This window comes from Tabrizicola sp. (assembly GCF_041913445.1).
Classification (GTDB): Bacteria; Pseudomonadota; Alphaproteobacteria; order Rhodobacterales; family Rhodobacteraceae; genus Tabrizicola.
The window spans coordinates 1-107953 of sequence record NZ_JAYSFG010000005.1 but is presented as its reverse complement, the minus strand read 5'-3'; the positions used below and the strand labels follow the sequence as shown (position 1 = coordinate 107953).

The 107953-nt window shown below is 66.4% G+C and carries 113 protein-coding genes and 1 tRNA gene (1 of these 114 cut by a window edge); 46 read left to right on the top strand and 68 right to left on the bottom strand.

Going from position 1 to position 107953, the window contains the following annotated elements; genetic code table 11:
* The 3 genes in view from ACE3Q6_RS08200 to fliF are tightly spaced (at most 8 nt apart) and all read right to left on the bottom strand, a layout consistent with a single transcriptional unit that may run on beyond the window.
* Positions 1–99, bottom strand: the 5' end (the start) of a protein-coding gene (locus ACE3Q6_RS08200) for a FliM/FliN family flagellar motor switch protein (protein ID WP_374430818.1). The gene continues 171 nt to the left of window position 1, outside the view; the window shows 99 of its 270 coding nt (coding positions 1–99); the start codon lies at positions 97–99; its stop codon lies off the left edge, out of view.
* An 8-nt stretch (positions 100–107) separates the two neighbouring features.
* Positions 108–689, bottom strand: a complete 582-nt coding sequence (locus ACE3Q6_RS08195) for a flagellar biosynthesis protein (RefSeq protein ID WP_374430816.1) — start codon at positions 687–689, stop codon at positions 108–110.
* The gene (fliF, locus tag ACE3Q6_RS08190; RefSeq protein ID WP_374430814.1) at positions 689–2290 is read right to left on the bottom strand and encodes a flagellar basal-body MS-ring/collar protein FliF; all 1602 of its coding nucleotides are present in this window, start codon (positions 2288–2290) and stop codon (positions 689–691) included. The genes ACE3Q6_RS08195 and fliF overlap by 1 nt, the downstream gene beginning before the upstream one ends.
* A 116-nt stretch (positions 2291–2406) precedes the next feature.
* Between fliF and fliL the strand changes: the two genes are divergently transcribed.
* From fliL to ACE3Q6_RS08140, 10 genes are all read left to right on the top strand, one after another.
* Positions 2407–2889, top strand: a complete 483-nt coding sequence (fliL, locus tag ACE3Q6_RS08185) for a flagellar basal body-associated protein FliL (RefSeq protein WP_374430812.1) — start codon at positions 2407–2409, stop codon at positions 2887–2889.
* Positions 2890–2899: 10 nt separating this feature from the next.
* A complete protein-coding gene (locus ACE3Q6_RS08180) occupies positions 2900–3295 on the top strand; it encodes a hypothetical protein (protein ID WP_374430810.1) in 396 nt (131 codons plus the stop codon).
* Complete coding sequence (locus ACE3Q6_RS08175) at positions 3292–3858, top strand: MotE family protein (protein WP_374430808.1); 567 nt, start codon at positions 3292–3294, stop codon at positions 3856–3858. The genes ACE3Q6_RS08180 and ACE3Q6_RS08175 overlap by 4 nt, the downstream gene beginning before the upstream one ends.
* A gap of 66 nt (positions 3859–3924) precedes the next feature.
* Positions 3925–4794 (top strand): flagellar motor stator protein MotA, encoded by an 870-nt coding sequence (motA, locus tag ACE3Q6_RS08170; protein WP_374430806.1) that lies wholly within the window; start codon positions 3925–3927, stop codon positions 4792–4794.
* Entirely contained in the window at positions 4791–6926 is a 2136-nt protein-coding gene (locus ACE3Q6_RS08165; protein ID WP_374430803.1) for a hypothetical protein, read from the top strand. Before motA ends, ACE3Q6_RS08165 begins: the two co-directional genes overlap by 4 nt.
* Positions 6927–7001: 75 nt before the next feature.
* Positions 7002–7676, top strand: a complete 675-nt coding sequence (locus ACE3Q6_RS08160) for a transglycosylase SLT domain-containing protein (protein WP_374430801.1) — start codon at positions 7002–7004, stop codon at positions 7674–7676.
* Entirely contained in the window at positions 7676–9748 is a 2073-nt protein-coding gene (gene flhA / locus ACE3Q6_RS08155) for a flagellar biosynthesis protein FlhA (RefSeq protein ID WP_374430798.1), read from the top strand. Before ACE3Q6_RS08160 ends, flhA begins: the two co-directional genes overlap by 1 nt.
* Positions 9745–10527: a flagellar biosynthetic protein FliR gene (locus ACE3Q6_RS08150; RefSeq protein ID WP_374430796.1), complete on the top strand. Its 783-nt coding sequence runs from the start codon at positions 9745–9747 to the stop codon at positions 10525–10527. The genes flhA and ACE3Q6_RS08150 overlap by 4 nt, the downstream gene beginning before the upstream one ends.
* Positions 10524–11603 carry a flagellar biosynthesis protein FlhB gene (locus ACE3Q6_RS08145; protein ID WP_374430794.1) on the top strand — a complete coding sequence of 360 codons (1080 nt, stop codon included), beginning with the start codon at positions 10524–10526 and terminating at the stop codon, positions 11601–11603. Before ACE3Q6_RS08150 ends, ACE3Q6_RS08145 begins: the two co-directional genes overlap by 4 nt.
* Entirely contained in the window at positions 11600–11941 is a 342-nt protein-coding gene (locus ACE3Q6_RS08140) for a hypothetical protein (protein ID WP_374430792.1), read from the top strand. Before ACE3Q6_RS08145 ends, ACE3Q6_RS08140 begins: the two co-directional genes overlap by 4 nt.
* Positions 11942–11944: 3 nt before the next feature.
* Here ACE3Q6_RS08140 and ACE3Q6_RS08135 read toward each other — a convergent pair whose 3' ends face one another.
* The 9 genes from ACE3Q6_RS08135 to ACE3Q6_RS08095 are packed head-to-tail and all read right to left on the bottom strand — an operon-like array spanning position 11945 to position 16450.
* Entirely contained in the window at positions 11945–12454 is a 510-nt protein-coding gene (locus ACE3Q6_RS08135) for a flagellar basal body-associated FliL family protein (RefSeq protein ID WP_374430790.1), read from the bottom strand.
* 2 nt (positions 12455–12456) lie between these two features.
* Positions 12457–13176: a flagellar basal body L-ring protein FlgH gene (flgH, locus tag ACE3Q6_RS08130; RefSeq protein WP_374431068.1), complete on the bottom strand. Its 720-nt coding sequence runs from the start codon at positions 13174–13176 to the stop codon at positions 12457–12459.
* A 6-nt stretch (positions 13177–13182) separates the two neighbouring features.
* Positions 13183–13602, bottom strand: a complete 420-nt coding sequence (flgA, locus tag ACE3Q6_RS08125) for a flagellar basal body P-ring formation chaperone FlgA (RefSeq protein WP_374430787.1) — start codon at positions 13600–13602, stop codon at positions 13183–13185.
* Entirely contained in the window at positions 13602–14387 is a 786-nt protein-coding gene (gene flgG, locus ACE3Q6_RS08120) for a flagellar basal-body rod protein FlgG (RefSeq protein WP_374430785.1), read from the bottom strand. Before flgG ends, flgA begins: the two co-directional genes overlap by 1 nt.
* 9 nt (positions 14388–14396) lie before the next feature.
* Positions 14397–15107: a flagellar hook-basal body complex protein gene (locus tag ACE3Q6_RS08115; protein WP_374430782.1), complete on the bottom strand. Its 711-nt coding sequence runs from the start codon at positions 15105–15107 to the stop codon at positions 14397–14399.
* 1 nt (position 15108) lies between these two features.
* The gene (locus ACE3Q6_RS08110) at positions 15109–15375 is read right to left on the bottom strand and encodes a flagellar biosynthetic protein FliQ (RefSeq protein WP_374430780.1); all 267 of its coding nucleotides are present in this window, start codon (positions 15373–15375) and stop codon (positions 15109–15111) included.
* Positions 15372–15662, bottom strand: coding sequence for a flagellar hook-basal body complex protein FliE (fliE, locus tag ACE3Q6_RS08105; protein ID WP_374430777.1), 291 nt, complete (start codon positions 15660–15662; stop codon positions 15372–15374). The genes ACE3Q6_RS08110 and fliE overlap by 4 nt, the downstream gene beginning before the upstream one ends.
* A gap of 12 nt (positions 15663–15674) precedes the next feature.
* Positions 15675–16058, bottom strand: coding sequence for a flagellar basal body rod protein FlgC (gene flgC / locus ACE3Q6_RS08100; protein WP_374430775.1), 384 nt, complete (start codon positions 16056–16058; stop codon positions 15675–15677).
* Positions 16059–16066: 8 nt separating this feature from the next.
* Positions 16067–16450, bottom strand: a complete 384-nt coding sequence (locus ACE3Q6_RS08095) for a FlgB family protein (RefSeq protein ID WP_374430773.1) — start codon at positions 16448–16450, stop codon at positions 16067–16069.
* Between the two features lie 84 nt (positions 16451–16534).
* Between ACE3Q6_RS08095 and ACE3Q6_RS08090 the strand changes: the two genes are divergently transcribed.
* Positions 16535–17845 (top strand): FliI/YscN family ATPase, encoded by a 1311-nt coding sequence (locus ACE3Q6_RS08090; protein ID WP_374430771.1) that lies wholly within the window; start codon positions 16535–16537, stop codon positions 17843–17845.
* A 137-nt stretch (positions 17846–17982) separates the two neighbouring features.
* On the opposite strand, the gene ACE3Q6_RS08085 is transcribed toward ACE3Q6_RS08090, so the two are convergent.
* From ACE3Q6_RS08085 to ACE3Q6_RS08060, 6 genes are all read right to left on the bottom strand, one after another.
* On the bottom strand, positions 17983–18774 hold the full coding sequence (locus tag ACE3Q6_RS08085; RefSeq protein WP_374430769.1) for a DUF1217 domain-containing protein: 792 nt from the start codon (positions 18772–18774) through the stop codon (positions 17983–17985).
* Positions 18771–19175 carry a flagellar biosynthesis repressor FlbT gene (flbT, locus tag ACE3Q6_RS08080; RefSeq protein WP_374430765.1) on the bottom strand — a complete coding sequence of 135 codons (405 nt, stop codon included), beginning with the start codon at positions 19173–19175 and terminating at the stop codon, positions 18771–18773. The genes ACE3Q6_RS08085 and flbT overlap by 4 nt, the downstream gene beginning before the upstream one ends.
* A complete protein-coding gene (gene flaF, locus ACE3Q6_RS08075; protein ID WP_374430763.1) occupies positions 19172–19543 on the bottom strand; it encodes a flagellar biosynthesis regulator FlaF in 372 nt (123 codons plus the stop codon). The genes flbT and flaF overlap by 4 nt, the downstream gene beginning before the upstream one ends.
* 71 nt (positions 19544–19614) lie before the next feature.
* The gene (locus tag ACE3Q6_RS08070) at positions 19615–20820 is read right to left on the bottom strand and encodes a flagellin (protein WP_374430760.1); all 1206 of its coding nucleotides are present in this window, start codon (positions 20818–20820) and stop codon (positions 19615–19617) included.
* A 195-nt stretch (positions 20821–21015) separates the two neighbouring features.
* On the bottom strand, positions 21016–21324 hold the full coding sequence (locus ACE3Q6_RS08065; RefSeq protein ID WP_374430758.1) for a flagellar biosynthesis protein FlgN: 309 nt from the start codon (positions 21322–21324) through the stop codon (positions 21016–21018).
* The gene (locus tag ACE3Q6_RS08060) at positions 21311–21583 is read right to left on the bottom strand and encodes a rod-binding protein (protein ID WP_374430755.1); all 273 of its coding nucleotides are present in this window, start codon (positions 21581–21583) and stop codon (positions 21311–21313) included. The genes ACE3Q6_RS08065 and ACE3Q6_RS08060 overlap by 14 nt, the downstream gene beginning before the upstream one ends.
* Positions 21584–21691: 108 nt before the next feature.
* Between ACE3Q6_RS08060 and ACE3Q6_RS08055 the strand changes: the two genes are divergently transcribed.
* Positions 21692–23470: a flagellar hook-length control protein FliK gene (locus tag ACE3Q6_RS08055; protein WP_374430752.1), complete on the top strand. Its 1779-nt coding sequence runs from the start codon at positions 21692–21694 to the stop codon at positions 23468–23470.
* A gap of 7 nt (positions 23471–23477) precedes the next feature.
* Positions 23478–24137: a flagellar hook capping FlgD N-terminal domain-containing protein gene (locus tag ACE3Q6_RS08050; RefSeq protein ID WP_374430747.1), complete on the top strand. Its 660-nt coding sequence runs from the start codon at positions 23478–23480 to the stop codon at positions 24135–24137.
* Positions 24138–24144: 7 nt separating this feature from the next.
* Here the strand turns inward: ACE3Q6_RS08050 and ubiB are convergent, their stop codons facing one another.
* On the bottom strand, positions 24145–25677 hold the full coding sequence (gene ubiB / locus ACE3Q6_RS08045) for a 2-polyprenylphenol 6-hydroxylase (protein ID WP_374430743.1): 1533 nt from the start codon (positions 25675–25677) through the stop codon (positions 24145–24147).
* A complete protein-coding gene (gene ubiE, locus ACE3Q6_RS08040; RefSeq protein ID WP_374430739.1) occupies positions 25674–26420 on the bottom strand; it encodes a bifunctional demethylmenaquinone methyltransferase/2-methoxy-6-polyprenyl-1,4-benzoquinol methylase UbiE in 747 nt (248 codons plus the stop codon). The genes ubiB and ubiE overlap by 4 nt, the downstream gene beginning before the upstream one ends.
* Before the next feature lie 163 nt (positions 26421–26583).
* Here ubiE and mutM point away from each other — a divergent pair, with 163 nt between their 5' ends.
* Complete coding sequence (mutM, locus tag ACE3Q6_RS08035; protein ID WP_374430734.1) at positions 26584–27435, top strand: bifunctional DNA-formamidopyrimidine glycosylase/DNA-(apurinic or apyrimidinic site) lyase; 852 nt, start codon at positions 26584–26586, stop codon at positions 27433–27435.
* Positions 27436–27493: 58 nt separating this feature from the next.
* A complete protein-coding gene (locus ACE3Q6_RS08030; protein ID WP_374430730.1) occupies positions 27494–28270 on the top strand; it encodes an enoyl-CoA hydratase in 777 nt (258 codons plus the stop codon).
* Here the strand turns inward: ACE3Q6_RS08030 and ACE3Q6_RS08025 are convergent.
* From ACE3Q6_RS08025 to ACE3Q6_RS08010, 4 genes are all read right to left on the bottom strand, one after another.
* A complete protein-coding gene (locus tag ACE3Q6_RS08025) occupies positions 28267–28632 on the bottom strand; it encodes a VOC family protein (RefSeq protein ID WP_374430725.1) in 366 nt (121 codons plus the stop codon). The genes ACE3Q6_RS08030 and ACE3Q6_RS08025 overlap by 4 nt on opposite strands.
* 71 nt (positions 28633–28703) lie before the next feature.
* On the bottom strand, positions 28704–28991 hold the full coding sequence (locus ACE3Q6_RS08020; RefSeq protein WP_374430722.1) for an HU family DNA-binding protein: 288 nt from the start codon (positions 28989–28991) through the stop codon (positions 28704–28706).
* A gap of 161 nt (positions 28992–29152) precedes the next feature.
* A complete protein-coding gene (locus ACE3Q6_RS08015; protein ID WP_374430718.1) occupies positions 29153–30625 on the bottom strand; it encodes an AMP nucleosidase in 1473 nt (490 codons plus the stop codon).
* 74 nt (positions 30626–30699) lie between these two features.
* On the bottom strand, positions 30700–31335 hold the full coding sequence (locus ACE3Q6_RS08010) for a class I SAM-dependent methyltransferase (RefSeq protein WP_374430713.1): 636 nt from the start codon (positions 31333–31335) through the stop codon (positions 30700–30702).
* 87 nt (positions 31336–31422) lie between these two features.
* Between ACE3Q6_RS08010 and ACE3Q6_RS08005 the strand changes: the two genes are divergently transcribed.
* Positions 31423–32265: an SDR family oxidoreductase gene (locus ACE3Q6_RS08005; protein WP_374430709.1), complete on the top strand. Its 843-nt coding sequence runs from the start codon at positions 31423–31425 to the stop codon at positions 32263–32265.
* A gap of 51 nt (positions 32266–32316) precedes the next feature.
* Here the strand turns inward: ACE3Q6_RS08005 and xylA are convergent, their stop codons facing one another.
* The 6 genes from xylA to ACE3Q6_RS07975 all read right to left on the bottom strand — a co-directional run bounded on the left by xylA (position 32317) and on the right by ACE3Q6_RS07975 (position 39555).
* Entirely contained in the window at positions 32317–33618 is a 1302-nt protein-coding gene (gene xylA, locus ACE3Q6_RS08000; RefSeq protein ID WP_374430706.1) for a xylose isomerase, read from the bottom strand.
* Entirely contained in the window at positions 33615–35054 is a 1440-nt protein-coding gene (gene xylB / locus ACE3Q6_RS07995; RefSeq protein ID WP_374430697.1) for a xylulokinase, read from the bottom strand. The genes xylA and xylB overlap by 4 nt, the downstream gene beginning before the upstream one ends.
* On the bottom strand, positions 35054–35818 hold the full coding sequence (locus tag ACE3Q6_RS07990; protein ID WP_374430694.1) for an ATP-binding cassette domain-containing protein: 765 nt from the start codon (positions 35816–35818) through the stop codon (positions 35054–35056). Before ACE3Q6_RS07990 ends, xylB begins: the two co-directional genes overlap by 1 nt.
* A gap of 12 nt (positions 35819–35830) precedes the next feature.
* Positions 35831–37222 carry a sugar ABC transporter permease gene (locus ACE3Q6_RS07985; RefSeq protein ID WP_374430688.1) on the bottom strand — a complete coding sequence of 464 codons (1392 nt, stop codon included), beginning with the start codon at positions 37220–37222 and terminating at the stop codon, positions 35831–35833.
* A 144-nt stretch (positions 37223–37366) separates the two neighbouring features.
* Positions 37367–38392, bottom strand: a complete 1026-nt coding sequence (locus tag ACE3Q6_RS07980) for a substrate-binding domain-containing protein (protein ID WP_374430686.1) — start codon at positions 38390–38392, stop codon at positions 37367–37369.
* A gap of 137 nt (positions 38393–38529) precedes the next feature.
* The gene (locus ACE3Q6_RS07975; RefSeq protein WP_374430680.1) at positions 38530–39555 is read right to left on the bottom strand and encodes a substrate-binding domain-containing protein; all 1026 of its coding nucleotides are present in this window, start codon (positions 39553–39555) and stop codon (positions 38530–38532) included.
* A gap of 213 nt (positions 39556–39768) precedes the next feature.
* Here ACE3Q6_RS07975 and ACE3Q6_RS07970 point away from each other — a divergent pair, with 213 nt between their 5' ends.
* The gene (locus tag ACE3Q6_RS07970) at positions 39769–41049 is read left to right on the top strand and encodes an ROK family protein (protein WP_374430676.1); all 1281 of its coding nucleotides are present in this window, start codon (positions 39769–39771) and stop codon (positions 41047–41049) included.
* A gap of 16 nt (positions 41050–41065) precedes the next feature.
* Positions 41066–42733 carry a glycoside hydrolase family 3 protein gene (locus ACE3Q6_RS07965; protein WP_374430671.1) on the top strand — a complete coding sequence of 556 codons (1668 nt, stop codon included), beginning with the start codon at positions 41066–41068 and terminating at the stop codon, positions 42731–42733.
* Between the two features lie 57 nt (positions 42734–42790).
* Here ACE3Q6_RS07965 and ACE3Q6_RS07960 read toward each other — a convergent pair whose 3' ends face one another.
* Positions 42791–43639 (bottom strand): YihY/virulence factor BrkB family protein, encoded by an 849-nt coding sequence (locus ACE3Q6_RS07960; RefSeq protein WP_374430667.1) that lies wholly within the window; start codon positions 43637–43639, stop codon positions 42791–42793.
* Positions 43640–43725: 86 nt separating this feature from the next.
* Between ACE3Q6_RS07960 and mgrA the strand changes: the two genes are divergently transcribed.
* On the top strand, positions 43726–44751 hold the full coding sequence (gene mgrA / locus ACE3Q6_RS07955; protein WP_374430665.1) for an L-glyceraldehyde 3-phosphate reductase: 1026 nt from the start codon (positions 43726–43728) through the stop codon (positions 44749–44751).
* 48 nt (positions 44752–44799) lie between these two features.
* On the opposite strand, the gene gltB is transcribed toward mgrA, so the two are convergent.
* The 6 genes from gltB to ACE3Q6_RS07925 all read right to left on the bottom strand — a co-directional run bounded on the left by gltB (position 44800) and on the right by ACE3Q6_RS07925 (position 53972).
* Positions 44800–49338 (bottom strand): glutamate synthase large subunit, encoded by a 4539-nt coding sequence (gltB, locus tag ACE3Q6_RS07950; RefSeq protein ID WP_374430659.1) that lies wholly within the window; start codon positions 49336–49338, stop codon positions 44800–44802.
* An 11-nt stretch (positions 49339–49349) separates the two neighbouring features.
* Complete coding sequence (locus ACE3Q6_RS07945; protein WP_374430656.1) at positions 49350–49793, bottom strand: GFA family protein; 444 nt, start codon at positions 49791–49793, stop codon at positions 49350–49352.
* Positions 49783–50478: a hypothetical protein gene (locus ACE3Q6_RS07940; RefSeq protein ID WP_374430652.1), complete on the bottom strand. Its 696-nt coding sequence runs from the start codon at positions 50476–50478 to the stop codon at positions 49783–49785. The genes ACE3Q6_RS07945 and ACE3Q6_RS07940 overlap by 11 nt, the downstream gene beginning before the upstream one ends.
* Before the next feature lie 105 nt (positions 50479–50583).
* A complete protein-coding gene (locus ACE3Q6_RS07935) occupies positions 50584–52020 on the bottom strand; it encodes an NAD(P)-dependent oxidoreductase (RefSeq protein ID WP_374430648.1) in 1437 nt (478 codons plus the stop codon).
* Between the two features lie 160 nt (positions 52021–52180).
* Complete coding sequence (locus ACE3Q6_RS07930) at positions 52181–52981, bottom strand: undecaprenyl-diphosphate phosphatase (protein ID WP_374430645.1); 801 nt, start codon at positions 52979–52981, stop codon at positions 52181–52183.
* Positions 52982–52985: 4 nt separating this feature from the next.
* Positions 52986–53972 carry a complex I NDUFA9 subunit family protein gene (locus ACE3Q6_RS07925; RefSeq protein ID WP_374430637.1) on the bottom strand — a complete coding sequence of 329 codons (987 nt, stop codon included), beginning with the start codon at positions 53970–53972 and terminating at the stop codon, positions 52986–52988.
* 158 nt (positions 53973–54130) lie between these two features.
* On the opposite strand from ACE3Q6_RS07925, the gene ACE3Q6_RS07920 reads away from it, so the two are divergent.
* A tRNA-Leu gene (locus ACE3Q6_RS07920) sits at positions 54131–54215 on the top strand.
* Positions 54216–54520: 305 nt separating this feature from the next.
* Here ACE3Q6_RS07920 and ACE3Q6_RS07915 read toward each other — a convergent pair.
* Entirely contained in the window at positions 54521–55279 is a 759-nt protein-coding gene (locus ACE3Q6_RS07915) for a DUF1013 domain-containing protein (RefSeq protein WP_374430635.1), read from the bottom strand.
* Between the two features lie 125 nt (positions 55280–55404).
* Between ACE3Q6_RS07915 and ACE3Q6_RS07910 the strand changes: the two genes are divergently transcribed.
* Positions 55405–56043, top strand: coding sequence for a ribonuclease T (locus ACE3Q6_RS07910; RefSeq protein ID WP_374430633.1), 639 nt, complete (start codon positions 55405–55407; stop codon positions 56041–56043).
* A 225-nt stretch (positions 56044–56268) separates the two neighbouring features.
* Here the strand turns inward: ACE3Q6_RS07910 and ACE3Q6_RS07905 are convergent, their stop codons facing one another.
* Complete coding sequence (locus tag ACE3Q6_RS07905; RefSeq protein WP_374430631.1) at positions 56269–57261, bottom strand: NAD(P)H-quinone oxidoreductase; 993 nt, start codon at positions 57259–57261, stop codon at positions 56269–56271.
* 11 nt (positions 57262–57272) lie between these two features.
* Positions 57273–57947, bottom strand: coding sequence for a COQ9 family protein (locus tag ACE3Q6_RS07900; RefSeq protein WP_374430625.1), 675 nt, complete (start codon positions 57945–57947; stop codon positions 57273–57275).
* Between the two features lie 100 nt (positions 57948–58047).
* On the opposite strand from ACE3Q6_RS07900, the gene rpsU reads away from it, so the two are divergent.
* The gene (gene rpsU, locus ACE3Q6_RS07895) at positions 58048–58254 is read left to right on the top strand and encodes a 30S ribosomal protein S21 (RefSeq protein ID WP_008027119.1); all 207 of its coding nucleotides are present in this window, start codon (positions 58048–58050) and stop codon (positions 58252–58254) included.
* 235 nt (positions 58255–58489) lie between these two features.
* Positions 58490–59092, top strand: coding sequence for a TetR/AcrR family transcriptional regulator (locus ACE3Q6_RS07890; protein ID WP_374430619.1), 603 nt, complete (start codon positions 58490–58492; stop codon positions 59090–59092).
* On the opposite strand, the gene ACE3Q6_RS07885 is transcribed toward ACE3Q6_RS07890, so the two are convergent.
* Positions 59089–59547 carry an Lrp/AsnC family transcriptional regulator gene (locus ACE3Q6_RS07885; protein ID WP_374431066.1) on the bottom strand — a complete coding sequence of 153 codons (459 nt, stop codon included), beginning with the start codon at positions 59545–59547 and terminating at the stop codon, positions 59089–59091. The genes ACE3Q6_RS07890 and ACE3Q6_RS07885 overlap by 4 nt on opposite strands.
* Positions 59548–59693: 146 nt before the next feature.
* On the opposite strand from ACE3Q6_RS07885, the gene ald reads away from it, so the two are divergent.
* A complete protein-coding gene (gene ald, locus ACE3Q6_RS07880; RefSeq protein WP_374430617.1) occupies positions 59694–60812 on the top strand; it encodes an alanine dehydrogenase in 1119 nt (372 codons plus the stop codon).
* Positions 60813–60879: 67 nt separating this feature from the next.
* On the top strand, positions 60880–61482 hold the full coding sequence (locus ACE3Q6_RS07875; protein WP_374430611.1) for a sulfite oxidase heme-binding subunit YedZ: 603 nt from the start codon (positions 60880–60882) through the stop codon (positions 61480–61482).
* 56 nt (positions 61483–61538) lie between these two features.
* Here the strand turns inward: ACE3Q6_RS07875 and mscL are convergent, their stop codons facing one another.
* Positions 61539–61916, bottom strand: a complete 378-nt coding sequence (mscL, locus tag ACE3Q6_RS07870) for a large-conductance mechanosensitive channel protein MscL (protein WP_374430607.1) — start codon at positions 61914–61916, stop codon at positions 61539–61541.
* A 130-nt stretch (positions 61917–62046) separates the two neighbouring features.
* Positions 62047–62991 (bottom strand): L-threonylcarbamoyladenylate synthase, encoded by a 945-nt coding sequence (locus tag ACE3Q6_RS07865; protein WP_374430605.1) that lies wholly within the window; start codon positions 62989–62991, stop codon positions 62047–62049.
* 108 nt (positions 62992–63099) lie between these two features.
* Here ACE3Q6_RS07865 and ACE3Q6_RS07860 point away from each other — a divergent pair, with 108 nt between their 5' ends.
* Positions 63100–64803 carry an acyl-CoA dehydrogenase gene (locus ACE3Q6_RS07860; RefSeq protein WP_374430602.1) on the top strand — a complete coding sequence of 568 codons (1704 nt, stop codon included), beginning with the start codon at positions 63100–63102 and terminating at the stop codon, positions 64801–64803.
* Positions 64804–64942: 139 nt separating this feature from the next.
* Here ACE3Q6_RS07860 and ACE3Q6_RS07855 read toward each other — a convergent pair whose 3' ends face one another.
* The 5 genes from ACE3Q6_RS07855 to ACE3Q6_RS07835 all read right to left on the bottom strand — a co-directional run bounded on the left by ACE3Q6_RS07855 (position 64943) and on the right by ACE3Q6_RS07835 (position 69071).
* The gene (locus tag ACE3Q6_RS07855; RefSeq protein ID WP_374430599.1) at positions 64943–65584 is read right to left on the bottom strand and encodes a CDGSH iron-sulfur domain-containing protein; all 642 of its coding nucleotides are present in this window, start codon (positions 65582–65584) and stop codon (positions 64943–64945) included.
* Positions 65585–65647: 63 nt separating this feature from the next.
* Entirely contained in the window at positions 65648–66403 is a 756-nt protein-coding gene (locus ACE3Q6_RS07850) for a pyrroline-5-carboxylate reductase dimerization domain-containing protein (RefSeq protein WP_374430596.1), read from the bottom strand.
* A complete protein-coding gene (locus ACE3Q6_RS07845) occupies positions 66400–67722 on the bottom strand; it encodes an aspartate aminotransferase family protein (protein ID WP_374430592.1) in 1323 nt (440 codons plus the stop codon). Before ACE3Q6_RS07845 ends, ACE3Q6_RS07850 begins: the two co-directional genes overlap by 4 nt.
* Before the next feature lie 61 nt (positions 67723–67783).
* Positions 67784–68092, bottom strand: a complete 309-nt coding sequence (locus ACE3Q6_RS07840; protein ID WP_374430587.1) for a P-II family nitrogen regulator — start codon at positions 68090–68092, stop codon at positions 67784–67786.
* 1 nt (position 68093) lies between these two features.
* Positions 68094–69071: a sodium-dependent bicarbonate transport family permease gene (locus ACE3Q6_RS07835; RefSeq protein WP_374430582.1), complete on the bottom strand. Its 978-nt coding sequence runs from the start codon at positions 69069–69071 to the stop codon at positions 68094–68096.
* 141 nt (positions 69072–69212) lie between these two features.
* Between ACE3Q6_RS07835 and mutL the strand changes: the two genes are divergently transcribed.
* The 3 genes from mutL to ACE3Q6_RS07820 are packed head-to-tail and all read left to right on the top strand — an operon-like array spanning position 69213 to position 72726.
* A complete protein-coding gene (gene mutL / locus ACE3Q6_RS07830; RefSeq protein WP_374430577.1) occupies positions 69213–71048 on the top strand; it encodes a DNA mismatch repair endonuclease MutL in 1836 nt (611 codons plus the stop codon).
* On the top strand, positions 71045–72199 hold the full coding sequence (locus ACE3Q6_RS07825) for a DNA recombination protein RmuC (protein ID WP_374430575.1): 1155 nt from the start codon (positions 71045–71047) through the stop codon (positions 72197–72199). Before mutL ends, ACE3Q6_RS07825 begins: the two co-directional genes overlap by 4 nt.
* A complete protein-coding gene (locus ACE3Q6_RS07820) occupies positions 72196–72726 on the top strand; it encodes a HutD family protein (RefSeq protein ID WP_374430572.1) in 531 nt (176 codons plus the stop codon). The genes ACE3Q6_RS07825 and ACE3Q6_RS07820 overlap by 4 nt, the downstream gene beginning before the upstream one ends.
* Here the strand turns inward: ACE3Q6_RS07820 and ACE3Q6_RS07815 are convergent.
* Positions 72723–73367 carry a ChrR family anti-sigma-E factor gene (locus ACE3Q6_RS07815; protein WP_374430566.1) on the bottom strand — a complete coding sequence of 215 codons (645 nt, stop codon included), beginning with the start codon at positions 73365–73367 and terminating at the stop codon, positions 72723–72725. The two genes, ACE3Q6_RS07820 and ACE3Q6_RS07815, sit on opposite strands and share 4 nt — an antisense overlap.
* Before the next feature lie 14 nt (positions 73368–73381).
* Positions 73382–73948 (bottom strand): sigma-70 family RNA polymerase sigma factor, encoded by a 567-nt coding sequence (locus ACE3Q6_RS07810; protein ID WP_374431064.1) that lies wholly within the window; start codon positions 73946–73948, stop codon positions 73382–73384.
* Positions 73949–74256: 308 nt separating this feature from the next.
* Here ACE3Q6_RS07810 and ACE3Q6_RS07805 point away from each other — a divergent pair, with 308 nt between their 5' ends.
* The 5 genes from ACE3Q6_RS07805 (at position 74257) to ACE3Q6_RS07785 (ending at position 79092) form a co-directional block, all read left to right on the top strand.
* On the top strand, positions 74257–75552 hold the full coding sequence (locus ACE3Q6_RS07805) for an NAD(P)/FAD-dependent oxidoreductase (RefSeq protein WP_374430564.1): 1296 nt from the start codon (positions 74257–74259) through the stop codon (positions 75550–75552).
* Positions 75549–76313, top strand: a complete 765-nt coding sequence (locus ACE3Q6_RS07800; protein WP_374430562.1) for a DUF1365 domain-containing protein — start codon at positions 75549–75551, stop codon at positions 76311–76313. Before ACE3Q6_RS07805 ends, ACE3Q6_RS07800 begins: the two co-directional genes overlap by 4 nt.
* Before the next feature lie 196 nt (positions 76314–76509).
* Positions 76510–77760 (top strand): MFS transporter, encoded by a 1251-nt coding sequence (locus ACE3Q6_RS07795; RefSeq protein WP_374430558.1) that lies wholly within the window; start codon positions 76510–76512, stop codon positions 77758–77760.
* Positions 77757–78344 (top strand): DUF3833 family protein, encoded by a 588-nt coding sequence (locus tag ACE3Q6_RS07790; RefSeq protein WP_374430552.1) that lies wholly within the window; start codon positions 77757–77759, stop codon positions 78342–78344. Before ACE3Q6_RS07795 ends, ACE3Q6_RS07790 begins: the two co-directional genes overlap by 4 nt.
* Before the next feature lie 10 nt (positions 78345–78354).
* Positions 78355–79092, top strand: a complete 738-nt coding sequence (locus tag ACE3Q6_RS07785; protein WP_374430547.1) for an SDR family NAD(P)-dependent oxidoreductase — start codon at positions 78355–78357, stop codon at positions 79090–79092.
* A gap of 38 nt (positions 79093–79130) precedes the next feature.
* Here ACE3Q6_RS07785 and ACE3Q6_RS07780 read toward each other — a convergent pair whose 3' ends face one another.
* Positions 79131–79499, bottom strand: coding sequence for a DsrE family protein (locus tag ACE3Q6_RS07780; protein WP_374430544.1), 369 nt, complete (start codon positions 79497–79499; stop codon positions 79131–79133).
* Positions 79500–79573: 74 nt separating this feature from the next.
* On the opposite strand from ACE3Q6_RS07780, the gene ACE3Q6_RS07775 reads away from it, so the two are divergent.
* Positions 79574–80521 (top strand): AraC family transcriptional regulator, encoded by a 948-nt coding sequence (locus ACE3Q6_RS07775; protein ID WP_374430532.1) that lies wholly within the window; start codon positions 79574–79576, stop codon positions 80519–80521.
* A 48-nt stretch (positions 80522–80569) separates the two neighbouring features.
* On the opposite strand, the gene ACE3Q6_RS07770 is transcribed toward ACE3Q6_RS07775, so the two are convergent.
* The 5 genes from ACE3Q6_RS07770 to ACE3Q6_RS07750 all read right to left on the bottom strand — a co-directional run bounded on the left by ACE3Q6_RS07770 (position 80570) and on the right by ACE3Q6_RS07750 (position 86233).
* On the bottom strand, positions 80570–81994 hold the full coding sequence (locus tag ACE3Q6_RS07770; RefSeq protein WP_374431061.1) for a gamma-aminobutyraldehyde dehydrogenase: 1425 nt from the start codon (positions 81992–81994) through the stop codon (positions 80570–80572).
* A gap of 19 nt (positions 81995–82013) precedes the next feature.
* Positions 82014–82817, bottom strand: a complete 804-nt coding sequence (locus ACE3Q6_RS07765; RefSeq protein ID WP_374430528.1) for an ABC transporter permease — start codon at positions 82815–82817, stop codon at positions 82014–82016.
* The gene (locus tag ACE3Q6_RS07760) at positions 82807–83745 is read right to left on the bottom strand and encodes an ABC transporter permease (RefSeq protein ID WP_374430522.1); all 939 of its coding nucleotides are present in this window, start codon (positions 83743–83745) and stop codon (positions 82807–82809) included. The genes ACE3Q6_RS07765 and ACE3Q6_RS07760 overlap by 11 nt, the downstream gene beginning before the upstream one ends.
* A 262-nt stretch (positions 83746–84007) precedes the next feature.
* The gene (locus ACE3Q6_RS07755; RefSeq protein ID WP_374430499.1) at positions 84008–84994 is read right to left on the bottom strand and encodes an ABC transporter ATP-binding protein; all 987 of its coding nucleotides are present in this window, start codon (positions 84992–84994) and stop codon (positions 84008–84010) included.
* 81 nt (positions 84995–85075) lie between these two features.
* Positions 85076–86233, bottom strand: a complete 1158-nt coding sequence (locus ACE3Q6_RS07750; RefSeq protein WP_374430496.1) for an ABC transporter substrate-binding protein — start codon at positions 86231–86233, stop codon at positions 85076–85078.
* 404 nt (positions 86234–86637) lie between these two features.
* On the opposite strand from ACE3Q6_RS07750, the gene ACE3Q6_RS07745 reads away from it, so the two are divergent.
* Positions 86638–87624, top strand: coding sequence for a glycosyltransferase (locus tag ACE3Q6_RS07745; protein WP_374430494.1), 987 nt, complete (start codon positions 86638–86640; stop codon positions 87622–87624).
* On the opposite strand, the gene ACE3Q6_RS07740 is transcribed toward ACE3Q6_RS07745, so the two are convergent.
* Positions 87621–88529: a LysR family transcriptional regulator gene (locus ACE3Q6_RS07740; protein WP_374430492.1), complete on the bottom strand. Its 909-nt coding sequence runs from the start codon at positions 88527–88529 to the stop codon at positions 87621–87623. The genes ACE3Q6_RS07745 and ACE3Q6_RS07740 overlap by 4 nt on opposite strands.
* Before the next feature lie 121 nt (positions 88530–88650).
* Here ACE3Q6_RS07740 and ACE3Q6_RS07735 point away from each other — a divergent pair, with 121 nt between their 5' ends.
* Entirely contained in the window at positions 88651–89103 is a 453-nt protein-coding gene (locus ACE3Q6_RS07735) for a DMT family transporter (protein ID WP_374430490.1), read from the top strand.
* Here the strand turns inward: ACE3Q6_RS07735 and ACE3Q6_RS07730 are convergent.
* The gene (locus ACE3Q6_RS07730) at positions 89100–89420 is read right to left on the bottom strand and encodes a hypothetical protein (protein ID WP_374430487.1); all 321 of its coding nucleotides are present in this window, start codon (positions 89418–89420) and stop codon (positions 89100–89102) included. The genes ACE3Q6_RS07735 and ACE3Q6_RS07730 overlap by 4 nt on opposite strands.
* The gene (locus tag ACE3Q6_RS07725) at positions 89417–89842 is read right to left on the bottom strand and encodes a GAF domain-containing protein (RefSeq protein ID WP_374430485.1); all 426 of its coding nucleotides are present in this window, start codon (positions 89840–89842) and stop codon (positions 89417–89419) included. Before ACE3Q6_RS07725 ends, ACE3Q6_RS07730 begins: the two co-directional genes overlap by 4 nt.
* A gap of 90 nt (positions 89843–89932) precedes the next feature.
* On the opposite strand from ACE3Q6_RS07725, the gene ACE3Q6_RS07720 reads away from it, so the two are divergent.
* Complete coding sequence (locus ACE3Q6_RS07720; RefSeq protein ID WP_374430483.1) at positions 89933–90331, top strand: OsmC family protein; 399 nt, start codon at positions 89933–89935, stop codon at positions 90329–90331.
* A gap of 52 nt (positions 90332–90383) precedes the next feature.
* On the opposite strand, the gene holA is transcribed toward ACE3Q6_RS07720, so the two are convergent.
* The 4 genes from holA to ACE3Q6_RS07700 all read right to left on the bottom strand — a co-directional run bounded on the left by holA (position 90384) and on the right by ACE3Q6_RS07700 (position 95195).
* The gene (gene holA / locus ACE3Q6_RS07715; RefSeq protein WP_374430479.1) at positions 90384–91397 is read right to left on the bottom strand and encodes a DNA polymerase III subunit delta; all 1014 of its coding nucleotides are present in this window, start codon (positions 91395–91397) and stop codon (positions 90384–90386) included.
* Complete coding sequence (gene lptE, locus ACE3Q6_RS07710; protein ID WP_374430477.1) at positions 91394–91927, bottom strand: LPS assembly lipoprotein LptE; 534 nt, start codon at positions 91925–91927, stop codon at positions 91394–91396. Before lptE ends, holA begins: the two co-directional genes overlap by 4 nt.
* Positions 91914–94544, bottom strand: coding sequence for a leucine--tRNA ligase (leuS, locus tag ACE3Q6_RS07705; RefSeq protein WP_374430474.1), 2631 nt, complete (start codon positions 94542–94544; stop codon positions 91914–91916). The genes lptE and leuS overlap by 14 nt, the downstream gene beginning before the upstream one ends.
* A gap of 102 nt (positions 94545–94646) precedes the next feature.
* Complete coding sequence (locus ACE3Q6_RS07700) at positions 94647–95195, bottom strand: DUF3576 domain-containing protein (protein ID WP_374430468.1); 549 nt, start codon at positions 95193–95195, stop codon at positions 94647–94649.
* Positions 95196–95457: 262 nt separating this feature from the next.
* Between ACE3Q6_RS07700 and ACE3Q6_RS07695 the strand changes: the two genes are divergently transcribed.
* The 3 genes from ACE3Q6_RS07695 to ACE3Q6_RS07685 all read left to right on the top strand — a co-directional run bounded on the left by ACE3Q6_RS07695 (position 95458) and on the right by ACE3Q6_RS07685 (position 98289).
* Positions 95458–96387: a porin gene (locus tag ACE3Q6_RS07695; protein WP_374430466.1), complete on the top strand. Its 930-nt coding sequence runs from the start codon at positions 95458–95460 to the stop codon at positions 96385–96387.
* 178 nt (positions 96388–96565) lie between these two features.
* Positions 96566–97537, top strand: coding sequence for a porin (locus ACE3Q6_RS07690; RefSeq protein ID WP_374430463.1), 972 nt, complete (start codon positions 96566–96568; stop codon positions 97535–97537).
* Between the two features lie 92 nt (positions 97538–97629).
* Complete coding sequence (locus tag ACE3Q6_RS07685; RefSeq protein WP_374430460.1) at positions 97630–98289, top strand: YggS family pyridoxal phosphate-dependent enzyme; 660 nt, start codon at positions 97630–97632, stop codon at positions 98287–98289.
* A gap of 205 nt (positions 98290–98494) precedes the next feature.
* Here ACE3Q6_RS07685 and ACE3Q6_RS07680 read toward each other — a convergent pair whose 3' ends face one another.
* Both ACE3Q6_RS07680 and ACE3Q6_RS07675 read right to left on the bottom strand, forming a co-directional pair.
* Positions 98495–100369 (bottom strand): amylosucrase, encoded by a 1875-nt coding sequence (locus tag ACE3Q6_RS07680; RefSeq protein ID WP_374430458.1) that lies wholly within the window; start codon positions 100367–100369, stop codon positions 98495–98497.
* A 56-nt stretch (positions 100370–100425) separates the two neighbouring features.
* Positions 100426–100932 (bottom strand): L,D-transpeptidase, encoded by a 507-nt coding sequence (locus ACE3Q6_RS07675; RefSeq protein WP_374430455.1) that lies wholly within the window; start codon positions 100930–100932, stop codon positions 100426–100428.
* Positions 100933–101029: 97 nt separating this feature from the next.
* On the opposite strand from ACE3Q6_RS07675, the gene ACE3Q6_RS07670 reads away from it, so the two are divergent.
* Positions 101030–101419, top strand: coding sequence for a nuclear transport factor 2 family protein (locus tag ACE3Q6_RS07670; protein ID WP_374430451.1), 390 nt, complete (start codon positions 101030–101032; stop codon positions 101417–101419).
* On the opposite strand, the gene ribA is transcribed toward ACE3Q6_RS07670, so the two are convergent.
* Positions 101402–102490: a GTP cyclohydrolase II gene (ribA, locus tag ACE3Q6_RS07665; protein ID WP_374430449.1), complete on the bottom strand. Its 1089-nt coding sequence runs from the start codon at positions 102488–102490 to the stop codon at positions 101402–101404. The genes ACE3Q6_RS07670 and ribA overlap by 18 nt on opposite strands.
* Positions 102491–102539: 49 nt before the next feature.
* Positions 102540–103550 carry a LacI family DNA-binding transcriptional regulator gene (locus ACE3Q6_RS07660; RefSeq protein WP_374430447.1) on the bottom strand — a complete coding sequence of 337 codons (1011 nt, stop codon included), beginning with the start codon at positions 103548–103550 and terminating at the stop codon, positions 102540–102542.
* Positions 103551–103643: 93 nt separating this feature from the next.
* Here ACE3Q6_RS07660 and ACE3Q6_RS07655 point away from each other — a divergent pair, with 93 nt between their 5' ends.
* The 4 genes from ACE3Q6_RS07655 to ACE3Q6_RS07640 all read left to right on the top strand — a co-directional run bounded on the left by ACE3Q6_RS07655 (position 103644) and on the right by ACE3Q6_RS07640 (position 107275).
* Positions 103644–104816 carry a phytanoyl-CoA dioxygenase family protein gene (locus tag ACE3Q6_RS07655; RefSeq protein ID WP_374430445.1) on the top strand — a complete coding sequence of 391 codons (1173 nt, stop codon included), beginning with the start codon at positions 103644–103646 and terminating at the stop codon, positions 104814–104816.
* A 111-nt stretch (positions 104817–104927) separates the two neighbouring features.
* Positions 104928–105614, top strand: coding sequence for a response regulator transcription factor (locus tag ACE3Q6_RS07650; protein WP_374430443.1), 687 nt, complete (start codon positions 104928–104930; stop codon positions 105612–105614).
* A gap of 370 nt (positions 105615–105984) precedes the next feature.
* A complete protein-coding gene (locus ACE3Q6_RS07645; protein WP_374430440.1) occupies positions 105985–106773 on the top strand; it encodes an exodeoxyribonuclease III in 789 nt (262 codons plus the stop codon).
* 52 nt (positions 106774–106825) lie between these two features.
* The gene (locus ACE3Q6_RS07640) at positions 106826–107275 is read left to right on the top strand and encodes an RES family NAD+ phosphorylase (protein WP_374430438.1); all 450 of its coding nucleotides are present in this window, start codon (positions 106826–106828) and stop codon (positions 107273–107275) included.
* On the opposite strand, the gene ACE3Q6_RS07635 is transcribed toward ACE3Q6_RS07640, so the two are convergent.
* Entirely contained in the window at positions 107276–107815 is a 540-nt protein-coding gene (locus ACE3Q6_RS07635) for a TlpA family protein disulfide reductase (protein WP_374430436.1), read from the bottom strand. It abuts the gene before it with no gap.
* Between the last annotated feature and the right edge of the window lie 138 nt (positions 107816–107953).

The window sequence follows — 107953 nt, the reverse complement described above, 5'->3', positions numbered from 1 at the left end:
GCGCAACAGGTCCCGCACAAGGGGACGGGCGCGACCCACCGAGATCGTGACCTCGATCGGGACCTGCGAGAAGGGATTGGTATCGGCAATGTCTTCCATGGGGATCCTCAGGTGTTGAGGTTGAAGAAGGCGCGGACGGCGATGGCGATGTCGGTCGTCACCTGACCCAGGTCGACCTTGGTCTCCGACGGACCGAAGCGGATGTAGACCTGCCCGTCCGGCATCGTGGGCTCCTCCTCGATCACCATCGGCAACCCGGTCGCCTGGGTCAGGAGGTCCTCGATCTGCTTTCGGACGGCGGGGTTCAGGACAAGCGTCAGCGGCGCGTCGGACAGTTCTTCGGCCATCGGCATCACGGCCTCGAGCACCGTAGGCGCCAAGGCCTCGCGGGCGACCTCGGGGAGAAGCCGGTTCACCATTTCCAGGATCAACGGCTTGATCGACTGGAGGACATGGCTGCGGGCGTCCTGGAAGGTGAAGGACAGGCTTTGCAGGTTCCGCGCGAGGTCGGACCGGATCCGACTCTGGTCGCCCTGCTGTGCGGCAACGGCATCGTCCCAGCCTGCCGTGTAGCCCTGCTCGAACGAGGCCACCTTGGCCTCTTCGACCGCCGTAGCCTCCACCAGTGGCAGCGGGGTGCCATCGGCCGCCGGGGCGGTGTCGAAAACCTCCAGACGCAGTCCCGGCATCAGGCGGGTTCCTCTTCGTGTTCCATCCAGCCGCGCAGGATCTCGATCGATTCCGTCTGGCGCTCTTCGATCAGGCGACGGAGCCGGGAGGCGGGATCCTCCTCGGGTTCTCCGCCCTCCGGCCGGTCGCTGCGGGCACTGGCGAAGGCGCCGTAGTCGAACCCGTCATCCAACTCGCCATTAAGGGCGATCGCCCCCCCGGCCAAGGCGGGCGGCAGCGCAAGTTGCATTTCGGGGGCGGGAAGCGGGGCCCGGCTGGCCGAGGTCAGCACCGGGCGGATGACGAAGAGACCCAGCACCAGCGCCACAAGCGCGAGAACAGCGGTCTGGATTATCGACATGACGTCGATCTGGCCCAGCGGCGGCAGCAGTGTGGATGTCGCTTCGGTCCCCTCCGGCACCGGTATGGGCTGAAACTCCAGCGATTTCAGCGTGAGAACATCGCCCCGCGCTTCGTCCAGGCCGACCGCCGAGGCCACCAGTTCGCGCAGGGTCGCAAGCTCCTCCTCCGGCCGGGGCGCCCAGGTGCGCGTGCCATCCTCCGCAACGGTGGCGACGCCATCGACCATCACGGCCACGGTCATCCGGCGCACGGCACCCGGGTTGCGCAGGATCTCGCGCTGGGTTTCGGAGACTTCGTAGTTCACCCGCTCCCGCGTTTCGGAGTTCTGGCTTCGGCCCTGCCCCCCGCCCTCGGCATCACCTTCCGGCAAATTCGAGGCAACCGTGACCTCACCGCCCGGCTGGGTGCTGGACCCGCTGCGCTCCTCGGTCTCCGAGGAAATCGCCACGCGGCCCTGGGGATCGAACTTGCGTTCGGTGATTGCCTCACGTTCCGAGACAAGGTCGATGGAGACCTCGACCACCGCCTTGCCCGCCCCGACGCGCGCGGCAAGCAGGCGCTCGACATTTCCCTTGATGGCGGCCGCGCGGTCTGCGGCATCCCCGGTGTCGAACGCGTCCGACTCGTTCCCGCCGATCAGCCCAGCCACCGTGTCGATGATCTGCACGGCATCGGGCGTCATCCCCGCCACAGCGCTTGCCACAAGATGGCGGATCGCGCGGGCCTGTGCTTCGCTGAGGTTGCCGCCCGCCGTGGTTAGAGTGACCGATGCCGTGGCCTGCGATTCCGGTTGGAAGGCGCGGGTTGGTGCGCTGGCGATATGGACGCGGGCAGCCTTGACCTCGGGCATGGCCAGCAGCGTACGCGCGATCTCGCCTTCCTTCGCCCGCCAGTAGGCGGCATCGAACATCTGCGACGTGGTGCCGAATCCCGACAGCGAATCGAGCAGTTCGTATCCCCCGCCACCGGCCGCAGGGAGTCCCTCGGAGGCCAGCGCCATCCGCAAGGCGTCGCGCTGGGAGAGATCGACAAGGATCGAGTCGCCCTGGATTTCATACGCCACCCGACGCTGGTCGAGTGCGGCCACGACCTCCCCCGCCGCACCAGGCTCCAGCCCGGCATAGAGGAGGCCCATCTCCGGCTTTCCCGCCATGCGGCTCAGGGCGAGCACTGCCGCGAACATGGCGACCGTCGCCCCCACGATGATGATGCGGCGGCGCAGGTCGAGCTTGGTCCAGATGTCGATCACGTTCTGCAAGGCGATTCTCCGGTCCGGCGGTTCTGCCGTGGCACCAGATTTCGCCGGTCGGGCTTAACAATCGGTTAGTGACCTTTGGCTTATGGTCGCCCTGTCCCGAGAAACGGAGCATGAACATGGCCACGGCGGAAGCCACCCTCGAAGACAGCCCGAAGAAGCGGTCGAAGAAGCCCTTGCTGATCGGCCTGATCCTTGCGCTGGCGCTTGGCGGGGGCGGGTTCTACGCTACGTTTTCCGGCCTGATCCTGGCTGGCGATGCAGAACATGCCGAGGAGGAGAAGCTTCCCGGTCCGCTTTCGGGCATCGCCTTCGTGCCTCTGGAAACCATCGTCGTCTCGCTTGGGCCCGATTCGGCAAGCGAGCACTTGCGCTTCACGGCCCAGCTCGAGGTAACCGACGTGGCGCAGGCCGATGTTGCGACGCTGGCACCGCGGATCCTCGACGTGGTGAACAGCTATCTTCGCGCCATCGACACGGAGTCGATCGAGGACCCGCAGGCGATGGCGCGACTGCGCGCCCAGATGCTGCGTCGCATCCAGGTCGTCACCGGCGAGGGTCGGGTGCGCGATCTTCTGATCACCGAATTCGTGCTGAACTAGGACCGCAACCATGGACATGATCGCCGATATCCTTCTGATGGCAGGCTCTTTCGGGGCCGCGATCTACTGTTACGTGCTGTCCGCCCGGCTGAAGAAGTTCACGACGCTGGAAACCGGAATGGGTGGCGCGATCGCCGTGCTTTCCGCCCAGGTGGACGACATGACGGTGGCGCTGGAGAAGGCGCGGGGGGCCGCGAACGGCTCGGCCGAAAGCCTCGAAGCCCTGACGGCGCGAGGCGAAGCGGTGGCGCGCAAGCTGGAACTTCTGGTCGCATCGCTGCACGACCTGCCGGATCCGAAGGCCCCCTCCGCACGCCCCGTGGCGGAAGAGGTTGCCGAGGAGGAACGGCGCGTCCGCTTCGTCCGCCGCCGCTCGACGCGGGATGAGCTGGAGGCTGCAGAATGAGCCGCCGCCGCCGCGCGGGCCACGGCGCGCTCTTCATCGTGGCCATGCTCTTTGCGTCATCCGGCGCGCTGCGCCTGGGATCTGGCATCGGCGCCGCACTGGCAAATTCCGCAGAGGAGGCGACGCCCACCGAGGCCGCCGTGGTGCAAAACTGCGAGATGCCGAGCGCGCTGTCCGAAGCGCTGACACTGCGAGAGGACCGGATCGCCGCGCAAGAGGCCGCCCTGAAGGACCGCATGGCCGCTCTGGCACTGGCCGAGGCGACCATTTCCCAGCGGCTCGAGGAAATGAAGGCTGCGGAAGAGGACCTGAAGGCTACGCTCGCCCTTGCCGATGGGGCGGCAGAGGAAGACATCCAGAAGCTCACCGCCGTCTACCAGGCGATGAAGCCCAAGGATGCCGCGGCGCTGTTCGAGACGATGTCCCCCGACTTTGCCGCCGGCTTCCTGGGCCGGATGCCGCCAGAAGCCGCGGCGGCGATCCTGTCGGGAATGTCCGCCGAGGCCGCATACGGAGTCAGCGTCATAGTCGCCGGTCGCAACGCCTCTGCCCCGACGGAATGACGGTCAGAGAGTATTAACCCCCTCCCCCAATACTGCCGTCAACAGAACAGGATACAGGACACCTAAATGCTCGGCTTCGTCGGCATCGCCGTCATCCTCGTCATGGTCTTCGGCGGCTATGTCCTTGCCGGCGGCAAGATGGGCATCATCCTCAAGGCCCTGCCGTTCGAGATGATCATGATCGGGGGCGCGGCCATCGGGGCCTTCCTGATTTCCAACGACATGGCCGCCGTGAAGCACACACTCAAGGACGTGGGCAAGGTGTTCAAGGGGCCGAAGTGGAAGCCTGAAGACTACCGCGACCTGCTATGCCTTCTGTTCGAGCTGATCCGCCTGGCCCGCGCCAATCCCGTCGCGCTTGAGGAGCACATCGAATCGCCCGGCACCTCGGCCATCTTCGGGAAGTATCCTCGCATCCAGCAGGACCACGAGGCGATGGACATCATCTGCGACACGCTGCGGGCGGCGTCGATGAATTACGACGACCCCCACCAGGTCGAAGAAGTTCTGGACAAGCGGATGGAGGCGACGCTGCACCACGCGATGCATTCCAGCCACGCACTGCAGACCATGGCCGATGGCCTTCCGGCCCTTGGGATCGTCGCGGCGGTTCTGGGCGTGATCAAGACAATGGGCTCGATCGACCAGCCCCCCGAGGTCCTGGGCAAGATGATCGGCGGGGCGCTGGTCGGGACCTTCCTCGGCGTTTTCCTGGCCTACGGACTGATGGGGCCGTTCGCTGCCCGGGTGAAGACCGTGGTCGAGGAGGACATCCATTTCTACCAGCTTATCCGGGAAGTCCTGGTCGCCAACCTGCACCGCCACCCCGCCAACATCTGCATCGAAGTGGGCCGACAGAACACGCCACACCATCTCCGGCCGGGCTTCGGCGAGCTGGAGGAAGCCATGCGCAACCTGAAGCAGGAAGCCGCATGATCCGGGCGATGCTCCTGACCCTTGCCCTGGCATCCGCCGCACAGGCCGAGACCGCCCGGATCCTGTCAGGCGAGCACGGAGATTTCACCCGCCTGGTGATCGAACTGCCCGGCGGGCCGGACTGGAACATGGGCCGGACCGCGACCGGCTACGCCTTTGGCGTCCGGTCCGACAGCCAACCCACCTATGATCTGTCGACCGTCTGGGAGCGCATCCCGAGATCCCGTCTGGCGGGCCTGGCCGTCGACAAGACAAGCGGGGCGCTGCTTCTGACCCTGGGTTGCGATTGCCATGTCTTCCCCTTTGAATATGGCAGCGCAATCGTCGTCCTGGATATCCGGGAAGGGCCGGCGCCAGCAGGGTCCGCGTTCGAGGCCGCCTTTCGCGGCACGGTCCCCCCCCTCCCCAGCTCGCCGGAGAGCGAACGCTACGACTGGCTTGCCGACCGGCGCAGCGATCCGCCCGCCCGATATGTTCCGTCCCTGCCGCTCGACACCGGCAGCGTCTCGCTTGAGCCGTTGCGGGACGAACTTCTGGAGCAGATCGCAAGGGGAGCTGCAGACGGCGTGGTGGACATGGAACTGCCCGGAAAGCCGGCGGAGGTTCCCGTGATCGATCACTCTACGTTGCCCTGGTCGAACATCAGGATCGGCGTGGATGCGGGTGTCATCGTGACGACACCCGGGGCGTTGGTCCCCGCAGAAGCAGACGGCCCGGCCTGCGCCGGTCCCGAAGTGGCAGACCTTGCTGCCTGGGGACAGGACATGGCGCCCTTGGACCTGCTCGTCGCCGCCCGCTCCGACCTTTACGGCGAATTCGACCTTCCCGAGTCCGAGTCCATTATGCGCTCTGTCCGGCAGCTTCTCTACCTGGGCTTCGGGGTCGAGGCCCGGCAGCATCTTGACATGCTTGGAGATCAGGCCGTCGGCGAGGATGTGGCGCTTTATCGGTCCATGGCCCGCCTGGTCGACGGCGAGACCGACCCCCAGACGCCTTTCGCCACAATGCTGGAATGCGACGGGCCCGCTGCCCTGTGGGCGGCGCTTGCCCATGACCGCCTGCCCTCCGGCCCCGACGTGAATCGCGACGCCATTCTCCAGGGCTTCCTTACCCTTCCAGCTCATCTGCGGCGACATCTTGGCCCCGCATTGGCAGAGAAATTTCTGGCGCGCGACGATACGGAAGCAGTGCGCATCATCCGCGACGCGATGGAGCGGACGCCGGATGCGGACCCGGGCAGCGTGGCCCTTCTCGATGCCAAGACGCAACTCCATGCAGGCGATGCCGGTGCGGCCCAGATTCATGCCGAGGAGGCGGTGGCTCTTGACGGGGATCGGGCGGACAGCCTGGTGGCTCTGGTTGAGGCTCATTTCCTCAAGCTGCAACCCATGGACCCCGACGCCGCCGACGCACTTATGTCGATCCGCGGCGAGGCCGAGGACGGCGACTCTGCTGCAGCGATCGAGCGTGCGACGGTCCTGGCGCTTGCCCTGTCTGGGCAGACCCATGCCGCCTTCGGGTCCAACCAGGCCCCGGCCAATCTGTCGGACCTGTGGCGCGTCGTCGAGGACCGCGCCACCAACGACGACTTCCTGCGCCATGCCGTGCTGCCCGAGGACGCCGCGCGACCCGACGTTGCGGACGAGGTCGCGCAGGCCGTGGCCGATCGCCTGCTTGCGCTGGGATTTCCGGATGCCGCGGTGGTCTGGCTGGGACCTGTCGCCCCATCGGACCCAACGGACCTACGCCTTCTGGCGGCAAGAGCGGAACTTGCGCGTCGCGATGCGGGCGCCGCGTTGGCCCTCCTCGGCGACGCGTCGGGACCAGAGGCCGACCAGCTTCGCGCGGACGCGCTTCTTGTCCTGGGTGACCTGCCGGCGGCAGAGGCCGCGCTGTCCCAGTCTGGCGAAGCCGATGCGGCTGCGCGCGTCGGACTTTGGGACGGCGACTGGACCAAGGCCCCCGATGAAGCGGGAGCCTGGAAGGCGGCGGCGCGGCTTGCCCAGCCCCTCCCAGACACAGAGACGGCCGGCCTTCTTGATCGCGGCGGCCGGACGGTCGAGGCCAGCCTCGCCGCGCGCGAGGCCATCGAGGATCTTCTCGCCGACCTGCCCCCGCTTTCCGAAAACTGAGGCCGGTAACCGTGCGGAAAGATTCGCCCGCTAGGCTGCTCCCCAACCCCGGCAGAACGCCCGGGAGGAGCGAGAATGCGCAGCAAGAGACCTCACTTTCTGACCGCGACGACCGCTGCCGTTGCACTTTGGTTGTCACCGGCCGTCGTTCTGGGACGTGACGACCCCGCCGACCTCTGCCTGCAAGCCGCCTCGGATGCGGCGGATCGTACGGGCGTACCGTTTGCCGTCCTGCGCGCGATTTCGACGGTCGAAACCGGGCGTCACGGGCGTCCCTGGCCTTGGACGGTCAATTTCGGCGGAGATGGGCGGTGGTTCGACACCGCAAGCGAAGCCGCAATCGAAGCGGAAGCCGCTCTGGAACAAGGGGCGACAAATGTCGACCTTGGCTGTTTCCAGCTGAACTATCGTTGGCATGCGCAGAATTTCGCGTCGGTCGCCGATATGCTGGATCCGGCGCAGAACGCGATCTATGCGGCCGAGTATCTGGCCAACCACTTCGCCAGAACCGGTGACTGGGCCTTGGCTGCTGCGGCCTACCATTCAGCCACCCCCGAATTCGCTGCTGCCTATCAGGCTAAGTTCGAGGCCGCATTGGGCGACGGCGGCGGCGACACGGCCCCTTCGGCCCCTGCCGGGCTGGTCGACCGGGAGAACCGGTTTCCGCTTCTTGTTGCCGGATCGGCCGGCGCGCGGGGATCGCTGGTTCCTGCCAGCCCCGGTGGCCTCCGTCTTATCGGGGCACCATGATGCTGAAGGGACTGTCTGCCGCCGCCTTCCGCCCGACGATCCTGCTTGCCATCGGGTTGATGGCCGTCATCGTAATGATGATCCTGCCCGTCCCGGCCTGGATCCTGGACATCGGCCTGGCCATCTCTTTCGCGCTGGCGATCCTGATGCTTACGGTGACCCTGTTCATCGACCGGCCGCTGGATTTCTCGGCCTTCCCGACCATCCTCCTCGCCTCGCTCCTCTTGCGCCTGTCGCTGAACGTCTCGTCGACGAAGCTCATCATCGGCCAGGGCCACACTGGCACCGACGCGGCCGGACACGTGATCGAGGGCTTTGCGGAATTCATCATGGGCGGGGACCTGATCCTTGGCCTCGTCATCTTCATCGTCCTTCTGATCGTGAACTTCATTGTCATTACCAAGGGCGCAGGACGGATGGCCGAGGTTGGCGCACGCTTCGCGCTGGACGGAATGCCGGGCCGGCAGCTCGCGATCGACGCCGACCTCTCGGCCGGAGCGATCGACCATGCCGAAGCGAAACGCCGGCGCGAACAGGAACTTGCGGAAACCAACTTCTTCGGCTCGCTCGACGGCGCATCGAAATTCGTGAAAGGCGATGCGATCGCTGGCCTTCTGATCACCGCGCTCAACATCGTGGTGGGCCTGATCGTGGGGATCTTCGTCCATGGACTGGACGCCGCTACCGCCTTCGAGACCTACACGATCCTAACCGTCGGCGACGGCCTTGTGAGCCAGATCCCGGCTGTCATCATCTCGGTCGCCGCCGCGCTTCTGTTGGCGAAGGGCAGCCAGAAGGGAGCGGCCGATGTCTCGTTCTTCGCGCAGCTCGGGCGGTACCCCGGCGCTCTGGGCACGGTCGGCGCGCTGATGGCGCTTTTCGCGCTGGTGCCGGGGATGCCGTTTCTGCCCTTCATGCTGGCCGCGCTGGTGCTGGGAGGTGTGGCCTTCTACCAGGCCCGCCGGGCTGCCGAGCCCGAGGTCGCGCCGCCGCCCACGCTGGAAGCCCCGAAGCCCAGGTCAATCGGCGATGTGCTCGACTTCGACGACATCCACATCGAGTTTGCGCCGAACCTCGTCGCGATGGTGCTGGATCCTGCCACCGGTCTGGATAGCCGCATCGCAAACATGCGCAACCATGTCGCCTCGGCCTACGGGTTCATCCTCCCCGAGATCCGCCTGACCGACGAGGGCGCGCTTCCGCCCGGCCAGTACCGGATCCGGCTTCAGGGCGTCGAGCGTGTCGCGGACCGGCTCTATCCCGACCGGGTCCTTGTCCTGCTGAACGAAGGCATTCCGGCCCCCGATGGCCTCGACGCGCGCGAGCCGGTCTATGGCGCCCCGGCGCGCTGGATCCTTCCCGACCAGCAGGAGGACGCTGCCCTCTCCGGCCTGACCGTCGTGTCGCCGACCGAGGTCCTTGCGACCCACCTTCTCGAGGTGCTGAAGTCGAACCTTTCGCGTCTTCTCACCCTGCGCGGCCTGCGTCGGCTTCTGGACGAGTTCGTGAAGCTTTCCGATCCCGTACGGGCCGAGGCGAACCGCCGGCTTCTGGACGAGTTGATCCCCGACAAGGTGCCGATCGATCTGCTTCATTCCGTGCTGCGGCTTCTCCTGGACGAGCGGGTCTCGATCCGGAACCTGCCGCTGATCCTGGAATCAATCGCCGAAGCACGGCAGTTCGGCACGCCCGAAGCGATCTGTGAACATGTCCGCCAGCGCCTTGGCTTCCAGATCATCGCCGAGCTCAAGCGGCCGGACGGCTCGGTGCCCCTGATCCAGCTTTCGCCCGAGTGGGAAAGGACCTTTTCGACCTACCAGATCGACAGCGACCGCGGCCACCGCGACGTGGCCCTGCCACCAGAGATTTTTGCGAAGCTCGCCAATGGTTTGACCGAGCGCGTCAACCGTGCGGCCGAGGGTGGCGTCTACCCGGCGCTGGTGACCTCGGTGGGACGGCGGCGCTTCCTGCGGACGGTGGTCCAGGCCAAGGGCCTGCATATGCCGGTCCTGTCCTATGAAGAGATCGGGACCGATGCTCGGCCCGCCCTGATCGGACAGGTCCCGGCGTGACCGATCTGATCGCGGACCTCTCGATGCTCCTTGGCCTGGCCGAAAGCCTGGCCTGGGCCGTCGCACTGGCCTTCGTCCGGATCGGCGCCATGGTTGCGCTGATGCCCGGCTTCGGTGATACGGCTGTCCCGCAAAGGATCAAGCTTGCGCTTGTCGTCGGGCTTACCCTCGTGGTCGCCCCTCTGCTGACCGAGCGGATCAGCGCCGCGGATGTCCCTCCATCCTTCCTGGCCCTGGGAGGAGAGGCGGTGGCCGGTCTCATCCTCGGGATCGGGATGCGGCTTTTCATAGCGGCGTTGCAGACGGCGGCGGCGATGATTGCCCAGGCAACCACGCTGGCGCAGCTCTTTTCCGGGGTTGCTCCGGAACCGCAGCCGGCGATCGGCAACCTCCTTCTCATTGCCGGCATCGCGCTGGCCATGGCCACGGGATTGCACGTGCGCGCGGCCGAGCTTGTGCTGATCTCCTACGACATCCTGCCTGCGGGTGTGCACCACTCGGCGGCCGCAGCCGCGGAGTGGGGCCTTGCCCTGATCAGCCGGACCTTCAGTCTTGCCTTCTCGCTGGCGGCTCCCTTCGTCATCGCATCGCTCATCTACAATCTCGCGCTTGGCGCGATCAACCGGGCCATGCCGACTCTGATGGTCTCGATGGTGGGCGCCCCCGCCCTGACCCTGGGGGGACTGGCCCTGCTGGCCGTCGCCACGCCGGTGCTGCTTGCCGTCTGGGTCGACGCGTTCACTGCCCATCTTGACCAGCCGTTCGTGGTGGCACCATGAGCAGCGAGGACGACGAATCCGACAAGGAACACGAGGCGTCGCAGCAGAAGCTGGACAAGGCGCGCAAGGACGGGGACATCGCCAGGTCCACGGATCTTCAGACCGCAATCGCGACCGGTGGGTTCCTGCTCGCGCTGTTCAGCTTCGGGGCCTGGGCCGTCGAGAGGTCGGGGACGGCCAGCATGGTGCTGCTCGACCAGGCAGACCGACTGTCGACCCTGGTCACCACAGGAGGCAGCGCCCCTGTCGCCGGCATCCTCATGGCGGTCGCCGGTCCGCCGCTGGCGCTTTTGCTTCTGGCACCGGTGCTGGTGCTTGCGCTTCTCGTCGCAACCCGGGGCTTCGTCGTTGCGCCCAGCCGGCTGGCACCCAAGCTGTCGCGGATCTCTCCGATCGCCGCTGCCGGGCACAAGTTCGGCGTCGAGGGACTGGTGGAATTCGCCAAGAGCACGGTCAAGCTCTGCCTCGTCGGCCTGATCCTCTACTATTTCCTCGCCGCGCGCCTGGAAGAGATCCTGGCCAGTCTCTACCTGACAACCGCCATGTCCGGCGCGTTGATGGCCCGCCTGACTCTGCATTTTCTTGCCATCGTCTTCCTGATCCAGCTCGTGATCGGCGGCGTCGATTTCCTTTGGCAGATCTTCCAGCACCGCAAGCGCCTGCGCATGTCGCGCAAGGAGATGATGGACGAATACAAGGAAAGCGAGGGCGACCCGCATCTGAAGGCGGCCCGCCGCCAGCGTGCCCAGGAAGTTGCGACGAACCGGATGCTGTCGGACGTCGCGACCGCGAACGTCGTCGTGGTCAACCCGACGCACTATGCCGTGGCCCTGAAATGGGACCGGGCGAAAGGCGGGGCACCTGTCTGCGTCGCCAAGGGTGTTGACGAGGTCGCGCGCATGATCCGCGAACGGGCGGCCGAACATGGCGTGCCGATCCACTCCGACCCCCCGACAGCCCGCGCCATTCACGCCACGGTCGAGATCGGGCTGGAGATCCGGGTCGAGCACTACCGGGCCGTCGCGGCAGCGATCCGCTTTGCCGAAGCCATGCGCAAGAGGGCACGGCGGCGATGAGCAAAGGCACCGACATCGCCCGACTGGCCGACCTGACGCAGCTTGTGCTCGACCACCGGCTTGGCAAGCTTCGCAGCGCGGTGGCCGAACTGGAGCGCAGCCGGATGCAGATCGCTGCGCTCGACCAGCCGTCCGCTGCGCAGGACCTGGACGCGGTTACAGCCGAAAAGGTGACGCTGACCTACGGCCGCTGGGCCGACCAGCGCCGGGCCGAACTGAACCTGGTGATCGCGCGGCAGACTGCCGATTGTATCGAGGCACTAAGCGAAGCGCAGACGGCCTTCGGCCGCGTGCAGGCCCTGCAGGGGCTTGCCACGCGGCTGAAGCAGGTTCGATGACGCTCAGCTGTCCTGGCGTGCGATGTCGGTGATCAGGACGTCGGTCACGACAAGTCCCAGGACCTGCGCCGCAGCTTCCTTCAAACTGGTTCGCAGGCCGATCAGGTTGGACCCGTCGGTGAACGACCCGGAGAAACCGCCCGTGTTCGCGTGGTCGAACATCACCTGCAGGAAGACATCCCGCAATTTGGGTTCCCGGACGTAGACCGCCTCGGTGCTGCCGGGCTCCACCTCCAGCGACAGCGAGAGGACGACCAGCGCAGCGACCCTCCCCTTCTCCACCACCGGAACCACGAACTGATTGTTCAGCTTGACATATTCCGGCGTTCCTTCCTCGGCTTCGGCGTGTTCGCCATCGTCTGCGTCGGCGTTTCCTTCTTCTTCCGGGGCGGCATGATCCGCCTCGGCAGCGTGATCGTCGGCCGCTGGGGCCGGGCGCAGGAACAGGCCTGCGCCCACGCCTCCGCCAAGACCTACCACGGCCAGAAGGATCGGAAGAAGCTTGCCCAGCATGATCAGAACGGCATCACGATGTCGGCGACCTGCTGGCCGTAGGTCGGCTGCTGGACGTCGGTGATCTGGCCCCGGCCGCCATAGGCGATCCGGGCGCCGGCGATCTTGTCGTAGGTTATCTCGTTCCGCCGCGAGATGTCTGTCGGGCGGACATAGCCCGTCACGATCAGCTCCCGCATCTCGAAGTTCACCCGGACCTCCTGCTGACCTTCGATCTTCAGGACGCCGTTCGGCAGTTCCTCGACCACCGTGGCGGCAACCCGCAGCGTCAGCTCCTCGTTGCGCGAGACCGAACCCTGACCCTTGAAGGTCGAGGACGACTCCATGTTGAAGGCGTCTTGCAGACTTGCGCCCTCGGGCAAGCCCGTGTTCAGGCTTTGCGGAAGGCCCAGAAGGTCGGGAATGCCCCCGTTCTGCTCACCGCTCCGGCTGCGGCCGGTGGAATTCCGGATCGAGGCGCTGTCGTCGATCTCGATCACGACGGTCAGGATATCGCCACGTCTCGCCGCACGGCGGTCGCCGAACAGTGATTCCGTCCCGCCCGTCCACAGGGACGAGCCATCCGAGACGGTGGCAGGGGGCTGATCGTCCGGCAGGGACGCGGAATACATCGCGTAGTGCTGGTCGGTTCCCTCGAGCCCCGAGAATTCGGGGGCGCGCCCCACCTGTTCCAGCTTGCCGCAACCGGCCAGGGCCAGCGTCAAAATCATCAAGGACCGCATCATGATCTATCCATTCCATCCGACATAAACTGCTCCGTCCGGGCCGATGCGGCCCGTCACGGTGTTCCGCGAGCCGAGGTTCATCACGCGCACCTCGTCCCCCTCCGATCCACGCGACAGCGCCCGGCCCTCCGTCGAGATGGCCAGCCCGCCCGAGAGATAGACCAGCGTCACCAGCTGGTTGCGCTCGACCAGGGTCGGTGGGCCAAGGTCGCCGGCACGCACAGGCTTTCCAGCGTAGATCGACACCCGGGCCTCCAGCCCGACGGCCTGAGCCGGATCGCTGAGTGCCCCGGGAAGGGCCGCGCTGACCAGCGTCAGGTCTTCGGGCGCGATCAGCGTCTTGGCGCGGATTGTCCGGGTCGCGACCAGACTTTCCGCCGAAACCGGGGCGGCAAGCGCAAGGATCAATGCCAGCCGCAGCATCAGCGCACCTGCGTGGTGGCGGCCAGCATCTGGTCGGCCGCAGTGATGACCTTCGCGTTCAGCTCGTAGCCGCGCTGCGCCTTGATGAGCTCGGTCACTTCGCGCACCGCATCGACCGAGCTCGATTCCAGGTAGCCGTGCCGCAGCGTCCCCAGTCCCTCCTGCCCCGGCGTCCCCGAAAAGGCCGCGCCCGAAGCCGGGCTTTCCAGAAACAGGTTCGACCCGATGGCCTCCAGCCCCTTCTCGTTCGGAAAGCTCGAGATCGTCATCTGCCCGATCAGTTCCGGATCCACCCGATCGGCGAATTCCGCCCAGACCTCGCCGGAGGGCGAAATGGTCAGCCCCCTCGCATCGGCGGGGATCGTGATGCCCGGCACCACGGGATAGCCGTCCGAGGTCACGATCAGCCCCTCGGCCGACCGCTTCAGCGCCCCGTCGCGGGTATAGCCGACCTGGCCCGAGGGCATCTGCACCTCGATGTAGCCGTTGCCGTCGATCGCGACGTCAAGGTCGCCGCCAGTCGCATCCAGGGTCCCCTGGCCGATTACCACCGAGACCGCCGCCGGACGCACGCCAAGACCGATCTGCACCCCGGTCGGCAGCATCGACCCATCCGCAGCCGAAACGCTGCCCGGCCGTGCCATCTGCTGGTAGGTCAGGTCGGCAAAGTCGGCGCGGCGGGGGTTGTAGCCGGTGGTCGACATGTTGGCGAGGTTGTTCGAAACGACGTCGACCTTCATCTGCTGGGCCGACATGCCTGTCGCGGCAATCTGCAATGCCTTCATTCCGGCCTCCTATCGACCAAGCGCCTGGATCACGCCGCGGACGCGTTCGTCTTCGGCATCCAGGAATTTCTGGCCCAGCTCGTAGGCGCGCTGGACCTCGATCATCCGGGCGATCTCGGACACCGGCTCGACGTTACTGTCCTCGAGCATGCCCTGCAGGACCGTAGCACCCTCCGCCGGTTCCAGCTCGCCCGCGGCGAACATGGTCCCGGCCTGGTGGCGCAGCGAGAGCGGATCAGTCGGCCGCCAGAGCCCCACCTGCGCGATGGGTTGTCCGTCCGCCGAAAGCGTCCCGTCGGCAGCCAGCGCGATGCCCCGCGCATCCGGCGGCACGAAGACCGGCGCGCCGCCCGCATCCAGAAGCCGATAGCCGTCGGGGGTCACCAGCTCGCCCTCGGCCGAGGGCGTGAAGCTTCCCGCCCGAGTCAGCCGTTCGCCCTGCGGCGTCTCCACCAGAAAGAAGCCCTCGCCCTGGATGGCAAAGTCGAACTGACCGCCGGTCTGGCTCAGCGTCGACTGGCTCAAGTCCACATGACGCCCGCTGGCATGGGCCATCGACAGGGACGGATCCTGGTCCAGTGCGGCCACGAATTCGGAAAACACCACCCCCTCGCGCCGGAAGCCGGTGGTTGAGGAGTTGGCGATGTTGTTCGCGACCACGCCCATCTCGCGCATAAGGCCCGACTGGCGGTTCAGTGTCGCATATCCGGCGGCGTCCATCTCAGCCCCCTGCGATCTGCGGAATGATGGTTTCCGTGAAGAAGGACACCAGCGTCGAGGTCATGAAGCTCATCGACAGCCAGAAGACCCCCAGCATCACTGCGGCCTTGGGGACGAAGGTCAGCGTCATCTCCTGCACCGAGGTCAGCGCCTGGAACAGGCCGATCACCACCCCGACCACCAGCCCGACGACCAAGAGCGGGGCCGAGATGGTCACGCAGATCCAAAGCGCCTGGCGCGTCAGGTCATAGATCATCGGCTCGGTCATACCGGCATCCTCAGGATTTCCTGGTAGGCCTCGACGACGCGATCACGCACCGTCGCCACCGTCTCGACCGCCATCTGCGACGAGGCCAGCGCCTGGACCAGCGCGTGCGGGTCTGCCCCGCCAGTCATCGCCGAACGGGCGACAGCCTCGTGTTCCTGCAGCGCACCCATGAAGTTGCCCGCAAGCTTTGCGAAGCCCTGTTCCGCCGCCCCTTGCTTCGGTTGCGGGGCGGCGGCGGTGCGAGCATTCGCATAGGCCTGGGAAACGAAAGAGGTTTTCACATCCATTCTGGATCTCCCCTATCGGCGCAGAAGGTCGAACAGGCTTTGCGTCATCTGACGCGTCTGGTCGAACATCCTGAGGTTCGCCTCGTAACTGCGCTGCGCTTCGCGCGCGTCAGCGATTTCGATCACCAGATCGACATTCGAGCCGTCGTAGTGACCGGTTTCATCCGCCAGCGGGTGGCCGGGGTCGTAGATCTTCGCAAGCTGGCTCTGGTCGAGTTTGACCGGACCCGCTTCGACAAGGCCTGTGTCCATCGCCTGTTCGAAGGTCATCACCTTGCGGTGGTAGCCGGGCGTGTCGGCATTGGCGATGTTCTCGGACACATGCCGAAGGCGCATCGCCTGCGTCTCCATGCCGGAGGCGGCGAAGGACAGCGAGGAGATGAGGTCATTGCCCATGTCTCACCTCACCGCGGCCGGCCAAGGCTTGCCCGGACCACGTCCGAGGTCGCCCGGTAGATTGCCAGCGCCATCTCGTGGCTTTGCCGTGCCTCGACCGACTTCACCATCTCGGCCTCCAGCGAGACCGAGTTGCCATTGGGTGACTCATGCCCGCGGACAAGGTCCGGAGCGGGCAGATTGGCCGCCGCGTGGCCAACCAGGTGACCTGGCCGCGTGGCGCGCATGTCCAATCCCCCCGCCTCGTAGACTTCGGAAAAGGCGGGGACGTCCTTGGCCTTGTAGCCAGGCGTGTCGGCGTTCGCGACATTCTCCGCAATGACCGCCATGCGTGCGCCGGACTGCGCGGCCAGCGCCTGCGCCATTCGGGTAAGTTCCAGTTTCTCGAACATCGGGGCTTCTCCCTCGACCTGCTTCACCAAGGCTTAAGGGTGATTCCTTTAGAAACGGTTGAGAGCGAACAAAGGGAGAATCCCGTGACTGGTCTTTTCGATGGTCTCTTGGCGGAAATCGCCGGAAGCGCGTCCGTGCGACGGGTTGGGCGGGTAGCGGAAACGCGGCGCGGGCTGGCCGAGGTGACCGGGCTCGAGACGGCGGCCATTGGGGATCGGGTTCTGATCCACAGCCGCGACGGCACCGCGGGCGGCGAAGTGCTCCGCCTGACGCCGGGTCGCTGTTCAGTGCTGCCGGATGCCTCGGGCGACGGGATGGCGATCGGCGACCGGGTCGAGCTTGTCGGCAAGGCCGAGATCGCTCCCGATGACAGCTGGATCGGACGGATCATCGATGCGACCGGCCAGCCGCTGGACGGCCGCCCCCTGCTGCGCGGCCCCAATGCCCGGTCCTTGCGGGCGCCCGCGCCGCCTGCCGCGTCGCGGCGTCGACTGGGCGGCCGGCTGGAGACCGGCGTGGCGATCTTCGATACCCTGCTTCCCCTGGTCCGCGGACAACGGATCGGACTTTTCGCGGGGTCGGGGGTCGGCAAGTCCTCGCTCCTCGCCAAGTTCGCGCGGGGGGTGGAGGCGGATGTCGTCGTCATCGCGCTGGTGGGTGAACGGGGCCGGGAACTGCGGGAGTTCACCGAGCGGGTGCTTGGCCCTTCGGGGATGGCGCGCAGCGTGGTGGTGACGGCGACCTCGGACCAGTCGCCCCTGATGCGGCGGATGTGCGCTCTGACGGCGATGGCGGTGGCCGAGCATTTCCGCGACCAGGGAAAGCATGTGCTGCTTCTCGTGGATTCCGTCACCCGCTTTGCCGAGGCGCACCGGGAGGTCGCACTGGCAGGGGGTGAGGGCGCCAGCCTGCGGGGCTTTCCGCCCTCGCTGACCCAGGCGATCATGGGAATGGCCGAACGGGCCGGGCCGGGACCGGAGGGGGCGGGCGACATCACGGCGGTCTTCTCGGTCCTGGTCGCGGGCTCGGACATGGAGGAGCCGGTGGCCGACATCCTGCGCGGGGTTTTGGACGGGCACGTGGTGATGGACCGGAGGATCGCGGAACGGGGGCGGTTTCCGGCGATCGATCTTCTGCGATCGGTCTCGCGGTCCCTGCCCGAGGCGGCGAGCGAGGAGGAGAACCAGCTGATCGGAGAGGCGCGGCGGTTGCTCGGGGCCTACGACCGGGCTGAGATGATGATCCAGGCCGGGCTCTATGCCAGCGGATCGGACCCGGTGATCGACCGGGCGATCAAGGTCTGGCCGCAGTTGGACGGGTTCCTGGCCGAGTCCGCCCCGGCGAACGGGATCGCGGGAAGCTTCGACCGGCTGCGGGCCAGCCTGAAGGTTTGACGGGGCCGCAAGGGACTTCTCCTGGGCAAAGTGTCCACGGTGGACAAAGGACGGGAAGTGCGCGGAATCAATGACTTGCGAAATTCGATTCAGGGTGCCTTAACCATGCAATCGGCCCCTGCCAGCTGCACGGAAGCCTAGCGCCGCAAGAGCATCAACGCGGTGGCGGCGGGCGAGGTGGCGGACATCTGGCCCTGCATCTCGGACTGCAGAATGAAGCGGCGGGTCAACGCCTCAAGCTTCGCGGGATCCTTGAACTGGCCGATGTCCGGCGAACCGAAGGCGGCTTCCGTCCGCTTCTTCAAGACCGAGACCTGCTGGTCAAGGTCGATGGACGAAAAGCTTTTCGGCAGGCCGAGCGCCGTCTGCATCACCTCGCGCAGGGGGGCGTTGCCAAGGACCGTGAACCACTTGGCGTTCTCGCTGATCGTTCGTGACGCAAGCGCCGGGATCTCACGCTCGGCGTTCAGCGCCAGGCGGTAGGTGTTGTTCTGCTGACCCACGGCGGTCTCGAAACTGCGGGCGCGGAACTGGGTCAGGATCTCGTCGGGGAATGTGGAAAGCTTCGTGCGCGGCACGGAAAAGTCGCCGTAGCCGAAAGCCGCGGCGAACTTCTGGTACTGCTTGTCGGCCAGCTTGTTGGCAAGGCTTCCCTCCTTCAGAGTGCCTCCCTCCAGGATCTTCTGGATGAAGGCCTTGCTGTTTACATCACCCTCGAGCCCGAAGGCCGTCAGGGCGATGCGCAGAAGCCGCTTGTCGTTCACCAGCTTCTCGGCCGTGTCGGCTTTGCCGATCTTGTCGCGGAAATAGGCCTCGTCGCGCTGCTGCATCGGCATCGCCTGCTGCACGGCCTGCTGCTTGGCCATCGTCCGCTTGAGGAAACCCCAGCCGGTAAAGCCTGAAAGTGGCAGGACCGGCTGGAAGCTCATGCGCGTCCGGCGGCGAAAAGCCGCTCCTCGCGCGGAAGCAGCGAACGCAGGGCCTTCAGGGCCTGATAGGGCTGCGCTTCCATGACCGCACGGCTGGCGATCGTCAGCTGGGTGCGGCTGTCATAGTCGGTCAGCACCTGGCTGAGTTGTTCGATCCCGCGCAGAAGCTGCATCTTCGCCTCGTCGGGGTCGGCATCGCCGGTCAGCACCAGCTGGGCGATGTAGCAGACCCGACGGACGGGCGTGTTCACCTCTTCGGGGTGGATCGCGTCGCGGAGCCGCAGGATGTTGGCATTGGGCGTCATGATGGCAAGACGCGAACGCTTGTCACCATTCTCGATCACCGCGCCGTTGATCAGCACCCGCTCATGCGGGCCAAGCTTCAGGACGAGGCCGCTCATTTGCCGCCCCCGTCGCCGCGCAGGCCGCGCATGACGGCCATGTTGATGTCGGCCAGAACCTCGACGCTGGCCTTGTCCTCCAGAACGGCGCGGCTGTGCTGGGCGGTGAATTCGTAAAGGTAGAAGAGCCGGGCGCGCAGGGCGGCGGGCAGGCCGTTGCCGGGCAGGGCCACGTCGGAGGCCAGCGTCGACCACAGCGTCACATTGTCGGTCACGGCGCGGACCAGCGCGGGATAGTCGGTGGCGCGGTTGGCCCAGGCGGTCCGCAGGCGCTGCGTGGTCTGCGCAAGAAGATCGTATTCGATCGACCGAAGCGACCGGGTCGGAGCCTCGGGCCGGGCATAGCTGATGGCGGAATGGAAGGTCATGGGGTGTCCATCTGTTCGAAAGCCTTGGGGTGAGGCGGGCCGCGGGGATCAGCCCCCGCGGCCCGATGCGCTTAGCGGAACAGAGACAGGAGACCCTGCGGCTGCTGGTTGGCGATCGACAGGGCCTGGGTGGCCAGCTGCTGTTGCACCTGCAGCGCCTGCAGACGTGCCGAGGCTTCCTCCATGTCGGTATCGACCATCGCGCCGATGCCGGTCTTGAGCGAGTCGGTCAGCTTGCCGACGAACTCGGACTGGATCTCGATCCGCTTCTGCGAGGAACCGAAGGACGCGGCAGCGTCGATCGAGGTCTGCAGCATGCCTTCGATCGCGTTGAGCGCGTTCGCAGGCTGGTTCACCACGTCGATGGAGTTCAGCCCGGCCAGGCCGCCCGTACCGCGGGTGGTACCGACGCTGATCGCGGCGGACTGGTTGGTGTTGTTGGCCACCGTCAGCGCGCCCGAAGCCAGCGTCAGAGTGAAATCGCTGTCCGACAGGCCGTTCTGCGTCAGCGAGTTCTTCAGGCCAGAGACCAGCGAATCGGCGGTGTCGCCTTCCTTCACGACATAGTTGCCCGAGACCGACCCCACGTTGAGCGTGATCTTGTCGCCGGCGATGATGCCGGTCAGCGTACCCGGTGCGGCCGTCGGCGCATTGGCCGCAAGCGCCCCGGCACCGCCCTGCAGGGTGAAACCGTTCAGCGTGACCGGGGTGCCGGTCACTACGTTCGCGGCCGAAAGCGTGCCGCCGCCGGCAGTCAAGGTGGCCCCGGCATCGGTCGACAGGTTCTGCGCGTCCACGGTGATGTTGGACGAGGTGACGCCGCTCTGGCTGCGGTCCAGCGAGGAAAGAACGTTCACCGTGGTCTGCGAGCCATCGACCAGGTTCAGGCCGTTGAACTGCGCCGCGCCGACCGTCGATTCGATCTGCTTCGTCAGCGCGTCGATATCGGTCTGGATCTTGTTGCGATCGACGTTGTCAGCCTGGGCGGCGACGATCTTGCCCTTCATTTCGGTCAGGAGCTTCGTCACGGTTTCCGAGGCGTTGCGCGCGACGGTCAGCGTGGCATTGCCCACCGACAGGCTGTCGGAGATGCCCTTGAAGCCCTCGACATCCGATTCCATCACTTTCGAGATCGCCCAGACGGCGGCGTTGTCCTTGGCGGTGGCCACCGACTTGCCAGTGGAGATGTCCGCCTGGGTCTTGTTGAGGCTGGCGTTGATACCCTTCATCGTCTGCAGGGCAACCATCGCGCTGGTATTGGTCAGGATCGACGACATTACTTGGTCCTTCACACGGGGCCGCAGGTTTCACGGCCGGAAAAGCCACAAGGCGTGGCGGTCTGGGCGTTCTGTCCGTGCTTGCCGGGTGTCCCGGAAGCGCCGCCCCGTCATGGGACGCAGGAGCAATGAAGGGCCAAAGGGGTGAACCAATTCCTAAACGCCGCGAGGGAAGTGCGCGGCATTTGACGAAAGTCAGACGCGTCTGGCCGGGGTCAGCCCCTGCGGCGCGAACTGGGCCTTCTGTCCGCGAGCGTCATAGGTGGTCAGCGTCGGGCCGCGCGTGATCTCGGCCACGCGGAGGCGGGCGGCCTTCACGCCGCGCGTCGCGGCCTCCAAAAGGCGTGCGTTGCGCAGGGCCTTGGTCCGAAGACGCTCGGCCGTGGCGCGGTCCTGCGGGACAGGGGCCGATTCGATCTGCCCGGCCAGGGTGGCGAGTGTGCCCAGATCGCCGGCCAGAAGGGCACCGGCTGCCTGGTCCAGAAGATCCTCAAGCGTTGCCATCTTCGGCCTTCACCATCGAATTGAAGATCATCTCGGCCAGCCCCAGCCCGCCCTGCTGCACCACGAGCTTCGCCTGCTCTTGCCGCAGGAAGGATGTGAACTGTGCCTCGCCTTGACCGCCGCCGAAGGCGCCCTGCATCTCTCCCAGGCCTGAGTGCGACAGCATCTCGGCCAGGAAGGCGGCCTCGAGGTCCTTGGCCTTGGCCATAAGCTGGTCATGGCGCGTGGGGGGCGGAAGGGTGGTCGGTTGAATGTCCATCGGGCCTCCGGGATCGGTCGGATTTTCCGCAACCATGCCGGACGGGGGTAAAGAATGGGTAACCTCTTGGCGGGATAAGGGGGCAGTCCTGGCAGAAAGCGGGAAACCATGCAGCCTGTCCTTGCCCTTGCGCCTCTTGTGACCCCGGTGCCCGAGACGGTGGCCGAAGCCTTGCCCGTGGACGAGGGGGGATTTCTCGCCTCGCTGGAAGCAGAGGCGAAGGGGGCCGACCTGGCGGTCACAGCGCCGGTCATGGTGGTGGCTCCCCTTGCCCCGCCTGTCCTGCCGGACCTTGCCCCGCCTGCTGCGGGCGCCCCGGACAGGGGCGTTGAACCTGCCCTGTCGGGCGATGTGGCATCCGAACTGCCCAAGGCTACACCGCCGATGGCCGACGTGGCGCCTTGGCAGACTGGGCAGGCGGACATCGGGGACAACGGGGCCGCGACGGTGGAGCTTCCGACCAAAGCGGCCCCACCAACCGGACCGGCTTCCCAGGCCTCCGCAACGGTCAGCGTGGACGTGGCGTTGGCGGAGCCGCAGCGCGAAATGGGTAGGGTCGCGGTTCCAGAGAGTCTGCAACAGGTCGTGCAGCCTGGTGCAGGACCTGGTGCTGCGTCGAAGATGGAGCTCCCGGTGCGGGACGGACCTCCGGACACCATCGGTCGACGGGTGACGCCGGCATCGGAATGGATCGCAGGCGGGACACCGAATTCCCCGACTACACCGGATGCACCATCCGGTAGGCCGAAGGCACATGCGGATAGACCAGAGGCGGCGATGCCCGGCATCCCGGCGCGGATGGAGGGCATGGAGCCGCCTGTGGCGGATATCGCGGGCGAAGCCTCGGCCCCGGCAGAAGGTGACGTGCCGAAGGGCGCCCCGGTGCGGCTGATCGGGGATCAGGGCCACCTTCCAGCGCAGGGGAAGGGCGCGACCGCCGTGCCCGACCGCGTACCGGACGACCAGGTGTCAGACCTGCGGACCGCTGGACCGACGCCGCCATTCGCGGCAGAGGTTCCGGAACTCCCGCCGCTGACGGACGGTCCGCTTCGGGAAGGCGCGGCCCGGCCCGGACTTTGGGAAAACCTGTTCCAGGGCCTTTCGTTGCTGCATCTCGCCGAGCGCCGGTCGGTGGCGGAGGTTCGCCTGGGGCTGCCCGGTCGGCCGGAAGCCCTACCCTCCTTTGGCCCGGCGGCTCTGCCTGTTGCCGAAGACGAGGTCGCGGCCAGGCTGGAGTCGACCTCGGCCGAAAAGGTTGACGCCATCCCGATGCCAAAGGCCGAGGCCGCCAAAGCGGTGCTGACTTCCTCGCCAACGCCCACGCCCCAGCCGTTACCCCAACCCGACGCGCCCCCTGGCGATGTCGGCAAGGACGAGGAGCCTTTTGGCCTCCTTGGCGCAGGCAGCATCACGACGGGCGGTCCACCGGCAGGCCAGGCGCACGCCCCCCTGTTGGCCGGCGGCCAGCAGCCGGGGCCGGTGCCGCAGATTGCCGCGCAGATCACCGCCGCCTTGTCGCGCAGTGCGGACGGAGCAACCGAACTTGCGCTGTCGCCGGACGAGCTGGGCCATGTGCGACTTCGGCTGGAGCCGGACGCCGCGAACCCCGACCGGATGGTGGTGATGATCACTTTCGAACGGCCAGAAACGCTGGACCTTTTCCGCCGCCACGTCACCGAACTGGCCGACGCGCTGCGGGCAGCGGGCTATGCCGGGGCCGACATCGGTTTCGGGCAGGGCCAGTCGGGATCGGCGGGGAACGACGCGCCGGGAAGCGGGTCGGCCCATGGCTCCCAAGCCCGTAGCCCATCCGATGCTGCCTTTCCCACCCCACCCACGTCCCCGCCGCAGCTTGCTGCCGGGACATCCCTTGACCTGAGATTGTGAGGCCAGAATGGACATCACCGCGCTGACATCTACCGCACCACCCGCGACGCCCCCGGCGGCGCCGTCGAAGATCACGTCGGATTTCAATACCTTCCTGCGGATGCTGACGGTGCAGATGCAGAACCAGGACCCGCTGAAACCCATCGATTCGGCGGATTACGCGGTACAGCTCGCCACGTTTTCCGGCGTTGAACAGCAGGTGCGGACGAACCAGCTTCTGGCCGACATGCAGGGCAAGTTCCAGCAGCTCGGCATGTCCGAGATGGCAAGCTGGATCGGGAAGGAGGCGCGCTCGCCCGCACCCGTGCTGTACGACGGCCGTCCGGTCACGCTGTCGCCCAACCCGGCCCAAGGCGCGGACCGGGCGGTGCTGGTGGTGAGGGACGCGCAAGGCAACCTCGTCTCGCGTGAGGAGATCCCGGCAAATGCCGAACCCTACCAGTGGCTTGGTGCCGGGGCGGACGGCTCCCCACTCCCTGCCGGCATCTACTCCATAGCTCTGGAAAGCCTGAGCGGAGAGCGGGTGCTTGCGACCACGCCGGTCGAGCATTATGCCCGCGTCATCGAAGCGAAGGGCGGCGGTGCGAACGGGACCCGGTTGGTCCTGGAGGGCGGGATCGAGGTCCCGGCCAGCGACGTAACCGCCTTGCGCGAACCCAGGGCGTAACGCCGGGTCAGTAGAAGCGGTCGAAGCTGACCCCCGCCACAAATGCCAGCGCGAGGGCGATGATCCAGACCAGGGGCGCAACCGACCGCCGGGGCTTTAGGACCACGGTGGCCGGATTGCCCGCGCGGATCAGTTGCGCCTCGACCAGCGCGGGAAGCTTCGGGCCGAACCGGGCCAGCACGCGGGCAGTCTTGACCAGGTCGCGCAGCACGGCCTTAGGGCCGATGGTTTCGCGAATGTAGCGCTCGACGATGGGGCTTGCGACCTGCCAGATGTTGATGTGCGGGTCCAGGGACCGCGCAACGCCTTCCACCACGACCATCGTGCGCTGGAGCAGGATCAACTCGGTCCGCGTCTCCATCCCGAAGCGTTCCGTCACCTCGAAGAGGTAGGACAGAAGCCGCGCCATCGAGATGCGGCTGGCGTCCATGCCGAAGATCGGCTCGCCCACGGCGCGGAGGGCGCGGGCGAATTCGTCGATGTCACGGTCGGGGGGGACATAGCCCGCCTCGAAATGCACCTCGGCGACGCGACGGTAATCCTTGCGGATGAAGCCCATCAGGATCTCGGCATAGACGCGCCGGGTGTATTCGTCGATCCGGCCCATGATGCCGAAGTCATAGGCAATGATGTCGCCGTTCGCCGCGACCTTCAGGTTGCCCTGGTGCATGTCGGCGTGGAAGAAGCCGTCGCGCAGTGCGTGGTTCAGGAAGAGCTGCAGCACCCGCGCGCCCAGAACGGTCCGGTCATGGCCCTGCGCGTCGATCTGGGCATTGTCGTTCAGCCCGATGCCCTCGGCCCAGCCCAGCGTCATCACGCTGCGCCCCGACAGGAACCAGTGCGGCTTCGGAACCTGGAACCCTTCGTCCTTTTCGGTGTTCGCCGCAAACTCGGCCGCGGACGAGCTTTCCAGCCGCAGGTCCAGCTCGCCCATGACCACGCCTTCGAAGTGGCGGATCACCTCGACCGGGCGCAGGCGGCGCGAGAACGGAGCCAGGCGTTCAATCCAGCGGGCGGCAAGGTAGAAGGCGTCGATGTCCTTGCGGAAGGCGCGCTCGATTCCGGGGCGAAGGACCTTGACCGCCACCTCCTCGCCCGTGTCGGCCAGGCGGGCACGGTGGACCTGCGCGATCGAGGCGGCGGCCACGGGTTCGGAGAATTCGGAGAAGAGGGTGGAAACCGGAAGCTCGAGCTCGGCCTCGATCATCGACTTGGCGATCTCGGTCGGGAAGGGCGGCAGCTTGTCCTGCAGGTATTTCAACTGCAGCGCCAGTTCTTCGCCGACGATGTCGGGGCGGGTCGACAGGACCTGGCCGAACTTGATGTAGGCAGGGCCCAGCGCGGTCAGGGCACGGGTCGCGGGGGGCAGCTCGGGGTCGCCTTTCAGGCCCAGCCATTTGAACGGCCAGCCCAGCATCCGCGCGGCAAAGCGCAGGCGGGGCGGCGCGCGGAAGGCTTCGAGCACCACGTCCATGGCACCGGTGCGCTCCAGCGTGGCGCCGGTGCGGATCAGGCGGATGATGTTGTGCGGACCCTTCAAAGTTTCCAGCCGGAATGGAGGGCGGCGATGCCGAGGGAAAGGTTGCGATACTTCACCATCCCGAAGCCCGCCGCCCGGATCATCGTGGCGAAGGTTTCCTGGTCGGGGAACTTGCGGATCGATTCCACGAGATACTGATAGCTGGCGCGGTCGCCCGCGATCACCTGGCCCATGACGGGGATGATGTTGAAGGAATAAAGGTCGTAGACCTTTTGCATCAGGTCGTTCGGGATCTGGCTGAACTCCAGCACCATGAGCCGCCCGCCGGGTTTCAGCACCCGGTAGGCCTCGGACAGCGCGTCGGGGATGCGGGTCACGTTCCGGATGCCGAAGGAGATGGTGTAGACGTCGAAGCTGTTGTCCGGGACGGGCAGCGCCATTGCGTCGCCGACGACCCAATCCAGGCTTTGTGCAAGGCTTTCCGCCTCGGCCCGCTTGCGGCCCTCGATCAGCATGGGTTCGGTCATGTCGCATACGACCGCGCTGGCCCCCGGGGCGCGCTTGAGGAAGCGGAAGGCCACGTCGCCCGTGCCGCCCGCGACGTCGAGAAGCCGCTGGCCGGGCCGCGGCGCCAGCCAGTCCATCATCGCATCCTTCCAGACCCGGTGGATGCCCATCGACATCACGTCGTTCATGATGTCGTACTTGGATGCCACACGCGAAAAGACGCCGTGTACCATCCCGGCCTTTTCCGTTTCGGGCACGTCCTGGAAGCCGAAATGCGTCGTCCTGTCCTCGGTCATCCTACCTGCCCGAAAAAGCCATTCGCCGGGGATATAGCGCTCCGGACCCGCGAAGGGAAACCGCAAACTGCCGCAGGGGTTGCCTGGTAGCCGATTGCACAAGGATGTTGTGGGCTACGCCGCATTGCGGGAAAAGGCGAATGCCGTCCTGCGCGAGGTCTGAATGCCCGAACTGCCCGAGGTCGAAACCGTTCGCCGTGGTCTCCTTCCGGTGCTGGAAGGGGCGACCATCTCCCGGGCCGAGGTCAACCGCCCCGACCTGCGCTGGCCCCTGCCTGAACGGATGGCCGAACGGCTGACCGGACGTCGGGTCACGGCGCTCCGGCGGCGGTCGAAGTACATCCTTGCGGACCTCGACAGCGGCGAGACGCTTCTGGTGCACCTTGGCATGTCGGGCCGGATGCTGATCTCGGGCGCGCAGCTTGGCAGCTTCTACCACGACCACCCCGCACCGCAGAAACATGACCATGTGGTCCTGCACATGGGGAACGGCGCAAGGATCACCTTCAACGACGCCCGCCGCTTCGGCGCGATGGACCTGATGCCGACGGAGCGGGCGGCCGAGCATATGCTTCTGAAGGACCTTGGCCCCGAACCCTTCGGCAACGACTTCAACGAACCCTACCTTGCGGGCCGCCTGAAGGGCCGCAAGACGCCGATCAAGGCCGCGCTGCTGGACCAGCGGATCGTGGCGGGGCTGGGCAACATCTATGTGGCCGAAACGCTCTACCGTGCCCGGATCAGCCCCCTGCGGCTGGCGGGCGACCTGAAACCGCGCCAGGTCCAGGCGCTTGTCCCGACGATCCGCGAGGTGCTGGCCGAGGCCATCGAGGCCGGCGGTTCCTCCTTGCGCGACTTCCGGCAGGCCAATGGCGAGCTTGGCTATTTTTCAAAGCATTTCCAGGTCTATGACCGCGAGGGCGACGCTTGCGAAACCCCCGGCTGCAAGGGCACCATCACCCGCACGGTACAGTCCGGCAGGTCGTCCTTCTGGTGCCCCTCCTGCCAGAGGTGACTTGCCAACGCGACGTTTGGTGCTAGGAGTCCCCAAGACTGCCAGGAAGGAGGCCGACATGGCCTATGAAACGCTGATCGTCGAGGTCGAAGACTACGTCTCGCTGATCCGGCTGAACCGCCCCGACGCCATGAACGCTCTGAACTCGACGCTGATGCGAGAGCTGGCGGCGGCGGTCACGGCGGCGGAAGCCAACGAACGCGTGCGCTGCATCGTCATCACAGGGTCCGAGAAAGCCTTCGCGGCGGGCGCCGACGTGAAGGAGATGGCCGAGAAAAGCTTCATTGACGTCTACTTCGACGACCTGTTCGGCCCGGAGTCCCGCACCATCGCCCAGGCACGCAAGCCGATCATCGCCGCCGTCTCGGGTTATTGCCTTGGCGGCGGATGCGAGCTGGCCATGCTGTGCGATTTTATCATCGCTGCCGACACGGCCAAGTTCGGCCAGCCCGAGATCAACCTTGGCATCGTGGCCGGCATGGGCGGCACCCAGCGGCTGACGCGCGCAGTGGGCAAGTCGAAGTCGATGGACATGCACCTGACCGGCCGCTTCATGGACGCCGCCGAGGCGGAACGCTGCGGACTTGTCTCCCGCGTGGTGCCGGCGAAGAACCTGATCGAAGAGGCCATGAAGGCCGCGCAGAAGATCGTCGAGAAATCGGGCGTCACGGCGATGGTCGTCAAGGAATGCGTGAACCGCGCGCAGGAGACGGGCCTGGCCGAAGGCCTTCTCTTCGAACGCCGGATGTTCCACGCGATGTTCGCGACCGAGGACCAGAAGGAGGGCATGGCCGCCTTCCTGGAAAAGCGCCAGCCGCAGTTCCGCGACCGCTAGGCCCCTGACGGCGGCTGCCACAGCTCGATCGGCGTGCCTTCCGGGTCATGGATTCGGGCGAAAGTGCCGTAACTCCCGTCTCCGTCCCAGTCGGCCCGCGTCTCGACCGCGATCCCGGCCTGCTGCAGCTGCCCGATGAGGCCCGCAAGGTCATCGACCCGCAGGTTCAGCATCCACTGCTTGTCTGCCGCGAAATAGTCGGTGTCGGCCTTGAAGGGCGAAAAGACCGTGGGTCCGGCCTCTTGCATCCAGACGGCGATGTCGGGCTGGGTGATCCCGAGGTGCTGCTGATACCAGGCGTTCAGCGCCGACGGGTCGCGCGCCCGGAAGAAGATGCCGCCGATGCCGGTGACCTTGGCCATGCCTGCCTCCCAAATGGAAAAGGGCCGCCCCACAGGACGACCCTCTCACAGTTCGGGAAAGGCGGAAAGCCTTAGCCGTTGACCACGTCCTTCAGCGCCTTGGCGATGGCGAACTTGACCTGCTTGTCGGCCGGCTTGGTCATGGTCTCGCCCGTCGCGGGGTTGCGGACCTGACGCTCGGGCCGGGCCTTGCAGGCGACCTTGCCGAGACCGGGAATGGTCACGGTGCCGCCAGCGGCGACTTCGCGGGAGACGACCGCGGCGATTGCGTCGAGAGCCGCATTCGCGGTCTTCTTGTCGCCGCCCATCTCTTCGGCAACGGCGGCCACCAGCTGGGTCTTGGTCATCGGTTTGGACATTGGATCATCCTTCGTTGTTATTCGTTTCGTGACTTAAGCACGTATCCGCCCGCAAATGCCGGGCGTCCCCCGTTCCGGGGCCATGGCCCAAACACACGGTTTGAGGGTCAAAATCAACCCAAAAACCACGAAAGTCATGGCATCGGCGGTGTTTTCCACCATTAAAGGAAGGCGGTTTCCTCGAAACTGCGAAGTTTCCGGCTGTGGAGCCGTTCGATGGGCGTATCACGCAGACGCTCCATCGCGCGGATGCCGATCTGCAGGTGGCGGCTGACCTGGGTCTTGTAGAAGTCGGACGCCATGCCGGGCAGCTTCAGCTCTCCGTGCAAGGGCTTGTCACTGACGCAGAGAAGCGTGCCGTAGGGCACCCGGAAGCGGAAACCGTTGGCGGCGATGGTCGCGCTTTCCATGTCCAGAGCGACGGCGCGGGATTGCGACAGGCGGCGCACCGGGCCGGACTGGTCGCGCAGCTCCCAGTTGCGGTTGTCGATGGTGGCGACGGTGCCGGTCCGCATGATGCGCTTCAGCTCATAGCCTTCCAGCTGGGTGACCTCGGCCACGGCCTTTTCCAGCGCGATCTGGATTTCGGCCAGCGCCGGGATCGGGACCCAGACCGGCAGGTCGTCGTCCAGCACGTGATCCTCGCGCAGGTAGGCGTGGGCGAGGACGAAGTCGCCCAGGCTCTGGCTGTTCCGAAGGCCCGCGCAGTGGCCGACCATCAGCCAGGCGTGCGGCCGCAGGACGGCGATGTGGTCGGTGGCGGTCTTGGCGTTCGAGGGGCCGACGCCGATGTTGACCAGCGTGATCCCGTTCCCGTCCGCCCGCTTCAGGTGATAGGTCGGCATCTGCGGCATCTTGGTGACCGGGTGGAGCACCCCGTCCGGCGTCTCGATCACCTGGTTCCCCGTCGCCACGAAGGCCGTGTAGCCGGTGGAGCGGTCCGCCAGCACCGACCGGGCATAGGCTTCGAACTCGTCCACGTAGAACTGGTAGTTGGTGAAGAGGACGTGGTTCTGGAAATGCGTCGGGTCGGTGGCCGTGTAGTGCGACAGGCGGGCCAGCGAATAGTCGACCCGTTGCGCGGTGAACGGGGCCAGGGGCGCCGAGCCGTCGTCGTAGCGGGTCATGACCCCGTTGACGATGTCGTCGTTCGTCGTGACGAGGTCCGGCACGTCGAACACATCACGCAAGGAGAAGTCCATCACCCCTTCCTGCGGGATCGCCACCGCGCTGCCCGAGACGGCGAAGTGGACGGGCATCGGCGTCTCTGACAGGCCCACGTCCACGGAAACCCCGTGGTTGCGGATCAGAAGCTCGATCTGCTGGACCAGGTAGTTGCGGAAGAGGTCGGGCCGCGTTACCGTGGTGGCATAGGTGCCGGGGCTGGAGACATGGCCGAAGGCCAGACGGGTGTCGACCTTGTCGAAGCTGTTGATGGTAATGCGGATTTCCGGGTAGTAGGCCCGGATGCGGCGGCCCGGATGTCCCTTGGACACGGTGCGCAGGAACTGGTCGGACAGGAACTGCGTCGCCTGGGAATACAGCGCCTCCAGCCGGTCCACGGCATCGGCGGCGCTGGTGAAGCTTTCATGCGCCGGGGCTTCGGGGGAAAGGATGGTGTGGGCGTCGTCCATTGCGGGTCCTGCAAATTGATCCGGCATTTAAGCCGGAAGCGGGGACCTTCTGCAAGTGAAGCGATTGTAACGGCTCACGCCGCGCGGAAGAGGGCGATCAGCGCCCGGTCCCCCGCGTGTTCCGCGTCGATCCGGGCCGCAGCCTCGCCATAGACCTGCACCTCGATCTGGTGAAGGTCGGTGATCCTCGCCTCGGCCGCCAATGCCTCCAGCGCCCGGTCGAAGCCCGCGCTGGTCCAGACCCGCCGGTTGATCGACAGCGCGAACTGCGCCTGCGGGCGGGCCACGGCGAGGAGATGCGGCAGCGCCTCGGGTCCCACATGCCCCGCCGTGAAGGTGCCCGACGACACGATCCCGCCATAGCGGCGCGGCAGGGTCAGCGGCTTTGTGATGTCAGCCTGACGCAGCCCCGCATAGATGCGTTTCTCGGCCGCGCGTTCCAGCATCTCGGCCGAGAAATCCACCGCGTCGATCTCGTCCTCGAACCCCATCTGCCGCAAGCTCTCGGCCAAGAGCCCAGTTCCGGCGCCCACATCCAGCACCGGCCCCTGCCCGCGTGAGCCGAGGAAGGCCGCAGCGACATGGGCGGGCAGCAGGTACTGCATCTCGGTGGCGAAGCCCTGGTCGTAGCTCGCCGCCCAGTCGCGGTAATAGGCGAGACAGGCCTCCGGCCCGGTCAGTTCCAGCGCGCCTTTCAGACCCTGGTCCATGTCGCACCTCCCACAGTCCAGCATGGAATGCACCGGCCCGTGCCGCAAGCCCTTGCGCCCCCCGGCCCCCACCCCGATAGTCGCCCCATGTCCACGCTCCTCTCCCTTGGCCACGGCTATTCTGCCCGCGCCCTCGCCCGCCGCCTGGTCCCCCAGGGCTGGCGGATCATCGGCACCACCCGCAACCCGGCCAAGGCCGACCAGTTCCGCGCCGAAGGGGTTGAGCCGCTTCTTTGGCCGGGCGATCTGGAATGGATCCTGGAGGAGGCGACGCACATCCTCTGCTCGGCCGCGCCCGACGCGAAGGGAGACCCGTTCCTGCAGGCCGTGCCCGAGATCGCGAAGTCCAAGGCGGAATGGGTGGGCTATCTGTCCACCACCGGCGTCTACGGCGACCATGACGGCGGCTGGGTGGACGAGGACACGCCCCTGACCCCACAATCCGACCGCGGCCGTCAGCGCGTCCTGGCCGAGGGGCAATGGTGCGCGACCGGCCTGCCGGTCCACATCTTCCGCCTAGCCGGCATCTACGGCCCCGGCCGCGGACCGTTCGAGAAGGTCCGGGACGGCACCGCACGGCGGATCATCAAGCCGGGCCAGGTCTTCAGCCGCATCCACGTCGACGACATCGCGCAGGTGCTGGAAGCCTCGATCCGCCACCCGAATCCAGGAGCCGCCTACAACGTCTGCGACGACAACCCCTGCCCACCGCAAGAGGTGCTCGGCTACGCCGCGCAACTGCTCGGGATGCCCGAACCGCCCGCCGTGCCCTTCGAGGAAGTCGCGCCGACGATGACCCCGATGGCGCTGGGGTTCTACAGTGAATCGAAGAGGGTCCGGAACGACCGGATCAAGGACGAGCTTGGGGTGAAGCTCCTCTACCCCGACTACCCGCAAGGCTTGGCTGCTCTCTTGGCAGGGGGTGACTGAAACGACAAAGGCCGGGGAAACTCCCCGGCCTTCTGGTTTGACGTAAACCGCTCAGACGTAGCGATTCCAGAGGTTCTCCAGCCGCTCCTGCCGCCCGGACTTGGGCTGCGGCTCGATCTTCTCGGCGATGACGCGGGCCGCCGCATCCTCCAGCGAGCCCTTCAGCATCGCCTGGGCCTTGGGGTCCTTCCAGCCGGCATAGCGCTCGGCCTTCGCCGCCTCCATCTCGCCGCTTTCCAGAAGCGCCGCCGCACATTTCAGCGCGCGGGCGCAGGTGTCCATCCCGCCGACATGGGCGAGGATCAGGTCCTCGGGGTCCAGCGACTGGCGGCGGATCTTGGCGTCGAAGTTGGTGCCGCCGGTGCTATAGCCGCCCGCCTTCAGGATCTCGTAGAAGGCCAGCGCCTTTTCGGCGTGGTTGTTTGGGAACTGGTCGGTGTCCCAGCCGGACTGGTAGTCGTTCCGGTTCATGTCGATCGACCCGAAGATCCCCAGCGCCGCCGCAGTGGCGATCTCGTGCTCGAAGGAATGCCCGGCCAGGATCGCGTGACCCTGTTCGATGTTCACCTTCACTTCCTTTTCCAGCCCGAAGTCCTTGAGGAAGCCATAGACCGTCGCGACGTCGTAGTCGTACTGGTGCTTCGACGGCTCCTGCGGCTTCGGTTCGATCAGGACGGTGCCCTTGAAGCCGATCTTGTGCTTGTATTCGACCACCTGCTGCAGGAAGCGGCCCGCGTGGTCGCGCTCGGCCTTGAGGTCGGTGTTCAGCAGCGTCTCATACCCCTCACGCCCGCCCCAGAGGACGTAGTTCGCCCCGCCCAGCCGGTGCGTCACGTCCATGTTCGCCTTCACCGTCGCGGCGGCATAGGCGTAGACATCCGGATCGGGGTTCGTCGCCGCCCCCGACATCCAGCGGCGGTGGCTGAACATGTTCGCCGTGCCCCAGAGGAGCTTGGCTTTGTGCTTGGCCTGCTTCTCGCCGATGTAATCCGCGACTTCGTTCAGGTTCTTCAGCGATTCCGCGAAGGTCGCGCCCTCGGGCCGCATGTCGGCGTCGTGGAAGCAGTAGAAGGGCACGTTCAGGATGTCGAACATCTCGAAGGCCACGTCGGCCTTGAGCTTCGCCAGTGCCATCGTATCGCCGAACCAGGGCCGCTGCAGCGTCTGCCCGCCGAACGGGTCGCCGCCCGGCCAGGCGAAGCTGTGCCAGTAGGCGACGGCAAAGCGCAGGTGGTCTTCCATCCGCTTGCCCAGGACGACTTCGTCCGGGTTGTAGTGGCGGAAGGCGAATTCGTTGGTGGAGGACGGGCCCTCGTATTTGATGGCAGGGATGCCTTTGAAGAAGTCGGTCATGTCAGGTCCTTGATGGCAGATTGGGCGGCGCGGAACCGGGCATGGCCCGCGTCAAAGGCGTCCTTGAGGGAAGGATCGGGGTCGATGGTGCGGGCGATCTGCGGGAGGGTGGCAACTTCCGCCCCTGCACCGGTGGCGGCCATAAGGCCAAGGCGCGCGGCCCCGAAGGCCCCGCCAAAGTCGCCCGCCACGGGAAGCTGGACGGGGCAGTCCAGAGCCGTCGCGATCAGCTTCAGCCAGTAGTCGGACTTGGAGCCGCCACCCACGGCCAGCAGGTTCTCCAGCCGCGTGCCGGTCGCCGCCAGCGCATCGCGGCTGTCGCGGATGGCATAGGTCACGCCCTCCAGCACCGCCCGGGTAGCGGCCTTGCGGTCGGTGGCATGCTCCAGCCCGGTGAAGGCCCCGCGCACGCTGGCCGAGTTCAGCGGGGTCCGCTCGCCGCCGAGGTAGGGCAGGAAGATCGTCTTGCCGGGAGCCTGCAGTGCGCCGAGTTCGCCGGTCAGTCGCGCCGCATCGGTGCCGATCAGTTTGGCGTACCAGTTCAGCGCATCGGTCGCGGCCAAGATCACGCCCATCTGGTGCCAGGTGTCCGGCAGCGCATGGCAGAAGGTGTGCACCGCCGTCGCCGGATCGGGCTGGTAGCCGTCGTTCGCAGCGAAGAGCACGCCCGACGTGCCCAGCGACACGAAAGCCTCGCCCGCCCGTACCACGCCGACGCCCACGCCTGAGGCCGCGTTGTCCCCGCCGCCACCCGCCACGACCACGCCCTTTGGCAGGCCCCAGCGGGTGGACAGCGCCTCGCGCAGATAGCCCGAAACCTGAGACCCTTCGACAAGGCTTGGCATGTGGCTGCGGTCGAGCCCCGTCGCCTGCAACAACTCGTCCGACCAATCGCGCTTGCCGGTATCCAGCCAGGAGGTACCGGCGGCATCGGACATCTCGCCCACATGCTCTCCGGTCAGCCAGAGCCGCAGGTAGTCCTTCGGCAGAAGGACCTTCGCCAGCCGATCCCGGATCGCCGGTTCATGCTTCGCGACCCAGACCACCTTGGGGGCCGTGAAGCCCGGGAAGACGATATTTCCCGTCAGCCGCCGGAACATCGGATCGCCGTCGAGTTCCGCCGCCTCTTCATGGCTGCGGGTGTCGTTCCACAGGATGCAGGGGCGCAGGACCTCGTCCCGCGCATCCAGCAGCGTCGCGCCGTGCATGTGACCCGACAGGCCGATCCCGCGGACCCCGGACAAGGGCTTCTGCGCCGCCAGCCGGTCAAACACCGTCTCGGCCGCCGAAATCCAGTCCGAGGGGGCCTGCTCGCTCCACCCTTCATGGGGGCGTTGCACCGTAAGCGGGGCCGTGGCCTCGGCCAGGACCGCCTGGTCCTCGCCGATGAGAATCCCCTTCAGACCCGAGGTCCCGAGATCAAGCCCGATATACATCACGCGGCCAGGTGCTGGGGCTTCTTGCCCAGGATGATCATGCCCAGGATGTCGTCGTCCGTGACTTCGTTCACGTTCACCGTGCCGACCAGCTGGCCGTTCTTCATGACGGATGCCCGGTCGCAGAGCTTCATGACGTTGTGAATGTCATGCTCGATCAGGAAGATGCCCAGGCCCTGCGCCTTCAGCTCCTGGATCAACTCGGCCACCATCTGGGTCTCGTGCGGACCCAAAGCCGCGGTCGGTTCGTCCATGATCAGGATCTTGGCGTTGAAGTAGACCGCGCGGGCGATGGCGACCGACTGGCGCTGGCCGCCCGACAGCATGTTCACCGGCACGTTGAACTTGCGGAAGTTGGGGTTAAGCCGCCCCATGATCTTCCGCGTCTCGGCCTCCATCTTCGACTCGTCCACGAAGCCGAAGCTGTTCACCAGCTCGCGCCCCAGGAACAGGTTCGACGCCGCATCCAGATTGTCCGCCAGCGCGAGCGTCTGGTAGATCGTCTCGATGTTCTGGGCGCGGGCGTCGCGGGGATCGTTGATCTCGACTTCCTTGCCGTTGATCAGGATCTGCCCGCTGTCCTTCTTGTAGGCCCCCGACAGGCACTTGATCAGCGTCGACTTGCCCGCGCCGTTGTGGCCCAGAAGGCCCACGACCTCGCCCGGGTAAAGGTCGACCGTCACGTGATCGACGGCCTTGATCCCCCCGAAGGAAATCGAGATGTCGCGCAGTTCGACAAGCGGGGTTCCGGTTCTGTCTACCATGATGTCAGCCCCTTACTTGATGCGTTTGCGGTAAACGATGTCGAGCCAGACGGCCAACACCAGTGCGATGCCGATCACGATGCGCTGGTAGGACCCGTCGCCGAAGCCGATCAGCACCATGCCGGTCTGCAGGGAGGTCAGGATCAGCGCCCCGATGATCGCGCCGTAGATCGTGCCGACGCCCCCGGCCAAGGAGGTGCCGCCGACCACGGCCGCCGCGATGACGTAAAGCTCGTCGAGGTTGCCCATCGCGTTGGTGGCGCTGTTCTGACGGGCGGCACCAATGACGGCGGCCACACCGGCCAGAGCGCCCATCAGGGTGAAGATCTTCACCGTCATGGCGCGCGTGTTGATGCCCGACAGGGCCGCGGCCTCGGGATTGCCACCGATGGCGAAGACATAGCGGCCAAAGCGGGTGCGGGTCATCAGGATCGTCATGCCGATGGCCACGAAGATCATGATCAGCACGGGGTAGGCGAAGCCGTGGCCGAAGCTGGCGCAGACGTCGCTGTAGATGTCGCCGCCGCGCTCGGCACAGGCCGGAACCTCCTGGCCCAAAGCCTGGTAGTACTTCTGGATGTTGCCCGTCGGCCAGATGTAGGAGTTGACGATGGTCGTCGCGCCCAGGATCACGGCACAAACCAGGCCGATCACGAAGGTCTCGGCCCAGACGGGGCGCTGCGCAAAGCCGTGGGTCTTGCGCGCCTTGCGACCGCTGAGGAAGGCCCAGACGACGAAGACGCAGGCGATCACGGCGAAGATCCAGCTTCCGGTCTTGCCGAGCGCCCCGAAGGACCCGCCGCCGATCAGCGCGAAGGTGTCATCCAGAGGGGCAATCGTCTTGCCGCCCGCGACGAGGAAGGCCGCGCCGCGCCAGACCAGAAGGCCGCCCAGCGTGACGATGAAGGACGGGATGCCCAAGAAGGCGATCAGCACGCCCTGGAAGGCCCCGATCAGCGCGCCCATCGCGATGCCGAAGATCACCGTGATGATCCAGATCGACGGATGGCCAAGGCCAAGGGCCGGTGTCAGGTATTCCACCTGCAGAAGGCCCATGTACATGCCGACCATGCCCATGATCGAGCCCACGGACAGGTCGATGTTCCGGGTGATGATGACCAGCACCATCCCCGTCGCCATGATGCCGATGTAGGCGGTCTGGACCGAGAGGTTCCACAGGTTACGGGGGGTCAGGAAGCCGTTCGCCTCGGCCTGGCTTGCGCCCAGAAGCAGCGAGGGGCGGCCCAGCACGAAGGTCGAATAGGCCTCGAATGCGACCCAGATCAGCAGAAGCGCGCCGACCATGCCCAGAAGGCGGGGGTCGATCTCGGTCGCGCGGAGAAAGCGGGTGAACCCACCCTCGTTCGGCGCGTGGATCGTCGGGGATTGGGGTGTAGCGGTCATGTCCTCGTCCAGCCTGAGAGGGATGGGGCTGTGCCGGAACCGGGCGCGTCCATGCGCACCATCACGCCCCTGAATGCGGGCGACGGACCAGCCAGAGAGAAAGGGGGTGGCGCCGCCCCTTGGGGACGGCGCCGGATGGTCAGATCACTGGCAGGCAGCGACGTCGGGCAGAGCGCCTTCGCAAGCCTGTTCCTTGGTGATGTGGCCCGCGTCGATGGCAACGCCGATCGTTTCCTTGGTGATCGGGGTCGGGGAAAGGAGGATGGCGTTCATTTCAACGCCCTTCTCGCCGCCCGAGAACTTGGTCGCGCCCGGAACGGCGTCGAGAGCCGCCCCGTCGGCCAGAGCCGAGGCGATTTCGCCGGCGGCCTTGCCCAGCTGACGAGCGTCCTTCCAGACCGACACGGTCTGGGTGCCGCGCGCAACGCGGTTGATCGCGGCAAGGTCACCGTCCTGGCCACCCAGCGGAACGTTCAGGCCCTGAGCCGCGAGAGCCGCAGCAGCGCCACCGGCCATGCCGTCGTTCTGCGACAGAACGGCGTCAACGGCGTTGTTGTTGGCGGTCAGGATCTGTTCCATGTTCTTCTGGGCGTTCTCGGGCTTCCAGCCGTCCGAGTTCGCTTCGCCGACGATCACGATGTCGCCGGCGGCCACGGCAGCGCCGATGACTTCTTCCATGCCCTGACGCAGGAAGCCGACGTTCGGGTCACCCGGGTCGCCCTTGATGATCGCGTAGTTGCCCTTCGGCGCGACCTTGAAGACCTCTTCCGCGATGATGCGGCCGACGCCGACGTTGTCGAAGGTCAGGTAGAAGGTGCGGTCGTCTTCGATCAGGCGGTCATAGCCCACGACCGGGATGCCTTCGGCAGCGGCCTTCTCGATGGCCGGCCCGATGGCGTCCTTGTCCCAGGCGTTGATGACGAGCGCGTCCACGCCCTGGGCGATCAGCGCGTCGATGTCCGACAGCTGCTTTTCGGCGGACGACTGGGCGTCGGCCGAGACGTAGGTGTTCCCGGCGGCTTCGATCGCGGCCTTCATCGCGGCTTCGTCGATCTTCCAGCGCTCTTCCTGGAACTGGGCCCAGCTCACGCCGATGACCTTGCCCTCGGCCAGCGCGGCCGACGAAAAGCCGGTCACCGCCAGAACGGCGGCGAGAATTGCGGTACGCATGTGTAACCTCCCTAGTGTATCGGCCAGCAGATGGCCGGCCCGGCAGATTCGCCGTGACAGGCGCGAATGTGCCGTGAATAATTTCAGTTGTCAAAAATAAAACGCCGGCACGAGCGACCGCGCCGGCGCTTTCCGGATTACTGGCAGGCCTCTACGGTGGGCAGAGCGCCCCGGCAGACATCCTGCTGCGTGACGTGGTCGGCGTCGATCACGACGTCCAGGTTCTCGGCCGTGACCGGCGTAGGAGTCAGAAGGATCGCCCAGACCGGAATGCCCTTCTCGCCCCCCGTGAACTGCGTGGCATCAGGGATCAGGTTCATCGGCGTTCCCTCGGCCAGAAGGCCCGCGATCTCGCCCGCGCGCTTCGCCAGCTCGAAGTTGTTCTTCCAGACGGAGACCGTCTGCAGCCCCTGCGCGACGCGGTTCAGCGCCGCCTTGTCGCCGTCCTGGCCGCCCACCGGCACCGAAAGCCCCGCGGCCGTCAGCGCCTCGATGGCAGCGCCCGCCATGCCGTCGTTCTGCGCCAGCACCGCGTCCACCTGGTTGCCGCTGTCGGCCAGGATCTTCTCCATCACCGCCTTGGCGTTCTCGGGCTTCCAGCCATCGGCATGGGCCTCGCCCACGATCTTGATCTGCCCGCCGGCAACGGCAGCCCCAATGACCTCTTCCATGCCCTGACGCAGGAACATGCTGTTCGCATCGCTGGGATCGCCAAGGATGATGGCATAATTGCCCTCAGGCTGCGCCTGCTTGACGATGGCTGCGATCAGTCGCCCGACGCCCACGTTGTCGAAGGTCAGGTAGAAGACCCGCTCATCCTCGATCATCCGGTCGTAGCCCAGGATCGGAACTCCCGCCTCTGCTGCACGGTCGACGCCGGGGCCGATGGCCTCCTTGTCGACGGGCTGGATGATCAGAGCGTCAACGCCCTCGGCCACCAACTTCTCGATGTCGCGCAGCTGCTGCTCGGCCGACCCGCCCGCGTTGGTCGGGATGTATTCGTTGCCCTGGCGTTCGATCATCGACCGCATCGCGGTGGCATCCCAGCGCCAGCGTGCCTCCTGAAAGTCGCCCCAGGCGACGCCGATCTTCTTGCCTTCCGCGAAAGACGGGGCTGCGAGACCCGTGAAGACAAGAGCTGCAGCAAGAATGAGGCTGCGCATGGGAAACTCCTCCAAAGATGGACCGGACCAACGCTACCGCTTAAGTTGAGCCGAACTGCGGCTCCACGCTTGCCACAACAATTTCAGTTGTCAAAATAAATCGTCTGACAGAAGCTGGGCACTCGCGAGTGTCGGGGCAAATCCGGCGAAAATACGGTAAAGGCGTGGCGCGGCCTGCCACAATCGGCCGTGATTACTTCGGGGGTCGAACAAATGCTGTCCAAAGCGACCCGGCCTGCCAGCAGCGACGGACGCAAGGGCGTGGGTCCCTTGATCCCGCCGCTGACCGAAAGCCAGCGCCCGCTGCGGCAGCAGGTCTTCGAACTGGTCCGTGCTGCCGGACTGATTCCCCGGGTGCAGCTGGCCAAGGACCTCGGCGTCAGCCCGGCCTCGGTGACCACCATCTCCTCGGAACTGATCGAGGCGGGGCTCATCGAAGAGGTCGCCGCCCCCCGCGACAATGACGCCGGCCGTGGCCGCCCCGCCGTGGCCCTGGGGGTCCGCGCCCAGGCGCACCGGGTCGCCGGGATGAAGCTTTCCGACCGCGAGCACACCGCCGTCATCGTCGACTTCGCCGGAAAGCTTATCGCCGACGACGCCATCCCCCGCCACCCGGGCCCGATGTCCCTGCCCGAGATCCTGGAGGCCATCGAAACCCTTCTCGCCCGGGTCTGCGCCAAGGCGGGGGTGGACCGCGCCGACCTGTCCGCCGTCGGCATCGGCCTTCCAGGCTTCGTCGACTGCGCCGAGGGCACGGTCTTCTGGTCCTCGATACTGGCCGAGCGCAACGTCCCCATCGCCGCCGCCGCCACCGCGCGGCTGGGCCTGCCCGCCTACGTGGACAACGACGCCAACCTCGTTGCCCTGGCCGAGCTCTGGTTCGGCGCGGGCCGCAGCCTGTCGGATTTTGCCGTCGTGACCATCGAACACGGCGTCGGCATGGGCTTCGTCATGAACCATCGCATCTACCGCGGCGCGCAGCGCCTGGGGATGGAGCTGGGGCACATGAAGGTGCAGCTCGACGGCGCGCTCTGCCGCTGCGGCCAGCGTGGTTGCATCGAGGCCTACGTGGCCGACTATGCGCTGGCACGTGAGGCGACGACGGCGCTGAACTGGGGCCACAAGGAAAGCCAGCCGATCAACGTCCTGCTCGAAAGCCTCTACGACCATGCCAAGGCGGGCAACGTCACGGCGAAGTCGATCTTCCGCCGCGCCGGACGCTACCTGGCCCTCGGCCTCTCCAACGTCGTGAACCTCTTCGACCCCTCGCTGATCATCCTGTCGGGCGAACGGATGCGCTACGACTACCTCTACGCCGCCGAGACGCTGGACGAGATGGAGAACCTGGCCATCAACACCGGCCGCCCCCGCCCGCCGATCGAGATCCACGCCTGGGGCGACCTCCTTTGGGCGCACGGCGCGGCGGCGCTGGCCCTGTCGGAAGTGACCGAGGCGATCCTGTCGCCCGCCACGCGCGAGATCGCCGCGCAGTAACCCGCAAGGACCCCAGATGGACCAGATCGACCGCATCCTTTCCGCTGCGCCCTTCAACCTTGACCCCGCAGCGCGCGACTGGGTGCGGACCACGCTTGCGGACATGGACCGCGCCGCCAAAGTCCGGCAGCTCTTCGTCCACATCTGCTTCGGCACCGGGCCCGAGGTGGTGGACCGCATCACCGCCCTCGCCCCCGCCGGGATCACCAAGTTCTTCGGCCCCGATGGCCGGGCCGAGCTTGACACGCTCGACGCCCTTCGTGCCGCCGCTGGCATCCCCTACCTCGTCAGCTCCGACCTTGAAGGCAGCCGGATGAGCCCCTCCTTCGGGACCGAGGTGCCGAACCCCCTGGCCCTTGCCGCCGTTGACGACGTCCAGGCCTCCGCCACCATCGCCCGGATCATGGCCGAGGAAGCCCGCGCCGCGGGGATCAACTGGTCCTTCACCCCCGTCCTCGACATCAACGCGCTCTTCCGCTCGCCCATCGTCGCCACCCGCGGCCTTGGCTCCGACCCCGCCCGCATCCGCGACCACGCGCTGGCCCATATCCGCGAACTGCAGGCCGCCGGCGTCGCCGCCACCGTCAAGCACTGGCCGGGCGAGGGGCACGACGACCGCGACCAGCACCTCGTCACCACGATCAACCCCCTTTCCATCGAGGATTGGCACGCCACCCACGGCGCGTTGTACCGCGCGGCTATCGAGGCTGGCGTCATGTCGGTCATGTCCGCCCACATTGCCTTCCCGGCCTATGTGCTGGCGCGTGACCCTGATGCGGGGCTCGAGGCCTACCGCCCCGCCTCGACCTCGCGCCTGTTGAACCAGACCCTCCTGCGCGAGGAGATGGGGTTCAACGGCCTCATCGTCTCGGACGCGACGCCGATGGCGGGCCTTGGGGCCTGGGCGCATCGGGATGTGGCCCTGCCCGAGGTGGTGTCCTCCGGCTGCGACATCATCCTCTTCTCCGACGAGCCCGAGGCCGACATTGCCCGTATCGAGGCCGCGCTGGACGACGGCCGGATCACCGCCGACCGCCTCGACGAGGCAATGGTCCGCGTCCTGGGCCTGAAAGCCGCTCTTGGCCTGCACCGCGACGGCACGGTCCCGGCGGATCGCGCGAAGCTTGCCACCCCCGCCAGCGCCGAGGCCGCCCGCAAGGTAACCGCCCGCGCCCCGACGCTGGTGAAGGACGTGCAAGGCATCCTGCCCCTCTCGCCCCAGCACCACCGCCGGGTCCTGATCTACTCCACCGGGATCGTCACGCCGCTGCATGGCGAAGGCATGCCGATGATCTTCCCCGACCTCCTCCGCGCCGAGGGGTTCGAGGTCACGCTCTACGACCCCGCCACCCGCCCCGACCCGCGCCAGTTCGATCTGGTGCTGTATGTCATGGCCGAAGAGACGCTTCTGACCCGGGGCCGCATCTTCCTGGACTGGAACCGCCTTACGGGCGGGATGCATGGCGCGATGGCCCGGCACTGGCACGAGGTGCCGACGGCGCTCATTTCCTTCGGCTATCCCTACTACCTCTACGACGCCCCGCGCCTGCCCTGCGTGGTCAATGCCTATGCCACGATGGATTCGATGCAGCGCGCGACGCTGGACTGCCTTTTGGGCCGGGCCGAGTTCCAGGGAAAGAACCCCGTAGACCCCTTCTGTGGCCAGCCCGACGCCCGCTTCTGAACGCTCCTCCTGCGCCTTCGGCTTCTCCTCGCTGGCCCCCGGCGAGGAGGGACGCAGTCACCGACGCGCCGCCCGCATCCGCATCCGCGCGTCCAGTTCGGCATTGATCGCCCCGCCCAGCAGGACCGACCAGACCGACAGGTAAAGCCACATCATCAGGATGATGACCGCCCCGATGGACCCGTAGAACACGTTGTAGCTGTTGAAATTCGACAGGTAGACCGAGAAACCGATCGACACTCCGGCCCAGGCGATGGATGCAACCAGAACGCCGACGCTGATCCACGGTGACCGGAACCCGCCTGGAACGTTCGGACCAAAGCGATACAGGATCGACAGGCACGTGACGACCAGCAGGAACATCGCCCCCCAGGGCAGGACCTTCGTCAGCCAGGCCTCGAAGGTCCCGAACTGGACGAAGTTCAACAGGATCGGCACCACCACCACCGTCACCAGCGCCACGAACAGCGCCCCGATCAGCGCCCCCGTCAGCACGAAATCCACCGCCCAGCTCCACAGCCAGCTGCGCGGCTTGGAACGGTGCACCACGTCCAGCCCCTGCACCAGCGCCGAAACCCCGGCCCGGGCGGAATAAAGCGCGATCAGCAGCGACAGGACCGTCGTCCACTGCAGCGCCGTCCGCGGAGCGGTGATCAGGCCCATCACCTGATCATGCACCAGCGTCCGCGCCTCCGGCGGCAGGAAACGCTCGGCGATGGAAAGGTAGCCCTGGATGACGCGGGGGTCTGCGAACATCCCCCAGACGGCAATGGCCGCCGCAAGGCCGGGAAAGACCGCGAACATCGCGAAGAAGGCCACGCCTGCCGCGATCAGCCCGAAATGCCCATTGCCAACCCGCGTCCAGACGCAGACCAGGAACTCCCAAAGCTCGCGGACGATCTTCATGCGGTCAGCATCCCCCGGATTCCCGGCTAGCGCAACTTGAAGCCGCCCAGCCGCCGTCGCATGATAGCGCCAACAGGAGGACCCCCATGACATACACGCCCGCCGCCAACCGCTATGAGCGGATGATCTACAACCGCTGCGGCAATTCCGGCCTGAAGCTTCCGGCGATCAGCCTCGGCCTCTGGCACAACTTCGGCCACGACACGCCGCATGCCACGAAACAGGCGATCTGCCGCACGGCCTTCGACCTTGGAATCACCCATTTCGACCTTGCCAACAACTACGGCCCCCCGCCCGGCAGCGCCGAAGAGGCTTTCGGTGAACTGCTGAAAACCGATTTCAACGGGTTGCGGGATGAGCTCATCATCTCCTCCAAGGCCGGCTACCTGATGTGGGACGGCCCCTATGGCGAATGGGGCAGCCGCAAGTATGTCATCGCCTCCTGCGACCAGTCGCTGAAGCGCATGGGTCTCGACTACGTCGACATCTTCTATTCCCACCGCTTCGACCCCGACACCCCGCTGGATGAGACGATGGGCGCTCTGGACCACATCGTCCGCTCTGGCCGGGCGCAGTACATCGGCATATCCAGCTACAACTCCCAGCGCACACGAGAGGCCGTGGCGATCCTGAAGGATCTGGGGACTCCGCTGCTGATCCACCAGCCCAGCTACAACATCCTGAACCGCTGGGTGGAAACCGACGGGCTGAAAGACACGCTGAAAGAGCTCGGCGTCGGCTCCATCGCCTTCGTCCCGCTGGCGCAGGGGATCCTGACCAACAAGTACCTGAACGGCATCCCTGCCGGCAGCCGCGCCACGCAGGACAAGTCGTTGCACCCCTCGGTCGTCGAGAAGGCCCTTGGGTCGGTCCGCAAGCTGAACGACATGGCCGCCGCCCGGGGCCAGACGCTGGCGCAGATGGCCCTCGCCTGGGTCCTGCGCAACGGCGGGATCACCTCCGCCCTCATCGGCGCGTCGAAGCCCGAACAGGTCGTCGATTGCGTCGGCGCGCTGGAGAAGCTCGACTTCACCGCCGACGAACTGGCAGCGATCGACGCCATTTCAGAGGAGAAGGACATCAACCTCTGGGCGCGGTCGTCCGAGGACTGAGCCTGAAAGCGAAAAGGCCCCGGATCATCTCCGGGGCCCGTCTCTCATTCACTCGGCGGGAACCTTCGCCACCTCGTCCGACAGCGGATAAGGCAGGCGCTCCACCATCTCCTTCGGGCAGACCTGCAGGAAGTTCAGCCGCTCGCGGTCCCAGTTCGCCAGGATGCGCTCGGCGATCCGGCTGCCGGTCTCGTCCAGGTGGCGCTGGATCAGGCCCTTCAGCTGCATCTCCCAATGCGGATGCTCCACCGCGCAGGTCAGGATCGACTCGAGGTTCATGAAGTCCTCGGCCACGCCCTCGGGGTCGTAGACATAGGCCATCCCGCCCGTCATCCCGGCCCCGAAGTTCGCGCCGATCCGGCCCAGGATCACCGCAACGCCGCCGGTCATGTATTCACAGCCGTTCGACCCGCAGCCTTCCACCACGACCGAAGCACCCGAGTTCCGCACCGCGAAGCGCTCCCCGGCCCGACCGGAGGCAAACAGGAACCCGTCGGTCGCCCCGTACAGCACGGTGTTCCCGATGATCGTGTTCTCTTCCGCCTTCAGCGGCGAGGACATCAGCGGCCGCACGGTGATCGTGCCGCCCGACAACCCCTTGCCGACATAGTCGTTGGCATCGCCCTGGACCTCCAGCTTCAGACCCCGGACGCTGAACGCGCCCAAGGACTGGCCGCAAGACCCGGTCAGCTTCACCGTCAGATGGTCGGGCTGCAGCGCGTTCCGCATCCCGAACTTCTTGACGATATGGCTCGACGCCCGCGTCCCGATGGTCCGCAGCGTGTTCCGCACCGCGTACGACAGCTGCATCTTCTCGCCATCCTCGAAGAAGCGATGCCCGTCGCGGATGATGTCGGCGTCCAGCGTGTCCGGCACGGCGTTGCGCGGCTTCGACCGGTCATAGGTGATCGACCGCGCCCCATCGACGCTGATCAGCATCGGGTTGAGGTCGAGGTCATCGAGGTTCGCCGCCCCGCGCGAAACCTGCGTCAGCAGATCGGCCCGCCCGATGATCTCGTCCATGCTCCGCGCACCGATGGAGGCGAGGATCTCCCGCACTTCCTGCGCATAGAAGGTGATCAGGTTCACCACCTTGTCCGCCGACCCGGTAAACTTGGCCCGCAGGCGTTCGTCCTGAGTGCAGACGCCCACTGGGCAGGTGTTCGACTGGCACTGGCGCACCATGATGCAGCCCATCGCGATCAGCGCGGCGGTGCCGATGCCGTATTCCTCGGCCCCCATCATCGCCGCCATCACGATGTCTCGCCCGGTCCGAAGCCCCCCGTCCGTGCGCAGCGTCACCCGCTCACGCAGGTTGTTCATCGCCAGCACCTGATGCGCCTCGGTCAGACCCATCTCCCACGGCAGGCCCGCGTACTTGATGGATGTCGCCGGCGAAGCCCCCGTCCCGCCATTGTGGCCCGAGATCAGGATCACGTCGGCCTTGGCCTTCGCCACGCCCGCTGCGATGGTGCCCACGCCCGACGACGACACCAGCTTCACCGTCACCTTGGCGCGCGGGTTGATCTGCTTCAGGTCGTAGATCAGCTGCGCCAGGTCCTCGATGGAATAGATGTCGTGGTGCGGCGGCGGGGAGATCAGCGTCACGCCGGGAGTCGAATGCCGCAGCCGCGCGATCAGCGCCGTGACCTTCATCCCCGGCAGCTGGCCGCCCTCACCGGGCTTCGCGCCCTGGGCCACCTTGATCTCCAGCTCTTCGCAGGCGTTCAGGTATTCCGCCGTCACGCCAAAGCGCCCCGAGGCGACCTGCTTGATCTTGGCAGACGGGTTGTCCCCGTTCGGCTCCGGCGTGAAATGCGCCGGGTCCTCGCCGCCCTCGCCCGAGTCCGACTTCGCCCCGATCCGGTTCATCGCAACGTTCAGCGTCTTGTGCGCCTCGGGGCTGAGAGCGCCCAGCGACATGCCCGGTGTGACAAACCGCTTCCGGATCGAGGTGATGCTTTCAACCTCCTCGATCGGCACCGGCTTGCCCAAAGCCTTGATGTCCAGAAGGTCGCGCAGATGGATCGGCGGGTTCGCCCGCATCGCGGCGGAGTACTGCTTCCAGATGTCATAGCTCGCCCGGTCACAGGCCGATTGCAGCATGTGCATCGTCTGCGCTTCCCAGGCGTGCTTCTCGCCCGACCGCCGCGCCTTGTAGAAGCCGCCGATGGGCAGCACATCCGCGCCGCCCAACCAGCCGCGCTTGTGGACTTCTTCCAGCTTCTGCTCCACGCCCGTCAGGCCGATGCCCGAGATACGCGACTGCATCCCCGGGAAGTACTCGGCCACCATCGCGCGTGACAGGCCCACGGCCTCGAAGTTCAGACCGCCGCGATAGCTGGAGATCACCGAGATCCCCATCTTCGACATGATCTTCAGAAGCCCCGCATCAATGGCATCCCGATACCGCCGCATCGCATCGGTCAGCGAGCCGTCCAAGAGCCCCCGGTCGATCCGGTCCGCGATGGAATCCTGCGCGAGGTAGGGGTTCACCGTCGTCGCCCCGCAGCCGATCAGCACCGCGAAGTAATGCGGGTCGATGCATTCCGCCGACCGAACGTTGATCGAGCAGAAGGTCCGCAGACCCTTGCGCGTCAGCCAGCTGTGCACTGCCGAGGTGGCAAGGATCATAGGCATCCCCACCTTCTCCGGCCCCTGATGCTCATCCGTCAGGACCAGCTGCCCGGCACCCGACCGCACGGCATCCTCGGCTTCCGCCCTGATCCGCTCCAGCCCCTGGCGCAGGTCATCCAGCCCCTCGCCCACCGGGAAGGTGCAGTCGATGAAGGCCACCTGATCGCCGAACCGCTGCACCATCACGTCGAACTCGCGGTTCGCGATGAAGGGGCTTTCCAGGACCAGGATTTCCGTCTGGCTGTTGTTCTCGTCCAGCACGTTCCGCAGGTTGCCGAAGCGCGTCTTCAGCGACATCACCCGGCCTTCGCGCAGCGAGTCGATGGGCGGGTTCGTGACCTGGCTGAAGTTCTGGCGGAAGTAATGCGACAGCGGCCGATAGACCGACGACAGCACTGCCGGCGGCGTGTCATCGCCCATCGAGGCGACCATTTCCTTCCCGTCCTCGGCCATCGGCGCAAGGACCTGCTCCAGCTCCTCGATGGTGAACCCCGCCGCGATCTGGCGCTTGCGCAGGTCAGCCCCGGTAAAGGTCTGCGTCTCAGGGATGTCGCGCAGCAGGCTGTTCAGGTCGACGATCTTGCCCACCCACTCGCCATAGGGCTGGGCGGCGGCCAGTTTGTCCTTCATCTCGACGTCGTGGTAGAGCTTGCCCTCCGCCATATCGACGGCGATCATCTGCCCCGGCCCCAGCGCGCCCTTCTCGCGGACGGTCGATTCATCCACCGGCACCATCCCGGCCTCGGACCCCGCGATCAGCATCCCGTCGCCGGTGATGACGTAGCGCATCGGCCGCAGACCATTCCGGTCCAAGCCCCCGCAGACCCAGCGCCCGTCGGTCATCGCCAAGGCCGCCGGACCGTCCCAGGGCTCGATGACCGAGTTGCAGTAGGAATACATGTCCGCCCAGGCCTTGGGCATGTTCACCGTCTGCTTGCTCCAAGCCTCCGGCACCAGCATCGTCTTGGCCATCGGAGCCGACCGCCCCGACCGCACCAGCACCTCGAACACCGCATCCAGCGCACCCGAGTCCGACGTCCCGCCCGGAATGATCGGCTTGATGTCCTCGGCCGCCTCGCCGAAGTTGTTCGAGGCCATCCGGATTTCGTGCGACTTCATCCAGTTGACGTTGCCCTTCAGCGTGTTGATCTCGCCGTTGTGGGCCAGCATCCGGAACGGCTGCGCCAGCCACCACTGCGGGAAGGTGTTCGTCGAATAGCGCTGGTGGTAGATCGCGAAGGCGCTCTCGAACCGCTCATCCAGCAGGTCCGGGTAGAAGGTCGACACCTGCTCGGCCAGCATCATCCCCTTGTAGATGATCGACCGGCAGGACAACGAACACAGGTACATCCCCTGGATACCCGCCGCCGTCGCCGCCTTCTCGATCCGCCGCCGGATGATGTAGAGCTCGCGCTCGAACTGCTCCTGGTCGATGTCCTTCTCGCAGCGGATCAGGATCTGCTCGATCTCGGGCCGCGTCGCGTTGGCCTTGTCGCCCAGCACGCTGACATCCACCGGCACATGTCGCCAGCCGTAGATGTAATGCCCCATCCGCAGGACCTCGGTCTCCACGATCGTCCGGCAGCGCTCCTGCGCGCCGAAGTCCGTCCGCGGCAGGAAGACCTGGCCCACGGCGATCAGCTTCTGAACGTCCGGCTCATGCCCCGTCCGGCGGACCTGGTCATAGAAGAACTTGACCGGGATCTGAACATGGATCCCCGCCCCGTCGCCGGTCTTGCCGTCCGCATCCACCGCGCCCCGGTGCCAGACCGCCTTCAGGGCGTTGATGCCGTTCTCCACGACCTTGCGCGACGGCTTGCCCGAGATGGAAACCACCAGCCCCACCCCGCAGGACGAATGCTCATCCTCGGTCTTGTAGAGACCATTCGCATCCAGCCAGGCGCGCTTTTCCTCTTCGGCCTTCACCCAGGCTTCATCATACTTGGTCATGGGCCTCTCCTTCATTCACTGGCCAGAAGCGGGAATTTCTCCACGCACTGCGCTCGCGTCAAAACTTGCCGATCCGTCGCCGCAAAGGCGTAACTGTCGGGCTTCATGTCGATGTAGATCTCGTTGGTCATGGTCAGCCCGTTCGCGTCATCGAACAGACCCACCGGCAGTTCCAGGTTGCCCGCGTACGGCCCGTCCACCGTCACCCGGAACCACAGCGAGGACCCGCACTCCGCGCACCAGGCCCGCTCGCCCCAAGCGGAGGACTGGCGCTTGGCGATGTGCTCCGCGCCCTGCCATTCCACGTTCCCCGCCGGGACCGTGATCCCCAAGAGGGCCGATCCGGTCCACTTCCGGCACATCGGGCAATGGCAGGCGCCGAAGTTGGTCCCCGTCAGCGTGGCCCTGAACCGCACCGCGCCGCAGAGGCATCCGCCAGACCGCTCAAGGCTCATGGCTGACCCTCCACACGGGCAGCGAGGCCGTCAGCGCGTCGCAATCGAACAGCGGCTGGCTGGACAGGAAACCCTCCTCGCCCGGGAAGATGAACTGCAGGGGCGATCCGTCGATCGGCAGCCACTGACCATCGCCCAGGTCGGTCTCGCCCGGACCCGCGAAGAACAGCCGCCATTCGGGGTGGATGTATTCGTTCCCCCGCGACCGGCGCAGGACATTTCCCGACAGGTCGTATTCGGTGAAGTCCACCTCGGTCTGGCTTAACTTGATCCCGTCGATGGTGACGCTTTTCCCTGTCAGCCGGTCATAGCCCTCGGCGCGCGAGCCTGTGCCATCGTCCTTCGACAGGCCGAAGCTCCAGGTATCGAGCCCTTCGGCCAGAAGCTCGGACATGCGGGCGGGATCGGCGGGGTTGGGGTCCAGCGTCTGCATGGCAGGATCGTAGCTTTCGATCCACTGGCCCTCGAAGTCGATCTTCGAGAAGAAGAACGGCCCCTCCTGATCCAGGTCCACCCGCCACTGGTCGCCGGGGTTGTCGGCAGAGCAGCGGTAGTAATGCGAGACGCGGCATTCCTTCGACTGCACGGTCAGGAAGGCTTCGCATCCCTCGGGGACATCCCAGGTGCCGGCCAGCGCGGGGGCGGCCGGGGCGATCAGGCAGGCAAGGATCAGGGTCTTCTGCATCGCCGTTTCACCACTGAAGTCAGGTCACCAGTCCTGACGTTTAACTTTCTCTGCCCCATGAGCGCCTATGGCCGCTTTCCATACGCGTTCCAAACGGAAATCAGACTACTCTGCCGCCACTGCTCCGGTCTGGTTCAGGTAGGACAGGATCGCCTCGGCCGCCTCGCGCCCGTCGCGGATTGCCCAGACCACCAGGCTTGCCCCCCGCACGATGTCGCCCGCCGCGTACACGCCCGGCAGGCTGGTCTCATGGGTGCGGAAATCGGCCTTGATCGTGCCCCAGCGGGTCACCTTCAGTTCCGGCACGCCCCAAAGCGTCGGCAGGTCCTCCGGCTCAAACCCCAGCGCCTGGATCACCAGGTCAGCGGGTTCCACGTAATCCGCGCCCTCGATCACTTCCGGCGTCTGGCGGCCCGTCGCATCCGGAGCACCAAGGCGCATCTTCTGCACCATCACGCCTTCGACTTCCGTGCCGCCCGTGAATCCCTTGGGCGCGGAAAGCCACACGAATTCAACGCCCTCTTCCTCGGCATTCGCCACCTCGCGCTGCGAGCCCGGCATGTTCGCCCGGTCGCGACGGTAGAGGCACTTGACCGACAGCGCCCCCTGACGGATCGCCGTCCGCACGCAGTCCATCGCCGTGTCGCCACCGCCGATGACGACGACGCGCTTGCCCGCGGCGTTGAGCTCTCCGCTCTCATACTCCGGCACGTCGTCGCCAAAGCCCTTGCGGTTCGACACCGTCAGGTAGTCCAGCGCCTTCACGATGCCCTTGGCCCCAACGCCCGGGGCCTCGATGTCCCGAGCCTTGTAGACGCCCGTGGCGATCAGCACCGCATCGTGCTGGCCCCGGATCGCGTCGAAGGTGATGTCCTCGCCCACGTTGCAGTTCAGGACGAAGTTCACGCCCCCGTCCGCCAGCTGAGCATTCCGACGCTCCACCACGTCCTTCTCCAGCTTGAAGCCGGGAATGCCATAGGTCATCAGCCCGCCCGAGCGGTCGTAGCGGTCATAGACCGTGACCTGCACGCCCTGCCGCCGCAGCATGTCCGCCGCCGCAAGGCCCCCCGGGCCCGCGCCTATGATGCCCACGGATTCCGGCCGCTCCGCATGCGGACGGATCGGCTTGACCCAGCCCTCTTCCCACGCCGTGTCGGTGATGTACTTCTCGACGCTGCCGATGGTGACCGTGCCATGCCCCGACTGCTCGATCACGCAGTTGCCTTCGCACAGCCGATCCTGCGGGCAGATGCGACCGCAGATTTCCGGGAAGGTGTTGGTGGCCTGGCTGATCTCGTAGGCTTCCTGCAGCCGGCCCTCGGCGGTCAGTTTCAGCCAGTCGGGGATGTTGTTGTGCAGCGGGCAATGCGACTGGCAATAGGGCACGCCGCACTGGCTGCAGCGGCTGGCCTGTTCGGCGGCCTTGCGGTCTGCAAACTCCCGGTAAATCTCGTTGAAATCCTGCGCGCGCGAGGATGCGTCCCGTTTCTCGGGCATCTCTTTGCCGACGGTGACGAACTTGAGCATCTTCTGCGTGGCCACGGCTGCGCCTCCCAGCGAATTCTTCGGGAGCGACTTCGTACAGCGGATCAGCCGACAAGAAAAGTCAGTAGACTTTACCTATTTGCGGCTTTTTTGGCAGATGAGACAGAAAAGCTGACGTTCTTCCGTCGAAATAGGTCAGGATGGTTTCCGAACCACCTTAGAAACCAAACCAAAGCCCTGCCAAAGCGGCACTTCCCACGATGATTCGCCACCAGCCGAACAGTGCATATCCATGGCGGCTGATGTAGCTCAGCACCCAACGCACCACGAGGACGGCGGTCACGAAGGCCACGGCGAACCCCACGGCAATCTCCCAGACAGCGCCAAGGTCCAGCTCGTTCCGGGACTTGTACAGGTCATAGGCCACCGCCGCCCCCATGGTCGGCAGGCTGAGCAAGAACGAGAACTCTGCCGCCGCCCGCTTTTCCACCCCCATCAGCATCGCGCCCACAATGGTCGCGCCCGACCGGCTGACCCCCGGAACCATGGCCAGGCACTGGCAGAACCCGATGGCGAGCGACTTGCCGAACGGCAGCGCCGTTGCATCGCGATACATCGGGGGCGGGGCGATCCGGTCGATCAGCAGAAGCACGACCCCACCCAGGATCAGCATCCAGGCGATCAGCTGCGGCGTCTCGAACAGGACCGTCTTGATGAAATCATGCGCCAGAAGCCCGACCAGAACGGCCGGAAGGAACGCCAGGAAGATCGACACCAGCGACCGCCGCGCCGCATCCTCATGCCGGGCGCGCAGGACCAGCCTGATCACCAGCGCAGCATAGACCGAGGTCAAGGCAAGGATCGCGCCAAGCTGGATCACCACCTCGAAGGTCCGGCCCTTTGACTCGAAGCCCAGGAAATGCCCGGCGAGCAGCAGGTGGCCCGTCGAAGATACTGGCAAAAACTCGGTCAAACCTTCCAGAAGGCCCAGGAAGGCAGCCGTAAGGGTCTGGTCCAAACCCTTATGCCTTCTTCAGGTTCTTCGCCGAATCCTTGATCGCCGCGAATTGGCCCGAGGGGCGATAGCGCCAGAGATATTCGGGCAGCACCGCTTCCATCGCCGTGGGGGTGATCCCAAGCTCGGCAAAGCCGCGGGCGTTGGAGGAGACGACATTGTCGCGCGCAAGGTTCCGGACCTGGTCGCGGGTAATCATCTTGTTCTCGATGAGGCCAAGCGTCACCGCCTGCACCATGTCGAAACCGAAGCCCATCGCCTTCGCCACGACGAAAGGCATGTTGATGACCGCGCGACGGCGCTGGATCACCTTCAGCATCCGCCCCATCAGGCCGCGGAACGTATCGACCTCGGGCCCGCCGAGTTCGTAGACGCCCGGGGCAGCCGCGCCCGTCACGCCCGCGACGGCGGCCTGGGCCACGTCGTCCACATAGACCGGCTGGAAGCGGGTGTTCGCACCCACGACCGGCAGGATCGGCCCCATGCGCGTCATCGCTGCGAAGCGGTTGAAGAACTGGTCTTCGGTCCCGAAGATGATCGAGGGCCGCAGGATCACGGCAGTCGGGAAAGCGGCCAGCACGGCTGCCTCACCCTCGCCCTTCGTCCGGGCATAGTCGCTGTCGGAGCCCGCATCAGCCCCGATGGCCGAGATATGCACCAGCCGTTCCACGCCCAGCTCGGCGGCGATCCGCGCCACCCGGCCCGCGCCTTCGGACTGCACGGCATCGAAAGTGTTCGCCCCCACCCCGTTCAGCACGCCGACGCAGTTGACGACCGCATCCGCGCTACGGATCACGGCCCGAAGGCTGGCGTCGTCTCGGATGTTGCAGGCTACCGGCTCGACCTGGCCAACCACGCCGTAGGGCTTGACGAACAGCGCCTCATTTGGGCGGCGGACAGCCACGCGGACCCGCCAGCCGGCCTTGGCCATGCGCCGTGCGACATAGCGGCCGACGAAGCCCGAACCGCCGATGATGGTGACCAGCTTGCTCATGCGCGCACTCCTTCGCGGGCGCCTGGAAGGCACCGGAAACTGGGCCGATGAATAGCCGCGCCGCCCCGGACGGGCAAGGCCAAAGCGGCAGCAAGAAATTTGCTGAAGGGGCCGTTGACTCTGCCTTGGGGCGCCGTTACATCGCGGCCTACGGCATCGCCCAGATGGCGGAATTGGTAGACGCGCTGGTTTCAGGTACCAGTGCCGCAAGGCGTGGAGGTTCGAGTCCTCTTCTGGGCACCAAACCTATAGAGAAACCCTGCAATCTATTGATTGCAGGGTTTTTTCTTGTCCAATGCGGCCGTTCGGCACCGCGTCCCCGCTGGCACTGTCCGCCGTCCGGGGAACCGATACGCCTCGGGCGAATTCTTCCCGAAAGGAAGGTGACCCATGGAAATCTCGACAATCGCCTGGATGTGCGTCGGCATTGCGCTGCTGGGCTTCGCCCCGCTGTGGTGGCGCTAGGCGCTGATCTGACGCAGGCCGGAAAAGAAGAAGCCCCGGCCGCAGCGGCTGCGACCGGGGCTTTCTGAGTTTTCCGGCACGGATCAGCGGCGACGGTCGTCTTCGTCCTCGTCGTCGTCCTGGCCGCCGGCGGGCAGGTTGAAGAAGCTGTCTGCATCCGAGAAGTCGGAAGCCGGGCTTTCGTCCTTCTCCTCGTCCCCGAACACCTCGAGGCCCGAAAGACCCGAGGGCATCCGCGCGTCGGGCGACATGCCAAGCGACTGCTCGGTCGACACGAGCTTGCGACGCTCGTCATCCGACATCACCACGCCTTCGGCGGCCTTCTTCCGCGCGGCGGCCTGGACGGCGGCGTCAAGTTCGGACTGCTTGCAAAGGCCTAGCGCGACCGGGTCGATGGGTTGGATCTGGCCGATGTTCCAGTGCGTCCGCTCGCGGATCGACTGGATCGTTGGCTTCGTGGTGCCCACAAGCTTGCCGATTGCGCCATCGGACAGCTCCGGATGGAACTTGACCAGCCACAGGATCGCAGCCGGGCGATCCTGGCGCTTGGACAGCGGAGTGTAGCGCGGGCCGCGACGCTTTTCCTCACCCACGGCGGCGGCGTTGAACTTCAGCTTCATTCGGTACAGCGGATCTGCCTGGGCGCGCGTGATCTCGACCGGATCCAGCTGGTTGTTGGCGACAGGGTCGAACCCCTTGACCCCGGTGGCGACGTCGCCGTCGGCGATGCCCTGGACCTCAAGCTCGTGCATCCCGCAGAAATCGGCGATCTGGGCAAAGCTCAGCGTCGTGTTGTCCACCAGCCAGACGGCTGTGGCCTTGGCCATAAGCGGTTTCGACATCGGATCTCTCCTTTACAAACCTGTCCCGTGCCGGGAAAACGGCTGCGGGCCTAGCCCGCGAGTTCCACGATTTCGGGGAATTCAGGTCGCCATATAGGGCCGAACTTCGCAAAGGGGAAGCGAAAATGCGCCTGTTCCTGTTGGCCATCGCGGCTTTGTGCTGGTCCGGTGCCGCACGGGCCGAGGGAGAGCGCGCGGGCGACTTCGACTACTATGTCCTGTCGTTGTCTTGGTCGGCTGCCTGGTGCGCGCTGGAAGGCGATGCCCGCAACGACCCGCAATGCGCTGACGGGCGCGGCCTGACCTTCGTGCTGCACGGGCTCTGGCCGCAATACGAAGACGGCTGGCCCTCGTTCTGTCGCACGGTCGAACGGGACCCGACCCGGGCAGAGACGGCGGCGATGGCCGACATCATGGGCGGCGCGGGGCTGGCCTTCTATCAGTGGAAGAAGCACGGCCGCTGCTCGGGCCTGTCTGCACCCGCCTATTTCGACCTGGCGCGCAGGGCTTACGGCAGGGTCGCGGTTCCAGACGTTCTTGCGGACGTGTCCCGGCGTCTGGAGGTTCCCGCCCAGGTGATCGAGGAGGCGTTTCTCGAGGCCAACCCCGGACTGGCGCGCGACCAGATCACCATCACCTGCAAGGACGGACTGATCCAAGAGGCCCGCGTCTGCCTGACCGACGATCTTCAATTCCGACGCTGTGGGAAAGACGTGATCCGGGACTGCCGGTTGCAGGATGCAGTGCTAGAGCCAGTCCGCTGATGGGCGGTCGGCGGGACCGGGTGTGAAACACAGCTTTTTGAGGGGATTGCGAAAAGCGGCCTTACAATGCCTGGTTCCCGCGGCGGCTGGGGTCCGCCCGGGTGTATGAAAAGAATGTCGGGTCGAAAACCGACCCCGCCTGACCTGAGTTTACCTTACGTCAGGCTCACAGCTCCGTGAAGGCGGGCTGGACGGGAAACTGGCGTCAGACAGGTAAGGAATTCCTTACGTGCCGACACGCAGAACGATCTTACCGACATGACCGCCGGACTCGATCCGCCAGTGTGCGGCAGGGGCATCGGGAAGCTCGTATTCGCTGTCCAGAACGACCTTGACGGCGCCACGCTCGATCATCGGCCAGACATGTTCTTCCACGGCCTTCGCGATCCTGGCCTTGGCGAGGTCCGACTGCGGGCGCAGGGTCGACCCGGTCATCACCAGCCGTCGCGTCATCAGTTCGGCCAGGTTCAGCGTGACCTTTGCGCCCTGCAGGAAGGCGATCTGCACCAGCCGACCGCCATCGGCCAAAGCCTTGAAGTTCCTCTCGATATAGGGGCCACCCACCATGTCGAGGATCAGGTTGGCCCCACCCTGTGCCTTCATCTCGGCCACGAAGTCCGTGTCCCGGTAGTTGAAGGCGGCCTCTGCCCCAAGGTCCCGGCAGACCTGGCACTTTTCGTCCGAGCCCGCGGTGGCGAAGACCCGCGCCCCAAGAGCATGAGCGATCTGGATCGCCGTCGTCCCGATGCCGCTGGTCCCGCCGTGGACGAGGAACCGCTCTCCCCCGCGCAAGCTGCCGCGCATCACCACGTTGGACCAGACGGTGAAGCAGGTCTCGGGCAGGCAGGCGGCTTCCTTCAGGGACAGCCCCTTGGGAATGGGCAGCGCATGAGCTTCAGGTGTGGCAACGTATTCGGCATAGCCGCCGCCCGGCAACAGCGCGCAGACCTGGTCGCCGATCTTCCAGCGGCTGACGCCCGGACCGACCTCGACCACGGTGCCCGAGCATTCCAGCCCCGGCAGCGGCGAGGCCGAGGGCGGTGGCGCATAGGCCCCCGCCCGCTGCAGCGCATCCGGCCGGTTCACCCCGGCATAGGCCACCCGGATGATGATCTGGCCGTGGCCCGGCACCGGCACGGGGACCGAGGTCGGCTGCAGCACGTCCGGCCCCCCGGGCGACGAGATCTCGATGGCAAGCATGCTGTGCGACAGGGTCATCTTCAGTCCTTCTATCCGCGGGTCCGCCCGGGCAGGTCGTCCGGCAGTTTTGGCGCACGAATGGTTTCAAAAAGCTTGCCGGGACCGGCCATCCAGGCCTTCCCGAACGGATTTTCCCGGAGATTGGCCTTCAGCTTCTCGACCTGCATGACCTGGTCGATCCGGCGGTCCAGGAAATCCCAGGTCGCCTGGGCCTCGGCCGAGTCGTCGCCCAGCCAATAAAGCACGGTCGCGCCGTAGACGCCCGACAGCGTCGCCCGCTTGGTGTACCAGTTCAGGTCGTTCGACGTGTCGCCCAGGGCCGTCCAGATCCGGTCCGCCGTCTGCCAGATCGCCCTGGCCCCGTCGGCGGCGTACATGGGCAGCGAAAAAAGCGTCGTCCCCCGCCGCACCAGCTCGCGGTCGGCAAGCTCCAGCCGCAGCCGGACGGCCAGTGCAATCCGGTCACGGAACCGCAGCGCCTGCAGGTTCCGCTGCGCCAGGGCCGCGACCATCTCGTCATCGCCGCGCCGATGGTAGGCCAGCGCCAGGTCCACGCCACCCCGCGGGAACAGGGCGCGTGCAAGTCCCGGAGCCACGCCCGCATCTGCGATGGCGGCCTTGAAGGTGCTTTCGGACCAGCCGTCAAACGGCACATGCGCCAGTGCCGCATCCAGCAGCTTCGCCTTGATTTCGTCCTCGGGCATGGCGACCTCCTCTTGGTAGACAAGCCAGCTTCCCTTTGATATAGCGCGCCGGCCTGCACAAGTCAGTGCAACTCTAGCTTAGGAAGGTGGTGACAACCACATGCAGGTCAGCGTCCGCGACAACAACGTCGAACAGGCTCTCCGTGCTCTGAAGAAGAAACTTCAGCGTGAAGGGGTGTTTCGGGAAATGAAGCTCAAGCAGCATTTCGAGAAGCCCTCCGTCAAGAAGGCACGCGAACAGGCCGAAGCGGTCCGCCGTGCAAGGAAACTTGCCCGGAAGAAGCTTCAGCGCGAAGGCGGTCTCTAAGACGTCCAGCGACTCTGGGGAAGCGATTCCCGCCCGATCAACCCCCGTCCGTGAGGCCGGGGGTTTTTCATTGGCCCATCCTGCGCCTGCATCTTCAGCGAATCCGCAACCCCAGATTGTATGGCAACATTGTGGCGGCGGCTTGTTGCAACTTAGGCGGGCATCAACAATCTATTTCCAATTGTCGCCACATTTAACAGTTTTCTGCCGCAATTCCGGCCCGTAGGGTGTTTGCATGATCGAGCTTCGCAAACACCCCCGCCAAGACCGCTCTCGTGCCAAGGTGCATGGGATCCTTGCCGCCGCCGCCGATCTCTGCTCGGGCAGGGGGCTGGACGCGCTGACGACGAACGCCGTTGCCGCCAGGGCTGGTGTGTCGATCGGTTCGCTCTACCAGTACTTCCCGGGCAAGCAGGCGCTCCTCGCCGCCCTGATCCGGGCCGAGCGGGCAAACCTGCTGGAAGCGGTCGAGCGGATCGTGTCCTCGGATGCGGCCAGCGACCTGACGAAACTCGTCGACGAGCTGATCGAGGCCACGGTCGAGCACTACCTGGCGCGCCCGTCGCTGTCGCGCACGTTGAACCTTGCGCGGACCCAGCTGCCGCCCGACCCGGAAGCCTCCGAATTCTCGGCCCGGATCACCGTGCTGATCGCCGCGCGGCTGGACGAGTTGAACATCGCCCGCCCTGAAACCACGGCGCAGGACATCCTGGCCATCCTGCGCGGCATGATCGACGCCGCAAGCGAAGCGCATGAGGCCGACCGCGGCGCCCTGACCGACCGCACCCGCCGCGCGGTGATGGGCTACCTGCAGGCCTATCGGCAGGCCGCCGCCTAGACCGCGAGCGCCGTCGTCTTCACCACCGTCCGCAGCGCGAAGCTGGACTGCATCTGCCGGACCCCCGGCAGGCGCGACAGGAATTGCCGGTGGATGCGGGCAAAGTCCTCGGTATCCTCGGCCATCAGTTTCAACAGGTAATCCGCCGTCCCCGCCATCAGGTGACATTCCAGGAGGTCGGGCACCTTCGCCACCTCGCGCTCGAAGGCATCCAGCAGGTCCTCGGCTTGGCTTTGCAGGGTGATCTCCACGAAGACCGTGGTCATTCGCCCCATCTTGCGCGCATCCAGAAGCGCGACGTAACCGGCAATGAACCCCTCTTCCTCCAACCGCTGCACCCGGCGGTGACAGGCCGAGGGCGACAGGTTCACCGCCTCGGACAGTTCAGCATTGGTGATCCGCCCGTTCTTCTGCAGGACGGTCAGGATCCGGCGGTCGGTGGCATCGAGGTCCAGAGGCATGGAAGATTCTGCGGCTATGGGGGAAATCTGCCGAAGAATCTACGCCGGAGCGCGCATCACGCCAATCAGAATTCAAAGCATCGCCTGAAAATCGGATCAGGATTGTTCCCACAGGGACCAGGTCCCGCAGGGAGGAAAACATGAAGATCGGTTGCCCGAAAGAGATCAAGCCGCAGGAGTTCCGCGTGGGGATGACCCCCGACGCCGCGCGCGAGGCCGTGGCTCATGGCCATGAGGTGATGGTGGAGACCAAGGCCGGCATGGGGGCGGGCTTTTCCGACGCCGACTACGCCGCCGCCGGGGCGAAGATCGTCGACACGGCTGAGGAGGTCTTTGCCAAGGCCGACATGATCGTCAAGGTCAAGGAACCCCAGACGGTCGAGCGCAAGCGCCTGCGCGAGGGACAGGTCCTGTTCACCTACCTCCACCTCGCCCCGGATCCAGAGCAGACGCAAGACCTCCTCGCCAGCGGCGCCACCTGCATCGCTTACGAAACGGTCACCGACAACCGGGGCGGCCTGCCCCTTCTTGCACCGATGTCCGAAGTCGCGGGTCGCCTGGCGCCGCAGGTCGGGGCCTGGACGCTGCAGAAGGCCAACGGCGGCAGCGGTGTCCTGCTGGGCGGCGTGCCGGGCGTCGCCCCGGCCAACGTCGTCATCATCGGCGGCGGAGTCGTCGGGACCGCCGCCGCCCGGGTGGCCGTCGGCATGGGCGCGCGCGTCACCGTCCTCGACCGGTCCGTCCCGCGGCTCAGCTACCTGGACGACATCTTCCACGGCAAGCTTGTCACCCAGTTTTCAAGCGCCGGGGCCCTGGCCGAGTTGCTCCCCTCTGCCGACATGGTGATCGGCGCCGTGCTCATCCCCGGCGCCGCCGCCCCGAAACTGGTCAGCCGCGCGCAGCTGAAGCAAATGAAGCCCGGTTCAGCCCTCGTCGACGTTGCCATCGACCAGGGCGGCTGCTTCGAGACCAGCCGTGCCACCACCCACCAGGACCCGATCTACGAGGTCGACGGCGTGATGCACTACTGCGTGGCGAACATGCCCGGCGCGGTGGCCCGCACCTCGACCCAGGCGCTGGGCAACGCGACCATGCCCTTCATGCTCGCCCTTGCCGACAAGGGCTGGAAGAAGGCGTGCGCCGAGGACCGGCACCTCTTGAACGGCCTGAACGTCCATGCGGGCCAGCTGACCTACGCTGCCGTGGGCGAGGCGCTGGGTCTGCCTGCCATCCCGGCGACCATGGCTCTGGCAAGCTGACCTTTCGCCCGGCGCGACGGAAGGCGGCGCGCCGGGCGTATCAGGGGGACCAGTCCAAAGGTGCCTCATGACAATTCTTGGCTACAAGCCCTCGACCCTGATCCTCTGGGTCGTTCTTGCCCTGCCCGGGCTTCCCCTGCTTCCCGCCCTCATGGGCGACGACCCGCAGGCCTTCCACCGGCTTCTGCACCCGACCGGCGAATGGGCCGCCCGCTTCATGATCATCGGCATGATGGCCTCGGGCCTGATGCTCCTGTTCAAGGGCCGCCACTGGCCGCGCTGGCTGGTGCACCACCGCCGCGACATCGAGGTGGCGGCCTTCGTCTATGCCGCGCTGCACACCTACGTCTACGTGGTCGACCGCGGGACCCTCGACCGCATCGTCGAGGCCCTGACGCACACCGAGATCTGGACCGGTTGGCTGGCCATGCTGATCTTCATCCCGCTCGCCGTCACCTCGAACGACGCCGCGCAGCGCTGGCTGCACGCGGGCTGGAAGACCCTGCAGCGCTGGGCCTATCCGGCCGCGGTGCTGGTTCTGGTCCACTGGGCGGCCCTGCATGACTGGGGCAGCTGGCCCCCGGCGGTCGTCCACTTCGGCCCGCTGATCGGGCTTTGGGCCTATCGCCTGTGGTACTGGTACCTGCGACCGCGCGCCGTGGCCGCCTGAAATGGAAGCGGCCCGCAGGATCGTTCCTGCGGGCCGCCTTCGGGACAAATTCCGGCTTACTTGGCCTTCAGGGTGGCGAGGATCTCTTTCAGAAGATCATTGTCCGACGGCCCGGCGGGCGCGGCCGGAGCCTCTTCCTTCTTCGGCATCAGGCGGTTGACGCCCTTCACGATCAGGAACACCACCCAGGCGATGATCAGGAACTTGATGATCGCGGTGATGAAGTTGCCGTACATGAACTGCGCGTCGCCGACACCCACGCTGAGGCCGCTGAAGTCCACGCCGCCGACGATCAGGCCGATCAGCGGGTTGATCAGGTCATCGACCAGAGAAGTGACGATGGCGGTGAAGGCCGCGCCGATAACGACACCGACGGCAAGGTCAAGTACGTTGCCCCGCGCAATGAAGGCCTTGAATTCGTTCAGCATTTCCACGGTTCCCTTTTGTGTTCTACCTTGGCTGGCGGATTGTCTGTCGCATCGGGCTCGCGGGCCCGCGCGGAGTATTGCATAGGATAACTGGAAATTAACGGGGAATTTTGCACGCCCGTGAACCGGGCGGAAGCTATCCGCGCGGCGCGGCGGCGCGGCGCAGACGGTCGTTGATCGCCCGGCCCAGCCCGGTGTCCGGTACCGGGGCAAAGGCGATGCGCCCGCCCGGACCTGCCAGCCGGTCGGCCTCGCGCAGCATCTGGAACAGGCGCGCCGCCGCCTCGACCAGGTCGCCCGACTCGGACAGCGACAACCGGCCCCGCACCGGCCCGAAACCGACCAGCACCTCGCCCGACCGTGCCTCAAGTGCCTCCAGCCGTATCGCCGCCTCCGGCGCGTAATGCGAGGCCAGCTGCCCCGGCGACGTCGGCTTGCCTGCATCCCCGCCCGTTGCAAGCGGCGCGCCCAGGGCAGCCTCAAGGACCTCGACCGGCACACCGCCGGGCCGCAGAAGCACGGGGTCCGGGTCGGCCAGGACGATCGTCGACTCCAGCCCCACCGCGCAGGCCCCGCCGTCCAGCACCGCGGCGATCCGGCCGCTCAGACCCTCCAGCACATGGCCCGCCCGTGTCGGCGAGACGCGCCCCGAGGGGTTGGCCGACGGAGCCGCCAAGGGCCCGCCAAACGCCTGCAAGAGCCGCTGCGCCAGGGGATGCGCCGGAATCCGAACGGCGACCGTGTCCAGCCCCGCCGTAACCAGCGGCGAAATCCCCGCCCCGGCGCGCAGAGGCAGCACCAGGGTCAGCGGCCCCGGCCAGAAGGCCTGAGCAAGAATCCGCGCCTTGGGTCCCACCTCGGCAATCCGTTCCACTGCGGCAAGGTCGGGCAGATGCACGATCAGCGGATTGAAGCTCGGCCGGCCCTTTGCCTCATAGATGCGTGCCACCGCCCGATCGTCGCGGGCATCCCCGCCCAGGCCGTAGACCGTCTCGGTCGGGAAGGCGACCAGTTCGCCCGCAGCCAGAAGCCGTGCGGCCTCGGCAATCCCGGCATCGTCTGGGGCAAGAGTTCGGGTCATGGTGACGCAGCGTCCAGCTTGATGGCCTTGGCGAATGGAATAGCCTTTGCCCGGGCGGTCCATAAGCCAGCCCCCCCATTTTGCCAAGCGACTCGCGAAAGAGACCCCATGCCCTACCGCGCTCCTGTCAAGGATATCCGTTTCATCCTCGACCACGTGGTGGGCTTCGCCGAAGTCGCCGCGACTGATCGCTTCGCCGCGGCGACCCCGGACCTTGCCGAGGCGATCCTGACCGAGGCCGGGCGGCTTTCCACCGACATCCTCGCGCCGTTGAACCGGGTCGGCGACCAGCACGGCGCGCGGCTGGAGAACGGCACGGTCGTCTCCTCCCCCGGCTTTGCCGAGGGCTACCGCGCCATCGCCGAAGGCGGCTGGGTCGGCATGGCGGCGAACCCCGCCTTTGGCGGCATGGGCCTGCCGATCTCGCTTGCGCTTGGGGTCGATGACATGATGTCCGGCGCCTGCCTTGCGCTGCAGTTGAAGCCGCTTCTGACCAAGGGCCAGATCGAGGCGCTGGAACATCACGCTTCGGAGGAGCTGAAGGCGCTCTATCTGCCGAAACTCACCTCGGGCGAGTGGTCCGGCACGATGAACCTGACGGAACCCCAGGCGGGATCGGATGTCGGCGCGCTGCGGACGAAGGCCGTGCCCAACGGGGACGGGACCTATGCGATCACCGGGCAGAAGATCTTCATCACCTGGGGCGACAGCGACCTGACGCCCAACGTCTGCCACCTGGTCCTCGCCCGCTTGCCCGACGGGGCCGAGGGGACGAAGGGGATCAGCCTCTTCATGGTCCCCAAATTCATCCCCGACGCCGAGGGTCGACTTGGGGGCCGCAACAACCTCCGCGTCGTCAGCCTGGAGCACAAGCTCGGCATCCACGGCAGCCCGACCTGCGTGATGGAGTATTCCGGCGCGACGGGCTGGCTGGTGGGCGCGCCGCACCGGGGGATGGCCGCGATGTTCACGATGATGAACAACGCCCGGCTCTCCGTCGCCGCACAGGGGGTGGGGGTGGCCGAGGCCGCGCTCCAGCATGCGCTGGCCTATGCCGAGGGGCGGCACCAGGGCGCAACGCCCCTGTCGGCGGACGGCCCGATCCTCGATCACGCCGACGTCCGCCGGATGCTGGCCGCGGCCCGGGCCGAGGTCTTCGCGGCGCGGTCCATTTCTCTTGCCTGCGCGAAGGCGATCGACATGGCGACGGCGACCGGCAGCGCCGACTGGCAGGCCCGCGCCGCGCTTCTGACCCCCATCGCCAAGGCCTACGGGACCGACGTCGCCTGCGAGGTGGCGGCCATCGGGGTGCAGGTCCATGGCGGCATGGGCTTCGTCGAGGAGACGGGGGCAGCGCAGTACCTGCGGGATGCGCGGATCCTGCCGATCTACGAGGGGACGAACGGAATCCAGGCGATGGACCTCGTGGGGCGGAAGCTGGCCGATGGGGGCGAGGCGGCGTTCCGGCTGATCGACGAGGTCCAGCGCGGGGCCGAGGAGGGGCGCGCCAAGCTGCCTGATCTGGCCGGTGAGGTCTGGGCGGCGGCCGAGGCGCTGCGGGAGGGGACCGAGGCGGTGCTGGCCCTGCCCCTCAACGACCGCTTCGCCGGGGCGGTGCCCTATCTGCGGGCCTTCGCGCGGGTTCTGGGCGGGCAGGCTCACCTCAAGGCGGCGCTGGCTGACGGGGGGCGCGAGGCGCTGGCCCGGGTCATGGTGCGGCGGGTGCTGCCCGAGCTTCCGGGCCTTCTGGCCCAGGCCAAGGAGGGGGCGGCGGGGCTTTACGAGGTGGGGTCAGGGGACCTGGCGGCCTGACCTGTCCACGGTGGACAAACCTGCATGATTCATGAAAATCAACAACTTGCTCGCGGGCGTTAGGGATCTGTAAACCTTTGCCGAAGGACAGCTCGCCTTCGTTGTTCTTCGCCCGAACGCGCACATAGGAGGCGTGTGGCTAGTCCGCCACGAACCCTGCCGCCTTGTGGCTGCCGTCACAGTAGGGCTTCTTCGCTGACTGCCCGCAACGGCAGAGCCAGGTCTTCGTCACCTTGTTCACCGTCCGCCCGGTGCCCGAGACCACCTCTAGGTTCCCCGTCACCATCAGCGACCCGTTGGGCTGCGGCTGGACATGCAGCGGCCCGTTCCGCACCTCGAGCGCCGCGAACTCCTTCACCGCCGGTTCCCCGGTCGCCGTAAACCCGGCCGCGACATGAGCCCCGTCGCAGAAGGGCTTGTTCTGCGACTGCCCGCAGCGGCAGAGCGTCGCGCGGGGCGTGGCCTGCGGCTGACCGGCGATCACCAGCTCTGCCTCGATGGCCAGCGGCCCGTTCTCGCGCACGCGGACCGTGTTCACCACCGGCGGCGCGTCCGACGTGGCGGATCCATCATTGTGCGCCACCCGGATCGCGCCCGAGGGGCAGGAGAGCGCCACGTGCATCACCGCCTCGGCACTTGCGGCATCCGGGTGGATCCAGTCCCCCTTCACGTTCGGCACGAAGACATCCGACCGCCCCAGCACGCAATTGCGCGAATGGATGCAGCGCTTGCCGTCGAAACGGATGGTGACCTCGCGGCCCTGGACGACTTCCTCAGTCATGGCTTCCCCCCGGTTGCGCATCAACGAAGGAAAGCCCGGAACCGGGGGTCCGGCAAGAAAAACCTATCCGCCGATCCGTCGCAGGACGTGGGTGAGGCCCTCGTCCCAGGCCTGCAGCGCCTCATGTTCCTCCAGTGTGGCGAGCAGAAGCTCCGAAATTCCGCCGGGAGTCACCACCTCTCGCCGGATCTCGGGCAGGCTGCGGTTTTCTCGCAGCACCACCTCGGCATTGCCACGCAGGGTGGCGGCGACCAGAGCACGGGCCGTGTCGGGGGGCAGGCCTTGCGCCTGGAACCAGCCGATCACCTGCGCCATGAAGCCGAAGGACGCCCCGGAAAAGGCGCCGAAGGTCGCGGCAGCCGTGAAGATCGCCTCATCGTCGAAGGCGATGACCGGGCCGGTCGCGGCAAGGACAGGCCGCCAGAATCCGTCGTCGGGGCAGAGGATCGATGGTCCCACCCCCAGCGCATTGGCGTAGCCGGGCATCATGCTGACCGCAGCCTGAGCCGGCCCGATCACCGATTGCAGGCGGGCCAACCCCGTCCCCGCCATCGCCGAGAGCACCGGCTGGCCGGGGCGGAAGGTCAGCTTCGCCAGCTCCCCGGCCCCGGTGGCCGCAGGGAGCGAAACGAAGACGCCGTCCACCGCGTCGATCAGCGCCTGATTGGACGCCGCAACCTCACAACCATATTCTTCCGCCAGCCGGGCCGAGACTTCGGCATTCCGGGGAGACAGGATCAGCCGGTAACCCGCCCCCTGGACCCCGCGGACCATCAGCGCGGCCAGCCCGCCGGTCCCGAGGATGCCGATGGTGGTCACGGCATCTCCTCCAGCACCTCGGCCATCGCCTTGGCGGTCGCTTCGATGTCTGCCTCGGTATGGGCGATGGAGGAGAGCGAATGCAGCGTGGCCGAGGGGTTCATGTAGACGCCCTTCTCCATCAGCCGCAGCGCGAAGTCACGGAACTTCATCCGGTCGACATGGGTGCAGAAGTCGCGGTAGTCGGCGATCTCGGGGCGGTCGGTGAAGAAGACCTGGAACATCGAGTTGACCCCCTGCACGACGATCCCGTGCCGGTTCGAGGTGCGCGCGACCTGGCGGATGCTGTCGGCCATCTTCAGACCCAGGTCCTTGATCCTGGCAAACCCCGCCTGATCGTCGGCCAGCATCGTTTCCAGCATCACCTTGGTCACATGCAGCGCCAGGCGACCGGCGTTGTGGGTGCCGAAGTGCAGCACCTTGCCCCATTCAAGGCCCGCCATCACATCCGCCCGCCCGCCGATCATCGCCATCGGCAGCCCGCCCCCCAGAGCCTTGCCATAGGTGACGATGTCCGGGGTCAGCCCGTAAAGCTCGGCGCAGCCTCCGGCGGCGAGGCGGAAGCCGGTCACCGTCTCATCCAGGTAGAACAGCGCGCCGTGTTTCCGGCACAGTTCCTGCATCCGGTTCAGGTAACCGGGTTTCGGGGGGATGACGCCCATGTTGGACATCACCCCTTCGGTGACGACGCAGGCCGCCTGGTCGCCGTGCAGCGCCATCGCGCGTTCCAGCGCCTCGACGTCGTTCCAGCGGACGACGATGGTGTCTTTCCACGCCTCCTCAGGAATGCCCGAGCTGTCGGGGATGCGGATCGGGTCGTTCGGGTGGCCCAGCAGGGTCGGAGGATAGGGGTTGGTGTTGACCAGCACCGAATCCCACCAGCCGTGATAATGGCCCTCGAACTTGATGATCTTGCGGCGCCCGGTGTGGCCGCGGGCAAGGCGGAAGGCCGCCATCGCGGCTTCGGTCCCGGTGTTGGCGAAGCGGACCTTGTCGACATGGGGCAGAAGGGCCACCAGCATCTCGGCCACCTCGACCTCGACCTCCAGCGCGGTGGCGAAATGGGTGCCCCGGGCGGCCTCGCGGGCGATGGTCTCGACAACCTTCGGGTGGGCATGGCCAAGGGGAAGCGCCCCGAAGGCCATCATCCAGTCGATGTATTCCTTGCCGTCCACGTCATAAAGCCGGGCGCCGGACCCGTGGCTCATGTAGCGCGGCGCGCCGCCGAAGGTCGCGGGGCCGCGCGAGGCAGAAGAGACGCCTTCGACCAGCACCTTCTGCCCACGGTCGAACAGGGATTGCGACTTCGGTCCGGCCATCTTGCGCCCCTTCTGCTGCGTCGCCGATTGTTCGCGCAGGAACAAACCGGCGTCAAACAGATCAGAAGCGTTCGGCGCGCAGGACCTCGGCATCGGTGACGCCGATCACGCCGATATGGCGCTCGACGACGGTGAAGGCGGCTTCCAGAAGGGTGTCCAGCCGGTCGGGCCGGATCAGGCAGACGACGGCGACCATGCCCGAGCGGCCCACCTGCCCCTCGCGCGTCCAGCGCCCGGAGCGGCCCGAGCCGCCAAGGACGGGAAGGACGGTGAAGCCAGTCACGCCCGCCTTTTCCAGCGCCGAGGTGAGGCGGCCCTCCATCGGTGCCTCGATGATGATCTCGACCCGTTTCGCCTTGTGCGTCTGCATCCTATCCCCCCACGGCCTGAGCCACGGCCACCCAGGCCGGAATTCCGATCACCAGATTGAACGGGAAAGTCACGCCCAGCGAAAGGGTCAGGTAGACCGAGGGGTTGGCGTCCGGCAGCGCGACCCGCATCGCGGCCGGGACGGCGATGTAGCTCGCGGACCCGGCCAGCACCATCATCAGCGCCACGCCGCCGGTGGACAGGCCCAGAAGTAGACCCGCCGCCAGCCCGAAGCCCGCGCCCACCACGGGCATGACCAGACCGAATGCCAGCACTCCCGCGGTCAGCACGCCCTTCGCGTTCCGCATCCCGCGACCGGCGACAAGGCCCATGTCCAGCAGGAACAGGCACAGCACCCCCTGGAAGGGCGCGACGATGAAGGCCTCGATCCGCTTCATGCCGGGGTCGCCGGTGACAAGGCCGATCAGGAAGGACCCGACCAGTAGGACGATCGACCCGTTGAGCAGGATCTCGCGCCAGAGGTCGGCGTCCATTTTCTCGGCGCGGCCCCCGGACCGTGAGGCCAGATACAGCGCCGAGATGATCGCCGGGGCCTCCATCGCGGCGGCGACGGCGACCATGTAGCCCTCGGAGGTCAGGCCCGCTGCCTGCACCACCGATGAGGCGGTGACGAAGGTCACGATCGAGATCGACCCGTAATGCGCGGCGACGGCGGCGGCGTCGGTGGCGGAAAGGCGGGTCATCACCTTGAGAAGTGCAAAAGCCGCGAAGGGGATGATGAAGGACAAGATGACCCCGGCGACCAGCGCCGCGATCAGCGTCGCGTCCAGCCCGTGGTCGGCGACCGAGACCCCTCCCTTGAAGCCGATGGAGAACAGAAGATAGATCGACATCCCCTTCGCCACCGCCTCGGGGATCGTGAGTTCGCTGCGCGCCAGGGCCGCGAAAAGGCCCAGCGCAAAGCACAGGATCATCGGCGTGAGGAGGTTGGCGCTTGCCAGCGCCAGGATGTCCTGCATGTCTGTCCCCCGTCTGGCCTTTGCGGCGCGTCTTCGTGGTTTTTTGGCCATATGGCACCGGACGGGGAAACCGCAAGGCCGAAGCGGAATAATCCGGTTTCGTTCTTCCCCGACTCGGGTGGGCCTGCTACACCTAGGGGCATGACGCTTCACACCCCCAAGATAACGGGCGCCCAGGGCCGTCCGGTGATCCGGCAACTGGACGAGGCCGCGATCAACCGTATTGCTGCGGGCGAGGTGGTGGAGCGCCCCGCGAGTGCCGTGAAGGAGCTGGTGGAGAACGCCCTGGACGCGGGCGCGAGCCGCATCCAGGTGGACATCGCGGATGGTGGCAAGACACTGATCCGGGTGACGGACGACGGCTGCGGCATGACGGCCGAGGACCTGCCGCTGGCCCTCTCGCGCCACGCCACGTCGAAGATCGACGGGTCGGATTTGCTGGACATCCGGTCCTTCGGCTTCCGGGGCGAGGCTTTGCCCTCCCTGGGAGCGGTGGGCCGTCTGACCATCACCTCCCGCGCCGAGGGTGAGGCCGCGCAGATCAGTTGCGAGGGAAGCCGCATGTCCCCCGTCCGCCCCGCCGCGCTGACGCGGGGCACAGTGGTGGAGCTGAAGGACCTCTTCTTCGCCACCCCAGCGCGGCTGAAATTCCTCCGCTCTGACCGGGCCGAGATGCAGGCGGTAACCGAGGTGATCCGTCGCCTGGCGATGGCCGAGCCGCAGGTGGGCTTCACGCTGCGCGACGTCACCGGAGGCGAGGCGCGGGTGCTGTTCCGGGCCGACCCGGCGAATGGGGACCTGTTCGATGCGCTGCAGTCCCGTCTGGCCAGCGTCATTGGCCGCGACTTCACCGACAATGCCCTGCGGATCGACGCGGAACGCGAGGGGCTGCGGCTGCAAGGCTATGCCGCGCTGCCGACCTATTCGCGCGGGTCCTCGGCCCAGCAATACCTCTTCGTCAACGGCCGCCCGGTGCTGGATCGGATGCTGTATGGAGCGCTGCGGGCGGCCTATTTCGACGTCCTCTCCCGCGACCGTCACCCGGCGGCGGTGCTGAACCTGATCGCCGACCCCCAGCGCGTCGACGTGAACGTCCACCCGGCCAAGGCCGAGGTCCGCTTCCGCGAACCCGACGCGGCGCGCAGCCTGATCATCACCGCGCTGAAATCGGCGCTGACCGGCGCAGGCCACCGCGCCTCCTCCACCGTCGGCGCGGCCACCTTGGACGCCTTCCGCCCCGAACCCGCGCGCGTCTACCAGATGGACCGCCCCAGCCCCGCCAGCTTTGCCCGCGCTTACGCTTTCCAGGCGCCCGAGGCCTTCTCCGGTTTCGCCGAGGCCCCCCAGGCCCCCGCCTTCGCGCCGCCCAGCGAGGAGAAGGCGCAGCCGCACGACGAGCACCCCCTTGGAGCCGCCCGCGCGCAGCTGCATGAAAACTACATCGTCGCCCAGACCGCCCGCGGCATCGTCATCGTCGACCAGCACGCCGCCCATGAACGCCTGGTCTACGAACGCCTGAAGCGCCAGATGACCGAGACCGGCATCCGCGCCCAGGCCCTTCTGATCCCCGAGATCGTCGACCTCTCCCCGACCGACGCCGCCCGGATCCTCGACGCCGCCCCCGCGCTGGCCGAGGTCGGCCTCACAATCGAGCCCTTCGGCGGGTCGGCCATCGCCATCCGCGAAACCCCCGCCGTCCTTGGCCCCGTCAACGGCGCGGCGCTGATCCGCGACATTCTCGACGAACTGGCCGACCAGGGCGACAGCCAGCTTGTCCGCGCGAAGATCGACGCGATCCTTTCCCGCATGGCCTGCCACGGCTCCGTCCGCTCCGGCCGCCAGATGCGGCCCGAGGAGATGAACGCGCTTCTGCGCGAGATGGAGGCGACGCCCTTGTCCGGCCAGTGCAACCACGGGCGGCCCACTTACGTGGAACTCAGCCTCCACGACATCGAACGCCTGTTCGGCCGCCGATGATCACGCTTTTCGGCCAGACCTATGCGTGGAACGACCCCGAGGTGCTCGTCCTCGGTGGCCTCGTCGCGGTGCTCCTCGGCTTCCTCGTCCTGATCCTGCGCACGGCAACGCGCTCCGCGTCCGCCGCAGAACCGCTCGCGCGGGAAGTGGCCTGGCTGTCGACCCGCATCCAGCAGATTGGTGATGGCCAGCAGCAACTGGCCGGGGGCCTGCATCACGTCTCCGAGGCCCAGGCCGTCAGCCAGACCGCGATGCTGCAGGTGATGGAACAGCGGCTCGCCGAGGTGCAGCGGCAGATGACCGAGGCGCTGCACGGCACCTCGACCCGCACCGCGCGGTCTCTGGGCGAGCTCCAGCAGCGGCTGGAGACGATCGACAAGGCGCAGGCCAATATCGAGAAGCTGTCGGGCAACGTCCTCAGCCTCCAGGACATCCTGTCGAACAAGCAGACCCGCGGGGCGTTCGGAGAAATCCAGTTGCATGACATCGTGCAGAAGGCGCTGCCGAAGGACGCGTACACGATGCAGGCGACCCTGACGAACGGCCGCCGCGCGGACTGCCTGATCCACCTGCCGAACCCGCCCGGCCCCATCGTCATCGACGCCAAGTTTCCGCTGGAGGCCTACGAGGCGCTGCGCCGTGCAGACTCGCCCCGCCTGCAGCAGGAAGCCGCCCAACTGATGCGCGCCGCGGTCCGTGCCCATATCCGGGCGATCAGCGAGAAATACATCCTGGAGGGCGAGACCGCCGATGGAGCGCTGATGTTCCTGCCCTCGGAAGCCGTCTACGCCGAGCTTCACGCCAACTTCCCCGACCTGGTGCGCGAGGGCTTCGCTGCCAAGGTCTGGATCGTCTCGCCCACCACCTGCATGGCGACGCTGAACACGATGCGGGCGGTCCTGAAGGACGCAAGGATGCGTGAACAGGCGGGGGCGATCCGCAAGGAGCTGTCGCTGCTCTATTCCGACGTCGAACGCCTTGGCGCGCGGGTCGAGAACCTGGACCGCCACTTCGGCCAGGCGGCTAAGGACATCGAGGAAATCAAGATCTCCTCCGACAAGGCGACGAAGCGGGCACGGCGCCTGGACAACTTCGACTTCGAGGAACTGGCGCCGGATACCCCGGCCAAGGTGATCGGGGCGGCGGAGTGATCCACCTGACGCCCGCCGATTACCGAAGCCAACCCTGGAAGAACGGGCGCGGCACGACGGTAGAGCTTCTGCATCTGGTCGATCCGGACAGCGGCGCGACCCTGCTGCGGCTTTCCCGCGCGTCGGTGGTCGAGGACGGTCCCTTCTCGCTGTTCCCCGGCATCGAGCGGAACCTGACCGTGTTGACCGGAAAAGGTTTCCGGTTGCTCGGTGACGGGCTGGACCTTCGTTGCGACCCGCTGGTGCCGGTGGCCTTCCCGGGTGACGTCGAGGTGCGGGCGACGGATACCAATGGCCAAGCCTCGGACGATTTCAACGTCATGACAGCCCGACATTTGCGGCGCCCCGAAATCACCGTGATGCGCGGGGGCCTTATGCCCCAGGGCGGGAAGCTGGCGCTTTACGCCCTAGGTTCCTGCCGGGTGAACGACGCACAGGTGGCGGAGGGCGACCTCCTATTAATGACTGAACCCGCCCACCTTTCGGGCGACGGGTCCATGATCGCAGTCCGGTATTTCGGCGTCTAGATCCGCAACAGCGGCTGCGCCAACCGGGGAAGCAGCCCGCGGAACCGCAGCGGAGCGTCCGTGGCCGCCAGGCAGATGCAATCCTCACCCGCCAGAGCGACCGGAGTGTGCTCCAGGTCCTCGTCCGCGATCTCGATGTCGCCCCGGCCAAAACGGTCGTTCTCGTCGGCAAAGGCGCCCTGAAGGACCAGGGTCAGCTCCATCCCCCGGTGGCCGTGGTCCGGCACCGCCGTTCCCGCCGGGATGAACAGAAGCCGCGCCGTGGCGTCCTTTCCGGTGGGCAGGATCGCCTGCTTCACCCCGCCGCCAACCTTGCGCCAGCGGACCGAGGACAGATCGCCGCCGATATAATCCGCCAGCGGCGCCGGGAAGATGCCGGCAGCGCGCAGCGGCTCGGAGCGGGTGGCCTGGGGCAGGCCCTCGATCCGGGCCAGGGCCTTGGCCAGGGCATCCTCGCCCATCGCGATCTCTTCGGCTTCCTCCAGAAGCGTGCCGCCCACCGCATCGTAGGACCCGGCCCGGGCCCGGCACTCGTCACACAGCGACACATGGGTCGCGACAACCAGGTTGAACGCCTCGGGCAGCTGACCGGCCGCGTAGGCCATCAGGAGCTGATCCGAAAGGTGGTGGCGTATCGTCATTTCTACTTCGTCCTTCAGCCCATCTGATGGCGCAGCTTTTCCAGCGCCAGCCGTATCCGCGATTTGATCGTCCCCAGGGGAAGCCCCGTCTCGGCTGCGATCTCGCTGTGCGAGAGGTCGCCGTAGAAGGCGCGTTCGATCAGTGTCCTCTGCGGTGCAGGCAACGCGGCCAACGCGCGCCCCAACCGTTCCGTCTCTTGCTGGGCTTCCATCACCTCGGCCTGGTCAGGCTCGGGCTCGGGACCCCAATCCAATTCCTCCGGCTCGGCCCGGCGCGCCTTCCGCAGCGCGTCGATCCGCCGGTTGCGGGCGATGGTATAGACCCAGGTCGCCACCGAGGCCCTCGCCGGGTCGAAGAGATGCGCCTTCTGCCAGAGCGTCGCCATGACGTCCTGCGCGCATTCCTCGGCCAGCGCGGCCCCGGCACCCGACTTCATCAGGAATGCCTTCACCCGTGGGGCGAAGTGCCGGAAGAGCTGCGCAAAGGCCGCCCGGTCCTGATGGTCGCGCACCCTCACCAGAAGGTCGGCCCAGTCTGTATCGTCCGTCGTCGCCAACGATCCGTCCTTCTTCCGGCGCATGCCGACCTTGACCGTGCCCGAAGGCTGCAGCAAGGCCTGCTCCGTCGTCGCGGCATCTCTGGCGTCAAGCATCATGTCGCTTCTACGCCTTCAACCCGAGAATGGATCATTTTTCAGCGAACTGGAGCGCCCCGGCAACAAGTCAAGACTTCCTGTCAACTTGGTTTGACAGATTTCCCAAGACAGGCGCGTATAGGGAACCTGACAGGAAACTTTCTTCGCCCCGGTCCCGTAGTTTCCGTCGAAGGGTGATCCGATCGGGCCCCGGCTGCGTAACCGTGTAAAATCAATCAAGGAAGTCCGCGTAAATGCCCTTCGAACAGTTCGGCCCCACCCCGCGTCGCATCGCCGTGATCGGAGGGGGGATTTCCGGCATGGCCGCCGCCCATCTTCTGGCCGACCGGAACGCGGTGGTCCTGTTCGAAGCCGAGCCGCGCCTGGGCGGCCATGCCCGCACCGTGATCGCGGGCAAGCGCAAGGACCAGCCGGTCGATACGGGCTTCATCGTCTTCAATCACGTGAACTACCCGCATCTCGTGCGCCTCTTCGACAAGCTGGGCGTGCCCACCACCGAAAGCTCCATGTCCTTCGGCGCTTCGATCCGCGGCGGCGCGGTGGAATACGGGCTTGCCTCGATGGACACGGTCTTCGCCCAGCGCAAGAATGCGCTGAACCCGCGCTTCCTGCGGATGCTGACCGACATCCTGCACTTCAACCGCAATGCCGAGGCCGTGGCCAACGACCCCGCCATGACGATCCGCGAACTGCTGGACCGTCTCGGCACCGGGCCGTGGTTCCGCGACCACTACATCACCCCCTTCTCGGGCGCGATCTGGTCCACGCCCACGGCGGGCATCCTCGACTTCCCGGCCCAGGCCCTGGTGCGCTTCTTCCGCAACCACGCGCTGATGGATTATGAGGGCCAGCACCAGTGGTACACGGTGAAGGGCGGTTCCATCGAATACGTCTGCCGCCTGCAGGCCGCGATGACCGCCCAGGGCGTCGACATCCGCACCGCCACCCCGATCGCCTCGGTCCGGCGTGAGGCCGGTTCGGTCTTCGTCCGCGCCGACGGCTGCGAGCCAGAGCTTTTCGACGACGTGGTCTTCGCCACCCATTCCGACATCACCTTGCGGCTTCTCGCCGACGGCACGCCCGAGGAGACGGGCGCGCTCTCCGCCATCCGCTACCAGCCGAACGAGGCGATCCTGCACTCTGACGCCTCGCTGATGCCGAAGTCGCGCAAGGTCTGGTCCTCCTGGTCCTATGTCGAGCCGAAGTCCGGCCCCGGCGACCGCATCGACCTGACCTACTGGATGAACTCGCTGCAGCCGATCCCGCAGGACGACCCGCTGTTCGTCACCCTGAACACCAACCGGCCGATCCGCGAAGAGCTGATCCACGACGTCAACACCTTCCACCACCCGGTCTTCGACGTCGCCGCCCTGGCCGCGCAGGACCGGATCCGCGCGATGAACGGCAGTCGCAACACCTGGTTCTGCGGCGCCTGGATGAGGAACGGCTTCCACGAGGACGGCTTCGCCTCGGCTGTGGACGTCGTCGAGGCGATGGCCGAGCGTCACTCCCTCCGGTTGGTGGCATGACCCTTCAGCCAGATAGCCAGGTCCAGCGCATCCCGGCCGAGACCTTCCACGGCCGCAAGGGCGCGGTGAAGAACGCCTTCCGCTATTCGGTGGACTACCTGCTTCTGGATCCCTCGAAGGCCGAGGGGCCGGCCCTCTTCTCGCGCAACGCCCGCAACCTGATGTCGGTCCACGACGCCGACCACGGCGGCGCCCCCGGGCAGGGCAGCGGCGTCCAATGGGCGCGCGAGGTGCTGAGCGGCCACGACCTCGCCCACGATCGCGTCCTCCTCCTCGCCCAGCCGCGCCTCCTCGGCCATGTGTTCAACCCGGTCAGCTTCTGGCTGTCCTACGATCACCTGGGCCACCTGCGCGCCGTCATCGCCGAGGTGACGAACACCTACGGCGACCGCCATTCCTACCTCTGCCACCGCGAGGACCGGGCCCCCATCACGCGCGAGGACACGATCCAGGCGCAGAAGATCTTCCACGTCTCGCCCTTCCAGCCCGTCGCCGGGACCTACACCTTCCGCTTCGACATCCGCGAGGGCCGCATCGGCATCTGGATCGACTACACCACCCCCGGCGGCGGCCTTTTCACCAACCTGATCGGCCCGCGCCAACCGCTGACCAACGCGGGCATCCTCGCCTCCGCCCTCCGCCGCCCCTTCGGCTCCCGCCGGGTCCTGGCGCTGATCCATTGGCAGGCGCTGAAGCTCTGGCTGAAGCGCGTGAAGTTCAACCACCGCCCCACGCCCCCCGCCGAAGACATCTCGCGATGATCCGGCCCCCCCGGCCCCCAGCCTTTCATCTTTGCGCAAATATCCCCGCCGGAGGCTTCTCCGCTTCCCCAAGCCGCACGCCGTTCATGCTGGCCCAAATATCCCCGCCGGAGGCGCCCCGAGCGGTTCTGCGTCCTTCACGCAGAACCGCGAGACAAGAGGCTTGCGCGGAACGCGCTCAATTCGATAGCCGCCGATGACCACCCGTCTTCCCGCCTGGTCCCTGTTTGCCGCCCTGATCGCGATGGCGGGCCTGCCGATCTACATCCACGCGCCGAAGTTCTACGTCGACCAGTACGGCACCAGCCTGGCCGCCATGGGCCTGACGCTGGCCGCCCTCCGCCTGATCGACGTGGTGCAGGACCCGCTCCTCGGCTGGCTGGCCGAAGCCACCCGACCGATCCGCCGGGCAACCATCGCCATCGCCACCAGCCTAATGGCGGGCTCGCTCTACGCCCTCTTCGCCATCGCTCCGCCGATCCCGCCGCTCCTCTGGTTCGCCCTCACCCTCACCGTCCTGTTCTCTGCCTTTTCCTACCTCACCATCTGCTTCTACGCCGAGGGCGTGACCAAGGCGCAGACCCTCGGGCCAGAGGGCCACATCCGCCTCGCCGGCTGGCGCGAGGGCGGATCGCTCCTCGGCGTCTGCCTCGCCGCCACCGCCCCTGTCGCCCTCGCCCCGCTCACCGCCCAGCCTTTCACCACCTTCGCCCTGATCTTCGCCGCCGTGGCCCTGATCGCCACCCTCGCCATGCGCCGCGAATGGCAGGGCACCCCAGCGGAACCCACGGCCCACCCCTGGGACCTCTTCCGCCCTGCTCTGGCCGACCCGCTGGCGCGTCGTCTGCTCCTCATCGCGCTTCTCAACGCCTCGCCCGTCGCGGTCACCTCCACCCTCTTCCTCTTCTTCGTCGAAAGCCGCCTCCAACTCCCCGGCTGGGAAGGCCCGCTCCTCCTTCTCTTCTTCCTCGCCGCCGCCGCCTCGACGCCGCTCTGGTCCGTCCTCGCCCGCAAGCATGGCCCGAAACCCGTCCTCCTGACGGCGATGATCCTGGCCATCGCGAGCTTCCTCTGGACCCTCACTCTCGGGACCGGAGACCTCATCCCCTTCGCCATGATCTGCGCCGCGTCCGGCGCCGCGCTGGGGGCTGACCTCACCCTGCTGCCGGCGATCTTCGCCCAGCGCCTGGCCCAGACCGGCACGCCCGAGGCAGCGGCCTTCGGGCTTTGGTCCTTCGTGTCGAAACTGTCCCTGGCGCTTGCCGCGCTGACCATCCTGCCGGCACTGCAGGCCGCGGGGTTCCAGCCGGGGGCCACGAACACGGAACCGGCGCTGAAAATGCTGACATTGATCTACGCGGGCCTGCCTTGCGTATTGAAGGTGACCGCCATCGTGCTTCTCGCCCGGACACCGCTGACCATGCCCCTCAAGGATGCCACCCGATGACCTCGATCCTCTCCGCCCTCGCCGGGGCGCTGATCGTCCTCATCCTGATCGCGCTCCGCATCCGCTTCGCCTCGTTCGGCGCGCAGGACCCCTCCGACTATGCCGGTCGCGGGCCGGACTTCGACCTGCGCCGCCACCTTTCGGGGCCACTGACTTGCGAGGGCGTGATCTTCGGGCCGACGGGACGGGTGACCTCGCGGTTCGTGGCGGACATGGAAGGCACCTGGACCGGCACCACCGGCACCCTGGCCGAGGTCTTCCGCTATGACAGCGGCACCGTCCAGAACCGCGCCTGGACCCTGGCGCTTGGGGCCGACGGCGACATCACCGCCACGGCGGCCGACGTGGAGGGCGTCGGGAAGGGGCGCGTCCTGGGACCCGGCGTCATGCTGCGTTACCGCATCCGCCTCACGCCCGAGGCGGGCGGGCATGTGCTGGATGTCACCGACTGGATGTACCTGGTCGAGAACGGCACGATCATCAACCGTTCGCAGTTCCGCAAGTTCGGGATCAAGGTGGCTGAACTTGTCGCCACGATCCGCCCCGCCGAAGCCCAGGCCCGCCAACTGGCCGCCGCCGAATGAGGGATTTCGCGTGAGAAGTTTTCGGGGCAAGCGCTACTGGCTGGTCGGCGCGTCCGAGGGCCTGGGCCTGGCACTGGCGCACAAGCTCAGCGCCGCCGGGGCCGAGCTGGTCCTGTCGGCCCGCAACCGCGAGTCGCTGGAGAAGGCCGCGGCGACCCTCCCCGGCCCCGCCACGGTCCTGCCCGTCGATGTGAGCGACAGCGACAGCGTCCGCGCCGCCGCCGCCGAACTGCCCGAGCTTGACGGGATGGTCTTCCTCGCCGGCGTCTACTGGCCCATGCGGGCGCAGGACTGGAACGGACCCCAAGCCGAGGCGATGGCCGACATCAACTTCACCGGTGCCGTCCGCGTCGTGGGCGCGGCTCTTCCCGCGATGGTCGCGAAGAACAAGGGCCATATCGTCATCACCGGCTCGCTGTCCGGTTTCCGCGGGCTGCCCGGGGCCATCGGCTATGCCGCTGCGAAGGCCGGGACGATGGTGCTGGCGGAATCGCTCTACGCCGACCTCAGGAAAACCGGCGTTACCGTTCAGTTGGCCAACCCCGGTTTCATCCGCACCCGCCTTACGGCGAAAAACGATTTCACCATGCCCTTCATCATGGAACCCGAAGCCGCCGCCGACATCATGTTCCGACACATGCAGTCGGGCCGCTTCAAGATCAGCTTCCCCACCGTCTTCAGCTGGCTCTTCCGCGGCGGAAACTTCCTGCCCGATGCGCTTTACTATCGGATCTTCCCGCCGAAGTGAGACCCAAGGTAGGGTGGGCGATCCGCCCACCCTACGCTTCAGAACGACATCACCGCCGCCCCCGCCTTGACCTCGGCGTGCATCGCGCTCGCCCCCTGGATCACCACCCCGTCCAACAGGTCCTCCGGCCCATACCCCCGCGCCTTGACGCAGGGCGGGCAGGCCCAGACCACGCCACCCCGCCCCATGAAATCCGCGATCAGCGCCGCGAGCGGGTCCAAGGGTGGCACATGCGTCATCGCCTGCCCGCCCTTCCGGACCAGGTCCACCGCGTTCGAGGTCAGGAACACGCTGACCTTCAACCCCGCCGTGATCCCGCCATTCGCGATGGTAAACCCGACCGAAGACAATTCCGACGCGATCCCGTTCGTCATCACCACCACAAGCTTGTCGCAGACGTCCGCCATGATACCCTCCATTGCCTGAGGCCCCATCCTTCCCCAATCGAAGGCCCCCGTCTTTGGCCGCGCCGCCGAAAAGCTTGACCGATCCGCCAGAGCCTTCGTGGCTGCTGGACGAAGCGCTGCGCCGGATCCGCATCTCGGGCTCGTTGCAATACTGCTTCATGCCGCAGGGCGACTGGACCACCGACGCCACCCCCGCGCCGTGGAGGCCGAAGGACGCCATCGGTTTCCACATCGTCGCCGCCGGCCCCTGCTGGGTCGACCTCCACGGCCGAAGGACCACCCTCGAAACCGGCGACATCGCCGCCTTCCCCTTCGGCACACCGCACCTTTTGGGCGGAGGCGCGGGGGGCCGGATCCTCGACCCCGGCGGCGACCTTCCCGCCCAACCCTGGCCAGCGACGCCCACCCTCCACTACCCGGCCGCCGGGACCCAGGTCCGTATCCTTTGCGGCTATGTCCAGTGCCAGGCCACGGGCTTTGCCCCGTTCCGCGCCGCGCTGCCAGAGTTCATCCATATCCGGACCTCCGGGCAGGAGGACTGGCTTGCGGGGACCATCGCCCAGATCGTGACCGAGGTCGACCAGCCCCAACCCGGCGGCGGCCCGATCCTGGAACGGCTGACCGAAGTGGCCTTCCTGGAAATCCTCCGCCGTCAGTTCGGGACGCCCGCGCCGAAAGGCTGGCTCGCTGCGATCCTCGACCCCACGCTCTCGCGCGCGCTTCTTGCGCTGCATGATGACCCGGCCCGCGACTGGACCCTTCCGGCGCTTGCGGCCCAGGCCGGAACTTCGCGCTCGGCCCTGACCGCGCGCTTTGCCGAGCTTCTGGACACCTCGCCGATGCGTTACCTGCGCGACTGGCGGCTTTACCTTGCCGCCGAGGCGCTGGCCTCTTCGACCGGCCCGATCATCTTGATCGCGACCAAGGCCGGTTACGGCACCGAGGCCGCCTTCACCCGCGCATTTTCAAGGACCTTCCACTGTCCGCCGGCCGAATGGCGCCGGCGGAAAGGAGGTCGCTGACGACACGCGCCCGTCCCCAGTCCGGGCGCGCATCGTCAGACGGACAGGTCAGCCGTGCTTGACCATCACGTGGCGAACCACCGTGTAGTCCTCCAGCGCATAGGCCGACATGTCCTTGCCGTAGCCGGATTGCTTCAACCCGCCGTGCGGCATCTCGTTCGTCAGCATGAAATGGGTGTTGATCCAGGTGCAGCCGTAGCGCAGCCGCGCCGCCGTCGCCATCGCGCGGCCCACGTCCTTGGTCCAGACGGAGGAGGCCAACCCGTAGTCGCTGTCGTTGGCCCAGGTCACCGCGTCTTCCACGTCCGAGAACGGCGTGACCGAGACGACCGGCCCGAAGACCTCGCGCCGGACGATCTCGTCGTCTTGCTTGGCCCCGGCGACGACGGTGGGCTTGTAGTAGAAGCCCTGGTCCATCGCCTCGCCGCCCGTGGTGATCTGGACGTGGTTCAGCTCACGCGCGCGGTTGACGAAGCTGGCAACGCGGTCGCGCTGGCGCTGGCTGATCAGCGGACCGATTTCATTGGTGGCGTCGTCCTCCGCCCCCAGAACGATGGACGACGCCGCCGAGGTGAGGTCCGCGACAAGGTTGTCGTAGATCTTCTTCCCGGCATAGACCCGGCAGGCGGCGGTGCAATCCTGCCCGGCATTGTAGAAGCTGAAGGCGCGGAGGCCTTCGACCACGGCATCCACGTCGGCGTCGTCGAAGACCACGACCGGGGCCTTGCCGCCCAGTTCCAGATGGGTGCGCTTCACGGTCTTGGCGGCGGCGTCCAGCATCTTCTTCCCCGTCGCCACGTCTCCGGTGAGGGAGATCATGTCCACCTGCGGATGGTTGATCAGGTAGCTGCCGACCGTCTGCCCGCGCCCTGCGATGACGTTCACCACGCCCTCGGGCAGCACGTCGGCCAGGATCTGCGCCAGCTTCAGCGCGGTGAGCGGCGTCTGCTCGGACGGCTTGAAGACCACCGTGTTGCCCCCGCCGATGGCCGGCCCCAGCTTCCAGGCCATCATCATCAGCGGGTAGTTCCACGGCGCAATCGAGGCCACCACGCCCACCGGATCGCGGCGGATCATCGAGGTATGGCCCGACAGGTATTCCCCCGCCACCGTCCCCGTCATGCAGCGGACCGCACCCGCAAAGTAGCGGAAGCAGTCCACGATGGCCGGGATCTCGTCATTCCGCGCCGCGTTGATCGGCTTGCCGCAGTTCAGCGCTTCCAACTGGGCGAAGGCATCCGCCTCGGCCTCGATCCGGTCGGCGATGGTCAGAAGCGCCGCCGAGCGTTCCGCCGGGGTCGTCCGCGACCAGCCCTCGAAGGCCTTCCGCGCCGCGGCCACCGCCCGGTCGACCTGCGCGGTCGAGGCTTCGGGCAGTTCCAGGATCAGCCCGCCCGTGCGCGGGTTGAGGATATGCTCGGCGGCCTCCTGCCCGGCCTCGAAGGCGGACCCGATCAGGAACTTGGTCTGGATGGTCATGGGTATTCCTCCGTTATTTGCCCATGCCGGCGGTCTCGGACCCGCCGCGGGTGAGGTAGTAGGCGATGAGGATCGGCACGAAGGTGGCGGCGAAGACCACGATGGCGACGACATTGGTGACGGGGCGCTGGCGCGGGCGGACAAGCTCGTTCAGCATCCAGATCGGCAGGGTGGATTGCTGGCCCGCCGTGAAGGTGGTGACGATGACCTCGTCGAACGACAGGGCAAAGGCAAGCATCCCGCCGGCCAGAAGCGCCGAGCCGAGGTTCGGCAGCAGGACATAGCGGAAGGTCTGGAAGCTGTTCGCGCCAAGGTCGGCGCTGGCCTCCAGAATCCCGCCCGACAGCCGCCGCATCCGGGCGATGGCGTTGTTGTAGACGATGACGATGCAGAAGGTCGCGTGGCCCAGGACGATGGTCCAGGTGCTGAACGGGATGTCCATGATCCCGAAGGCGGATCGCAGCGACATGCCGGTGATGACCCCGGGCAGCGCGATGGGGAGAAGGATCAGAAGGCTGACCTGGTCACGCCCGAAGAAGCTTGCCCGCGCCATCGCGGCGGCGGCGAGTGTGCCCAGGATCATCGCCATCACGGTCGAGATGGCCGCGACCTGCAGGGACAGCCAGAGCGGCGGCCAGATGTCCTCGCGGTTCCAGGCGACGGCGAACCATTCGGTCGTGTAGCCCGGCGGCGGGAAGGCGTAGCTGCGTTCCTCGGTCGTGAAGGCGTAGAGGAAGATGAGAAGGATCGGCAGGTGAAGGAACAGCAATCCCCCCAGCGCCGCAAGTTTCAGACCCCAGGAGGCTTCAGAGCGCATCGAAAGCCCCCGCGCGTTTGGCCAGCGACAGGTAGACCAGCATGATCAGGATCGGCACCACGGCGAAGGCGGCGGCAAGCGGAGTGTTCCCGGCGGTGCCCTGCAGCTGGTAGACGGTGAGGCCGATGAAGCGCGACGAGTCCCCCACGATCTGCGGGATGATGTAGTCGCCCAAGGTCAGCGAGAAGGTGAAGATCGACCCGGCAATCACGCCCGGCAGGGCCAGGGGCAGGATCACCGTGCGGAAGGTCTGGCTTTGCGTGGCACCGAGGTCGGCCGAGGCCTCCAGCATCGAATTCGGCACGCGTTCCAGCGCCGCCTGCATCGGCAGGATCATGTATGGAAGCCAGATATAGACGAAGACGAGGAAGGTCCCGAAGGGCGAGGTGGACAGCGACGAGCCCTCCAGCCCCGGGATCGACAGGATGCCGTCGATGATGAAGCTGGTCCCGGTGCTCTCCGCGGCCCAGCCCAGGATGCCCTCCTTGGCCAGGATCAGCTTCCAGGCATAGACCTTGACCAGGTAGGACGACCACAGGGGCAGCATGACGCCAAGGTAGAAGGCGGCTTTCCACGGGCCTTTGGCATAGCGGGCCGCGTAGTAGGCGATCGGAAAGGCGAGGATCGCGCAGGCCAGCGTGACCGCCGTCGCCATCAACACGGTCCGCAGGATGATGTCCAGGTTCTGCGCCCGGAAGAGCTCGGCGTAGGTCTTGAGCGTGAACTCCTCCTTCACCACGCCCGAGAACTCGTCGATCGAGTAGAAGGACTGGAGGAGGAGGGCGAAAAGCGAACCCAGGTAGACCACGCCCAGCCAGAGCAAGGGCGGGGTGATAAGGAGGAGAAGCAGGAGCTTCGGTTTCCGCCAGAAGACACCGGTGAGCCGGTCGGCCGCGCCCTTTGCGGGCAGGATCGCGGGGGCGGTCATGTCTGCGCCCCCTGACCGGCAAAATTCTTGAAGGAAGAATTTTGGGCGCCCGGTCCTGCGACGTGGCGCGGATGGGCGGCGTTGGAGCCTCCGGCGGGGATATTTGCTGCAAAGATGAAAGGTAGGGTCTCGGCCCCTTTCATCTTTGCCCAAATATCCCGGGGTTTGACATCTGCCCCGCCATTGGTTCGAGTGGCAGATGTCATGGCCCGAAGGGCGAGGGGGCGGCGCCCCCTGCGACGGTGGATCCGGGCGGCACGCATCAGGTGACCCCCATCAGGTGCAGCGCCGAAGGATCGAAGGCGATGGCGGTCGTGGTGCCTTCGGCCGGGACGGGCTGGCCAGCGGGGACAAGGGCGGCGATCTCGGTCTCGCCGGTGCGGATTACCACGCGGGTCCCCGAGCCAAGGTAGCGCAGCGCGGTGACGGTGCCGCTGACCGGGCCAGTCGCGGCAAGGCGCGTGACCTCCGGGCGGAGTGACGCCCATTGCGCCGGGCCGCCCAAGGCGCGGGTCAGGTCGGGGGGCAGTACGTTGGAGGAGCCGACGAAATCGGCCACGAATCTGGTGGCAGGGCGGTCGTAGATGTCCTGCGGGGTGCCGATCTGGGCAATCTTCCCCTCGTTGAAGACGGCCAGGCTGTCGGCCATCGACAGGGCCTCGTGCTGGTCATGGGTCACGAAGACGAAGGTCAGGCCCAGCTTGTGCTGCAGCGCCTTGAGTTCGTCCTGCATCGCCTCGCGCAGTTTCAGGTCCAGCGCGCCAAGGGGTTCGTCCAGCAGGAGCACGCGCGGCCGGTTCACCAGCGCCCGGGCCAGCGCAACCCGCTGCCGCTGCCCGCCTGACAGCTGCGCCGGCTTCCGGTCGCCGTAGCCGTCAAGCTTGACCAGCGCCAGCATCTCCTCGGCCTGGGCATAGCGCGCCGCGCGGCCCACGCCCTTGACCATCAACCCGTAGGCCACGTTGTCGCGCACGTTCAGATGCGGGAACAGCGCATAGTCCTGGAACACCGTGTTCACGTTGCGCAGATGCGGGGGCGTGTTCGACACGTCCTCGCCGAAGATGCGGATCTGCCCGCCCGTGGGCTTCTCGAACCCCGAGATCAGCCGCAGGCAGGTGGTCTTGCCCGACCCGGACGGCCCCAGCATCGCGAAGAAGGATCCTTCGGCGATGGTCAGGTCCACGGCATCGACGGCCTTCACCGGGCCGAAATGGCGAGAGACGTTCTGGAACTCGACAGCTGAAGTCATGGAAGATCCGTAGGGTGCGCGACGGCGCACCACTGGCAAGGGGAAGTAGGGTGGGCGATGCGCCCACCCTGGCTTGAAGGATCAGCGTCCGCCGATCACGCCGATGTAGTCCGAGACCCAGCGGTAGTAGGGCACGCAGGCGCCGTCGCCCTGGCTGCAGTTCGACACCGGAGTGGTCCAGAACCGGATCTTCTCGAAGTCGTCCATCCCGTTCGCGGTGCAGCTTTCCGCCGTCGACATGCCGCGCCCGTCGGTGCAGGCCGCGGGAACCGAGGGGTTCGCGCCGAACCAGACCGCAAGGTCGGACTGCAGGTTGGACGACAGCGTATGCTCCATCCACAGGTAGCTGCAGTTCGGATTCGCCGCGTCGACATGCATCATCGTCGTGTCGGCCCAGCCCGTCGCGCCTTCCTGCGGGATCACGCTGGCGATCGGCAGGCCTTCCGACTGCAGCAGGTTGCGCTGGAACGGCCAGGAGCCCGAGGCGACCACGCCCTCGTTCTTGAAGTCGTCGATCTGGATGAAGGCGTCGTGCCAGTAGCGGCTGACCAGCTCGCGCTGTTGCCGCAGCAGGTCAAGCGCGGCCTTGTACTGTTCCTCGTTCAGCTCGTAGGGCGAGGTGATCTTCAGTTCCGGCTTGTGGAACATCAGGTATTGCGCAGCGTCGGCGATGTGGATCGGGCCGTCATAGGCCTGCACCCGGCCCTTGTTCGACTGGCCGTCGGGAAGGGTCATCTCTTCGAACACCACGTTCCACGAGGTCGGCGGCTCCTTGAACACTTCGGTGTTGTACATCAGCACGTTCGGCCCCCACATGTAGGGCACGCCGTAGTGGACGCCGTCGACCGTGTGCCAGGGCGCGGACTTCAGGCGTTCGTCCACGGTGGACCAGGACGGGATCAGGTCGGTGTTGATCGGCTGGACCCGGTCCCCTGCCACCAGCCGCAGCGAGGCATCACCCGATGCGGTCACCAGGTCGAACCCGCCCTCGTTCATCAGCGCCACCATCTCGTCCGAGGTGTTGGCGGTCTTCACGTTGACCTTGCAGCCCGAGGCCGCCTCGAACTTGGTGACCCAGTCGAATTCCTTCATGGTTTCGCCACGCTCGATGTAGCCCGGCCAGGCGACGATGTTCACCTGGCCCTCCGGCGCGCCGATTTCGGTCACCTGGGCGAGGACCGGGCTGATCCCGGTCATCAGGGCAAGCGTTGTGGTTCCCAAGAGCTTGAGGCGATTCATGGCAGACTCCCGTTGTTGTGTCTCTGGCATGGATGCAGAGGGTCCGTTCCAGCGGACTTGCCGAGAGCCTATGGTGCCCCTGTACTTTCGCAATAACAAAAAACTGAAGCTAACTATCGGTTTTCCCGATGGCTCAAATTTTGCCATGACGTCGACATAGAGCTATAGCAGATTGTCTGGGGGACAGGATGCATTCGGGAAAGCGGCTCGATTGATGGTTCATATGGTGATGATCGCGCCCGCTCCGGTGGTCGTGGAGGGGAAGCGCCTGCTTCTTGACGTAAAGTTCGTCGAAGGCATGCGCATCCAGCAGGCGCACTGGCCAAGCCGGATCAAGTGCGTTCTGCGCCGCGGCGCGGGCGGCATCCCGTTCGGTCGGCTCTATGACCGGTACGAGCTTCCCTTTGACCTTGGATCCCGCCGAGGAGATCGGACCGCAGCACCTGCAGGGGGCCGGCCTTGTCTATGCCGGCGGCGACGACTTTCACTGCCTCAAGCTGCCCGATTATTTGCAGCCTGGGCAGAAGATAGTCTATGTTATTGAATATACGCCGGAAACCAGACAGCAGATCCTGAACCTCGATCGCGACCGGGGGATGGTTGGCCGCCTGAAGGGGCACATCTGGCTCATGAAGCAGGAACGCTTGCGGCAACGCGCGTTCCGGGCGGCGCACGGCCTGCAGTCGAACGGCTATCCGGCGCATGACGTCTACGCGCATATGTGCACAGACACCCTGCTCTACCTCGATGGGCGCATGACGCCCGACCTTTTCGCCACCGAGGCAGAGATGGCCGCGCGCGAGGCTCACCTGTCGGCTGGAGGTCCGCTTCGACTGGTCTTTTCGGGCCGGTTGGAGGCGATGAAGGGCGCGCAGGACCTGATTCCAGTGGCCCGCAGGCTTTCGAAGCGGGGCGTCGATTTCACTCTGGACATCTTCGGGACCGGCTCATTGCAGGCGGAAGTCGCTGAAGGAATAGGCAGCCTGCCAGAGCCGCGTCGGGTTCGCCTGCATGGAGCGGTGGATTTCGAGACCGAGCTTGTGCCGTTCACCCGGCAACAGGCGGACCTTTTCCTGGGCTGTCACCGACAGTCGGACCCGTCCTGCACCTATATCGAAGCGATGGGCTGTGGGGTGTCGGTGGCAAGTTATGGCAACCGCATGTGGCAGAGGCTGAACGGCGAGTCGCAGGGAGGCTGGGACACGCCCCTCGGCAAGCCAGAGCTGCTGGCGGACCGGATCGCCGAGGTGGCACAGGATCGGGCCGAGCTTGCCCGGCACAGCCGCAATGCCTGGACGTTTTCCCGCCGTCACGGCTTCTTGCCAGAGTTCCGCCGCCGGATGGAACATCTTGCCCGGATCGCAGGTGTCGCGTTGCCGGAGGCCACCTAGCTGGGCCTCACCACCGCCGTGCTTTGCGCCGAGCGGATGAAGTTCGACGCAGGTCCGGTCAGTGGCGCGCCCTTGCGCCAGGCAAGGCCAACCTGGACCGTGGGCAGGTCGCCCGAGACATCCCGGATCTCGATCCGGTCGCCTTCCAGGGACCAGGGCCGGTAGACGAGGCTCGGCAGAATCGCGAGGCCCGCGCCGGTTGCGACCAGGCTGCGCACCGCCTCGACGCTGCGGGTGCGGAAGGCGATCTGCGGCTTCACGGGCAGGGCGGCGGTCAGGCGGCGGGTGGATTCCTCGATCTCGTCCACCATCAGCTGGATCATCGGCGTCCCTGCCAGTTCCTCGAGCGCGATGCTTTCCTGCTGCGCCAGAGGATGACCCAGCGGCAGCCACAGCCGGTAGGGCGACACCAGCAGCGTCTCGACGTTCAGCGCCATCCGGTCATGGACCGACGAGGTCAGAAGCACCGCCACGTCCAGCTCGCCCCCGATCAGCAGGTGCTGAAGATAGTCGCCGCTGTCCTCGATCACGTTCAGCTCGACCTGCGGATAGGCGCGGCGGTAACGCTGCAGGATGTCGGACAGCACGTAGCCCGCGACGAGGCTGGTCACGCCCAGCGACAGCCGGCCGCGCGCGGTCTCGGCTTCGGCCTGGAAGGTGCTACGGGCATTCGCCACGTCCGCAAGGATCTGCCGGGCGTGCCGCAGGAAGGCCGAGCCCTTGTGCGTGGGCAGGATCCCGCGGGCCTGCCTGTCGAACAGGACGACGCCAAGGTCGTCCTCCAGCCCGCGGATCGCCTCGGTGACCGAGGACTGGCTGATCGAAAGGGCGCGTGCGGCCCCGGAGACCGACCCGGCCTCGGCGGCGGCGACGAAGAACTGAAGCTGGCGCAGAGTGAAAGCCATGACGTCTCGCGTGGGCGGCCCGCCCGGGGGCCTGGTTGCGCAGTCTGCGGATTCGTGCGCGCAGGGCAAGCGTGCAATCGGGGAGATTGCCACCCCGCACGACGCATGGTGATCTGTGCGGATGAAGATGGAGGCGCGGATGTGGTGGGCGATGGTGGCCGTGGCACTGGGCGGTGCCGCGATTGCGGTGCAGGCTCCGATCAACGCGGCGCTGGGCCGTGGCTTGGGCGGGCCGGTTCCGGCTGCGGCGGTGTCCTTCGGGGTGGGGTTCCTGGTCCTGATGGCGATTTCCTTGCTGCAAGGCAACGGAAGTGCCTACCTGCGCCTGACCTCGGTCCCGGTCTGGACACTTCTGGGCGGCCTGCTTGGGGCCTGGTATGTCTTCACGGCGGTCTGGGGCGTGTCGTCCCTGGGCGTGGTGACGCTGGTAGCGGCGCTGGTCTTCGGCCAGATGGCCGCCGCGCTGGTCATCGACGCGACAGGCGCGCTTGGCATGGCGGTCCGTGAAATCACGCCGAGCCGTCTGGCCGCCGCCGGTCTGGTCGGCGCGGGCCTGCTTCTGTCCCGGCTCTAGGGCGTCCAGCGCCCCGAGGCGTCCACCCGCCAGGGCAGGGCCACCGCCGGGGGTGGATCGCCGTCCTGCCAGAAGCAAAGCCTCAGGTGGTCGGGCGCGTCGCCCTCGGCCACCAGCGCCCAGTCCATGTGGAAGCCGTCGATCAACAGGCCCTCTGCGTAGAAGGCGATCTCCTCGGCTTCCAGCGCTTCCGAAGGCGAGGCGTCCCACCCGTCGGGCCCGCCCCAGAACACCAGCCCCTCGATGTCGCGGTGCTTCCGTGCGATCTTCGCCAGGGGGGCCAGGAACTGCTCGATGGGCGAGGTCTCCTTCGTCATCCGCGCAGCTCCGCCACCAGGGCCGGGGTCGCCTCGGCCACCAGTACCTCGTAGGCGGCCAGCCGGTCCGGCGTGAAATGCCCCGCCTCGGCCAGCAGGTTCACCGTTCCCAGCACCCGACCTCCGTCGACCACCGGGACATTGATGCAGGACCCCAGCCCCAGCGAGACGATGAGCGCGTGGTCGAAGAAATACTTCGCGAACTCTGGCGGAGTGTTGGCGACAAAGGTCCGTTGGCCCCGGACGGTATGGTCGTACCAGCCGTCCTTCTCCATCGGCTTGATCCCCGACACCGGGTACTCCACCGGATGCGAGGTATAGAGCCTGCGCGCCAGGCCGGCCTCTTCGTCGACGGTGGTCACGGTGAAGAGCCGCGTGCCAAGGGCGGCGCAGCGGGCGTGAAGGTCGGAAAATGCGGTCAATCGGTCCTCGCTTTGCGCCGGATCAAGGCGCGTGGAACGGATCCGTCCATTCTCGGACCCTGATACCGACTGTCAATCCTGCGAGGCCCCATGCAATACGAAGTCCAAGCCCGCCGCCTGGATGCAACCGGAAGCCTGGCAACCAGCCACGGCGCCGAAATCCGCCTTGCCACCGACATGGAGGGGCGCAAGGACGCGCTGAACCCGGTGGAGCTTCTTCTTTCCGCTCTGGCCGCCTGCATGATCAAGGGGGCCGAGCGGGTCTGCCCGACGTTGAAGTTCCAGCTGGACGGGATGAGGATCGCCCTTCAGGCCGACCGCCAGGACAGCCCGCCAAAGCTGACCGCGATCAGGTACGACATCGTGGTCGCCACGACCGAGTCCGATGCGAGGCTGGACCTTCTGCACCGCAACATCCTGAAATACGGCACGATTTCCAACACGCTGGCAGCCGCCGTCCCCATGACCGGGACCCTCCGGCGGGCGTGAAGCGCCGGAGTTTTTGAAAACTCCGGACCGATTTCTTCGAAGAAATCGATCCCTAGCGCCGCGTCATCGCGATGCGGATCAGGGCGCGTTCCATCAGAGCCATGCCAGGGGCCTTGCTGGCGGACCGCAGCGTCAGGTCGGTCTCCAGTAGGATCGCCACCGCCGTCTCCAGCGCGCGGACGCCCCATTGCCCTGCCTGGCGGCCCATCGCATCCTTTTGCTTGAAGTTCACCCGCGCCTTCTGGATGCCCACGCCCGGCCCCTGCGGATCGGTCGCCGCCGCGTGCAGGATGCGGAAGTGCCTCAGCGCCCCGATGCAGATCGTGACCGGCTGCACCCCCTGCCCCTCCAACCGCCGGAAGAGCGGGCCGATCGCCTTGCTGCGCGCCTCGGCCACGGCGTCGATCAATTCGTCCACCTCGGCCTCGATGGTCGCCGGGGCCATCGCTGCGACGTCGGCGGGCGTCAGGGGCGTCGTGTCGCCATACTTGTAAAGCGCGATCTTCTCCAGCGTTTGTCGGAAGTCGCCGGGGTCCAGCGCGCGGGCCAGGGTGTTGAGGTCGTTCATCGCCTCGCGGTCGATGTCGCGCAGGCCCGCCTTCTTCAGCGCGTCCTCGATCTCTTCCCGGCTGGGCGGATCGTCGTAAAGCCCGATGGAAACGGCCGAGGGATGCTTCTCGAACAGGGTCTTCAGCGCCGATTTCCCGGTCAGGTTCCCCGCCGTGACCACGATGACCGCGTCCCCTGGCTTCCATTCGGCCAGGGCCACGGCGATGGTATCTGCCAGCCCATCGGTCGCCTCCTCGACGAAGGCCACCCGGGGGCCAGGGAAGAACCCCACGGCCTTGATCGCATCCAGAAGCAGGCTGCCGTCCTTGCGCAGGTCGGCCCCGGACATCCGGGTCAGCCGCATCTCCGCCTCGCCTTCGGGCCCGACAAGCGCCGCGATGGCCTCCTGGCGCTTCAGCGCCACCCGCATGGCATCGGCCCCGAAAATCAGAAGCCCTGTCCGCGCGGGATCGGGTTTCGCGCAGTAGCGAGCGGCCTCCGCCCCCTTCAGGATCATGGCAGGCTGGCGGCTGCGCCGATCAGCCGGGCGGTGATCTGGTCGGCCAGGATGCGCATCAGTCGATAAGCCGCATCCTCTTCGGCCGCCAGGAGCGCCACAGTGGACCCGGTCGCATTGTAGGCCGTGAAGCCTTGCACCCGCCCGCCCGTCACCCGGACCCCAGAGGCCTGATCGGTCAGACTGTAATCCACCACGCCCTTCACGTTGTAGCGGGTGATCGTGGCGTCGGCGGTGTAGCCCACACCCACGGTCTGGGTCGTGATCGTGTAGGCAAGGTCATAGCGCGGCGCCTCGGGTCGGCCCAGCCGTTCCTCAAGCCGCTCGACCAGGTCGAACCCGTTCTTGTCCACCGGGTCCTGAACCCGCACGGTCCCGGCAAGCTTTGCGGCAGACCCCCCCGGACCATAGGCCGGGGTGAAGCCGCAGGCGGCCAAGGCCAGCGGGGCCAGAAGCAGCGCACGGCGTGAGACCCCCACCCCTTGGGGGAGAAGGCCGGGGCGACGGGTCAGGCGGTCAGACGACGACATTGATGATGCGACCCGGGACGACGATGATCTTCTTCACCGGTTGCCCGGCAAGGAACTTCACCACAGCTTCGTCCGCGAGCGCGATCTTTTCAACCTCGGGAATGGGCATGTCCTTCGGCACGCTGATTTCCGCCCGGCGCTTGCCGTTGATCTGGATCGGCAGGGTCACCGTGTCGTCGACCAGAAGCGCCGGGTCTGCCTTGGGCCAGGGCGCACTGGTGCACAGCCCTTCTCCGCCCTGCGCGGCCCAGACTGCCTCGGCCAGGTGCGGCGTCATCGGCGACATGAGCTTGGCCAGCGTCCGGATCGCCTCGCGCATCACTGCGGTCGAACCGTTGGCCCTGCTGATCGTGTTGGTGAAGCCGTAGAGGCTGGCAATCGCCTTGTTGAAAGCAAAGCCCTCGATGCCCCGGGTCACCTCATCGATGGCGCGGGCCGTAGCCTTGGCCAGAGCCTCGTCGCCCTCGCCCTGGTGGTCGGCGGGCATTTCGCCGATCCGGGTCGACAGCGCCCAGACGCGGGAGAGGTGCTTGAACGCCGCCTCGACGCCCGAGGTCGTCCATTCCACGTCACGTTCCGGGGGCGAATCCGACATCACGAACCAGCGCGCCGTGTCCGCGCCGAACTGGGCGATGATGTTCATCGGGTCGACGACGTTCTTCTTCGACTTCGACATCTTGGCCGAGGGCACGATCTCGATCGCGGTCCCTGCCGCCTCTTCGAGCTTCGCTTTCAGCTGGTCCTCGGTCAGCTCCGACAGGTCCGTCGGATGGTCCGCGCGCAGGAAGGCCACCGGCTCGTTGCCGATGTTGAAGCGCAGGATGTCCTCGGGCAGGTGATAGACCGGGCGGCCCTGGGCGTCGGTGGACTTGTAGATCTCGTGCGTCACCATCCCTTGCGTGAACAGCGCGTTGAACGGCTCGATGGCCTTCTTGGGCAGGTGGCCGGTCTTCTGCATCGCCCGTGCGAAGAAGCGCGAATACAGCAGGTGCAGGATCGCATGCTCGATCCCGCCGATGTACTGGTCGACGTTCATCCAGTAGTCGGCGTCTTCCAGCACCGTCGGCGTCGTCGCGCGGGGCGCGGTGAAGCGGGCGTAGTACCAGCTGGAATCGACGAAGGTGTCCATCGTGTCCGTCTCGCGCCGGGCCTTGGCGCCGCACTTCGGGCAGGTGCAGTCGCGCCAGGTCGGGTGGCGGTCCAGCGGGTTGCCAGGGACATCGAAGGTCACGTCGTAGGGCAGTTCGATCGGCAGGTTCGCCTTCGCTTCCGGCACGACGCCGCAGGTCGCGCAGTGGATCACCGGGATCGGGCAGCCCCAATAGCGCTGCCGGCTGACGCCCCAGTCGCGCAAGCGGTACTTGGTGACGCCCTTGCCGTAGCCATTCGCCTCGGCATGGGCGATGGCCGCGTTGACGCCTTCTTCGCCGGTCTGCACTTCGGCACCGGCAAAGCCACGGATGTAGTGGACCTTCTCCGACTTCATCGGCACGAAGGCCTCGGTCAGCGCGGCATCCGCGCCGTCGGCTGTGAAGACCGGCTTGATCGGCAGTCCGTACTTGGTGGCAAAGTCGAAGTCCCGCTGGTCATGCGCCGGGCAGCCGAAGATCGCGCCGGTGCCATAGTCCATCAGGATGAAGTTCGCGATCCAGACCGGGAGTTCCCAATTGGGATCAAGCGGATGCTTCACCCGGATGCCGGTGTCATAACCGATCTTCTCCGCCGTCTCGATCTCTTCCGCCGAGGTGCCACCCTTGCGGCACAGCGCCACGAACTCGGCCACTTTCGGGTCCGTCTCCAGGGCCTTGGCCAGCGGGTGATCCGGGCTGATCGCTGCGAAGCTTGCCCCCATTAGAGTGTCGGGCCGGGTCGTATAGACCTCCAGCTTAGCAAAGCCCGCAGGAGCCCCCACCGTCTCGAACGCAAACTGCAACCCGCGCGACTTGCCGATCCAGTTCGCCTGCATCAGGCGCACCTTTTCTGGCCAGTTCGTCAGACCGTCGAGCGCCGACAGCAGCTCTTCGGAATAATCGGAGATCTTGAAGAACCACTGCGTCAGCTCGCGCCGCTCCACCGCCGCGCCGGACCGCCAGCCCTTGCCGTCGATCACCTGCTCGTTGGCCAGCACCGTCATGTCCACGGGGTCCCAGTTGACCACGGCGGCCTTCCGGTAGACCAAGCCGGCCTCCATCATGTCGATGAACATCGCCTGCTGCTGGCCGTAATACTCCGGGTCGCAGGTCGCCAGTTCCCGCGACCAGTCGATCGACAGGCCCAGAGGCTTCATCTGCGCCTTCATGTCCGCGATATTGCCGTAGGTCCAATCCTTCGGATGTCCGCCCCGCTCCATCGCCGCATTCTCGGCCGGCATCCCGAAGGCGTCCCAGCCCATCGGGTGCAGCACGGAATAGCCCTGCGCCAGCTTCGTCCGCGCCACCACGTCGCCCATCGTGTAGTTGCGCACATGCCCCATATGGATGCGCCCCGAGGGATAGGGGAACATCTCCAGCACATAATACTTGGGCTTCGCCGGATCGCGCCGCGCCGTGAAGGTCCCTGCCTTCTCCCAGGCGTCCTGCCATTGGGGTTCGATCACCGAAGGGTCATAGCGCGACATCAGGAGCCTCATGCGGAATTCAGCGCGAATTGCGGGGCGGAATTACACATGCGCCGGGGGAAAGGTCCACCCCTTCCCCGCCTTGCATCGGTACCGAAACGCTTAAAGCTTGCTGTCGCGGACCCGCAGCTGCCGCGCCCGGGTCAGGATCGCGTCCTCGACTGCCCGCACGGTCTCCGGAGCCACCGCCCCGCCGCCCTGCCCCTGCAGCGCCACCTTCAGGCTGCGCGCATCCAGCGCCGGGTCCTGCACATAGATCGTCGCGCGATAGGCCCGACCCCCGCCCGGAGGCCGCCCGTACCCCGTCACGATCACCCCGGTGAACGGGTCCACCGATTCGATGGGCAGGAAGTTCAGCACCTCGAGGCTCGCTTGCCAGATGTACTTGTTGACTTCGACCGTGGTGTTCGGGTTGTCCGAGCTCGAGAACAGGTCCCAGATGGTCGAGCCGCGCTCCTCCCGGTCCGGATTCGCCGCCGCGTTGGCCGCGCGCTGGGCATCGGCCCGCTCCTTGCGGGTCATCTGGTCCTGCGTGGGGATCGAGGCGCGATTGCCGAACAGGTTGCCGCTGCCGATCCCGCCGCCACAAGCGGACAGCGAAAGGACAAGACCCGTTGCCAGAGCCGCTTTGCTGAGTTGTTGCAAGTTCATCCGGCCACCTTTGGAACCCTTGCCTGCTGTCTAGCGCGGCGTCCGGGGCCTGCCAAGGGCTTTCGCTCCCCTGCGCGGTCGGGCGCGGGCGACGGGCGCGTTGGGCGGCGATTCCAGACCTGTGGCTTTGCTGCACCAATTTTGGGCCGAATTCTCCCCGGCGGTTTGGAAGCGTTGCAATCGTGGGCGGCAAGGGTGAAATACGGCTCATTCCCCTGCGGATTCCCCTGCGGCGGGCTTACCTTGAAGAAAGAGGGAAAACATGAAAAAGATTCTTCTCGCGACCAGCGCCGTTGCTCTGATGGCTGGCGCCGCCTCCGCAGAAGTCGCCCTGTCGGGTTCGGCCCGCATGGGTCTGGTGTATGCTGACGATGGCACCGACACTTCGACCGCCTTCTCGTCGCGCGTTCGTATCGTCTTCACCGCTTCGGGCGAAACCGACACCGGCCTGGCATTCGGCGCCTCGATGCGCGCTGACCAGTTCGGCGGCAACAGCAACGACGGCTCGAATGGTTCCTCGGGCAACTCGGGCACCACGAACGGCGACTCGACCGTGTTCATCTCGGGCGGCTTCGGCAAGCTGACGATGGGTGACGTCGGCGGCGCTGCTGACGCTCTCGTCGGCCAGGTCTCGGGCGTGGGCTATGGCCCGAACGACTCGCTGCAGGAAATCAACTTCATCAACACCACCAAGACCGCCGCTTACTACGAGTATAGCGCTGGCGCGCTGACCTTCGGCCTCGGCGCTGGTCAGATCGAAGGCGGTGAAGAGCTGAGCATCGGCGTGAAGTATGCGACCGACGCCTACTCGGCCGCTCTGGCCTACGAAACCGACGGCGTGACCGACATCGACATGGTCTCGCTCGGCGGTTCGGCGACCTTCGGTGCGGCGACTGTCAAGGCCCGCATCTCGGACGTGAACGTGGCTGGTGCTGACACCGTCTACGCTCTGTCGCTCGACTACGCGATCGGTGCTACCACTCTTACCGCGTTCTACACCGACTTCGGCAACGACGCTGGCGGCTTCAACGGCGCTTACACTGCCGGCAGCACCGACACCCAGCACATCGGCATCGGCGCGGCCTACGACCTCGGCGGCGGTGCGACCGTTGCCGGCGGTATCGTTCGCCAGAACAACGACGGCGTTGACGATCTCACGGTGGCCGACGTCGGTCTGAAGTTCTCGTTCTAATTCACTCGGATTGGACGAACGGAAAGAGCGGGCCTTGCGCCCGCTCTTTTCTTTTGCACTGCCCGATTGTTGCGCGCCGAACACAGGGTGTGGTGCACGGCGACGGTTCAAACAGCGAAAGATTGAAAAGTATGCATGTGAAGCGCCTAGTGATCAAAAATCACGAGGGCACGTCCAGATGAGAACGCTTCTTGCATCCACCGCCATTCTTGCAGCCACAGTCGGCATCGCTTCGGCCGAAGTAGCCGTCACCGGCACGGCCCGCATGGGTCTGATCGACACCTTCGGTGACACCGGGGTCCAGTTCTCCAGCCGCGTCCGGATCAACTTCACCGCCTCGGGCCAAACCGACACCGGCCTGTCGTTCGGCGCTTCGATGCGCGCTGACCAATTTGGCGGCAATTCAAACGACGGCTCGAACGGCTCGTCGGGCAATACCGGCGACACAAACGGTGACTCGACCGTCTACATCTCGGGCGGCTTCGGCAAGCTGACCATGGGCGACGTGGACGGGGCCGCGAATGCCGCGTCGGGCCAGACGGATGGCGTGGGCTACACTGGTCTCAGCGACCTGAACGAGATCACCTATCTGGCCAACGGTGGCACCGACTTCAACGGTCCCGGCATCGGCCTCGATGATCCGCAGGATACCTCGGTCCTTTACGAATACACGGCCGGAAGCCTGTCTTTCTACCTGTCGTCCACGCAACTCGACCGTGCCATCGGTGCCGAGGCGAAGTCGATCGCCGCGAAGTATTCCACCGGCGCCTATGCGGTCTCGCTTGGCTACGAGAACCTCGATGCCCAGGACGACTACGAATGGGAGCAGTTCGTGCTGGGCGGCTCGGCAACCTTCGGCGGCGTGACGCTGAAGGCGATCTATGCCGACGGAAAGAACAACCAGGGCGACGAGTGGAAGCAGCACTCCCTCTCGGCGACCTATGCCGTGGACGCGCTCAGCCTCACCGCCTTCGTCTCGGATGACGAGGACCTGCTGTCGAACGACCTCGCCACGGCGTCGAACGTCCGGGCCTATGGTCTTGGCGCGTCCTACGATCTTGGCGGCGGGGCCAAGGTTTCCGGCGGCTATGTCAAGAACCGGACCGACGACACCGACGCCGTGGACCTGGGCCTGTCCTTCTCGTTCTGACCTTTGATCGGAAGACCCGGAAGAGCGGGCCTTGCGCCCGCTCTTTTCTTTTCGCCCGGTCCCGTTAGGTTGCGCTGCAACAGGGGGATGGCATGGCATTGACGGACATCACGGAACGGTTGCGCGCGGCGGAACGGGCGGCCGGGCGGGCCGAAGGCTCGGTCAAGCTGATCGCGGTGTCGAAGGTGCAGCCGGCCGAACGTGTCGAGGCTGTGCTGCAGCAGGGCCACCGCGTCTTTGGCGAGAACTATGTGCAGGAGGCCGCAGGAAAGTGGCCCGCCTGGCGCGACCGCTTCGGACCGCTGGAGCTGCACATGATCGGGCCCCTGCAGACCAACAAGGCCAAGGTCGCCGTGGATCTGTTCGACGCGATCCACACGCTGGACCGGCCCTCGCTGGCGCAGAAGCTTGCTAGTCTGCAGCAGGCGCGGGGCTCGTTGCCGCAGCTTTTCGTCCAGGTGAACACCGGGGAAGAGCCGCAGAAGGCAGGCGTCCTCCCTGCCGATTTTGCTGGTTTCCTGAAGGATTGCCGCGCGATGGAGCTGTCTCCCGTGGGCCTCATGTGCATCCCGCCCGAGGATCAGGACTCCGCCCCCCATTTCGCCATGCTGGCCCGGATGGCCGCCGACCATGGGCTGTCCGGCCTGTCGATGGGGATGAGCGGCGACTTCGAATCCGCCGTGGCGCATGGGGCGACCCATGTCCGCGTTGGCAGCGCGATCTTCGGGGCGCGCAGCTACCCGACGGCCTGACCCAGGACCTCCGCGCTGTCCCGCGGTTTACCCCTGGCCTGGCGCTTTCAGGCCGGGAACTGCACTCGAAACCCGCGTCCCCTCTCCCCTCGGGGGAGAGGGCCAGGGTGAGGGGGCGCCCGGTTTTTCACCTTAACAGATCCCTAACGCCCACGAGTATCTTGTTGATACCAAATCGAAATCCAGAAATGTCCACCGTGGACGGCTACAGCAGCCAGACCCTCGCATAGGGCGGCAGCACGACCTGGCCGCCATGCGGCTGGACCTCGGCCTCGGACAGGGCGTCCCACATCCGGCTGACCCCCAGCGCCCGCACCCACCCCTCTGGCAGGTGCTGCCACTGTTCGGTGAAGTTGAAGAGCCCCAGCAGCACCCCCGTCGGCGCGACCCTTTGGAAGGCCAGCACCGCGTCGTTGCCCGAAGCCACCACCCGCACCGGGTTTGCCGCGTGCAGCTCCCCCGTGGCCCGCCGCCGGGCCAGGATGTGGCGGACGCCCCCGAACACCCGGGCCGAGGGTGTCTCGCCCTCCGCTCGGTCCTCGGCCAGGGTCCAGTCCATCCGCGGCCGGTGGACCCAGCGGCTGTCATGGGCGTGGTGGGGGTTCTGGAGGTAGCCGTAGTCGTTCAGAAGCGCGAGCTCGTCGCCCATGTAGATCAGCGGAATGCCCCCCCAGGCCGCGATCAGCGCGTGGCCCATCAGGATGCGCTGCACGGCAAGGTCGGCCTCTCCCGCGTCGCGAGCGGTTTCCAGACCGGCGAGGCTGGCGAAGGACCCCGAGATCCGCTTGTCCCCGGTCAGCTCGTTGACCTGGAACAGCGCGCCCTTCGCGAAGGTGCCGGGGAAGCTGCCCTCGTAGAAGTCCGACAGGAAGTTCCGGTGCGCGTGGCCCGACAGCCCCACGGCGGCGGCGTCCTCATCGGTCACGGCCCAGCCGATGTCGTCATGGCAGCGGATATAGGTCGCATAGGTGGCGTTGGTCAGCCGGTCCGGGAAATGGGTGCCCAGCACGTGGGTCATCAGCCGCGTGTCCCGCGTCGCCAGCGCCGACCAGAACTGCACCATCAAGCTGTTGTGGTAGGCGAGATTGCCTTCCTTCCCGTCGTGCTTGCCGCGCCCGAGGTAGGGCAGCATCTCGGAGGGCGCGACGATCGCCTCCTCCAGGTGGATCACCGCCGCCGAGGCGATGCGCGAGCACGCCCGCAGCGCCTGGAGGATCATGTGGACCTCCGGTTCCGATTGGCAGCGGGTGCCCAGCCGCTTCCACATGAAGGCCACCGCATCCAGCCGGAGCACGTCGACGCCCTTGTTGGCAAGGAACAGCATGACCTCGACGATCTCGAGAAACACCGCCGGATTGGCCCAGTTCAGGTCCCACTGGTGTTCGTTGAAGGTCGTCCAGACCCATTTCCCGATCTCGGGGTAATGGGTGAAGTTGCCCGGCGCGTTGTCGGGGAAGACCTCGACCAGCGTCTGCTCGTACAGCGTCGGAAGGTCGGGCGTGTCGAACATCAGGTAGTAGTCCTGGTACTTCGGATCGCCCTTCGCCGCCTTCTTCGCCCAGGCATGTTCCTTTGCCGTGTGGTTCAAAACGAGGTCCACGCACAAGGACATCCCCCGCGCGCGCAGGGCGGCGCTGACCGCCTCGAAATCCGCCATCGTGCCGAAGGCCGGGTTGATCTGGCGGTAGTCCATCACCGAATAGCCGCCGTCCGAGTCGCCGGGCCGCGGCTTCAGGCAGGGCATCAGGTGGACATAGGTGATCCCGAGGTCCTCCAGGTAGTCGAGCTTGTCCAGGACGCCCTGCAACGAGCCGTTGAAGCGGTCGATGTAGAAGACATAGCCCGCCATGTCGGGGCGCTGGAACCAGTCGGGCTCAAGATCGCGCGCGAGGTCGAGCCGCTTCAGGTCGGCGGGGCGGTCGTCCCAACCCTTCCTCAGCGCCTTGATCAGCTTTTCCCGGAAGGCCGGAAAGTCGGGGTGCGTGCCGTAAAGCGCTTCCAGCATCGGGAAGAGGTCAGGCAAAGACCGGGCAAGCCGCAGGTCGAAAATCTCGTCATCTGCGCTATGTCCTGCCGGCATCGAATCCTCCCGAATTCCGGGCAGATTATGCAATCCAAAGCGTTTCGGAAAGGGGTTTACAGCCTTATGACCAGCCGCGTCTGGTGTCGGATCCGTGGGGCGATCCAGTGCAGGTCGCGGCGCGACAGGGCAACGCAACCGGCTGTGGGGGCACCGGGGCGGCGCCATTGGTGGATGAAGATGGCCGAGCCGCGACCGGGCTCGGCATGGGGCCAGTTCCAGTCGGTCAAGATCACCAGGTCATACATCGGATCGGCGCGGCGCAGACGCTCGTGGCTGAACCCGTGCGGCGCGCGGACCATCAGGTTGTAGTTCGCGTCCGCCGGGTCATCAGACCACAGGTCCGACGGCCCGATGGGCAGCGCCCAGTCCGCGGGCCGTGTCAGCCGGTCGGGCCGATACAGCATCCCGACCAGCCGATGCACCCCCGCCGGAGTCGCCCCGTCCCCCTCGCGCTTCTTTGCAGCGGACACGATTCCATCGCGCCCGATGGAACAGGGGAACAGGCGTCCCATGAAGCGAAGTCCCATTGGGGTGACGACAAGATCAGTAATTTTGTACATGTGGCTTTCCTTTGCGCGGTATCCTGCCATGCGGGGCGCGCGGGGGGAACATAGCCTTTGCGCGGCGGTTGGGCGTAGGGTTGCAGGGGAGACCGCGATGGAACCGGACCTGAGACAGACGATCCTCGACCTCGAGACCGCCTTCTGGAACGCGATGCGCGACAAGGACGGGGCGGCGGCGGCAAAACTTTGCGGCGATACGGTGGTGGCCACCAATGCGATGGGGGTCAGTACGATGTCGCCGAAGAAGATGGCGACGATGACCGAAGAGGGCGACTGGACGCTTGGCAGTTTCAGCTTCAGCGAAGTCCATGTCACCTCGCCTTTGCCCGACGTGGCCGTGATCGGCTACCTGGTGCGGCAAGAGGTGACGCGGGGCGGCCAGAAGGGGGAATACACGGCAGCGGAGTGTTCGACCTGGGTGCACAAGGACGACGGCTGGCTCTGCCACGCCCACTGTGAATCGGCGCTAGAGAAGGTGACCTGACTTCGCCGCCTTGGTGGCAAGGTAGGCCCGGTTCTCGGCCGTCTCGCCGACCCGCAGGGCGACGCGTTCGGTCACGTGCAACCCGCAACCTTCCATCATCGCAAGCTTCTTCGGGTTGTTCGTCAGAAGCCGAACCGAGGAAAATCCCAGCTTGCGCAGAATCTCGGCCCCGATGCGGAAATCGCGCTCGTCGTCCTCGAAACCCAGGCGGTGGTTCGCCTCGACCGTGTCGAACCCCTGGTCCTGCAGCGAATAGGCCCGCATCTTGTTCGCAAGCCCGATCCCGCGCCCTTCCTGGTTGAGGTAAAGAAGGACGCCGGCCCCCTCCTCACCCATCTGGGCCAGGGCCGCCCGCAGCTGCGGACCGCAGTCGCATTTCAGCGACCCCAGCACATCCCCCGTGAAGCAGGCCGAGTGGAGCCGCGCCAGCACGGGCTTCGACCGGTCGGGGCGGCCGATCTCGATCGCGTAATGCTCTTCGCCGCCGTCGTCGGGCCGGAAGACATGGACCCGTCCGGCGCTGGAGGCGACAAGGGGCACGCGGGCCGAGACGACTTCGTCCATCGGGGGAAGCGCGGCCAGTGCCGGGGCAATCTCGTCCAGGACGAGAAGCGTCAAGCCATGCGTTCCGGCCAGCGCAAGGGCGTCGGCCACCGGCACCAGAAGGGCGGCCGGAAGAAGGTGGGCGGTCTTGGCCAGGCCCAGCGCCGCCCGCGCAAGGTCGGGCGAGTCGTCGCGGACCGATTGCAGCGGCCCCTTCATCGGGGTGCGGAGGTCATCCGCGGGGTCGGCCACGGACCGCAGCCAGTCGAGACCCGTGTCAGAGGGCGGCACGATCCGCGCCAGATCGCCGTCGTAGGCACGGGCCTTCAGCGTCTCGGCCCGGCGTGCGGTGATGGCCAGCACGGGGGGTCCGAAACTGCGCAGGTCGGCCAGTCGCGTGGCATCCAGCGTCTCGACGGCGGCGACCAGCGCGGCGCCCTGGGACCCGCACAGCACCACCGGCACCCCCATGCGCAGATCGGCACGGGCGCGGGTCAGGCGTTCGGGGATGGAGAGGCCAAGCGACATGCCCCTATCTAGGCTGCATTGGCGCGGGGCGGAAGGCCCTTGCGCGGCCTTACAGGGTGGGACAGGCGATCAGGATTTCCGCCGGTGCGATGGCAGTCTCGGGCGGGAGCAGGCGGTGGTGGTGCAGGAAATGCAGCGAAACCCGCCGCGCATCCTGGCGAAAATCGTGGTGCAGAACCAGGCTTAGGCGGCCCTCGGCCAGAAGCTGGCGGTTGATCCTGTCCAGGTCATGCGCAATGAACACGTCGATCTTCCGTGCGGCCTCCGCAAAGGCATCGAGGATCGCCCGGTTGCCCCCGCCGATGGAATAGACGCAGCCGATGTCGGGGTGGCGATCCAGCGCCTTCAGCACCAGAAGGCGCGTGGTGCGGTCGACGCCCAGACCTTCCGAGACGGTGACGGTCGGAACTTCCCGTGCGCTGCGCCGAAGCTGGTCCAGGAAGCCCACGCGACGCGCCTCCTCGCCCTGGAACATCTGCGACGAGAGCGTGATGAGCACGCGCGAGTCCGGGTCCCGCCGCATCTTCTGCATCAGGTAGGCGGCGGTTGCCCCGGCGCGGTGGTTCTCCATCCCGACATAGGCGAGCCTGAGGGTCGGCGCGATGTCGGTGACATAGGTGACGACCGGAATTCCCCGATGGGCAAGGCTTGCCAGGCTGGCTTCGATGGCCGGGGTGGCCGGAACCTTCAACACGATACCATGGCTTCCGCGCCGGGCGATGGCGGTCAGGCGGGCGATGATCTCCTCTTCGGTCATCACCTCGGCCAGGTGGAACCGGGCGCGGAAGGCCACCGGGCGGACAAGGGGGAGTTCGGCCTCGAAGGCGGCGCGGACCTCGGAGGAGAAGCGGTCGGGGGACTGGATCAGGATGTCGATGGTGAAGCGGCGGCCCTGGACCAGGCTGCTTGCGTGTTGGCTTTCCAGCTCGGCCAGCGCCGCGGCCACCCTCTCGCGGGTCAGGGCGCGGACATGGTCGCGGCCATGAAGCGCCCGGTCGACGGTCGCCGCGCTGAGTCCGGCCTGGAATGCGATCTCCTTGATGCTGAACTTGCGCGCCATGCGCGAGTGTGAGGTGATTTTGAGGTGAAACGCAATTGTCCAATCCGGGGCCAAGCGGCAGGCTTGTCTCAACCCCCTGGAAAAGGAACCGCCATGAACGCTCCCGCCCAAGCCGCCCACCGCCCCGTCTGGATCAGCGCCGACAGCGGCGACTTCGAGGTGTTCAAGATGCAGGTCTCGCGGCGGACCAGGGTCGAGGATGTGCCGCAGGCCGCCGAAGTGGTGCAGAACATCCCGATCTATCGGGGCGAGACGGTTGCCCAGGCGGCGCGGGGCGCGCAGTCGCGGCGGGCGCTGACAGCCGAATGGGCCTGGGTCTTTGCCGACGGTCCCGGGATCGTGGTGATCCGCGATGCCCTGCCCGATGCCGCGGTGGTGGACCGCGCCTCGGCGATTTTCGAGGCGATCATTGCCGAGGAGAAGGCGGCGAACCTTGGCGGCGGCGACCATTTCGCGAAGCCCGGGGCCAATGACCGGATCTGGAACTCGCTGGAAAAGCACTGCCTGGCCGACCCGGCAAACTTCGCGGCCTATTACAGCGCGGACGCCCTGGCACTGGCATCGGAAGCCTGGCTCGGCCCGGCCTACCAGATGACCGCCCAAGTCAACCGGGTGAACCCGGGCGGCGCGGCGCAGGTGCCACACCGGGACTATCACCTGGGCTTCATGTCGCCCGCGCAGATGGCGCGTTTTCCCGCGCATATCCACGGAGTATCGCCGCTCCTGACGCTGCAGGGGGCGGTCGCGCATTGCGATATGCCGGTAGAGACCGGGCCGACGATGCTGCTGCCCTTCTCGCAGACCTTCCATGAGGGGTATCTCGCCTTCGGCCGCCCGGAATTCCAAGAGCATTTCGCCAAGCACTATGTTCAGTTGCCGCTGCAGAAGGGAGACGCGCTGTTCTTCAACCCGGCGGTCATGCATGGCGCGGGGACGAACCGGACGATGGACCGCTTCCGGATGGTCAACCTCTTGCAGGTGTCGTCAGCCTTCGGTCGGGCGATGGAATCGGTGGACCGGGCGCGGATGTGCCGGGCTGTCTTTCCGGTGCTGCGCCAAGGCGGGGCGGGGATCGACATCGCGAATGTCATCGCCTCGACGGCGGAAGGCTATCCATTCCCGACCAACCTGGACCGCAACCCGCCGATCGGGGGCCTTGCGCCGCGGAGCATGGCAGATTTCCTGAGCCAGGCGGTGCGCGAGGGCTGGTCCGACGGGCAACTGGACACCGCGTTGAATGACCTGGAACGCAAGAACGGCACCTGACGGCTGAAACATTGCTGACGGAACCGACACGACAGCGTGAGCATTTGGTAGCAAATCTTGCGAGGTTCGTGATCGGGGCGCATTTCCTCCGCAAGAGCAATGGAGGACACCATGGCCGGACTGCGGAAGATCCTGCTGGTCGATGACGACGACGACCTGCGCGAGGCGCTGAGCGAACAGCTGGTAATGACCGAGGACTTCGACGTGTTCGAGGCTGGCACCGGCGCCGAGGGCATGGAGAAGGTCAAGGGCGGTCTCTTCGACCTGGTGATCCTGGACGTGGGCCTGCCCGACACCGACGGGCGCGAGCTTTGCCGGCGGATGCGCAAGCAGGGCGTGAAGTGCCCGATCCTGATGCTGACCGGTCATGACACCGACAGCGACACGATCCTGGGCCTGGACGCGGGCGCGAACGACTATGTCACGAAGCCTTTCAAGTTCCCGGTGCTGCTGGCCCGCATCCGCGCCCAGTTGCGGACGCATGAACAGTCCGAGGACGCAGTGTTCCAGCTCGGCCCTTATACCTTCAAGCCCGCCCAGAAGATGCTGGTGGACGAGAAGGACAAGAAGATCCGGCTGACCGAGAAGGAAACCAACATCCTCAAGTACCTCTACCGGTCGACAACCGGGGTCGTGGCGCGGGATGTGCTGCTGCACGAGGTTTGGGGCTACAATGCGGGCGTGACTACCCACACGCTTGAGACGCATATCTACCGCCTGCGGCAGAAGATCGAGCCCGATCCCTCCAACGCGCGTCTTCTGGTGACGGAGAGCGGAGGGTATCGGCTGGTGGCCTAGCGGTTTGTTGCCCAGCGGCCACGCTCTCTGCGACCGCCATGCAACAAACACGAAATCTTGCCGCTTAGGGCTTATTGTTGCCGGATTCGCTTGCTACCTTTCTCGCATGCACCGGTTGTGCAGCAAGTTCCCCTGGTCGCGTCGGGGTTATGGCGCGGCATCCTCCCTGTTGGACCTGGCCGGGCTTCTTGCCCGGCCTTTTTTTGTCGCATTCGGCTTGCGCCAGATCAAATCGCGTTGCGCCCGGCTTCGGTAGGGTGGCTCACCTCCCCGTTCGATCTGCCGGGCACCTGCCCGGCTTCTTTTTTCCAGGTCTTGAGACTCGACCGCGTGAGGCTTACGGTCCCGCCTCCAATCTGCGGAGCCTGAGATGCCCTTCTCCCTTGCAACCTGGAACATCAACTCGGTCCGCCTGCGCGAGGCGCTGGTCTCGCGCCTGATGACCGAAGAGACGCCGGACATCCTGTGCCTGCAGGAATGCAAATGCCCGGTCGAGTTGATACCGTTGGAGGGGTTCCGGGCGCTGGGCTATGCCCATGTCGTCGCGCGGGGGCAGAAGGGCTACAACGGCGTGGCGATCCTGTCCAAGCTGCCGATCAGGGATGTGGGGGGCCACGACTTCGCCACTCTGGGCCATGCGCGGCATGTGGCGGGGCAGCTGGAGAATGGCGTCACCATCCACAATTTCTATGTTCCAGCCGGCGGCGACATACCAGATCGTGAGCAAAACCTCAAGTTTGGCCAGAAGCTCGACTTCCTGACCCACATGCGTGACCACTTCCACGGCGACAAGCCGGAGAAGGCGATCCTGGTGGGCGACCTGAACATCGCCCCGCGCGAGGATGATGTCTGGGACCACAAGGCGCTTCTGAAGATCGTCAGCCACACACCGGTGGAGGTCGATCACCTGGGCCAGGTGATGGAGTCGGGCAACTGGCAGGACATCACCCGCAAGGACATTCCAGAAGGGCGGCTTTACAGCTGGTGGAGCTACCGCAGCCCCGACTGGCACGCCGCCGACAAGGGCCGACGGCTGGATCACGTCTGGGCCACGCCCGACATCGCCAATGCCGCGCATTCGAGCCGCATCCTGCGCCCCGTGCGCGGGTGGGAGCAGCCCTCGGACCACGTCCCGGTCTTCGCCAGCTTCGACCTTTAGGGAACATTTCTCGCCGCCGACCGCTGATCCTTCAGGGCTAGGGAGGTGGAACGTGCGTCTGTGGCAACTGGTGGAACCCGAGTCACTTCCCGGCCTGTCGGGTGAGGGCACGAAGAAGCATGGCGGGCGATGGAACAGCCCGGGTCGTCCGGCCGTCTACTGCGCCTCGTCCCTCGCGCTCGCGGCGCTGGAAGTCTTCGTGAACCTGCCCCGCGACAAGCGGCGCGAGGGCAAGGTGCCAGAACAGAAGGCGGTGGAATACGACCTGCCCGATGACCTGTGTCGGATGTCCGGCTTTCCCGGCACCATGTCCGAGGAAGAGACCCGGCCACTTGGTGACGCCTGGCTGGAGGCCAAGGAGTGCCTGGCGCTAAGCGTGCCCAGCAACGTGGTGCCGCTGGAGGCCAACGTCGTCCTGAACCCGGACCATCCGGACATGGACAAGGTCACGGTTCTGCGGGTGGAGCCGTTCAGCTTCGACCCCAGGCTTCTGGACGATTGATTACTGCCCTGCCATCAGGGCCGAGAGGATCGCCTTGGCGCTGTCGCTGTCCCATTCGGCATCACCGATCAGGCGGGCGACCTCTTGCCCCTCGGGGTTCAGGATCACCGTCACCGGCAGGCCCATGACCCCCATCCCGCGGGCAAGCTCCGACTTCGGATCGCGCAGGATGGGCAGGCTGGTGATCTTGGCCTCTTCGAAGAACCGGTTGATCCCTTCCACGGCATTGCGACCGGTCGCCACGGGCACCACCGCAAGGCCGGGCATCGCGACCTGCAGGCGGTCCAGCGAGGGCATCTCGTGCCGGCAGGGGGCGCACCAGGTGGCCCAGAAGTTCAGTACCACCCATTTGCCCTTGTATTCGGCCAGGGAGTGCTCACCATCCTCGGCATCCAGCAGCACGGCTTCGGGGATCGTCACCGGCGCGTCGTGCAGCGCCAGCTTCTTCATGTCCCCGTCGCGCAAGGCGGCGACATCCGCCACCGCCGGGTTTGCACCGATCAGGAAGGCCGTGTAGAGGACGACCAGCAATTTCCGCACGCTTCTCACTCCAAAGGCCCATCCATGTCCGACAGCCGCGATCCCAAAGCCGCCAACCAGATGTGGGGCGGGCGCTTCGCCAGCGGGCCGGACGCGATCATGACGGCGATCAACGCCTCGATCGGGTTCGACCAGCGG

What these genes read in the sequence shown, in the direction of transcription:
- ACE3Q6_RS08195 (WP_374430816.1), bottom strand. Translation starts at nt 689, where the DNA reads ATGCCGGGACTGCGTCTGGAGGTTTTCGACACCGCCCCGGCGGCCGAT.
- fliL (WP_374430812.1), top strand. Translation starts at nt 2,407, where the DNA reads ATGGCCACGGCGGAAGCCACCCTCGAAGACAGCCCGAAGAAGCGGTCG.
- ACE3Q6_RS08180 (WP_374430810.1), top strand. Translation starts at nt 2,900, where the DNA reads ATGGACATGATCGCCGATATCCTTCTGATGGCAGGCTCTTTCGGGGCC.
- ACE3Q6_RS08175 (WP_374430808.1), top strand. Translation starts at nt 3,292, where the DNA reads ATGAGCCGCCGCCGCCGCGCGGGCCACGGCGCGCTCTTCATCGTGGCC.
- motA (WP_374430806.1), top strand. Translation starts at nt 3,925, where the DNA reads ATGCTCGGCTTCGTCGGCATCGCCGTCATCCTCGTCATGGTCTTCGGC.
- ACE3Q6_RS08165 (WP_374430803.1), top strand. Translation starts at nt 4,791, where the DNA reads ATGATCCGGGCGATGCTCCTGACCCTTGCCCTGGCATCCGCCGCACAG.
- ACE3Q6_RS08160 (WP_374430801.1), top strand. Translation starts at nt 7,002, where the DNA reads ATGCGCAGCAAGAGACCTCACTTTCTGACCGCGACGACCGCTGCCGTT.
- flhA (WP_374430798.1), top strand. Translation starts at nt 7,676, where the DNA reads ATGCTGAAGGGACTGTCTGCCGCCGCCTTCCGCCCGACGATCCTGCTT.
- ACE3Q6_RS08145 (WP_374430794.1), top strand. Translation starts at nt 10,524, where the DNA reads ATGAGCAGCGAGGACGACGAATCCGACAAGGAACACGAGGCGTCGCAG.
- ACE3Q6_RS08140 (WP_374430792.1), top strand. Translation starts at nt 11,600, where the DNA reads ATGAGCAAAGGCACCGACATCGCCCGACTGGCCGACCTGACGCAGCTT.
- ACE3Q6_RS08135 (WP_374430790.1), bottom strand. Translation starts at nt 12,454, where the DNA reads ATGCTGGGCAAGCTTCTTCCGATCCTTCTGGCCGTGGTAGGTCTTGGC.
- flgH (WP_374431068.1), bottom strand. Translation starts at nt 13,176, where the DNA reads ATGCGGTCCTTGATGATTTTGACGCTGGCCCTGGCCGGTTGCGGCAAG.
- flgA (WP_374430787.1), bottom strand. Translation starts at nt 13,602, where the DNA reads ATGCTGCGGCTGGCATTGATCCTTGCGCTTGCCGCCCCGGTTTCGGCG.
- flgG (WP_374430785.1), bottom strand. Translation starts at nt 14,387, where the DNA reads ATGAAGGCATTGCAGATTGCCGCGACAGGCATGTCGGCCCAGCAGATG.
- ACE3Q6_RS08115 (WP_374430782.1), bottom strand. Translation starts at nt 15,107, where the DNA reads ATGGACGCCGCCGGATATGCGACACTGAACCGCCAGTCGGGCCTTATG.
- ACE3Q6_RS08110 (WP_374430780.1), bottom strand. Translation starts at nt 15,375, where the DNA reads ATGACCGAGCCGATGATCTATGACCTGACGCGCCAGGCGCTTTGGATC.
- fliE (WP_374430777.1), bottom strand. Translation starts at nt 15,662, where the DNA reads ATGGATGTGAAAACCTCTTTCGTTTCCCAGGCCTATGCGAATGCTCGC.
- flgC (WP_374430775.1), bottom strand. Translation starts at nt 16,058, where the DNA reads ATGGGCAATGACCTCATCTCCTCGCTGTCCTTCGCCGCCTCCGGCATG.
- ACE3Q6_RS08095 (WP_374430773.1), bottom strand. Translation starts at nt 16,450, where the DNA reads ATGTTCGAGAAACTGGAACTTACCCGAATGGCGCAGGCGCTGGCCGCG.
- ACE3Q6_RS08085 (WP_374430769.1), bottom strand. Translation starts at nt 18,774, where the DNA reads ATGAGCTTCCAGCCGGTCCTGCCACTTTCAGGCTTTACCGGCTGGGGT.
- flbT (WP_374430765.1), bottom strand. Translation starts at nt 19,175, where the DNA reads ATGAGCGGCCTCGTCCTGAAGCTTGGCCCGCATGAGCGGGTGCTGATC.
- flaF (WP_374430763.1), bottom strand. Translation starts at nt 19,543, where the DNA reads ATGACCTTCCATTCCGCCATCAGCTATGCCCGGCCCGAGGCTCCGACC.
- ACE3Q6_RS08070 (WP_374430760.1), bottom strand. Translation starts at nt 20,820, where the DNA reads ATGTCGTCGATCCTGACCAATACCAGCGCGATGGTTGCCCTGCAGACG.
- ACE3Q6_RS08065 (WP_374430758.1), bottom strand. Translation starts at nt 21,324, where the DNA reads ATGGCAACGCTTGAGGATCTTCTGGACCAGGCAGCCGGTGCCCTTCTG.
- ACE3Q6_RS08060 (WP_374430755.1), bottom strand. Translation starts at nt 21,583, where the DNA reads ATGGACATTCAACCGACCACCCTTCCGCCCCCCACGCGCCATGACCAG.
- ACE3Q6_RS08055 (WP_374430752.1), top strand. Translation starts at nt 21,692, where the DNA reads ATGCAGCCTGTCCTTGCCCTTGCGCCTCTTGTGACCCCGGTGCCCGAG.
- ACE3Q6_RS08050 (WP_374430747.1), top strand. Translation starts at nt 23,478, where the DNA reads ATGGACATCACCGCGCTGACATCTACCGCACCACCCGCGACGCCCCCG.
- ubiE (WP_374430739.1), bottom strand. Translation starts at nt 26,420, where the DNA reads ATGACCGAGGACAGGACGACGCATTTCGGCTTCCAGGACGTGCCCGAA.
- mutM (WP_374430734.1), top strand. Translation starts at nt 26,584, where the DNA reads ATGCCCGAACTGCCCGAGGTCGAAACCGTTCGCCGTGGTCTCCTTCCG.
- ACE3Q6_RS08030 (WP_374430730.1), top strand. Translation starts at nt 27,494, where the DNA reads ATGGCCTATGAAACGCTGATCGTCGAGGTCGAAGACTACGTCTCGCTG.
- ACE3Q6_RS08025 (WP_374430725.1), bottom strand. Translation starts at nt 28,632, where the DNA reads ATGGCCAAGGTCACCGGCATCGGCGGCATCTTCTTCCGGGCGCGCGAC.
- ACE3Q6_RS08020 (WP_374430722.1), bottom strand. Translation starts at nt 28,991, where the DNA reads ATGTCCAAACCGATGACCAAGACCCAGCTGGTGGCCGCCGTTGCCGAA.
- ACE3Q6_RS08015 (WP_374430718.1), bottom strand. Translation starts at nt 30,625, where the DNA reads ATGGACGACGCCCACACCATCCTTTCCCCCGAAGCCCCGGCGCATGAA.
- ACE3Q6_RS08010 (WP_374430713.1), bottom strand. Translation starts at nt 31,335, where the DNA reads ATGGACCAGGGTCTGAAAGGCGCGCTGGAACTGACCGGGCCGGAGGCC.
- ACE3Q6_RS08005 (WP_374430709.1), top strand. Translation starts at nt 31,423, where the DNA reads ATGTCCACGCTCCTCTCCCTTGGCCACGGCTATTCTGCCCGCGCCCTC.
- xylA (WP_374430706.1), bottom strand. Translation starts at nt 33,618, where the DNA reads ATGACCGACTTCTTCAAAGGCATCCCTGCCATCAAATACGAGGGCCCG.
- xylB (WP_374430697.1), bottom strand. Translation starts at nt 35,054, where the DNA reads ATGTATATCGGGCTTGATCTCGGGACCTCGGGTCTGAAGGGGATTCTC.
- ACE3Q6_RS07990 (WP_374430694.1), bottom strand. Translation starts at nt 35,818, where the DNA reads ATGGTAGACAGAACCGGAACCCCGCTTGTCGAACTGCGCGACATCTCG.
- ACE3Q6_RS07985 (WP_374430688.1), bottom strand. Translation starts at nt 37,222, where the DNA reads ATGACCGCTACACCCCAATCCCCGACGATCCACGCGCCGAACGAGGGT.
- ACE3Q6_RS07980 (WP_374430686.1), bottom strand. Translation starts at nt 38,392, where the DNA reads ATGCGTACCGCAATTCTCGCCGCCGTTCTGGCGGTGACCGGCTTTTCG.
- ACE3Q6_RS07975 (WP_374430680.1), bottom strand. Translation starts at nt 39,555, where the DNA reads ATGCGCAGCCTCATTCTTGCTGCAGCTCTTGTCTTCACGGGTCTCGCA.
- ACE3Q6_RS07970 (WP_374430676.1), top strand. Translation starts at nt 39,769, where the DNA reads ATGCTGTCCAAAGCGACCCGGCCTGCCAGCAGCGACGGACGCAAGGGC.
- ACE3Q6_RS07965 (WP_374430671.1), top strand. Translation starts at nt 41,066, where the DNA reads ATGGACCAGATCGACCGCATCCTTTCCGCTGCGCCCTTCAACCTTGAC.
- ACE3Q6_RS07960 (WP_374430667.1), bottom strand. Translation starts at nt 43,639, where the DNA reads ATGAAGATCGTCCGCGAGCTTTGGGAGTTCCTGGTCTGCGTCTGGACG.
- mgrA (WP_374430665.1), top strand. Translation starts at nt 43,726, where the DNA reads ATGACATACACGCCCGCCGCCAACCGCTATGAGCGGATGATCTACAAC.
- gltB (WP_374430659.1), bottom strand. Translation starts at nt 49,338, where the DNA reads ATGACCAAGTATGATGAAGCCTGGGTGAAGGCCGAAGAGGAAAAGCGC.
- ACE3Q6_RS07945 (WP_374430656.1), bottom strand. Translation starts at nt 49,793, where the DNA reads ATGAGCCTTGAGCGGTCTGGCGGATGCCTCTGCGGCGCGGTGCGGTTC.
- ACE3Q6_RS07940 (WP_374430652.1), bottom strand. Translation starts at nt 50,478, where the DNA reads ATGCAGAAGACCCTGATCCTTGCCTGCCTGATCGCCCCGGCCGCCCCC.
- ACE3Q6_RS07925 (WP_374430637.1), bottom strand. Translation starts at nt 53,972, where the DNA reads ATGAGCAAGCTGGTCACCATCATCGGCGGTTCGGGCTTCGTCGGCCGC.
- ACE3Q6_RS07915 (WP_374430635.1), bottom strand. Translation starts at nt 55,279, where the DNA reads ATGTCGAAACCGCTTATGGCCAAGGCCACAGCCGTCTGGCTGGTGGAC.
- ACE3Q6_RS07910 (WP_374430633.1), top strand. Translation starts at nt 55,405, where the DNA reads ATGCGCCTGTTCCTGTTGGCCATCGCGGCTTTGTGCTGGTCCGGTGCC.
- ACE3Q6_RS07905 (WP_374430631.1), bottom strand. Translation starts at nt 57,261, where the DNA reads ATGACCCTGTCGCACAGCATGCTTGCCATCGAGATCTCGTCGCCCGGG.
- ACE3Q6_RS07900 (WP_374430625.1), bottom strand. Translation starts at nt 57,947, where the DNA reads ATGCCCGAGGACGAAATCAAGGCGAAGCTGCTGGATGCGGCACTGGCG.
- rpsU (WP_008027119.1), top strand. Translation starts at nt 58,048, where the DNA reads ATGCAGGTCAGCGTCCGCGACAACAACGTCGAACAGGCTCTCCGTGCT.
- ACE3Q6_RS07890 (WP_374430619.1), top strand. Translation starts at nt 58,490, where the DNA reads ATGATCGAGCTTCGCAAACACCCCCGCCAAGACCGCTCTCGTGCCAAG.
- ald (WP_374430617.1), top strand. Translation starts at nt 59,694, where the DNA reads ATGAAGATCGGTTGCCCGAAAGAGATCAAGCCGCAGGAGTTCCGCGTG.
- ACE3Q6_RS07875 (WP_374430611.1), top strand. Translation starts at nt 60,880, where the DNA reads ATGACAATTCTTGGCTACAAGCCCTCGACCCTGATCCTCTGGGTCGTT.
- ACE3Q6_RS07865 (WP_374430605.1), bottom strand. Translation starts at nt 62,991, where the DNA reads ATGACCCGAACTCTTGCCCCAGACGATGCCGGGATTGCCGAGGCCGCA.
- ACE3Q6_RS07860 (WP_374430602.1), top strand. Translation starts at nt 63,100, where the DNA reads ATGCCCTACCGCGCTCCTGTCAAGGATATCCGTTTCATCCTCGACCAC.
- ACE3Q6_RS07855 (WP_374430599.1), bottom strand. Translation starts at nt 65,584, where the DNA reads ATGACTGAGGAAGTCGTCCAGGGCCGCGAGGTCACCATCCGTTTCGAC.
- ACE3Q6_RS07845 (WP_374430592.1), bottom strand. Translation starts at nt 67,722, where the DNA reads ATGGCCGGACCGAAGTCGCAATCCCTGTTCGACCGTGGGCAGAAGGTG.
- ACE3Q6_RS07840 (WP_374430587.1), bottom strand. Translation starts at nt 68,092, where the DNA reads ATGCAGACGCACAAGGCGAAACGGGTCGAGATCATCATCGAGGCACCG.
- ACE3Q6_RS07835 (WP_374430582.1), bottom strand. Translation starts at nt 69,071, where the DNA reads ATGCAGGACATCCTGGCGCTGGCAAGCGCCAACCTCCTCACGCCGATG.
- mutL (WP_374430577.1), top strand. Translation starts at nt 69,213, where the DNA reads ATGACGCTTCACACCCCCAAGATAACGGGCGCCCAGGGCCGTCCGGTG.
- ACE3Q6_RS07825 (WP_374430575.1), top strand. Translation starts at nt 71,045, where the DNA reads ATGATCACGCTTTTCGGCCAGACCTATGCGTGGAACGACCCCGAGGTG.
- ACE3Q6_RS07815 (WP_374430566.1), bottom strand. Translation starts at nt 73,367, where the DNA reads ATGACGATACGCCACCACCTTTCGGATCAGCTCCTGATGGCCTACGCG.
- ACE3Q6_RS07810 (WP_374431064.1), bottom strand. Translation starts at nt 73,948, where the DNA reads ATGCGCCGGAAGAAGGACGGATCGTTGGCGACGACGGACGATACAGAC.
- ACE3Q6_RS07805 (WP_374430564.1), top strand. Translation starts at nt 74,257, where the DNA reads ATGCCCTTCGAACAGTTCGGCCCCACCCCGCGTCGCATCGCCGTGATC.
- ACE3Q6_RS07800 (WP_374430562.1), top strand. Translation starts at nt 75,549, where the DNA reads ATGACCCTTCAGCCAGATAGCCAGGTCCAGCGCATCCCGGCCGAGACC.
- ACE3Q6_RS07795 (WP_374430558.1), top strand. Translation starts at nt 76,510, where the DNA reads ATGACCACCCGTCTTCCCGCCTGGTCCCTGTTTGCCGCCCTGATCGCG.
- ACE3Q6_RS07790 (WP_374430552.1), top strand. Translation starts at nt 77,757, where the DNA reads ATGACCTCGATCCTCTCCGCCCTCGCCGGGGCGCTGATCGTCCTCATC.
- ACE3Q6_RS07780 (WP_374430544.1), bottom strand. Translation starts at nt 79,499, where the DNA reads ATGGCGGACGTCTGCGACAAGCTTGTGGTGGTGATGACGAACGGGATC.
- ACE3Q6_RS07765 (WP_374430528.1), bottom strand. Translation starts at nt 82,817, where the DNA reads ATGCGCTCTGAAGCCTCCTGGGGTCTGAAACTTGCGGCGCTGGGGGGA.
- ACE3Q6_RS07760 (WP_374430522.1), bottom strand. Translation starts at nt 83,745, where the DNA reads ATGACCGCCCCCGCGATCCTGCCCGCAAAGGGCGCGGCCGACCGGCTC.
- ACE3Q6_RS07755 (WP_374430499.1), bottom strand. Translation starts at nt 84,994, where the DNA reads ATGACTTCAGCTGTCGAGTTCCAGAACGTCTCTCGCCATTTCGGCCCG.
- ACE3Q6_RS07750 (WP_374430496.1), bottom strand. Translation starts at nt 86,233, where the DNA reads ATGAATCGCCTCAAGCTCTTGGGAACCACAACGCTTGCCCTGATGACC.
- ACE3Q6_RS07740 (WP_374430492.1), bottom strand. Translation starts at nt 88,529, where the DNA reads ATGGCTTTCACTCTGCGCCAGCTTCAGTTCTTCGTCGCCGCCGCCGAG.
- ACE3Q6_RS07735 (WP_374430490.1), top strand. Translation starts at nt 88,651, where the DNA reads ATGAAGATGGAGGCGCGGATGTGGTGGGCGATGGTGGCCGTGGCACTG.
- ACE3Q6_RS07730 (WP_374430487.1), bottom strand. Translation starts at nt 89,420, where the DNA reads ATGACGAAGGAGACCTCGCCCATCGAGCAGTTCCTGGCCCCCCTGGCG.
- ACE3Q6_RS07720 (WP_374430483.1), top strand. Translation starts at nt 89,933, where the DNA reads ATGCAATACGAAGTCCAAGCCCGCCGCCTGGATGCAACCGGAAGCCTG.
- holA (WP_374430479.1), bottom strand. Translation starts at nt 91,397, where the DNA reads ATGATCCTGAAGGGGGCGGAGGCCGCTCGCTACTGCGCGAAACCCGAT.
- lptE (WP_374430477.1), bottom strand. Translation starts at nt 91,927, where the DNA reads ATGTCGTCGTCTGACCGCCTGACCCGTCGCCCCGGCCTTCTCCCCCAA.
- leuS (WP_374430474.1), bottom strand. Translation starts at nt 94,544, where the DNA reads ATGTCGCGCTATGACCCTTCGGTGATCGAACCCCAATGGCAGGACGCC.
- ACE3Q6_RS07700 (WP_374430468.1), bottom strand. Translation starts at nt 95,195, where the DNA reads ATGAACTTGCAACAACTCAGCAAAGCGGCTCTGGCAACGGGTCTTGTC.
- ACE3Q6_RS07695 (WP_374430466.1), top strand. Translation starts at nt 95,458, where the DNA reads ATGAAAAAGATTCTTCTCGCGACCAGCGCCGTTGCTCTGATGGCTGGC.
- ACE3Q6_RS07690 (WP_374430463.1), top strand. Translation starts at nt 96,566, where the DNA reads ATGAGAACGCTTCTTGCATCCACCGCCATTCTTGCAGCCACAGTCGGC.
- ACE3Q6_RS07685 (WP_374430460.1), top strand. Translation starts at nt 97,630, where the DNA reads ATGGCATTGACGGACATCACGGAACGGTTGCGCGCGGCGGAACGGGCG.
- ACE3Q6_RS07680 (WP_374430458.1), bottom strand. Translation starts at nt 100,369, where the DNA reads ATGCCGGCAGGACATAGCGCAGATGACGAGATTTTCGACCTGCGGCTT.
- ACE3Q6_RS07675 (WP_374430455.1), bottom strand. Translation starts at nt 100,932, where the DNA reads ATGTACAAAATTACTGATCTTGTCGTCACCCCAATGGGACTTCGCTTC.
- ACE3Q6_RS07670 (WP_374430451.1), top strand. Translation starts at nt 101,030, where the DNA reads ATGGAACCGGACCTGAGACAGACGATCCTCGACCTCGAGACCGCCTTC.
- ribA (WP_374430449.1), bottom strand. Translation starts at nt 102,490, where the DNA reads ATGTCGCTTGGCCTCTCCATCCCCGAACGCCTGACCCGCGCCCGTGCC.
- ACE3Q6_RS07660 (WP_374430447.1), bottom strand. Translation starts at nt 103,550, where the DNA reads ATGGCGCGCAAGTTCAGCATCAAGGAGATCGCATTCCAGGCCGGACTC.
- ACE3Q6_RS07655 (WP_374430445.1), top strand. Translation starts at nt 103,644, where the DNA reads ATGAACGCTCCCGCCCAAGCCGCCCACCGCCCCGTCTGGATCAGCGCC.
- ACE3Q6_RS07650 (WP_374430443.1), top strand. Translation starts at nt 104,928, where the DNA reads ATGGCCGGACTGCGGAAGATCCTGCTGGTCGATGACGACGACGACCTG.
- ACE3Q6_RS07645 (WP_374430440.1), top strand. Translation starts at nt 105,985, where the DNA reads ATGCCCTTCTCCCTTGCAACCTGGAACATCAACTCGGTCCGCCTGCGC.